This window comes from Rapidithrix thailandica (genome assembly GCF_039710355.1).
Lineage (GTDB): Bacteria > Bacteroidota > Bacteroidia > Cytophagales > Flammeovirgaceae > Rapidithrix > Rapidithrix thailandica.
This window is the reverse complement of sequence record NZ_JBDKWZ010000007.1, coordinates 115,344-230,686: the sequence shown is the minus strand read 5'-3', so window position 1 is coordinate 230,686 and position 115,343 is coordinate 115,344. Positions and strand designations below refer to the sequence as shown.

100 protein-coding genes (1 of these 100 only partly in view) are annotated in these 115,343 nt (G+C 41.6%); 63 read left to right on the top strand and 37 right to left on the bottom strand.

Annotated features, from left to right (window positions below; all coding sequences use genetic code 11):
• The 5 genes from AAG747_RS13990 to AAG747_RS13970 all read left to right on the top strand — a co-directional run.
• Positions 1–140, top strand: the final stretch of a protein-coding gene (locus tag AAG747_RS13990; protein WP_346821802.1) for a hypothetical protein. Its footprint begins 208 nt before the window's first position; 140 of the gene's 348 nt are visible here — the last part of the coding sequence; its start codon lies beyond the left edge, outside the window; its stop codon occupies positions 138–140.
• 171 nt (positions 141–311) lie between these two features.
• Complete coding sequence (gene tssD / locus AAG747_RS13985) at positions 312–1,001, top strand: type VI secretion system tube protein TssD (RefSeq protein WP_346821801.1); 690 nt, start codon at positions 312–314, stop codon at positions 999–1,001.
• Positions 1,002–1,027: 26 nt separating this feature from the next.
• Positions 1,028–3,115, top strand: coding sequence for a hypothetical protein (locus AAG747_RS13980; RefSeq protein ID WP_346821800.1), 2,088 nt, complete (start codon positions 1,028–1,030; stop codon positions 3,113–3,115).
• 10 nt (positions 3,116–3,125) lie between these two features.
• Complete coding sequence (locus AAG747_RS13975) at positions 3,126–3,767, top strand: hypothetical protein (protein ID WP_346821799.1); 642 nt, start codon at positions 3,126–3,128, stop codon at positions 3,765–3,767.
• 58 nt (positions 3,768–3,825) lie between these two features.
• Entirely contained in the window at positions 3,826–4,467 is a 642-nt protein-coding gene (locus AAG747_RS13970; RefSeq protein WP_346821798.1) for a hypothetical protein, read from the top strand.
• 59 nt (positions 4,468–4,526) lie between these two features.
• Here AAG747_RS13970 and AAG747_RS13965 read toward each other — a convergent pair whose 3' ends face one another.
• Positions 4,527–5,768: a tyrosine-type recombinase/integrase gene (locus AAG747_RS13965; RefSeq protein ID WP_346821797.1), complete on the bottom strand. Its 1,242-nt coding sequence runs from the start codon at positions 5,766–5,768 to the stop codon at positions 4,527–4,529.
• 264 nt (positions 5,769–6,032) lie between these two features.
• Here AAG747_RS13965 and AAG747_RS13960 point away from each other — a divergent pair, with 264 nt between their 5' ends.
• The 4 genes from AAG747_RS13960 (at position 6,033) to AAG747_RS13945 (ending at position 8,743) form a co-directional block, all read left to right on the top strand.
• Complete coding sequence (locus tag AAG747_RS13960) at positions 6,033–6,446, top strand: hypothetical protein (protein ID WP_346821796.1); 414 nt, start codon at positions 6,033–6,035, stop codon at positions 6,444–6,446.
• Between the two features lie 418 nt (positions 6,447–6,864).
• Complete coding sequence (locus AAG747_RS13955) at positions 6,865–7,092, top strand: hypothetical protein (RefSeq protein WP_346821795.1); 228 nt, start codon at positions 6,865–6,867, stop codon at positions 7,090–7,092.
• A 478-nt stretch (positions 7,093–7,570) separates the two neighbouring features.
• Positions 7,571–8,176, top strand: coding sequence for a hypothetical protein (locus AAG747_RS13950; protein ID WP_346821794.1), 606 nt, complete (start codon positions 7,571–7,573; stop codon positions 8,174–8,176).
• A gap of 72 nt (positions 8,177–8,248) precedes the next feature.
• Positions 8,249–8,743: an NUDIX domain-containing protein gene (locus AAG747_RS13945; protein WP_346821793.1), complete on the top strand. Its 495-nt coding sequence runs from the start codon at positions 8,249–8,251 to the stop codon at positions 8,741–8,743.
• Here AAG747_RS13945 and AAG747_RS13940 read toward each other — a convergent pair.
• The 3 genes from AAG747_RS13940 to AAG747_RS13930 form a co-directional block, all read right to left on the bottom strand.
• Complete coding sequence (locus tag AAG747_RS13940) at positions 8,731–9,666, bottom strand: polyprenyl-phosphate transporter (protein WP_346821792.1); 936 nt, start codon at positions 9,664–9,666, stop codon at positions 8,731–8,733. The genes AAG747_RS13945 and AAG747_RS13940 overlap by 13 nt on opposite strands.
• 72 nt (positions 9,667–9,738) lie before the next feature.
• A complete protein-coding gene (locus tag AAG747_RS13935; RefSeq protein ID WP_346821791.1) occupies positions 9,739–9,924 on the bottom strand; it encodes a hypothetical protein in 186 nt (61 codons plus the stop codon).
• Between the two features lie 189 nt (positions 9,925–10,113).
• Positions 10,114–10,353, bottom strand: coding sequence for a hypothetical protein (locus tag AAG747_RS13930; RefSeq protein ID WP_346821790.1), 240 nt, complete (start codon positions 10,351–10,353; stop codon positions 10,114–10,116).
• An 887-nt stretch (positions 10,354–11,240) separates the two neighbouring features.
• On the opposite strand from AAG747_RS13930, the gene AAG747_RS13925 reads away from it, so the two are divergent.
• Positions 11,241–11,801 (top strand): type 1 glutamine amidotransferase domain-containing protein, encoded by a 561-nt coding sequence (locus AAG747_RS13925; RefSeq protein ID WP_346821789.1) that lies wholly within the window; start codon positions 11,241–11,243, stop codon positions 11,799–11,801.
• On the opposite strand, the gene AAG747_RS13920 is transcribed toward AAG747_RS13925, so the two are convergent.
• A complete protein-coding gene (locus tag AAG747_RS13920) occupies positions 11,795–12,268 on the bottom strand; it encodes a carboxypeptidase-like regulatory domain-containing protein (protein ID WP_346821788.1) in 474 nt (157 codons plus the stop codon). The genes AAG747_RS13925 and AAG747_RS13920 overlap by 7 nt on opposite strands.
• 351 nt (positions 12,269–12,619) lie before the next feature.
• Here AAG747_RS13920 and AAG747_RS13915 point away from each other — a divergent pair, with 351 nt between their 5' ends.
• Positions 12,620–12,856: a DUF4926 domain-containing protein gene (locus tag AAG747_RS13915; RefSeq protein ID WP_346821787.1), complete on the top strand. Its 237-nt coding sequence runs from the start codon at positions 12,620–12,622 to the stop codon at positions 12,854–12,856.
• 37 nt (positions 12,857–12,893) lie between these two features.
• Here the strand turns inward: AAG747_RS13915 and AAG747_RS13910 are convergent, their stop codons facing one another.
• From AAG747_RS13910 to AAG747_RS13895, 4 genes are all read right to left on the bottom strand, one after another.
• Positions 12,894–13,472: a non-canonical purine NTP diphosphatase gene (locus tag AAG747_RS13910; protein WP_346821786.1), complete on the bottom strand. Its 579-nt coding sequence runs from the start codon at positions 13,470–13,472 to the stop codon at positions 12,894–12,896.
• Positions 13,473–13,570: 98 nt separating this feature from the next.
• A complete protein-coding gene (locus AAG747_RS13905; protein WP_346821785.1) occupies positions 13,571–14,128 on the bottom strand; it encodes an FKBP-type peptidyl-prolyl cis-trans isomerase in 558 nt (185 codons plus the stop codon).
• An 8-nt stretch (positions 14,129–14,136) separates the two neighbouring features.
• Positions 14,137–15,018 carry an FKBP-type peptidyl-prolyl cis-trans isomerase gene (locus tag AAG747_RS13900; protein ID WP_346821784.1) on the bottom strand — a complete coding sequence of 294 codons (882 nt, stop codon included), beginning with the start codon at positions 15,016–15,018 and terminating at the stop codon, positions 14,137–14,139.
• A gap of 309 nt (positions 15,019–15,327) precedes the next feature.
• The gene (locus AAG747_RS13895; protein WP_346821783.1) at positions 15,328–16,347 is read right to left on the bottom strand and encodes a DHH family phosphoesterase; all 1,020 of its coding nucleotides are present in this window, start codon (positions 16,345–16,347) and stop codon (positions 15,328–15,330) included.
• Between the two features lie 328 nt (positions 16,348–16,675).
• On the opposite strand from AAG747_RS13895, the gene AAG747_RS13890 reads away from it, so the two are divergent.
• Entirely contained in the window at positions 16,676–17,317 is a 642-nt protein-coding gene (locus tag AAG747_RS13890; RefSeq protein ID WP_346821959.1) for a uridine kinase family protein, read from the top strand.
• A gap of 118 nt (positions 17,318–17,435) precedes the next feature.
• Here the strand turns inward: AAG747_RS13890 and AAG747_RS13885 are convergent, their stop codons facing one another.
• On the bottom strand, positions 17,436–18,014 hold the full coding sequence (locus AAG747_RS13885) for a methyltransferase family protein (RefSeq protein ID WP_346821782.1): 579 nt from the start codon (positions 18,012–18,014) through the stop codon (positions 17,436–17,438).
• Positions 18,015–18,443: 429 nt separating this feature from the next.
• On the opposite strand from AAG747_RS13885, the gene AAG747_RS13880 reads away from it, so the two are divergent.
• Positions 18,444–19,535, top strand: coding sequence for an alanine racemase (locus tag AAG747_RS13880; RefSeq protein WP_346821781.1), 1,092 nt, complete (start codon positions 18,444–18,446; stop codon positions 19,533–19,535).
• A 70-nt stretch (positions 19,536–19,605) separates the two neighbouring features.
• Here AAG747_RS13880 and AAG747_RS13875 read toward each other — a convergent pair whose 3' ends face one another.
• Positions 19,606–21,777 (bottom strand): S46 family peptidase, encoded by a 2,172-nt coding sequence (locus AAG747_RS13875; protein ID WP_346821780.1) that lies wholly within the window; start codon positions 21,775–21,777, stop codon positions 19,606–19,608.
• Between the two features lie 452 nt (positions 21,778–22,229).
• On the opposite strand from AAG747_RS13875, the gene AAG747_RS13870 reads away from it, so the two are divergent.
• The 3 genes from AAG747_RS13870 to AAG747_RS13860 all read left to right on the top strand — a co-directional run bounded on the left by AAG747_RS13870 (position 22,230) and on the right by AAG747_RS13860 (position 24,689).
• Positions 22,230–23,138: a Cbp1 family collagen-binding glycoprotein adhesin gene (locus AAG747_RS13870; RefSeq protein ID WP_346821779.1), complete on the top strand. Its 909-nt coding sequence runs from the start codon at positions 22,230–22,232 to the stop codon at positions 23,136–23,138.
• A gap of 252 nt (positions 23,139–23,390) precedes the next feature.
• A complete protein-coding gene (locus AAG747_RS13865) occupies positions 23,391–24,110 on the top strand; it encodes a tetratricopeptide repeat protein (protein ID WP_346821778.1) in 720 nt (239 codons plus the stop codon).
• A 150-nt stretch (positions 24,111–24,260) separates the two neighbouring features.
• Positions 24,261–24,689, top strand: coding sequence for a DUF7832 domain-containing protein (locus tag AAG747_RS13860; protein ID WP_346821777.1), 429 nt, complete (start codon positions 24,261–24,263; stop codon positions 24,687–24,689).
• 60 nt (positions 24,690–24,749) lie between these two features.
• Here AAG747_RS13860 and AAG747_RS13855 read toward each other — a convergent pair whose 3' ends face one another.
• The gene (locus tag AAG747_RS13855) at positions 24,750–25,937 is read right to left on the bottom strand and encodes a proline dehydrogenase family protein (RefSeq protein WP_346821776.1); all 1,188 of its coding nucleotides are present in this window, start codon (positions 25,935–25,937) and stop codon (positions 24,750–24,752) included.
• Positions 25,938–26,277: 340 nt separating this feature from the next.
• Here AAG747_RS13855 and AAG747_RS13850 point away from each other — a divergent pair, with 340 nt between their 5' ends.
• Positions 26,278–26,862, top strand: coding sequence for a nitroreductase family protein (locus AAG747_RS13850; protein ID WP_346821775.1), 585 nt, complete (start codon positions 26,278–26,280; stop codon positions 26,860–26,862).
• A 147-nt stretch (positions 26,863–27,009) separates the two neighbouring features.
• Positions 27,010–27,336, top strand: coding sequence for a thioredoxin (gene trxA, locus AAG747_RS13845; protein ID WP_346821774.1), 327 nt, complete (start codon positions 27,010–27,012; stop codon positions 27,334–27,336).
• A 61-nt stretch (positions 27,337–27,397) separates the two neighbouring features.
• On the opposite strand, the gene ffh is transcribed toward trxA, so the two are convergent.
• Positions 27,398–28,741: a signal recognition particle protein gene (ffh, locus tag AAG747_RS13840; protein ID WP_346821773.1), complete on the bottom strand. Its 1,344-nt coding sequence runs from the start codon at positions 28,739–28,741 to the stop codon at positions 27,398–27,400.
• 272 nt (positions 28,742–29,013) lie between these two features.
• Here ffh and AAG747_RS13835 point away from each other — a divergent pair, with 272 nt between their 5' ends.
• Together AAG747_RS13835 and AAG747_RS13830 are read left to right on the top strand one after the other, a co-directional pair.
• A complete protein-coding gene (locus AAG747_RS13835; RefSeq protein WP_346821772.1) occupies positions 29,014–29,544 on the top strand; it encodes an SRPBCC family protein in 531 nt (176 codons plus the stop codon).
• 393 nt (positions 29,545–29,937) lie between these two features.
• Positions 29,938–30,120, top strand: coding sequence for a hypothetical protein (locus AAG747_RS13830; RefSeq protein WP_346821771.1), 183 nt, complete (start codon positions 29,938–29,940; stop codon positions 30,118–30,120).
• 219 nt (positions 30,121–30,339) lie between these two features.
• Here the strand turns inward: AAG747_RS13830 and AAG747_RS13825 are convergent, their stop codons facing one another.
• The 3 genes from AAG747_RS13825 to AAG747_RS13815 all read right to left on the bottom strand — a co-directional run bounded on the left by AAG747_RS13825 (position 30,340) and on the right by AAG747_RS13815 (position 33,995).
• Positions 30,340–30,960 carry a porin family protein gene (locus AAG747_RS13825; protein WP_346821770.1) on the bottom strand — a complete coding sequence of 207 codons (621 nt, stop codon included), beginning with the start codon at positions 30,958–30,960 and terminating at the stop codon, positions 30,340–30,342.
• Between the two features lie 160 nt (positions 30,961–31,120).
• The gene (typA, locus tag AAG747_RS13820) at positions 31,121–32,923 is read right to left on the bottom strand and encodes a translational GTPase TypA (protein WP_346821769.1); all 1,803 of its coding nucleotides are present in this window, start codon (positions 32,921–32,923) and stop codon (positions 31,121–31,123) included.
• Positions 32,924–33,125: 202 nt separating this feature from the next.
• Positions 33,126–33,995 (bottom strand): sigma-70 family RNA polymerase sigma factor, encoded by an 870-nt coding sequence (locus tag AAG747_RS13815; protein WP_346821768.1) that lies wholly within the window; start codon positions 33,993–33,995, stop codon positions 33,126–33,128.
• Positions 33,996–34,380: 385 nt separating this feature from the next.
• On the opposite strand from AAG747_RS13815, the gene AAG747_RS13810 reads away from it, so the two are divergent.
• Both AAG747_RS13810 and pssA read left to right on the top strand, forming a co-directional pair.
• Positions 34,381–35,025, top strand: coding sequence for an MBL fold metallo-hydrolase (locus tag AAG747_RS13810; RefSeq protein ID WP_346821767.1), 645 nt, complete (start codon positions 34,381–34,383; stop codon positions 35,023–35,025).
• Positions 35,026–35,245: 220 nt separating this feature from the next.
• Positions 35,246–35,950, top strand: coding sequence for a CDP-diacylglycerol--serine O-phosphatidyltransferase (pssA, locus tag AAG747_RS13805; RefSeq protein ID WP_346821766.1), 705 nt, complete (start codon positions 35,246–35,248; stop codon positions 35,948–35,950).
• A 204-nt stretch (positions 35,951–36,154) separates the two neighbouring features.
• Here the strand turns inward: pssA and AAG747_RS13800 are convergent, their stop codons facing one another.
• A complete protein-coding gene (locus tag AAG747_RS13800; protein WP_346821765.1) occupies positions 36,155–37,021 on the bottom strand; it encodes a coiled-coil domain-containing protein in 867 nt (288 codons plus the stop codon).
• Between the two features lie 548 nt (positions 37,022–37,569).
• On the opposite strand from AAG747_RS13800, the gene AAG747_RS13795 reads away from it, so the two are divergent.
• The 3 genes from AAG747_RS13795 to AAG747_RS13785 all read left to right on the top strand — a co-directional run bounded on the left by AAG747_RS13795 (position 37,570) and on the right by AAG747_RS13785 (position 39,561).
• Positions 37,570–38,088, top strand: coding sequence for a hypothetical protein (locus AAG747_RS13795; RefSeq protein WP_346821764.1), 519 nt, complete (start codon positions 37,570–37,572; stop codon positions 38,086–38,088).
• A gap of 131 nt (positions 38,089–38,219) precedes the next feature.
• Positions 38,220–39,146 carry a methionyl-tRNA formyltransferase gene (gene fmt / locus AAG747_RS13790; RefSeq protein ID WP_346821763.1) on the top strand — a complete coding sequence of 309 codons (927 nt, stop codon included), beginning with the start codon at positions 38,220–38,222 and terminating at the stop codon, positions 39,144–39,146.
• 40 nt (positions 39,147–39,186) lie between these two features.
• Positions 39,187–39,561, top strand: a complete 375-nt coding sequence (locus tag AAG747_RS13785; protein ID WP_346821762.1) for a VOC family protein — start codon at positions 39,187–39,189, stop codon at positions 39,559–39,561.
• Positions 39,562–39,668: 107 nt separating this feature from the next.
• Here the strand turns inward: AAG747_RS13785 and AAG747_RS13780 are convergent, their stop codons facing one another.
• The gene (locus AAG747_RS13780; protein ID WP_346821761.1) at positions 39,669–40,376 is read right to left on the bottom strand and encodes an SIR2 family NAD-dependent protein deacylase; all 708 of its coding nucleotides are present in this window, start codon (positions 40,374–40,376) and stop codon (positions 39,669–39,671) included.
• Between the two features lie 168 nt (positions 40,377–40,544).
• Between AAG747_RS13780 and AAG747_RS13775 the strand changes: the two genes are divergently transcribed.
• Entirely contained in the window at positions 40,545–41,444 is a 900-nt protein-coding gene (locus AAG747_RS13775; protein ID WP_346821760.1) for a 1,4-dihydroxy-2-naphthoate polyprenyltransferase, read from the top strand.
• On the opposite strand, the gene AAG747_RS13770 is transcribed toward AAG747_RS13775, so the two are convergent.
• Positions 41,445–44,120 (bottom strand): PAS domain S-box protein, encoded by a 2,676-nt coding sequence (locus AAG747_RS13770; protein WP_346821759.1) that lies wholly within the window; start codon positions 44,118–44,120, stop codon positions 41,445–41,447.
• A gap of 366 nt (positions 44,121–44,486) precedes the next feature.
• Between AAG747_RS13770 and thiM the strand changes: the two genes are divergently transcribed.
• From thiM to nqrE, 8 genes are all read left to right on the top strand, one after another.
• Positions 44,487–45,284, top strand: a complete 798-nt coding sequence (thiM, locus tag AAG747_RS13765; protein WP_346821758.1) for a hydroxyethylthiazole kinase — start codon at positions 44,487–44,489, stop codon at positions 45,282–45,284.
• 354 nt (positions 45,285–45,638) lie between these two features.
• Complete coding sequence (thiE, locus tag AAG747_RS13760; RefSeq protein ID WP_346821757.1) at positions 45,639–46,277, top strand: thiamine phosphate synthase; 639 nt, start codon at positions 45,639–45,641, stop codon at positions 46,275–46,277.
• Positions 46,274–47,083, top strand: coding sequence for a bifunctional hydroxymethylpyrimidine kinase/phosphomethylpyrimidine kinase (gene thiD / locus AAG747_RS13755; RefSeq protein WP_346821756.1), 810 nt, complete (start codon positions 46,274–46,276; stop codon positions 47,081–47,083). Before thiE ends, thiD begins: the two co-directional genes overlap by 4 nt.
• Positions 47,084–47,433: 350 nt before the next feature.
• Positions 47,434–48,813, top strand: a complete 1,380-nt coding sequence (locus tag AAG747_RS13750) for a Na(+)-translocating NADH-quinone reductase subunit A (protein WP_346821755.1) — start codon at positions 47,434–47,436, stop codon at positions 48,811–48,813.
• Between the two features lie 65 nt (positions 48,814–48,878).
• Complete coding sequence (locus tag AAG747_RS13745) at positions 48,879–50,081, top strand: NADH:ubiquinone reductase (Na(+)-transporting) subunit B (protein ID WP_346821754.1); 1,203 nt, start codon at positions 48,879–48,881, stop codon at positions 50,079–50,081.
• A complete protein-coding gene (nqrC, locus tag AAG747_RS13740) occupies positions 50,068–50,796 on the top strand; it encodes an NADH:ubiquinone reductase (Na(+)-transporting) subunit C (protein WP_346821753.1) in 729 nt (242 codons plus the stop codon). The genes AAG747_RS13745 and nqrC overlap by 14 nt, the downstream gene beginning before the upstream one ends.
• A 60-nt stretch (positions 50,797–50,856) precedes the next feature.
• Complete coding sequence (locus AAG747_RS13735; protein WP_346821752.1) at positions 50,857–51,540, top strand: NADH:ubiquinone reductase (Na(+)-transporting) subunit D; 684 nt, start codon at positions 50,857–50,859, stop codon at positions 51,538–51,540.
• Between the two features lie 33 nt (positions 51,541–51,573).
• The gene (gene nqrE / locus AAG747_RS13730) at positions 51,574–52,194 is read left to right on the top strand and encodes an NADH:ubiquinone reductase (Na(+)-transporting) subunit E (protein WP_346821751.1); all 621 of its coding nucleotides are present in this window, start codon (positions 51,574–51,576) and stop codon (positions 52,192–52,194) included.
• A gap of 76 nt (positions 52,195–52,270) precedes the next feature.
• On the opposite strand, the gene AAG747_RS13725 is transcribed toward nqrE, so the two are convergent.
• From AAG747_RS13725 to AAG747_RS13710, 4 genes are all read right to left on the bottom strand, one after another.
• Positions 52,271–52,846, bottom strand: a complete 576-nt coding sequence (locus AAG747_RS13725; protein ID WP_346821750.1) for an SNARE-associated domain-containing protein — start codon at positions 52,844–52,846, stop codon at positions 52,271–52,273.
• Positions 52,847–53,043: 197 nt separating this feature from the next.
• Complete coding sequence (locus AAG747_RS13720) at positions 53,044–53,451, bottom strand: YkvA family protein (protein ID WP_346821749.1); 408 nt, start codon at positions 53,449–53,451, stop codon at positions 53,044–53,046.
• Between the two features lie 136 nt (positions 53,452–53,587).
• Positions 53,588–54,052: a hypothetical protein gene (locus AAG747_RS13715; protein ID WP_346821748.1), complete on the bottom strand. Its 465-nt coding sequence runs from the start codon at positions 54,050–54,052 to the stop codon at positions 53,588–53,590.
• Between the two features lie 428 nt (positions 54,053–54,480).
• Positions 54,481–55,554, bottom strand: a complete 1,074-nt coding sequence (locus AAG747_RS13710) for an aminotransferase class V-fold PLP-dependent enzyme (RefSeq protein ID WP_346821747.1) — start codon at positions 55,552–55,554, stop codon at positions 54,481–54,483.
• Between the two features lie 401 nt (positions 55,555–55,955).
• Here AAG747_RS13710 and AAG747_RS13705 point away from each other — a divergent pair, with 401 nt between their 5' ends.
• Together AAG747_RS13705 and AAG747_RS13700 are read left to right on the top strand one after the other, a co-directional pair.
• Positions 55,956–56,735 carry a queuosine precursor transporter gene (locus AAG747_RS13705; RefSeq protein ID WP_346821958.1) on the top strand — a complete coding sequence of 260 codons (780 nt, stop codon included), beginning with the start codon at positions 55,956–55,958 and terminating at the stop codon, positions 56,733–56,735.
• 262 nt (positions 56,736–56,997) lie between these two features.
• Positions 56,998–60,006 carry a PAS domain-containing protein gene (locus tag AAG747_RS13700; RefSeq protein WP_346821746.1) on the top strand — a complete coding sequence of 1,003 codons (3,009 nt, stop codon included), beginning with the start codon at positions 56,998–57,000 and terminating at the stop codon, positions 60,004–60,006.
• A gap of 435 nt (positions 60,007–60,441) precedes the next feature.
• Here AAG747_RS13700 and AAG747_RS13695 read toward each other — a convergent pair whose 3' ends face one another.
• The 4 genes from AAG747_RS13695 to AAG747_RS13680 all read right to left on the bottom strand — a co-directional run bounded on the left by AAG747_RS13695 (position 60,442) and on the right by AAG747_RS13680 (position 65,285).
• On the bottom strand, positions 60,442–61,656 hold the full coding sequence (locus tag AAG747_RS13695) for a tetratricopeptide repeat protein (RefSeq protein WP_346821745.1): 1,215 nt from the start codon (positions 61,654–61,656) through the stop codon (positions 60,442–60,444).
• Positions 61,657–61,797: 141 nt separating this feature from the next.
• Positions 61,798–62,274 carry a regulatory protein RecX gene (locus AAG747_RS13690; RefSeq protein ID WP_346821744.1) on the bottom strand — a complete coding sequence of 159 codons (477 nt, stop codon included), beginning with the start codon at positions 62,272–62,274 and terminating at the stop codon, positions 61,798–61,800.
• Positions 62,274–63,887, bottom strand: coding sequence for an alpha/beta hydrolase family protein (locus AAG747_RS13685; protein ID WP_346821743.1), 1,614 nt, complete (start codon positions 63,885–63,887; stop codon positions 62,274–62,276). Before AAG747_RS13685 ends, AAG747_RS13690 begins: the two co-directional genes overlap by 1 nt.
• 222 nt (positions 63,888–64,109) lie before the next feature.
• Complete coding sequence (locus tag AAG747_RS13680) at positions 64,110–65,285, bottom strand: hypothetical protein (protein ID WP_346821742.1); 1,176 nt, start codon at positions 65,283–65,285, stop codon at positions 64,110–64,112.
• Positions 65,286–65,608: 323 nt separating this feature from the next.
• Here AAG747_RS13680 and AAG747_RS13675 point away from each other — a divergent pair, with 323 nt between their 5' ends.
• The 3 genes from AAG747_RS13675 (at position 65,609) to AAG747_RS13665 (ending at position 67,674) form a co-directional block, all read left to right on the top strand.
• Complete coding sequence (locus tag AAG747_RS13675) at positions 65,609–66,232, top strand: LysE family translocator (RefSeq protein ID WP_346821741.1); 624 nt, start codon at positions 65,609–65,611, stop codon at positions 66,230–66,232.
• Between the two features lie 97 nt (positions 66,233–66,329).
• Positions 66,330–66,704, top strand: a complete 375-nt coding sequence (locus AAG747_RS13670) for a transmembrane 220 family protein (protein ID WP_346821740.1) — start codon at positions 66,330–66,332, stop codon at positions 66,702–66,704.
• A gap of 199 nt (positions 66,705–66,903) precedes the next feature.
• Positions 66,904–67,674 carry a 2OG-Fe(II) oxygenase gene (locus AAG747_RS13665; RefSeq protein WP_346821739.1) on the top strand — a complete coding sequence of 257 codons (771 nt, stop codon included), beginning with the start codon at positions 66,904–66,906 and terminating at the stop codon, positions 67,672–67,674.
• Positions 67,675–67,772: 98 nt separating this feature from the next.
• Here the strand turns inward: AAG747_RS13665 and AAG747_RS13660 are convergent, their stop codons facing one another.
• The gene (locus AAG747_RS13660; protein ID WP_346821738.1) at positions 67,773–68,903 is read right to left on the bottom strand and encodes a T9SS type A sorting domain-containing protein; all 1,131 of its coding nucleotides are present in this window, start codon (positions 68,901–68,903) and stop codon (positions 67,773–67,775) included.
• Between the two features lie 236 nt (positions 68,904–69,139).
• Positions 69,140–69,589, bottom strand: a complete 450-nt coding sequence (gene arsN2 / locus AAG747_RS13655; protein ID WP_346821737.1) for an arsenic resistance N-acetyltransferase ArsN2 — start codon at positions 69,587–69,589, stop codon at positions 69,140–69,142.
• Positions 69,590–69,868: 279 nt separating this feature from the next.
• Between arsN2 and AAG747_RS13650 the strand changes: the two genes are divergently transcribed.
• Positions 69,869–70,513, top strand: coding sequence for a DUF7255 family protein (locus AAG747_RS13650; RefSeq protein ID WP_346821736.1), 645 nt, complete (start codon positions 69,869–69,871; stop codon positions 70,511–70,513).
• Positions 70,514–70,664: 151 nt separating this feature from the next.
• Here the strand turns inward: AAG747_RS13650 and AAG747_RS13645 are convergent, their stop codons facing one another.
• Positions 70,665–71,564 (bottom strand): pseudouridine synthase, encoded by a 900-nt coding sequence (locus tag AAG747_RS13645; protein WP_346821735.1) that lies wholly within the window; start codon positions 71,562–71,564, stop codon positions 70,665–70,667.
• Between the two features lie 58 nt (positions 71,565–71,622).
• Between AAG747_RS13645 and AAG747_RS13640 the strand changes: the two genes are divergently transcribed.
• Positions 71,623–73,203 carry a M28 family peptidase gene (locus AAG747_RS13640; RefSeq protein WP_346821734.1) on the top strand — a complete coding sequence of 527 codons (1,581 nt, stop codon included), beginning with the start codon at positions 71,623–71,625 and terminating at the stop codon, positions 73,201–73,203.
• Between the two features lie 199 nt (positions 73,204–73,402).
• A complete protein-coding gene (locus AAG747_RS13635) occupies positions 73,403–74,275 on the top strand; it encodes a DMT family transporter (RefSeq protein WP_346821733.1) in 873 nt (290 codons plus the stop codon).
• A gap of 101 nt (positions 74,276–74,376) precedes the next feature.
• Here the strand turns inward: AAG747_RS13635 and rnhA are convergent, their stop codons facing one another.
• Positions 74,377–74,841 (bottom strand): ribonuclease HI, encoded by a 465-nt coding sequence (gene rnhA / locus AAG747_RS13630; protein ID WP_346821732.1) that lies wholly within the window; start codon positions 74,839–74,841, stop codon positions 74,377–74,379.
• Between the two features lie 306 nt (positions 74,842–75,147).
• Here rnhA and AAG747_RS13625 point away from each other — a divergent pair, with 306 nt between their 5' ends.
• The gene (locus AAG747_RS13625; protein WP_346821731.1) at positions 75,148–75,549 is read left to right on the top strand and encodes an STAS/SEC14 domain-containing protein; all 402 of its coding nucleotides are present in this window, start codon (positions 75,148–75,150) and stop codon (positions 75,547–75,549) included.
• A 63-nt stretch (positions 75,550–75,612) separates the two neighbouring features.
• On the opposite strand, the gene AAG747_RS13620 is transcribed toward AAG747_RS13625, so the two are convergent.
• Positions 75,613–76,194, bottom strand: a complete 582-nt coding sequence (locus AAG747_RS13620; protein WP_346821730.1) for a ClpP family protease — start codon at positions 76,192–76,194, stop codon at positions 75,613–75,615.
• 120 nt (positions 76,195–76,314) lie between these two features.
• Positions 76,315–76,656, bottom strand: a complete 342-nt coding sequence (gldC, locus tag AAG747_RS13615; RefSeq protein WP_346821729.1) for a gliding motility protein GldC — start codon at positions 76,654–76,656, stop codon at positions 76,315–76,317.
• 504 nt (positions 76,657–77,160) lie between these two features.
• On the opposite strand from gldC, the gene AAG747_RS13610 reads away from it, so the two are divergent.
• The 8 genes from AAG747_RS13610 (at position 77,161) to AAG747_RS13575 (ending at position 84,813) form a co-directional block, all read left to right on the top strand.
• The gene (locus AAG747_RS13610; protein WP_346821728.1) at positions 77,161–77,874 is read left to right on the top strand and encodes a T9SS type A sorting domain-containing protein; all 714 of its coding nucleotides are present in this window, start codon (positions 77,161–77,163) and stop codon (positions 77,872–77,874) included.
• A gap of 271 nt (positions 77,875–78,145) precedes the next feature.
• Complete coding sequence (locus AAG747_RS13605; RefSeq protein WP_346821727.1) at positions 78,146–78,961, top strand: outer membrane protein assembly factor BamD; 816 nt, start codon at positions 78,146–78,148, stop codon at positions 78,959–78,961.
• A gap of 31 nt (positions 78,962–78,992) precedes the next feature.
• Positions 78,993–79,307: a DNA-directed RNA polymerase subunit omega gene (locus tag AAG747_RS13600; RefSeq protein WP_346821726.1), complete on the top strand. Its 315-nt coding sequence runs from the start codon at positions 78,993–78,995 to the stop codon at positions 79,305–79,307.
• A gap of 50 nt (positions 79,308–79,357) precedes the next feature.
• Positions 79,358–80,572, top strand: coding sequence for a bifunctional phosphopantothenoylcysteine decarboxylase/phosphopantothenate--cysteine ligase CoaBC (gene coaBC, locus AAG747_RS13595; RefSeq protein WP_346821725.1), 1,215 nt, complete (start codon positions 79,358–79,360; stop codon positions 80,570–80,572).
• 49 nt (positions 80,573–80,621) lie between these two features.
• Entirely contained in the window at positions 80,622–81,533 is a 912-nt protein-coding gene (gene porD, locus AAG747_RS13590; protein WP_346821724.1) for a type IX secretion system protein PorD, read from the top strand.
• Positions 81,534–81,607: 74 nt separating this feature from the next.
• Positions 81,608–82,450: a UbiA prenyltransferase family protein gene (locus AAG747_RS13585; protein WP_346821723.1), complete on the top strand. Its 843-nt coding sequence runs from the start codon at positions 81,608–81,610 to the stop codon at positions 82,448–82,450.
• A 150-nt stretch (positions 82,451–82,600) separates the two neighbouring features.
• Positions 82,601–83,269, top strand: coding sequence for a class I SAM-dependent methyltransferase (locus tag AAG747_RS13580; protein WP_346821722.1), 669 nt, complete (start codon positions 82,601–82,603; stop codon positions 83,267–83,269).
• A 317-nt stretch (positions 83,270–83,586) separates the two neighbouring features.
• Entirely contained in the window at positions 83,587–84,813 is a 1,227-nt protein-coding gene (locus tag AAG747_RS13575; protein ID WP_346821721.1) for an isocitrate dehydrogenase (NADP(+)), read from the top strand.
• Between the two features lie 87 nt (positions 84,814–84,900).
• On the opposite strand, the gene AAG747_RS13570 is transcribed toward AAG747_RS13575, so the two are convergent.
• Positions 84,901–86,961: a LysM peptidoglycan-binding domain-containing protein gene (locus AAG747_RS13570; protein WP_346821720.1), complete on the bottom strand. Its 2,061-nt coding sequence runs from the start codon at positions 86,959–86,961 to the stop codon at positions 84,901–84,903.
• Between the two features lie 697 nt (positions 86,962–87,658).
• On the opposite strand from AAG747_RS13570, the gene AAG747_RS13565 reads away from it, so the two are divergent.
• The 7 genes from AAG747_RS13565 to AAG747_RS13535 all read left to right on the top strand — a co-directional run bounded on the left by AAG747_RS13565 (position 87,659) and on the right by AAG747_RS13535 (position 101,122).
• Entirely contained in the window at positions 87,659–90,145 is a 2,487-nt protein-coding gene (locus AAG747_RS13565; protein WP_430300631.1) for a DNA gyrase/topoisomerase IV subunit A, read from the top strand.
• A 212-nt stretch (positions 90,146–90,357) separates the two neighbouring features.
• Entirely contained in the window at positions 90,358–91,947 is a 1,590-nt protein-coding gene (locus AAG747_RS13560) for a hypothetical protein (protein WP_346821718.1), read from the top strand.
• A 532-nt stretch (positions 91,948–92,479) separates the two neighbouring features.
• A complete protein-coding gene (locus AAG747_RS13555; RefSeq protein ID WP_346821717.1) occupies positions 92,480–95,902 on the top strand; it encodes a T9SS type A sorting domain-containing protein in 3,423 nt (1,140 codons plus the stop codon).
• 357 nt (positions 95,903–96,259) lie between these two features.
• Positions 96,260–96,964: a hypothetical protein gene (locus AAG747_RS13550; protein ID WP_346821716.1), complete on the top strand. Its 705-nt coding sequence runs from the start codon at positions 96,260–96,262 to the stop codon at positions 96,962–96,964.
• 75 nt (positions 96,965–97,039) lie between these two features.
• Entirely contained in the window at positions 97,040–97,573 is a 534-nt protein-coding gene (locus AAG747_RS13545) for a hypothetical protein (RefSeq protein WP_346821957.1), read from the top strand.
• A 110-nt stretch (positions 97,574–97,683) separates the two neighbouring features.
• Positions 97,684–98,523: a hypothetical protein gene (locus AAG747_RS13540; protein ID WP_346821715.1), complete on the top strand. Its 840-nt coding sequence runs from the start codon at positions 97,684–97,686 to the stop codon at positions 98,521–98,523.
• The gene (locus AAG747_RS13535; RefSeq protein WP_346821714.1) at positions 98,513–101,122 is read left to right on the top strand and encodes a leucine-rich repeat domain-containing protein; all 2,610 of its coding nucleotides are present in this window, start codon (positions 98,513–98,515) and stop codon (positions 101,120–101,122) included. The genes AAG747_RS13540 and AAG747_RS13535 overlap by 11 nt, the downstream gene beginning before the upstream one ends.
• 90 nt (positions 101,123–101,212) lie before the next feature.
• Here AAG747_RS13535 and AAG747_RS13530 read toward each other — a convergent pair whose 3' ends face one another.
• Together AAG747_RS13530 and AAG747_RS13525 are read right to left on the bottom strand one after the other, a co-directional pair.
• A complete protein-coding gene (locus AAG747_RS13530) occupies positions 101,213–102,667 on the bottom strand; it encodes a DUF1501 domain-containing protein (protein ID WP_346821713.1) in 1,455 nt (484 codons plus the stop codon).
• A gap of 43 nt (positions 102,668–102,710) precedes the next feature.
• The gene (locus tag AAG747_RS13525) at positions 102,711–105,968 is read right to left on the bottom strand and encodes a DUF1553 domain-containing protein (RefSeq protein ID WP_346821712.1); all 3,258 of its coding nucleotides are present in this window, start codon (positions 105,966–105,968) and stop codon (positions 102,711–102,713) included.
• 432 nt (positions 105,969–106,400) lie between these two features.
• On the opposite strand from AAG747_RS13525, the gene AAG747_RS13520 reads away from it, so the two are divergent.
• From AAG747_RS13520 to AAG747_RS13505, 4 genes are all read left to right on the top strand, one after another.
• Positions 106,401–108,674 carry a M15 family metallopeptidase gene (locus AAG747_RS13520; RefSeq protein ID WP_346821711.1) on the top strand — a complete coding sequence of 758 codons (2,274 nt, stop codon included), beginning with the start codon at positions 106,401–106,403 and terminating at the stop codon, positions 108,672–108,674.
• A gap of 418 nt (positions 108,675–109,092) precedes the next feature.
• Positions 109,093–109,311, top strand: a complete 219-nt coding sequence (locus AAG747_RS13515) for a twin-arginine translocase TatA/TatE family subunit (RefSeq protein WP_346821956.1) — start codon at positions 109,093–109,095, stop codon at positions 109,309–109,311.
• Positions 109,312–109,470: 159 nt separating this feature from the next.
• Positions 109,471–110,883, top strand: a complete 1,413-nt coding sequence (gatA, locus tag AAG747_RS13510; RefSeq protein ID WP_346821710.1) for an Asp-tRNA(Asn)/Glu-tRNA(Gln) amidotransferase subunit GatA — start codon at positions 109,471–109,473, stop codon at positions 110,881–110,883.
• 425 nt (positions 110,884–111,308) lie between these two features.
• Entirely contained in the window at positions 111,309–112,820 is a 1,512-nt protein-coding gene (locus AAG747_RS13505) for a lytic transglycosylase domain-containing protein (RefSeq protein ID WP_346821709.1), read from the top strand.
• Between the two features lie 470 nt (positions 112,821–113,290).
• On the opposite strand, the gene AAG747_RS13500 is transcribed toward AAG747_RS13505, so the two are convergent.
• Positions 113,291–113,629, bottom strand: coding sequence for a T9SS type A sorting domain-containing protein (locus AAG747_RS13500; RefSeq protein ID WP_346821708.1), 339 nt, complete (start codon positions 113,627–113,629; stop codon positions 113,291–113,293).
• Positions 113,630–114,203: 574 nt separating this feature from the next.
• Between AAG747_RS13500 and hisC the strand changes: the two genes are divergently transcribed.
• On the top strand, positions 114,204–115,265 hold the full coding sequence (hisC, locus tag AAG747_RS13495) for a histidinol-phosphate transaminase (protein ID WP_346821707.1): 1,062 nt from the start codon (positions 114,204–114,206) through the stop codon (positions 115,263–115,265).
• Positions 115,266–115,343: the final 78 nt, after the last annotated feature.

Sequence of the window (115,343 nt, the reverse complement as noted above, 5' to 3'; positions counted from 1 at the left end):
AACAGGGCTTTTGCCTGACACAAACCGGAGAGAGTTTTACAACCCATATTGCGGGCCGTTATACCCGGGTGGACTTTGTGCATAACTTACAGAATTTGTATCGATTAGCGACTTTACGAAGCTTAAAAGTGGGGTTATAGCTGCCTTTATTCAGGTAATTCCTTTTTGAAAAAACTAATAACATCTCAAGGTTAAGCGCTTTTTTGTGTGTATAATTACGTATTGCATTGTATTTTCTATACTTCTGTCTACTAACAAAACAGCTAGCTACTTTTAGTTAATTTTTTTCAACCGCTAAACCCTTGAATGATATGAGTTTGATTGCAAAACTCTACGTGGAAGACAAGGAAATTAACATTCTTGACTTCAAATTCCGGTTTACCCGCTCGGTAGACGAACACGGCAAACCGATGGGCAAACCTAACGGGACGATTTTTGACATTACTTTTGAAACCACTTCCGATCAAAGCTTTTTTGCCTGGTCGGTGGGCATGGATATGGTGAAAAAAGTAAAGATTGTGGTTTCCCCGGTCACCCAGGACAGCAAAAGCCGGGTCTTCGAACTCTACGATGTGCACTGCGTCTTTTTCAAAAACCACTTCAACGGAGTGAACGGGGAACCGATGATGACCCAAATCAAACTCTCCCCGGCCATCCTCTACGATGGAGGGGTGAAAATCCTGGAACACTACTGGAAGGAAACCGACCTGAGCGCCCAGGATACCCCGGTGACCACTATTACACCGGAGGAAGAATTGATCATTATGGATATGTATTACGAGAATGAGGAAGGGGAGAGAATTGAGGAAATCCATAACGGCGAAGTGACCCTGGTGATCCAGACAGAAAACGGGCCGGGAAAAAACTTGGACATCAACCTGGACAACCGCAAACACGACTTCAAACGGGACGGCAAGCCCTTGGAAGACGGGCAGTTAAAAAACGTCTCCGTCACCGGCAATACGACCCGGGTATTGTTAGAAGCCACACCCAAATCCTAATGAATCACTATTAAACCTTTTTGACTATGTTTATCGTATCCGAATCCGGTAATCCGAAAAACTTTATACAAGTTCCTCCACTGGGATTGCCCAAAGACGCTTATGTGGTAGATTTTTACCGCTCGCAGGAACATGCAGACGAACAATATGGAAAAGCAGACAAGGGCTATGACGGGGCCTTTGGTTTTGACCGCTATGAGAAAGCCAACGTAGGGGAAGGGAATATTTTGGAATACACCAAGCTGACAAGCATCCAGCGACAGGAGAAAAACTTTGGCAGTAACTACGATTACCTCTGTCCGCATCTGTCCATCTGGCCACCCAATGTTCAGGGCAATTACCAGAACACCAAAAACATTGTGGACATAGTCGTAAACCTGGAACCCGGTCAGGGCTTTCACGATAAATGCGGCAAACAAGCCACGGCAAAACTCATCAGTTCCGACCCGTCCATTGTGACGATTAACGGGGGTGCGGATACTTCTGTCACACTCAAGATCGAAAGCGAAAAACAGCGAAAACAGAGAAGAAAAGCCGGGATAAAGTTATCGCTACCGACCATCCGTCTGGAGTGTTTAAAACCCTTTGCCAAAGAGGTATATATCACGGCCATGATTAGTAATAAAGAAGTAGGCAAGTTGGTGCTGTACCCCAATGAACAGCGGTATATCGCCATTGTACAGCCCGTATACCTCACTTTTGGAGCTGCCAAAAGCCATAGCAAAGTGCCTACATCTTCGATTCCGGATATCCGTGAAGCACAATTGAAAGACTACCTCAACAAGAAGTCCTTGAACCAGGCCTTTATTTACAGTGAAATAGCCAGTACGACTCATCAACTGACCCTTTTGGGCGCCGATGTACAAAAGTACTATACCACAGAGTCCTCAGGCAATAAGTTTATGACCAGCGTTGATGCCCAACGAAAAGAGTTTATAAAATTTGTGATGGGAGAATTGGCCCGTTTTCTCAATCCACAACGGGCAATTGACCGGAAGGGGAAAGAGCAAGCTTATAAGAACAACAATGTATATCAGGCGATGGTGGATTTTGTCAATGAGTTTACCCGTTTGTCCGGGTACAATACCCAGGCCCATGGTACGGCAGATGAACTCCGGGCCGCCCAAGCCGCACAGGCAAACAAAAGCTTTAAAAAAGCCTGGAACGATCCCTTGATTAACAACGGGACCAATGGAAAGTACGATGTTTTTTTACAGGAGGAGCGTAAAATGCTCAACCAGATGACTCAGGCGGGAGTGAGTGACCTACATGGATTTCCCCTTAAGGATGATTTGCACGATGCCGAACCGTATAAATATGTGTATGTCTTTTACTGCCCCGATCTATTTGCAGCTTACAAAGCCGGGGGGAACCCTACGGACAAAGTGAACGGCTTTACGCTAAACGGGGATGGTATCACCTTTATGTTTTCCAACGGTTTTGGCAGTGTAGATGAGATTGTCCATGAGGTTGCCCACGGTTTAGGGCTTAGCCATACCTTTGATGGACAGGCATTAGGCAATGGAAAAATAGAAGATCAACGTTCCCGGGAAGAAGTTGAGGCAGAAATCAAACAATTGGATAAAAAGATAGACTTGTTAAAAGATAATATTCAATCGTATCAGGATAAGAACCAGGCGATGCAGGCCCTTCACTACTCATTGGAAGAGTACCACCGGTACAATACATTGGGCGGGAGATACCGCAGTTGCCTAGCACCCATCACTTTGCAAGATTTCAGGGGTTATTCGACCTTCCGGCAGAGGATACAAGACATTCAACAATTGATTACCCAGGAAGACAATATTGCCTTGGTATCCATAGGGGGGCTGAATACCGATCCGGCGAAGGAAGCGGCAGCATGGGTAACCAAGGAAAGTGAACTGGAGGTGGAACAAAACAGGCTTGAACAACTGAAAGTAGAAAAGAAGAAGGTGCCAAAAGAGAAAAGTAAGGGTAAGGAAGTTGGCCTGTCCCTTACCCAGGAGAACTATATGGACTATGCGGGGACGAATAGCAATTTTGAACGGAAGAGCTTGTATAAATGGCAGTGGGATGAATTGCGAAAAGAGGGTTCTGGTAAAAAATTCTTACTTCTATTAGAAAATATATAAAGATGCCATTATGAAACAGAAGATTTTATTATGTCTTACCTTCTGGGTGTTATTGGGGGCTTTTGGAAAGGCCGAAAGTCAAAAACTGCCCAAAGACCTGGTTTTCTATAAAGGGTATTCCAAATACACAAAAGCGTATTTTGTATTGATCGTCAATGAAAAAGCAGGGGTGTTGACTTATTTGTTTGAAGGGAAACATGGATTTCAAACTACAGCCTGTATTAGGTCCACAAATTATGTTCCTGACGTTTCACCTGATGGATATACAAGGTTTGATTTAGGCTATCATTTTGAGGTATTTATTCTTTCAAAATACGGTGGTAGCCTGTGTGAACAAGAACTTTTATCAAGTATAAGTGGTGTAGAGAATGAAACTTATAATTTTCGTTTTGTTGGAGGGTTAAAACGCTTGAATAAAAATCAATTAAGTTTTATAGGAGGAGATGATTATTCGGGAAACTTGTGTTTGCATACTTGGCTCCCTCCAATGATGGGTGGGAATTTTCCAAGTTATTTAAAGAAAACGAATAGGATCCGGTATGGGAAGTTTTTTAAAGGCGATCGCAAAAAGTTAAAACGGGCCATTGCCGCTTTGTGTGAGGGCAAACCCTTTGAAGAGGTGGATGCAATCCTTCGTGAAGGGGAAGAGTAAATTTTTAAAATGATGCAAAAACAGGTCGGGAGGCCTGTTTTTGGTTTTATTTGATTTTATGAAACAGAAGATTTTATTATGTCTTACCTTCTGGGTGTTATTGGGGGCTTTTGGAAAGGCCGAAAGTCAAAAACTGCCCAAAGACCTGGTTTTCTATAAAGGGTATTCCAAATACACAAAAGGCTATTTTGTATTAATTATCAATGAAAAAGCAGGGGTGTTGACCTATTTAGCAGAGGGAAAAAATGGGTTTCAAACTACAGCCGGTATTAGGTCTACAAATTATGTCCCCAATTCTTTAGATGGAAAGTCTATTCTTTTTGATTTTGGGTATAATTTTGAGGTATTCATAATTGATAAGGCAGGGGGGGCAAAATGTGAATACCAAAGTTTATCAAGTTTAAGAGGGGTGGAAGATAAAACCTTCAACTTTTCTTATTATGGAGATGAAAACGATATAAAAAAGAATCAAATATTATTTTCCGGAGGAAGGGATTATTCAGGAAATCGTTGTATACATACCTGGCTCCCTCCAATGATGGGAGGAGACTTTCCTAGTACAATGAAAAAAACGAATAGGATCCGGTACGGAAAGTTTTTTAAAGGCGATCGCAAAAAGTTAAAACGGGCCATTGCCGCTTTGTGTGAGGGCAAACCCTTTGAAGAGGTGGATGCAATCCTTCGTGAAGGGGAAGAGTAAATTTTTAAAATGATGCAAAAACAGGTCGGAAGGCCTGTTTTTGGTTTTTATCAGTTTTCTTACCAAGAGATTTCCTCAATATTTTTATTGTGAAAAAGCCCCAAACTTCTTAAATAGATATCTGTCATTTCTAAAGAGTGGTGACGGAGTAGGGATTGTAAGGTTTTAATATCCACACCTGCACGGTAAGCATTAACCACACCCGTATGTTTCCAGGAGTACAAAGTCAAATTCTTACCAAACAAACCGAGGTCTTTTAATATCGTTCCATGTATATTAGAAACATTACTAGCAAAAATTCGTTTTGTCCCCGGTTTTAAACCTGTACTAAATAGATAGTGGTTTTCTGGGATTTTATCAATCTTCATTTCTTCAAAAACATTTTTCAATCCCTTATTTATGATCACTACACCAGGTTTTGCGGTCTTTGACATCTCTGCATGCACAACTATTTGGTTAAATTGTAATTTTACATGCTTGGCTTTCAATCGGGTGATTTCTGTAGGTCTTAAAAAGCCTGAATAAATTAAACGAGTGAAATAGTAAAGATTAGGAGCTTTTTCTTTTAAGTAAGTTTCCAGGGCCTCTCTTTGTTCATCGGTAAAGGCTTGGTTCGTTTTAGGAGTATGTTTGCGTTTTTCGATTTCTGCCAAAGGGTTTGCTTCCAGTATTTTCCTGCGAACAAGAACATTAAAGAGAGTTTTTAACGTCCTTAATCGGGTATTGTAAGTCGAATTGGATAGGTTTCTTTTGGTCACAATTTCATCAAAAAACTGGAAATAACTTTGAATAGGGATATTTTCAGGCTTTTGGTTATCAAGGCCGTTTTCTTCCAAGAAATTAATGAAATTGTTTTTATTAGACTTATAGGTTTTTATACTATAATACCGTGCATTTTTTGTTAAGATTTGATAAGCATATTCTAACAGTTCAACGACGTTTTGATGCTCCCATGCTGCATCTGGTTTCCTTTCTTTAGATGCATTAAAGTGAGCACCCTTCATCAATAGAGTATTGATCTGTTTTACTAGTTTATTGCCAAATGCATATCTATCTTTTTTCGTCTTATACTTTGTAGAAATGAAAACCCGTTTTCGCTTCAATTTTTGGGTAGTGGCATCTAATGCATAAAACTCTACATACCAACGCTTTTTCACATCTCCATTGGCATCTTTTAATATAGCTGGTTTATACTCTTGTAAGTCTTGTAAGTTTTGATTATCAGGCATTTCTAAAATATTATTTGTCGCAAATATTGTCGCAATAAATATAAATAAAAACACAATTATACTGATAATCAATATGTTATCATAATTTAAATAAATATAAAATTTTTATCTATAGAAGGTGAGTTTATTACCAACAATTTTTTGTGAATTAGGCTGATGAAGCATTTTTATATATGTGATTGAGAGTGAATGGGATGGATTTGGTAAAAACCTGTGTAAGATATCTGCGAGGATTCCAGTTCATAGAGTGAAATGTTCCCTGGTTGTTTCGTTTCTTTTATAGGTGGATGGAAGGAGTTTGTATTTCAAAACGATCACCAGATAATTATTTGCCTTATGAATAACAGTTACAATCTACTTACGCTATGGGAAAGGAATTTTTCAAAATGTACTTTTGATTACCAGCACCTTTTTTTAAGTCACACTTTTTACGGATTTCCGGATGAGTTTGATTTACAAGAAGTATCGTATGATGTGTTAAGTACATTGACAAACCGGAAGTTGGATAAATTACTTATCGATGCTTCCCAATTCCAGTTTTCTAATACTTCGTTTAAATATTGGTTAACGCAAAACTGGTTTTCTCAGGCGCGTGAAGCCGGGTTGAGGCATGTCGCTTGGGTGGTATCAACTGAAAATGTCATTGACATTATGGAGTTGGTTGAAGAAAGTCTGGAAGGGATAGTGAACGTTCAATATTTTGACTCGGAGGCTAAAGGACGGACTTGGCTGGCGGGTATTGAAAGTTAAAATGATAAGAATGGGTTTGTGAATTGAGAGGCTATTCGGCCTCTTTTTTATTTAGGTATATCAGAAAGCAGGAGGCAGGTTGAAATCTTTTTTTGAGGTGGTTTATAAAAAGTTGAAGAGTAGGATTAAGTTTATAAATTTTAAAATTATTACATAGGATTCAGGAACCTTTTTTATGAAAGGTCCTTTGATCGGAGGTGTTATTTTTTGAGTGAAAATAATTCCGAATAACAGGTTTTATATGGGTATCAAGACGGATAAAATCACTCTTTTCTCTTTCATTAGTCAAAGCTAACGGATAGAATGTAACCCCGGGTCATGCTTCTTAAGTTATTTCAAATCACCTGATTACATTCCGAATGAGAGTGAATACTAATCCTACAGGGATTCATATCTAAAAAAACTAAATAATAGGAATATGTTAAGAAATATTAAAAAAGAAGAAAGATTTGAAATCATTGAGAATTATCTAATGGGTCATTTGTCCAGTAAGGATAAAGGACAGGTGGAGTGGCTAATGGAAGATGATGTGGCACTCAAAGAAGAGGTGGAAGTGCATCAAATGGCCATGAACTTAATTAAAGCATATGCTTACTATGTGAATTTGAATGATACTCATAGCGCTCTTAAGAAACAACGGTATTAATTCGCAAGAAGCGCCTTTATTGTGTTTGGGTAATAAAAAAAGTTTCTTTTCATGGAATTGTTTCGTGTTTTTTGAGGAGATAGAGCACTATTTGTTGATTATTAATGTTATAGGTCTTACCACTCATTGTATTTGAATGGAAAAATTTGTGTAAGAATTAAAGTAAATTTGTAAATTTACACTTTGAAATAATTCCAAGGCAAGGAAAGTGCTTTGGGTGGGATAAGAAAAACGTGATAATACTGTAAACACTAAAAATATTAAGCAGGATATTTTAAGGATTATTTGGTTTAATTGTTAAAGCGTAGACCTCGTTTCGTTTCGGAACGGGGTCTTTTTATTGAGAGTATTCAGTCTGAGAAAGAGTAGAGATAGTTCAAAAAATTATAGGTATAATCTAATCATCTAAATCCTTGCCAAACTCCTCTCCTTCCTCAAAACTTCCTTTTAATTTGTGTATCTTTGGTCAATAGAAAACATGGATATGACATTTTTTGAGCAAATCTTTAAGCGTTTGTTTTCCGGAAAAAATAAAGGAAAAAGTGCTGCTTTGCCTTATCATTCGGAACTTATTAATCGAAATATTTCTGAACGGGGAGCTTATTTTAAATGGCTTCAAGGGCAGGAACACCAACCTTTGTTATCTCATATATACCAGGCATATCAAGCGGAGAAAAAACAAGCAAGCTCTTTAGATCCTCATGTGAATATTTATAACACACCTTACTCTAACGGTTTGGCTATTTACTATCAGGAGCCTTGGGAGCATATGGCATTTCAACATTTATTCGACTTGTTGCGCGATAAAGTCACTTCCTTGGGGTACCGGTTAAGTGTTTCTGACCGGAAACTTTACGATCAGGAAAATGCCGTGAAAACGGTGGAGAAACATTATTTGAAACCTACTCCCGCAGCCTTTGAGCCCGGTCAGGTACTGAACCAAATGTATGGAAATATTTTGTTGGAGTATATTTTAATTAACCAAAAGCCAAACTATATCAAGTTAATGGCTAATGTTTATGCCGGAAGAAATTACTCGCAAGCAAAAGACTTTGACGAGCTAATCGAAAAACTATTTAATTAAGTATATTTTCAAGTGTCATCATCCTGTTTTGTGAGTGTTGTTACACTTTTTTAGTGGAATATTAAAAGATTCATGACTCAACAAGAAAAATCCATTATCACTACCTTCGGGCATAGATTGAGAAGCCGGGTTTGTGGAATTTGTACCCAAGGTTCACAGGTGTTAATGGTGAAACATGCGTACCCGGGCAAAGAAGGGTATTTCTGGGCACCTCCCGGGGGAGGAGTGCAGTTTGGCGAGTCATCAGCACGGGCGTTGGAAAGGGAGTTCTTGGAAGAAGCCGGTTATAATATCGCAGTAAAGGATTTTTTATTTGTCAATGAGTTTATGGAAAAGCCTTTACATGCCGTGGAATTATTTTTTTCTGTAGAAATTACCGGGGGGGAACTCAAGCAGGGCATTGATCCTGAAATGAAAGCAAATGAGCAAATTATTCAAAAAGTTGCCTTTCTTTCCTTTCAAGAAATCAAAGCCTTACCTGAGGTAGCTGTACATAATATTTTTCACCATTGTCAAAGCCTTGAAGAACTGTTGACTATGCGAGGGTATTTTTACTATGCTCCTTGAGGTTCCGTATTATGTCCGGAAAATTTCTCTATCAAATAAACCAAGGCAAAGCCCCCGATGGCCAATAGTACAGCCCATTGCAAATAAGCCGGATGGCCAGTGATGGTTTCGTAGTTTAAGGGGCTTATGTTAATTTGTACCAATGGTTTTTCCACACCGTGCCTGTCTATAAATGTTTCGACAGTTTGCTTCCAAGGCCAGACCTTGTTTAAAGAGCCTACCATAAATCCTGTGAGTAGGGCTACAGTTAAATCATGGTATTTTTTGAGGAGGAAATTCAAGATATGGGAAAAGGATAATAACCCAAATGCGCAACCTGTGGCAAACACGGCAATGACCCATATATTAAATTGCTTTACTGCTTGCATGATGAATTCGTATTTGCCCAAAAGCAATAAGATAAAGCTACCTGAAATCCCCGGTAATATCATGGCGCAAATCGCGATTGCTCCGGAGAGAAAGATGAACCATATCTCTTCAGGCGTTTGACCGGGGGTCGCCACCGTTATGTAGTAAGCGATCGAGGCGCCTATGAAGAAGGAAATAACGGCCGGGAGGCTCCATTTATTGATTTTCTTAGCGATCAATAAAGCCGAAGCGATGATCAATCCGAAGAAAAAAGACCACAAGAGCTCCGAATAATTGTTGAGCAAATAAAGGATGATCCTGGACAATAAGGCCACAGATGTAAGTATGCCGGCAAAAAGTGTGACCAAAAAAGTACCGTCAATATGTTGCCAAAATTCTTTCCAACGGAATTTCAATAAAAGCTGTAAGGTAGTGAAGTCTACCGATTTGATCGCGCGAATCAGCCTTTCGTAAATACCCGTAATAAATGCAATGGTACCGCCGGAAACGCCTGGTACTACATCTGCGGCACCCATAGCTGCGCCTTTTAAAAATAAGGTGATTTTTGATTTCATCGAAAATGGAGTATAGTGCACTTTACCTGTTTCGGGAAAAAGTAGAGAACATTCTGAAAAAAGTGAGGAAGGTTATTTGTTTTCACACTGGTCCGGAGTCCTGCCACACATGCCACAAGTTGCCCCTTCTTTATTTAAAAAAGGACTTTGTGAGGCACAAGTACCTTTGAATTCCCCCTTTTTTAAGAATATTAACCGCACGCTCATCAGGATGAAAAACAAGGCGATAAAGCTGATTCCTATTATTGCTGTAAACATAATTTCTCTCTTCTGTTTGATGGGTTTCCTTTTACTTGCAAAACTAATGGTGCCGGAGGAAAGTTCAGTAGGATTTTTCTAAAAAATAAACTGTTATTGTTAACAATTCCAGGTGATTGGCATTTGAAAAGAAAAGGGGGCATCTATTACAATGCCCCGGATGAAAGAAGAGAGGGTGAAGCTATTTGCCTAGTGAAGACCATTGATATCCACATCCTGAAATATTTTATAGAGTGTGTCAAGGTTTTCAATTCTTGAGATCCGAAGAATGCAGTTATCAGAGGTTTTGTATTTCACCTCTATCAAATCCCCATCCATCAAGTAATAACTGGAACATATACCGTGAGAAGTTTCACTGGTAAGGTAATCGGCAAATGAGAATAGCAAATTTGCCTTTTCCGAGAGAGGTAAATTGTCGAAATGATCCATGAGTAATGGGAATAGTCTTGTTTAGTAAATATTTTGCCGTAGTATTTTAAGTGTCTGTCATTTGCCCTTTCCTTACAAGGGCTGATGCATTGTGACTTACATTAAAGGGGATTTGTATTGATTGTAGGAGTGCCTTTTTGCTAGTGTAACTAATAAAAGGTAAATGATACCGGGTAAAATGAGTAATCAATTTAAGTTGTATACTAATACTACCTTTGTTTCAAGATAGGAATAATTATCTATTTTAGAAAGTTGATTTATACTTATTAATAGGTATTTAAAGTTCTTAATGATACTTTGGGTAAAATTGCTTTTATGTAATATCCGGTTATTTGTCGACTTTTTTGAGCTATGAAACCAGGTGCTATTTCTAAATGAATTCTCCAAAATAGCGCTTTGATTATGGAATTTTAGGTGAATGGGGCTGGCACTGCCTTTAACCAAAGCTATAGAAATTTCAGTGGAAAAACGTATAAAAGCGAATCAAAAAGCAAAAGGGAATACGATATCACGGAGTAATACTAAGGGAATGAGACTATTTTATCTTGTAAAAGTCCTAAAAAATGCTTAAAAAAAGAGAAATGCTAAAAAATATTTAAAAAAATAAAAAAAAGTAAATCAATTATGTAAGATTTTGGTTATTAGTAGTGACAAGGGATAATAATACCCCTGTCAATTAAAAGGATTATTTGGTTTAGTAATGAAAAAGCTCTGCATTTTGTGGAGCTTTTTTACATCCTCCTCCTCAGGTCCTATCCGGGAAGTACCTTTCCAAAGATTTTAATCCGTCTGATTCTCAGTAGAGTTCCGGCAAATCCCCGAAAATATTTGTGGGAACTGTTGTATTTTTCAAAGTTAAATCTGAACATTAAAGAAAAATTGAACTTATGAGCAGACTGGAAGGAACCCGTATTCTTACATTTGTACACAATGAATTTGATGATCTCAGTTTATGGTATCCGGTGTTGAGGCTGCGAGAAGAAGGAGCTTTTGTTTACCTGGCAGGGGAGGAAGCAGGCAAGGCGTATTATGGTAAACATGGAGTGCCGGCACTGACCGACTTTGCGTTTGAAGAAGTGGATCCCCATGAGTACAATGGTGTGTTGATCCCAGGTGGGTGGGCCGTGGATAAGCTTCGCAGGTTTGGCCATGTGATTAAATTTGTTCACGATATGGATGCGTTAAACAAAACTATCGGCCACTTTTCTCATGGAGGTTCGGTTCTGATATCGGCCAAGATTTTAAATGGTCGTACCGTTACCAGCGCCTTGTCTATTAAAGAAGATATGGAAAATGCCGGAGCCAACTGGCAAGATGATGCCGTAGTAGTAGAAGGCAATTTGGTAAGTAGCCAGCGGCAGCCTGATTTACCGAAATATATGAAAACATATATCGATTGTTTGATCAGAAATAAACAAAGAGGCGAAAACCAATTGACCCCTCAATAGGCCGCCTTGTAGTCTATTGTAATTTGGATTGTGGTATATTCTCCTTCTTTTACTTCTATAGGGTGAATATGCCCTTTTCCATCAAAGAAGTTGGCATACAGTCCTTGCTCCTCCTTTACGAATACAGAGTATTGCCCGGCTGGCAAACCGACCCGGAACCTTCCTTCCGTATCGCTCTTAACCGTTTTGATAAGCTCGGTAGATACCTGAGTAAAAAATGCTCCCTTTCTTTGAGTCTGTTTTAACTGAGTGAGTGCATATATCAGAATTTCCCGTTCTACCCCCTGAGTCTTCTGTTTTTTGCTTGGTTCACCCGGTCTGGGTGCCGGACCCGGCATAAAATTTCCCTCTTTCCAAATGACTTGTCCCTCAATTCCCTGAAGGTACTGTGCTTTGTGGGTACTTGGTTTTTTACACCCGGTCGAAAACAAGATAATTAAGTAAAAAAGGAAGGGGATGAATTTCATAGTAAATAGATTTTGTACAAAGAGCCTAAAAAGGAAAAAATAATTTTGATTGATACTGAAAATGTTAATAACAAAGTGTACTTGATGGTGGTAAATTTACTAGCAATTAGGTACCTTTATATAAGCTGTAAATTTATGATGAAAATCACTTTTATCTTAATAAAATAATCATTTAATTTTGCATAATAAGCTCCTAATTTTATAGTTGACGGACGCAATAAAGCGATTCTTAGAAAAAAACTACTACTTAAATCTTTCAATCACAAGGCTCACAACTTTGTGTATGAAACTACTACTTTTTAGCTGTCAACGAGTCATCATCTTTTTTTTACTTAATCAAGTTTATGGGCAATGAAACAACAACCTATTTTATCGAATCAAAGGGTAGTATTGTTAAAGGATATTCCTGCCAGAGATCTACACAAAGGACAGGTAGGTACCATTGTAAAAAAACTGTATTCGGATGTGTACAAAGTGAAGTTTGACTATACGAGGAGTGCTTCTATCGAGATGGCTGTAGAGCAACACGATCTGCTAAAACTGCACTATGTGAGTTCTAGTAGTACAAAAGAAAAAGAGAAGGCTTAAGCTCCCTCTCTTTTCTCAAAAATATTATTTGCTGCGATTAAACATTTTTCAAAAATGAAATCAGCTGTTGCACGGCTTTTCCGCGATGGCTGATTTTATTTTTTTCTTCCAGGCTCATTTCCGCAAAGGTGTGGGTATGCCCTTCCGGTACAAAAACGGGATCATAGCCAAAGCCTTCTTCTCCTCGAAGTTCCTCAGTAATATGTCCGTTGACGATGCCTTCAAACTGATGGCTTTTACCTTGTAAGTACAAGGTGATGACGGTGCGAAAACGGGCTTTCCGGTGGGGTTTCCCGGCTAAATTTTTCAGAAGCAGCCGGATATTGGCATTATTGTCTTTTTGTTCACCTGCATAGCGCGCTGACAGTACACCGGGGGCGTTGTTCAAGGCTTCTACTTCCAGACCGGTGTCATCGCCAAAACAGTCAATTTGAAATTTTTCCCAAATATGAACCGCCTTTGCATTTGAGTTTTCTTCCAAAGTATCGTAAGGCTCCGGTATGTCTTCGGTACACCCTATCTCTTGCATCCCTACTACGTTAAAATGCCCTTCCAGGGCTTGGCGAATTTCTCGTAGTTTGTTGGGGTTATTGGTAGCAAAGCAGATTTTTTTCATCTGTGAATGAATTATTTGAAAACGATAGATAAAATAAAGGGTTAAGTAGCAGGAAGGCTTCCTCGATACTTAACCCTTTTAAAATCTTTTGAACAGGTCTATAAACTCTTAATACTGAGTAATTCTATTTCAAACACTAAAACGGCATTGGAAGGAATGACCCTCACACCTTGTTGGGTGGTTTGGCCTTGTTGGCCATATCCCAAGCCAGAAGGTATGTAGAAACGGGCTTTCTCTCCTTGTTTCATCAATCGTATGGCTTCAATCCACCCGGGAATTACCGAGCCACTAAATTGTGGCTCATCGTCATCGTTGTATTTGCTAACGATCAGACCACTACCTGCTTGAAACTCAAAAGGCTCCTCTCGGTAGTAAGAGTTATCAAATTGGTGGCCGTTCAGCACCTTACCCGCATAATGCACCTTCACAAGGTCTGTTGCCTCCGGGGCGGCCCCTCCAGGTCCTTGAAGGACTTCCATATAAACTCCTAACTCACTTTTGCTCGCTTGAATATTATTTTCATTGAGGTACTCGCGAATGATAAAATCATCTCGTTGGCTTTGTTCTTCAAAATTAAATTCGTCATCTTCATCGCATGCACTAAAGCACAAAACCGAGAAAAGGAGGGCCAGGATTGACAAAAACTTTACATTCATATTCTTTACTAATAAGTCTCTAACAGCTCTATTTCAAATACCAAAGTAGAATAGGGTAGTATCTCTCCATTGCCTTTAAAACCGTAGGCTACATGAGAGGGAACCAAAATTAAGGCTCTTTCTCCTTTTTTCATACTACTTAGCGCAATTTTCCATCCGGTGATTACTTCTTGCATTCTGAAATCGGCATTTTGGCCTTTATCAAATTCCTCTCCGTCCAGGAAGGTCCCTTTATAATTGGCTTTCAAGCGGAAGATATCCTCTCCAATAGCTTCGCCTGTACCTTCTTCTAAGACGACTTTATACACACCAGAGTCCAGTACCTCATACTCCATGTACTCATTTACCTGCAAGTAGTTCTCAATTTTTGCTGTTTCATAGTACTTCTGCCCTTCTTTGTCACGAACATCTTGCAGAGCGATTTGAGCCCTAAGGATCGTGTTCTTTTCTACACTCACATCATTGTATTTTCCTGAATTTTCACCAAAGGCCAAGCCTGAAGGGATAATCAAATTTACCGAACCTCCTTCATTTAAGAGCAATGAACCTTCGGTGATACCATAAGTAAGCGTGCCGTAATCGGCCAGGAAGACGCGGTGTAAACTATCGTCCAGTAAGGTGCCATCTAATTTATAGAGCTCGCCCTTGATCTCCATGATACTTCCGGAAGCGGGTTTGGTACCATAGCCTTTGTTCAAATTGTAGTAATAGAGGCCGGAATTAGTCCGGGTGGCACTGATATCATTGTCTGTAATATATTGATCAATGATCTTCCGGTCTTTTTTCATTTGCTCATCATACGGATTCTCATTATCAAACAAAGAGCAGGAGCTTAAACTTAAAGAGAGGAACAAGATCCCCAATACAATTTGTAGATTACTTAATTTCATATCTTACTTTCTTATTTTTTTAAGGAAATTAGGTTTTAGAACATGTTGGCAATTGAGAATACGTTGAATGCTTGTCCTTACAAGAGTAGCCTTCTCAGTATCAACAGTTCAACCGGTTTTTTAGACGGTAATAATAGTACTAATTCGAATATAAATGGTAAAACTGAGGATATTGAAATTAAGGTTGCTATTTTAAGATTTGAATTCAACCGTATTCTGGTTTTACATTCAAGTACAACATGTTATCAGAATTTCTTTTCTAATTAATAAAGAACCTCAAAACCTATTTTCCGTTGGAATGCCCATGAATTATTCGGAACTTTTATGCAATTCCTCTTTGTATTGCTCCAGGATTTTGACAAATGTATCTACCGTTTCTTGCAGGGATTTGTAATAAATACCTCCGGCAGCATTGACATGCCCCCCTCCGTTAAAATGCTCTGCGGCTAATTTGGCTACTGAAAAATCTCCCACGGAGCGAAATGAAATTTTGGTAAACCCTTCTTTTTCGGAAAACAAGGCCGCTAAGCGGATGCCTTTCACTGAGAGTGCATAGTTTACCAGACCTTCGGTGTCACCGGTTTCGGTTTTGTATTCTTTTAATTCTTTTTTGGAAAGGGCAAAATACCCGGTTTTAAACTCAGGGAGAAAAGTGAGGTTTTGGTGCAGGGCGTATCCTAAGAAACGGAGGCGGTTTTCAGTACTGGTATCATAAACAAGGCGATGAATGCGGGAGGCGTTGATGCCCAAATCCATTAAGTCGGCTATGATACGATGAATTTTACTGGAAGTGCTGGGGAATTTGAAAGAACCGGTGTCCGTCATAATGCCAGCATAGATACATTCGGCAATTTTTTTGTCTAAATGTTGGCTTCCTCCGTCCAACTGAATAAAGTCATAGACTAATTCGGCCGTTGCAGCGGCTTTGGGGTCGTGCAAATAATAATCGGCAAAATCAATATTGCCTTGGTGATGATCTATTACAGCCTTTTTGAGCTTGGCTTTGGCCACTAATTCACCCAATTGCTCTATGCGACTGAGCTCATTAAAGTCCAGGCAAAAGGCCAAGTCCGCTTCTTCAATTAGTTTTTTGGCTTTGTTTTGCTTGCCATTTTCATAGATCAGTACCTCCTTTTGTCCAGGCATCCAAAATAAAAACTTTGGATAGTCGGTGGGCGAAATGACCGTGGTGGTATGTCCGGCTTTTCTTAAGTAAGCAGATAAAGCCAAACAAGAACCCAAAGCGTCCGCATCAGGTTTTCGGTGAGGTAAAATAATGATTTTCTTTGGGTTAGAAAGAAATTCTTTCAGGGCTGTATAATTCGTCATGCCGTTGGATTAATGCTAAACCGCAAAGGTGAAAAGATTTATAAATAAATACAAACCGGGAAATTCAATCTCTCCGGTTTTTTTATTTCTTCCACTTTTGCCTGACAAGCTCTAATTTTGAAGCTGACAAGCAAACCAATCAATAATTCTGTATTCTTACTTTTTTATATAGAAAAACTATTGATTAGTTGATCCGGAAATACATGCTAGTGCATAAATCTTTACTTTTGTAGTTGAATAATGGTTTATGGTCATAAACAAATTAATACATATACCATACACTACCTAATTTTTTCCGTAGGGAAAATGCAGTAAAAGATGGAGATGAATAACTAGAAAAAGATCAATAAACATGACACCATTCATAGTAGGCATTACCGGAGGCAGCGGCTCCGGAAAAACATTCTTTCTTCAAGAGTTGATTAAGAAGGTAGGAAAAGAAAATATTTGTGAGATTTCCCAAGACAACTATTATAAACCGCTAAGAGAGCAACCGGTGGATGAAAACGGCATTGTCAATTTTGACCTACCCGAGTCGATTGATGAGGTAAGTCTTGCTCATGATATTTTGAAATTAAAACAGGGAAAAGGGTTTGAGCGCTTGGAGTATACGTTTAATAATGAACAGAAACAGCCTGACCTTTTGAGATTTGAACCCCGGCCTATTGTGATTTTGGAAGGTTTGTTTGTCTTTCACTATCCGGAAGTTGCCCGTCAGATTGATTTGAAATTGTTTGTACAGGCTCAGGATCATATCAAAATCAAAAGAAGAATTATCCGGGATAACCTTGAGCGGGGGTATGACCTACACGATGTGCTGTACCGGTATGAAAAACATGTGATGCCTTCCTACCAGAAATACATCGAAATCCATAGAAATGAAGCGGATTTGGTGATCTGTAATAACAATGATTTTAAAACGGGCCTGGAAGTGGTCGCTTCTTTTTTGATACAAAAAGTGAATCAGTAATAAGCAATGATTTTTACCTCAAGTGGTCGATACTCCCAACGATCTGTAAAAAAGAGGTTGGGAGCTTTGTTTTTGTAACCGGGTGAGGCATTACTCGAAAAAAACGGGCCATCGCTGATCAACCTTTGAAAGGAAATTTGCGGGGAAAAAATGCCGGTACGTTTTTTTGATATTCTTTGTATTCGTTTCCAAACTCTTCTATCAGTTTTTTCTCTTCCAGTTTTGTACCTATGAGTAAATAGAGGTTGATCCAAATCATAGAAACCAAGCTTGCCAAAGTAGGAGAGTACAACACATACCCCCAGCTTAATAAAAAAGTAGCTGTATACAAGGGGTGCCTCACATATTGAAAAACACCTTCTGTGATCAAATGTTTGTCGACAAGCTCTGATTTGAACCCCATAAACTCTTTGAAGGAATAATACCGGAAAGTCCGTTGGATGAGAATAATTCCATAGGTGGCAAGCATTAACCCAAAGAAACGGTTGAGCGTATGACTTGACCAAAGCTGTATGGTTGGTACCGACACAAGGTAAAGTGCGATGGGAGCTAAAGTGATGATTGCGATCAGGGAATAAGCCAGGCGGTAGTAAGGGGAGGGGAGAGGTACCCAAGATTTTACTTTATGGCTAGCCAGCAGGCTATGGAGTCCAAAGTAAATGACGCAAAGAAAAGATAAAATAATATAGTCGATCATACTGAAGTGAATTAAACTTTTTCTTTTTGCTAAAAAATGTTTCAAACGCGCTTCCTCTGTGTTACTTTTTTCAACAATAGCTCTGGCTATTCTCTTCAAAAAGTGCCTTGATGAGCCGGTTTTGATTCTATGTTCGGTCAAAAACTATAAGTGTAAACTACTTCAATTTGTATTTTATTCCGTATGCAAAGAAAGGTAATTTGTTCACTCTCTTTTTTCATTTGTCTTAAAAGGTAGGGCTGTGCATACTGAGAAGTATGTTGAAGAGCGGTTTAACTCAAAATTTTCTTCGCCTTTAAGATCCTGGAAACGAGAGATTCGGTCATTGACTTTTATCTTTGGAAGGGATACGTACATAACACACTATAATTCAGCCAGATTTTTTAAATTTACTAAAGGAGCTTTTCCCTAAAGACAAAATAAACAAATATGAAGCTTATCGAGCCCACACTTCTATTGGATAAAAATAAATGTTTGCAGAATATTAAGCGCATGCTGAAGAAAGCAAACCAACATGATGTCCGGTTAAGACCACATTTTAAGACCGCCCAGTCTTGGGAAGTGGGAAGGTGGTACAGAGAACAGGGGGTCTCAGGTATTACGGTGTCTTCATTGAAAATGGCTGAATATTTTGCCAAAGACGGGTGGACGGATATTACAGTGGCCTTTCCGGTGAATATTTTAGAAATCGGCCGGATCAACCAATTAGCCCAACAGATCAGGCTCAATCTATTGGTGATGAATGTGGATAGTGTATTGTACCTGGCCGATCATTTAAAGAAAGGGGTTGACATTTATATTGATATTGATACCGGCTATCACCGTACGGGCTTACCTGCGGATGATTACGAACATATTGACCGGATATTAGCCTGTATCCGGGCTTCTGATAAGTTGCACTTCCGGGGTTTTTTAACACACGATGGCCATACGTATCAAGTCAAAGGAAAAGAAGCCGTCAACAAGATTTACCAACAGTCTGTCAGCTTATTGCATGGGCTCAAGCAAAAGTACCGACCTCAATGGCCTGAGCTGGAAGTTTCGTTGGGGGATACGCCTTCGTGTAGCTTGGTGGAAGACTTGTCGGGAGTAGATGAAATTCGCCCCGGTAACTTTGTGTTTTACGATTTGATGCAGGCTACAATCGGTTCGTGTACAGCGGAACAAATAGCCGTGGTAATGGCTTGCCCGGTAGTGACTAAAAATGAAGCTACTAACACCGTTGTAATTCATGGTGGGGCCGTGCACTTCTCCAAAGATTTTTTAATAGATGAAGAGGGAAAGCCTTATTATGGGCAAATGGTACTGTTGACAGATGAAGGCTGGACCGAACCGGTAGAAGGCTATTTGGTAGCCCTCTCACAAGAACATGGAACGGTGCAATTGCCGGAAGATGTGGCCGAGAGTGTACAGGTAGGAAGTGTGTTGGGGGTTTTACCCGTACATTCCTGTTTGACTGCAGATGTGATGGGGCATTATTTTACCCTGGAAGATGAAAAAATTGAGATGATGCCCAAATAAACAAATTTCTAGGATAAAAAAGCCCTGTGGTGCTCAAACCGCAGGGCTTTTCTAATAGTCAGTTTTATCATTAATTGCGTACCAGATCCAACTCTTCTACTAAATGAGAAGCTCCGGCAAACTTGTCAATCACAAATAGCACATACCGGATGTCTACCGTGATGTTGCGGCATTGTTCCGGGTTGAACATAATATCACTCATCGTACTTTCCCAACTCCTGTCGAAATTGATACCGATCAAATTGCCGGACCCGTCCAGTACCGGGCTTCCGGAGTTTCCTCCGGTGGTATGGTTGGAGGCAATAAAACAAACCGGCATTTTACCTTCTTGACCGTATTGACCGAAGTCTTTCTTTTCATACAGGTCTACTAGTTTGTCATGAACATAAAACTCATGTGTTTTTGACACATCGGTTCTGCGTTTTTCCATCACTCCCTCCAGGGTAGAAAAGTAGTTGTATTCCATTCCATCGCGAGGATTTGAACCTTCTACATTCCCATAGCTGATACGTAAAGTGCTGTTGGCATCCGGCCAGAAGGTTTTCTCCGTAAAGATTTCCCGTTGGGCTTTCACATAATCTCTCATCATGCGGTCGATCTTATCCGAAATAGCCTTGTAGCTCGGTTGGGTTTTTTCCATATATGAAACAAAAAAGCTTTCTACAAACTGATAAGCCGGGTCTTTCGCTAATTTTTTAGCGGTTTTCTTAGAGACATTGCTTAACAAGTCGTTTACCGATGCTTCCCGGACAAAGATGGACTTGTTGTACACATACTCCGCATATTTCCCCCAGTCCCCATTGTATTTGTTTTGTACCATTTGGAATACCTCCGGGTGCAATGAAGGATCTACTTTTTGTTGATACATCGCGACTACTGTTGCAAATAGTTTTTGATCTGTTGCTAGGTCGTAGTTTTTGAAATGCCTTTGAGTCGCACTTTTCAACTTTTCCACCTCATTGTCCAGTTGTTTATCTTGCTCCAGTTGTTCAATATTTGTTTGCAACTTGCGGAAGTTAGAAACAAAACGAATGAGTTCTGGCGCATAGAAATACAGTTCTCTGAAGTAGTCTGTCGCAAAGGCATATTTTTCCAATTCTTTGTATTGACTTTGGAAGGTTGGCAACAAGGTGCCGTATTTTTTCTGTAAGGCGGGATTTTTTGCCAACTGTCGGGTGAATTCTTTTTCAAATGCTTTTTTCTTTTCCAAGGCATTCAGTTTTCTCAAACCATTGTTTTCCCCGATCCACTTTTTGTAATAGTTACTGATACGCGCATATTTAGCAGCGTATTTAATCCGGACTTCATCGCTGGCTTTCATGGCAGCATCCATAATGGCTAAGCTATTTTCTCGCAATTGGATTTTGGCCGGGTTGGTGACTTGGGTTACATATTCTACGGCATCAGAAGTCAAGTACTGTTTGGTGGTACCCGGAAATCCATATACCAAAGTAAAATCTCCTTGTTGAACACCTTTCAACGATATTTTGAAGTGTTTTTTAGGATGGAAGGGTACATTGTCTGCAGCGTATTCGGCCGGTTGGTTGTTTTTATCGGCATAAATACGGAAAACTGAAAAATCCCCGGTGTGTCTGGGCCACATCCAATTATCCGTATCACCGCCAAATTTTCCGATGGAAGAAGGAGGGGCACCGACTAAACGGATGTCTTTGTATACTTCCGTAAGAAACATATAGTATTCGTTCCCATAGAAAAACGGCTTGATCATCGCTTTATACTTCGATGAACCTTCCGCTTCTTTTCTCACTGTTTCAATGTTTTGATTGATTTTTTTCTGACGTTCCGCTTCGGTCATAGATTCATTCACACCCTGCAGGACCTTTTTGGTGACGTCGGCAATGTTCACAATAAAGGTGACGGTAAGTCCGGGGTTAGGCAATTCTTCGGCCTGGTTCATCGCCCAGAACCCTTCGGTCAGGTAGTCGTTGTCCACACTGCTATGTGCCTGAATCTGCCCGTATCCACAGTGATGATTGGTAAACAACAAGCCCCGATCGGAGACGACTTCCCCGGTACAGCCATTGCCAAAGCGGATCACGGCATCTTTTAAACTGGATTTGTTAATGGAGTACAAGTCTTCGGCGGTTAACTTGAATCCTCTGCTTTGCATGTCTTCCTCGTTCAGCGATTTTAATAATAAAGGAAGCCACATGCCTTCTTTTGCTACGGCACTTAGTTGAATAAGAAGTGCGATGGCCAGTAAGCTTATTTTTCTAAACATTGAATAAATAGATTTTATGGTTGTTTAAAAAACTCTGGGAGGGCTGTTGCCCCCGGTTAGTCAATAATAAAAGAGGCAGTAAGCCAATGGGTTATGTTGTAAGCCCACTCATTTTATCGATTACGACTGATTTTTTGAGGTATAAAATTAGTGCTCATTTCTCTATTCCCCATAATTAAATGAGGGAATGATGAAGGGAACAAGCGAAGTTATATCTTGTCGGAAAGGCAATGATTTGTAGGGTTCTGAAAGAAAAATCCACAGATTATTCCGGGGTGCAGCTACTCAAGTTGGGTATTATTTCAACATGAAGCTAAAATGTATGGGATGTTAAGTTTATTGTAATGTATTGATAATGAATTAAATATTTGTTTTTGTGGGAAAAAAAATGACTGGCACACAATTTTTTATATAAAAAGCAGATATTGAGTATTTATCAAAATTATGAACCGATGAAAAAGTATTTATTGATCGGATTAGTGAGCCTCTCTTTATTCTCTTGTAATAAAGAAGAATTGTCAAAACTGAAGGCCGAAAACCATCAACTAAGAATGCTTTCCGAAGAGAGTGATTCTACCATTAATACCTTTATGGGGCACTTCTCTGAAATAGAACAGAACCTGGCTGAAATCCGCGAGAGAGAAGCAAATATCTCCATCACCAGTGAGAGTAAGGGATTGAGTCAGTCTGAAATGAAAAACCGTATTATGGATGACATTTCTGCAATCAATGACCTGATGGTGGAAAACAAACAAAAAATTCAGGAATTGAGTGAAAAATTAGAGAATACCTCTAATAATAACTCTCAACTGAACCGGATGCTGGCCAGCTTGAAAAAGCAAATGAAAGTACAGTTGGAAGTGAAAGATAAAGAAATTGCTTCTTTGAAAAACAACTTGGAAGAGCTTAACTTCTCATATAAGGAGTTGAATACAAATTATACGGAGTTAACCAAAAATTACGAAGAGCAAAAAGAGCAACTGGCTACTTGGGAACAAACCATTGACGAACAAACGGAAACCATTGCTCAACAAACAGCGTCTTTGAACACGGGCTATTATGTAGTTGGAGATAAGGGTGTCTTGGCAAATAAAAATGTAATTGTGAAAAAAGGAGGCTTCTTAGGAATGGGAAAAACTTCTACTTTGAACACAAAGCTGGATGAAACGGCTTTTAATAAAATAAATATTACTGAAGTGACTACCATCCCGGTGAATAGCAAAAAAGTCGAATTTGTGACTACTCACCCTAAAGAATCCTATGAACTGGAAGTAAAAGATAAACTGGTGCAGGAAATCAAAATTTTGAATCCCGATTTGTTCTGGAATTCTTCAAAGTACTTAGTTGTGAAAGTTGACTAAGTTAAGCGGCTATTTTTTTTACCTACCAAATGTATAAGGCTACCCTATCAGGGTGGCCTTAATGGTTTTTACGGGTTTGTTGGTATTGTAAATGGAAAGCCTTATATTCAGGTAATTTTTCAAATCCCCGTTTACGGGGATATTTTTTTAGGAGTTATCAGGCAATTTTGCTCTTGTAAACACGGCCAACAAGTTGGTAATGTGAACATAGATTAAACTATTGATAACTAATAACATAACTTGATTATTACCATGAATTATCCAAGAGCTTTGGCTTTTGTACTGGTTTTTACCGGTCAATTTTATTCGTTTGGACAAACAGCCAAAGAAATACCAACCTTGTGCGGAGTGTATACGGCCCAAACGGGCTTGTTTAAAAAACTTGAATTTATCGATACCAAAGAAGTAAAATTGCAAAATCAATACACCCGGGTAAAAGCTCCTTATTGGCTATTGGAAAATACGCTTTACATTGAACTTGCCACCGGAATGTTAAAACTGCATTTGGAAAACGGAGAAACCCTGATCGGTAAGAATGGAATTGTAAGTAACACACGCTTTTCAAAAGCTTCTCAAGAAAAATGCGAAGCACTGGTGTTGAACGAGGAAGAGTATGAAGAACACTTATTAGAGATCACATACTTAAAAGGTGAAATGGCCCAGAAAAGTAACCTTAAAGGATTGGCCACCATGTTCTGGAAAGAGGCTTGTGAAAAAGGACATGCCAAAAGCTGTTATCGCCTAGGGCTTTTGAAGGCACAAGAAGACCGGGAATTGGCAAAGGAAGCTTTTCAAAAAAGCTGTGAAGGAGGCTATGGGGAAGCCTGTGCGGAATTAGCTCGGTTGGAAGAAAAAGCCGGGAATAAAGAGATGGCTCAACAGCTGTATCAAAAAGCATGTGAGTATGGCTATACCGTGGCTTGTATGGTGCAGTACCTGAACTCCACGAAGGAGAGCAATGCGAAAAAGTAAAACTCTGAAGCTCCTCCTTGTATAATGCAGGCTTGCCGAACTTCTTGAATAGTAAATTCAAGAAAATAATGAATTAGCGATAATTATTTATACTAAATCGTACTTTCTTGAGGTTATATTAGGGATTTATAACTATTCAGAATAAAATTCATGCAACAAGTTATTGACGATGTCAGAGAGCATTTCCAAAATAATTTTCCAGAGGAACTGCCTGTAGAAAATGCTTATTTGCCTATTGGTGTTTTTTTAGCTTGGGTAATTGAACAGGAGCTTTACAGTTCGTTTTTTGAAGACGAATTTGAAACACAAATTTTACGTTTCAAACGACACGAAACTTGTTGTGGGATTTTAGCGGAACTTTGGGACGGTTATGTGGCAGAGGAACAGTTAAACGAAGAAGGAAAGAAGTTTGCCCAGTATTATTACGGAAACGGAATTTATTTGAAGGATTTTCAAGAAACGCTTGGCAAAAACCTCCCTTCCATATATTATGTTGCTGACAATTGGCAAAACTATAACCGGATGCGCTGCCGGATTGACGAGCGCTTTTACGACTGGAAATTTATGAGTCAATATTGATCTTATTTTGAATAAATGCTTGATGAAAAAGCTGGCTATCTGACAAGTAGCCGGCTTTTTTTATTCCCCTGTTTTTCTTCGATGAAGTTCTTTTTTGATCAAAAGTAACTCCCGGCTACTTTGGCCTGCCACAGAGGTATTTTCCTGAACCCTCCGGATCAAGTAGGGGATTACTTTTTTGACCGGACCAAAAGGTACATACTTCACCACATTATAACCTGCCTTGGCCAGGTTATAAGAAATATGATCGCCCATGCCGTATAATTGCGCAAAGTATACTTCCGGACTACTAGGGTGAATGCTGTATTGGTTCATGAGTTTTGCCAGGTAATAACTACTGTCTTCGTTATGAGTTCCCGCACAAAGGCTAATGGTTTCTTTATGGCCCACACAATATTTTAAAGCAGCATTAAAAGCTTCGTCACTTTGCTGTTTATCAGGTTGAATAGGGTCCGGATAATTGAGTTTGTTAGCCCTGGCTCTTTCTTTCTCCATATACGCCCCTCTGACCAACTTAACCCCAAAACGGTACCCTTTCTCTTTAGCCCTTTCACAATCTGATTTTAATTGTTCTAGTTTATTGCGCAGATACATTTGGTAGGTGTTGTACACAATAGCGGCATCCTTGTTGTATTTTTCCATCATTTCAAAGGCCAGTTCATCTACCGGTTGTTGATACCAGCTGTCTTCTGCATCAATCAGGATTCTGACTTTACAAGCAGCGGCCGTTTGACAAAGGTTTTCAAACCTCATTTTAAACAGCTTGTAAGCCTCCTGCTCTTTGGCCGTCAATGCATGTCCCTGTTGGAGTTTTTCCAACACATGTACAGGGCCAATCCCTGATACCTTGAACACTGAAAAGGGAATGGATGGGTTTGTAGCTGCTTTTTGGATGGTTTGGAGAAGTTCTTTTTCTGTTTGGTCAAAGCCTTTCTTGCTCTTTTCTCCTTCCACAGAATAATCCAGTATCGTGCGGATATGATAGTTGGCTAAATGCCGGACGGTAGATTCACACTCGCGTATGCTCTCCCCTCCACAAAACTGCTGGAAAAGTGTATTTTCAATTAAGTTTTTTAGAGGCAAATGGAGCTTTAGTATCCATCGTAAAAGTAAGGTTCCCAAGGCTACCAGAAACGTATTATTCAAGTTTGAAAAAAGGAAATAGGCTTGTTTTAGTTCCTTATTGGTCTTTGCTTCAAAAGCCACGCGGGTGTCTTCGAAGGAAAATATACTTACTTTGTTGTCCATGGGTGATTATAGCGAACTGAGATAAACAATGATAGTACTTACTAATAATTGGATGCATGTCATCACAAATTCCTATTATTTTTTACTAAAGTACAATAGTTGTTTTTTTAAGGAGCGCAAAGTTATAATATTAGAACAAAGCTGTCATACAATTTTAAACGGGGATATATAAAAAATTTATGTGGAGTGACAGGAGGCAAACCAACCGGACAGTCGACAGGAATGTAAAGTAGGTTTCTTACTTAAACTTATGTGCACTACCTTTGCGAAAAGGCAGGTGTAGCTTTCCCTCTTGAGGGATTGGTTTACAGGTGCTTAACCAAAGATAGCTAAAACGCATATGGAAACATTTGATATAGAACAAATCAATAAACTGATACAGAGCAGACGCTCTGTATTCCCTAAACAGTACTCTGACCGGAAAGTAGAAAAATATATTATCGACCAATTGTTAGAAAATGCCAATTGGGCTCCAAATCACGGAAAAACCGAGCCTTGGCGATTTTTCGTGTTCACCGGAGCAGCTTTGGAAAAGCTGGGTAAATACCAGGCTGAGGTGTATAAGCAATCCACACCCGTGGAAAACTTTTTGCAAGCAAAATACGAAAAGTTGTTGACAAACCCTTCAAAGGCCTCTCATGTCATTGCCATTGTTATGCAAAGACAAGACAGCGAACGTATTCCTGAAATCGAAGAAATCGAGGCGGTTGCATGTGCCGTACAAAATATGCATTTGACTGCCACAGCTTACGGGGTAGGCGCGTATTGGTCTACAGGTGGGCTCACATATACCGAGCAGGGAAAAGAAATGTTAGGCTTGGGGGAAAAAGATTTATTGTTGGGTTTTTTCTATGTGGGCTATCCCGAAGCGACTATTCCGGAAGGAAAACGCAAGCCTGTAGAAGAAAAAACCACTTGGGTATAAATTCGATACCACTTTATTTAAAGGAAAAGATTCTTTTTTATAGAAAAATGAATTTCCATGTGAACTTTTCTATATTTGATTGTAGTTTATAAGAGAAGTTATAACTGTACAAATTAACATATTTTCATAACTAAATAAGTTCTAAAAATGTCAAAAGCAGTCACTATTACTGATGACAACTTCGAGGAAGTTGTATTGAAATCGGATAAGCCTGTGTTAGTGGATTTCTGGGCAACTTGGTGTGGCCCTTGTTTGATGATGGCTCCGGTAGTAGAGGAATTAGCGGAGGATTTTGACGGTCAGGCGGTGATCGGGAAGTTAGATGTAGATGCTAATCCGCAAAGCTCTGCAAAGTTCGGCATTCGAAGCATTCCTACTATGTTGGTATTTAAGGGAGGCGAAGTAGTTGAGAAGTTAATTGGCGCTTCTTCTAAAGTTGAATTGGAAAAACGTATCCAAGGGCAAATTTCATAGAAAGTCATTTGCCAGTATAAAAAAGAGGTTTTGCTTTCGGGCAAAACCTCTTTTTCGTGTATTATCTTTTTGCTTTCTTCTTCTTTTTCTTTCCAAAGCCCGGCAAACCGCCCATCCCTTGCATCGTATTGATTTTCTTCATGGTTCGCTTCATCTCCTGGAACTGCTTCAGCAAGTTGTTAACTTGTTGTACGGAAGTACCACTACCGGTGGCAATTCTCCGTTTTCTGCTGTTATTGATAATGTCGGGGTTTTCACGTTCTGTAGGGGTCATCGAAGAAATGATTGCCTCTACCGGCTTGAATGCATCATCATCCACATCCACATTTTTGAGCATCTTACCCATGCCCGGTATCATACCCATCAAATCCTTCAGGTTACCCATCTTTTTGATGTGTTGGATTTGAGAGAGTAGGTCATTTAAATCAAACTGGTTTTTACGCAGCTTCTTGTTCAGCCTTTTGGCTTCTTCTTCGTCAAATGCCTGTTGTGCTTTTTCTACCAACGACACCACATCACCCATGCCCAAGATACGCTTGGCCATACGGTCAGGGTGGAATACATCCAAGGTATCCGGTTTTTCACCGGTACTGATAAATTTGATCGGCTTGTTGACAACCGTTTTGATCGATAGAGCCGCACCTCCCCGGGTATCACCGTCTAACTTGGTGAGGACGACCCCGTCAAAATCCAAGCGTTCATTAAAGGTTTTGGCAGTGTTTACCGCATCCTGACCGGTCATGGAGTCCACTACAAACAAGGTTTCCGAAGGCTGTACCGCTTGTTTGACCGCTGAAATCTCCTGCATCATCTGCTCATCCACTGCCAAGCGACCGGCAGTATCTATAATGACGATGCTCTTACCGTTGGCTTTCGCGTATTGAATCCCCTTTTGGGCAATGGAGATGGCGTCTTTGTTTTCCCTTTCGGAAAATACATCCACTCCGATTTGCTCCCCTAAGGTATGCAATTGGTCGATCGCTGCCGGACGGTAGATGTCACAAGCTACCAACAATGCTTGTTTGCCTTGGGCTTTTAAGCGGTTTGCTAACTTGGCAGAGAAGGTGGTTTTACCCGAACCCTGCAAACCGGAGATCAATACTACTGCTGGGGAACCGGTAGGAGTAAATTCCGCCAATTCACCACCCATAAGGCTCACTAGTTTATCATAAACGATTTTGATAAACAGTTCCCCGGGCTTTACTGCGATAAGTACATCTTTCCCTAATGCCTCATCTTTTATTTCATTGGTAATTGACTTGGCAATGTTGTAATTAACATCCGCATCTAAAAGAGCTTTCCGGATTTCCTTAACGGTGTTCGCAACGTTAATTTCGGTGATTCTCCCTTGCCCTTTGAGGGTTTTGAACGCCTGATCTAATTTCGTACTGAGATTATCAAACATAAACCTTATATGTCGATTATAAACTGAAAATTCTTAACAATTTGTAATACAATGGATAATGAGGTTTTCGGCTATGGTGTAAAACCACCCGGCTATTCTTCTTGCTTGTGGTATCCTCATAGGAGCCTGCATCAGGTAAATTTCGGATAAAGACACAGCAATACCATTATACATTGAAAGGGCAAAGGTAATTTAATCTAGGTGATTTCCAATGCAAAATCTACAGGCATTGGGATTTTTAAGCTAGTTTTGCGGAAAATAAAAGACAGAACATGCGGACTTTTCGATTTTTCTCTTTGGGGGTGTTAGCTGCCGTGATACTTTTGGCTTTGGGTGGATATATGTTGCCTGGCACTTATCATGTGAAACAAAGTATCCTTGTGGAGGCAAAGCAAGCTTCGGTTTTTAATATATTAAATTCTTTTGAATACTGGGAGGATTGGGCTTTGGACTTGCATGACTTGCCGAATGCCAATACCTCAATAAGTGGAACGGAAGAAGGCCCGGGGGCCATTTTTACATGGAATTATGACGCATCCAACGGCAGAATGGAGATCGTGGAGTCTAAACCGGATAGCCTGATCCGTTTAAATGTACAAATGCAAGATAACAGTTTGTTTTCCGAAGTACGGTTTACCCTATTACCGACCGAATCAGGTGTATTGGTCACCTGGGAAGAAAGCGGAGATTTGGGCATGAATCCCTTGACCCGTTGGTATGCGATGTTGGCACAATTTGACAAAAGACTGTCAGAAAATTATCAGGCAGCATTGCAAAAGTTGAAAATGCTCTGTGAAAAGTAACCTCATTCCATTTCCGTAAAACTCATCAATAGAGGGCTTGCCAGATGCTAACGAACTGGTAAGCCATTGTTTTTTATATCCAACCTTGTCCGCTTCTTAACATTCAATCAACCCGTAACAAAAAACCGCTTTTTCCAGGTAAATCAGCCATAAATATGAACCGTATTTAAAGCTATTATTAAGTCTGAGCGGAAGTTTTGGAGATATTGATTTATTCCTCTACCTTAGGGGAAACAAATTCTCAATTGTCTGAAATTGAGCAAGAAACACTCTATACTGATTGCTATATATCCTTGTTGGAAGTTACCTTTCCTCTACCGGAATCTGTGTTTTACCGATGGTTCCGGAACAGTACCTCTCGCTGAAATTTTCTTTTACTATTTTTTCAATATCATGGTTTTACAATATGAAATAGATCTGGATGATCTAACACCAAGCCAGCTGTTCGAGCGTATCGAAGAGTTAAGCCAAAAATCCGACTATGATGGTTTGTCTTTTGAAGAGCAAGAAGAGCTCTACGGACTACAGGCCAAAATCAATGATCAAATGGATTATTTTGAAGGAGAATATGAATAAGTCGCTTTAAAGCTCGCAAGGCAAATGCGTTAAGGAAGCTAGCTAAGCCGTCTTATGGTGTGGTCCTCTCTTTTCAGAAAGGAAGAGGAAGGATACGCTTGAGTGGAAGTAATCATAAAGGGGAAAAAGCCAAAGCTTCACTAGCGGTAAGCGTGATTCGGATATAAAAAAACCTGTTTCCTTTCTACGGAAACAGGTTGAGGTTATTTTTGGTCTATTTTAGAAATAGACCCCTAAACTGAGAATCCATTGTTGTGAGCGAGAATCAAATTTTACCTCTTCTCCGGCTAGGCTCATCCCTTCGCCAAATTTGCTCAAATTGGTTTCATAGCGAAAATCAAGTGCGAGCTTTTTGAGAATATCCACGCCCATTCCTCCCTGGAAGCCCCATGTGCCTTCATTGGCGTGAGGCTCTACCATATCGCTGTTGTTCCATTTTTCGTGAATGATCCGGCTGTAAACCGGGCCGGCATTGATACGGGCAGGGCCAAACTTAAAACCCAGTAAAACGGGAATATCCAACCTTTTGTATTTGTATTCCACCTCTGCCAGACTTAATGGAGTAAGGTCGGTTTTGAATTCATTACTTCCGGAGGTCAGCAATAATTCCGGTTGGACATATATGGAAATGACCGGGATTTTTACCCTTGCCATAAGTCCCAAATGATAGCCTAATTGAGCGTCTCCGGCTTCTATCGAACCAATTTTATTCGAATTGACATAATTGCTGATGCGGATATTTGAGGTATTCAGACCGCCTTTGACTCCCATTTTGAAAACTTGTGCCGAGGCAAACTGAAAACATGCCAAACAAAGGATTAGAGTGATTAAGCGCTTCATCGGTTGATCTTATTTTGATTTAGTTTTTTTTAAAATACGGGGATACTCTATTTAGGTTGTATAGAAACTTTATGTCCCCTGGATAGTTGAATAAGTCGGAACAAGAAAAACGCCATACTCAATGAATGAGATGGCGTTTATAAAAAAAATCAGCCTTTTATTAGATTTTTGCCGCTGCTCTTTTGCGTTGGTTTTCGTCCAATATGATTTTCCGTAACCGGATAGTCTGAGGCGTTATTTCTACATATTCATCTTTCTGAATGTATTCCAAGGCTTCTTCCAAAGAGAATACTTTCTTCGGAGCGAGTTTGGCTTCTTTATCAGAACCTGCCGCACGAACGTTGGTTAGTTTTTTACCTTTCTGTACGTTTACGACAATGTCGCTTCCTTTGCTGTGTTCTCCGATTACCTGACCGTTATAAAGAACGTCTCCAGGCTCTACGAAGAAGATACCGCGGTCTTGCAGTTTGTCCAATGCATAAGCAGTACAAGGACCTTGTTCCATAGAGATGATAGAACCACTGGAACGCTCAGGAATTTCACCTTTGTACGGCTCATAACTCTTAAAGCGGTGATTCATTACCGCTTCTCCTCCGGTAGCTGTCAATACGTTGTTTCTCAAGCCAATCAGACCTCTGGAAGGGATTTCAAACTCCAAGTGTACCATATCCCCTTTAGGCTCCATTACTTTCATTTCGCCTTTCCGTTGAGAGACTAATTCGATGGCTTTTCCTGAAACCTCTTCGGGTAAGTCGATGACCAACTGTTCAATCGGCTCACATCTTTGCCCGTCAATTTCCCTGTAAATTACCTGAGGTTGCCCTACTTGTAATTCATACCCTTCTCTCCGCATGGTTTCGATCAATACTGCCAAGTGAAGGATACCCCGGCCAAATACAATAAACTTGTCTTCAGATTCCCCTTCTTGCACTCTTAGAGCAAGGTTTTTCTCTGTTTCTTTGAACAGACGGTCTCTGATATGGCGTGAGGTTACAAATTTTCCTTCTTTTCCGAAGAATGGAGAGTTGTTAATGGTAAACAACATGTTCATCGTAGGCTCATCGATAGCGATACGAGGCATTTCTTCCGGATTTTCAAAGTCGGTCAAGGTGTCTCCGATTTCAAAATCTTCAATACCGGTTACGGCACAAATGTCTCCGGCTTTTACTTCTTCTGCTCTCAGTTTTCCTAAGCCTTCAAATACGTGTAGCTCTTTGATACGGACTTTCTTTACCGTACCATCGCTTTTGCATAAGCCCATAAAGTCCCCTTCCTTTAAGGAGCCTTGGTAGACCCGGCCGATGGCGATACGCCCTACAAATGAAGAGTAATCCAACGAAGTGATTTGGAATTGAGGTATCCCTTCCGGTTGAGGCGCGGCCGGGATTTTTTCCAATATAGTATCTAGTAGAGGCGTGATGGTATCGGTAGGCTGTTTATAATCATGACTCATCCACCCGTTTTTGGAAGAACCGTACAAAGTTTCAAATTCTAACTGTTCTTCTGTTGCTTCCAAATTGAACATTAAATCAAAAACCGCCTCATGAACTTCGTCCGGGCGACAGTTTTCTTTATCTACTTTATTAACCACCACAATGGGTTTTAGTCCCAAAGAGAGGGCTTTACTTAATACAAAGCGTGTTTGAGGCATAGGTCCTTCAAAGGCATCGACTAATAAGATTACCCCGTCTGCCATCTTTAACACTCGCTCTACTTCCCCGCCAAAATCCGCGTGACCAGGGGTATCGATGATGTTAATTTTTACATCTTTGTAGGTTACCGAAACGTTTTTTGATAAGATAGTGATTCCCCGTTCACGTTCCAGGTCGTTGTTATCCAGAATCAATTCATTGATTTGTTGATTACTCCGGAATAACTTCGCCTCATGCAATATTTTGTCAACCAGCGTAGTTTTGCCATGGTCTACATGGGCAATGATAGCTACGTTCCTAATGCTTTTCATATAAGATGATTAATTAAAAGAAGTTGCAAAGATAACTATTTCACTATGAACAATTGGCAAGGACTGATGAACAATTCGAGAATAAGTTCATCAGTGTGTAAAAAAAACGAAAAATGCCTGGTCAGAAGAGTGGAAAAGGAGTACAGAAAAGGCTACTCGCTGGGAGTAGCCTTTATATATGAAGTTGATAAATTTTATTTGACTAGCCTAAGTATTCGGCTAACAATTTGCGCTTGGAGCTGGCTTGTAATTTCTTGATTGCCTTCTCTTTAATCTGGCGAACCCGCTCTCTTGTCAGACCTAATTCCTCTCCAATATTTTCCAAAGACATAGGGTGTTCGTACCCAATTCCAAAAAACATTTTTAAGATTTTCTTTTCGCGCTCTTGTAACGTTGAGAGTACCCGGTCGGTTTCCACACTAAGGGAGTCGTTATGGTCCACTTTTTTGTTGGTTTTTTCGATGCTATGATCAGGCATCACATCGTATAGGGAGTTAGACTCGCCTTCTTGGAAAGGAGCGTCCAAAGACATATGCTTACCACCGGCACTTACTGTGTTGGTGATATCGAATTCATCCATTTCCAGGATTTCAGACAGTTCTTCAGCCGTAGGTTCTCTTTCGTACCTTTGCTCAAGTTCTGCCATGGTTTTATGAATTTTATTCAGCGCTCCGGTACGGTTCATAGGCAAACGTACAATTCTGGATTGCTCTGCAATGGCTTGCATAATGGTTTGCCGGATCCACCATACGGCATAGGAGATAAATTTAAATCCCCGTGTTTCATCAAATTTTTGAGCTGCTTTCACCAATCCCAAATTTCCTTCGTTGATCAGGTCATTTAAAGGAAGGTTTCTGTTTTGATATTGTTTGGCTACTGAAACTACGAACCTTAAGTTAGCATTGACTAATTTTTCTAAAGCTTTACGATCCCCTTGTTTTATTCTTCTGGCTAGTTCCACCTCTTCTTCTGGAGTCAACAACTCTTGCTTACTGATTTCATTGAAATATTTCTCCAGCGTATGACTTTCCCGCCTGTTGGTAATAGATTGAGTGATCTTTAATTGTCTCATAATTTCCTTTTAGATTAGAAACCTTGTTTTCCCGCTACGTTAATGTTGTTTTTTTGACTTGAATTATTTGAAAATATTATTGCCGCAAAAATTATTCTATAATGCCCTTTTCAGAATAAAGAAGAAATTTAAATTGCTTTGTTATTTTAGCTTTTTCGTCCAAAATATCTATATGGTGATAATTGCATAGCAAAGTTCGCCTAAAATTCCATAGGATATAAACTTTAATGTAACGAATGGGAATATTTTAGGAATGAATGGGCAAAAATATCCCCTCTTTTGCATTTAGGCAATTCAAAATGCAATTTCTGATAAGATATTCCTTCATTCGCAATAATTTTACCTCTTCGATTTTTATTGTCTATTAAAATAACCGCATACAGGCATGGTCCAAGTTAAGTATTTTACGTTCAACGCATTTGCTGAAAATACCTATCTTCTTTATGATGAAACAAAGGAATGCGTCCTAATAGATCCGGGTTGTTATGAAAAAGCTGAAAAAGCTGAGCTGGAGGAGTTTATTCGCTCAAACGAATTAAAAGTTGTGAGGTTATTCAATACACATTGTCATATTGACCATGTGCTGGGAAATAAATTTGTAACAGACACCTTTGAGGTAGGGTTGGAAGTGCCCGAGTACGAAGTAGCCGGCTTCAATTCTGTGCCCGTATATGCTCCCGTTTACGGGTTTACACAGTATGCTCCTGCCGAAATAGCTCGAACCATCCAAAAAGACGAAGTGATACGCTTTGGAAATTCGGAATTGAAGGTGCTGTTTGTTCCGGGGCATTCCGAAGGGCATGTGGCATTTTATTGCGAATCGCAGGGCTTTTGTATCAACGGGGATGTATTGTTTCAGGGAAGCATTGGCCGGACCGATTTGCCCGGGGGGGACTTTACTACCCTGATTCAAAGTATCAAAAACGTGATGTTTGAGTTACCGGAAGAGACGGTGGTATACTGTGGACACGGGCCCAGTACCACCATAGGCTTTGAAAAACAACACAATCCCTTCCTAAACGCGGAGTAACCCGAAAGGCTTTTACAAACCATGAATTCATCTGGCCGATTTCATGGTTTGCTAATAAATTGTACAAAAAACCTGTTTTGTCCAAAGTCAAAAAACTGTCTTGGGACAAGCGAAGTCAAAGAGGTCATTGTTCCTTTCTCTTCGCCTAGATATTCGTAGATTACAGAAAATGCAATTCATTCAATGTGCTTTCACCAAGCATGAATTTCAAACTAACTTTATGAAAAAACATATTCCTAATTTGTTCACTTGTGGGAACTTGACTTGTGGCTGTATCGGTATCGATTTGTGTTTTCAGGGCAACTTAACCATGGCCGCCTATATGATGTTATTTGCCGGCATTTTTGATTTTTTTGATGGCTTTGTAGCAAGACTATTAAAAGTGAGTTCTCCTATGGGCAAGGAGTTGGATTCTTTGGCAGATATGGTAACTTTCGGGGTGCTGCCTGGTTTTATCATGATGAAGTTTTTGTATAACGGCCCCATGGACAACCCCTTGGCGTATGCTGCCTATGTAGCTTTGTTGATTCCTGTTTTCTCTGCTCTCCGTTTGGCAAAGTTCAATATTGATACCCGGCAATCAGAACAGTTTATTGGGGTGCCTACTCCTGCTAATGCCTTTCTGATCGGGTTTATTCCATTGATGGCGGCCGAATTCCCACAGTATGCCCACCTCTTACAACAAGAGTGGTTACTTATAAGTATTATAGTAGTAATGTCCTTACTCTTGGTGGCCGAACTGCCAATGCTCAGTTTAAAATTCAAAAGCTTTGCCTTTGCAAGTAATATGTGGCGTTATTTATTGATCCTTGGAGCAGTAGGGTTAGTGGCTCTGTTGGGCTTTGCAGCGATTCCATTAGTGATATTTTACTATATAATCTTGTCGGTTACGTACAATATCTTGGGAAAAGGGCCAACAAATTAACGGAAGCATAGAATTATATTCATTATTCAACTTAGCAAATTGCAGGTTTTGCGCCTGCATCTTGTTAAGGTAGGCAAAAAGCATCCCGGGACGGGGCTTTGTAGACAAACCGGCAGAAGGGAAAACTCTCTGCCGGTTTGTCTAACTGAGTCAAACAGCGGAATAGTATATCATTCACTGCAGCTCGGATAAATGTATAGTGTGTTATGGTTTTTGGGATTTAACATTTTGTAACTTTCCCTCTACACTTTTTACAACTGCTTTCTGCTCTTCTACTTTTTGGAGTTTCTCATCTATCCGGGATTGAGTATGTTCAATATCTCTTTCCATTTGCCGGTTTTCGGCTTCCAGTTTGTATACTTTTTTATGGAGTTTTTTCGCTTCCTTATCCAATTCCTTTTTCGTTTTTTTGTCAATAGGGCTTAAACTTCTGCTTCTGAGTTCCCCGTCTTGCGTTTGAACAAACCCTTGCCCTGCTTTCAAGCGGTTTTGGTCAATTTCATGTTGTAAAGTCTCAATTTCATGTTTGTTAAGCTTAATGGTTTTGTACATTTTCTCTTTGTCTTTGATCATTCTATTGTGTTCTTTTTCCAAAGAGGAAAGCTTGTCCTCTTCCATATTCAATTCCTCTTGGATTACCTCTACATAGATGGTAAACCCGAACTCCTGTAAGAGTTTAACCGCTTTTTTACTGTTGGCCGGATCACTGGCAGAGGATAAAAAACCTTCGGAGGTTTCAAAAAACACAATCAGACGGGTACCTTGGTCAAAGGGCTCAATGCGGTTGTAAATATTCAAACTGTCTGTTTTTAAACCGGCAAGATGGGCATCACGGAGTGAAAATTCTTTACCACTGTTTTCTATTTTGGATTTTGTGCCCTTCCGGATCAGTTTTATCCACTCCTTTTCTACAATATCCTGCTTGGCCTGTGGAATGTCCACCATATAAGCATTTTGCTTCCCTTTACTGCACTGTGCTTCTTGTTCTTTTACGGTGAAAGGGAGGTTTTCTGCAAGCGTTATTTGTGATAAACCGAAACAAACCAATAAAGTAATAATACATTTTTTCATAGTGCTGAATTTGTTAGATTAGTAAAAAAAGTAAATTTTAGAGAAGGATTATAAGGTGGGTAATTACTTGATATTCAGTTGGTAGTTATCCCTTTTGTTTAAAAGGATTTTGATAGATTAACAATTTATTTCAAAAGATAGTTAGTTGCCCCAAAGCTAGTGGACGGGCAATGTATTGAAAGAATTACTTAAGACTTATTAGTAAATTCTATGGCCGGATGCCTTTTCTTAGTTGCTTCATTTGTAATGTGACTGTCAATAACAATGAGTGAAAATGCACTTTTGCTAAAAACTCCGAATGAAGCAATCACACTTCCTTTTTTTAGAATGAAACATGCTTGTATGTAGTCTGTGAGACATTTGTAATACCGGCCGGTTTTTTAATTTGTAGAATTATCGGGTTTTATCTTATTATAAAGACAAATGATGGAGCGCTTTAGGCAAAATAGAACAACTGTCTTGGCCGGTGGGGCGATGGGAAGTGGCCGGGCAATGAGTAAAGAAACTAAAATCCATCTTACACAAACGATATTAAACATTACTAAACCATGACACTCCAACAAGTATCTCTGGAACTCTTTGAACAGCTTTCTTCCTTACTTCGACAACTAAGGGAACCGGAGTTTACCCGCAGTTTAGCCGTGCTGAATGGCAATACCATTGGCAAGCATTTCAGACATATCCTCGAATTTTATGAAACCATGCTAGCCGGGAAAGAAGGAGAGGTGATTTGCTACGACCAGCGAAAACACGATCAACTTCTGGAAGAAAGCCATGCTTTAGCTTTAAGAAAACTCAAGGAGGTATCCGAGTTGGTCCGGCAAAAAGAATGCGATTATCCCTTGCAACTCAACGCTTGTTATTCTACGGTGCCTTCTTCGGAGCAGGTGCTTATTTCTACCTCATATTACCGGGAGTTGATGTATAATATTGAACATGCCATCCACCATATGGCCATTATCCGGATTGCTTTACAAACTGCATTTCCTCAAATAGAGATAGAGGCAGGGTTTGGGGTTGCCCGTTCCACATTGCGCTACCAACAGCAAATTAAGGTAAGTAATTAGTTGACAGCGTTTGCAGAAGCAGGTATCAGCAACATGCTTTGAGAAGTCAGGGAAAAAGATTTGAAAGAAGGGAAGGATATGCTGCCGGGAATCCCCTGTACTTGTTAATTTTGTTTGAAAAACGAAGCCTTATGGAGAAAAGAAACCTGCGAATCATTTTTATGGGAACTCCGGAGTTTGCCGTTCCCAGTCTGGAAGTATTGGTCAAAAACAAATTTGATGTGGTGGCAGTGATCACCGCACCGGATAAGCCGGCCGGGAGAGGCCTGAAGGTACAAACTTCACCGGTGAAAGATTTTGCCGTTGCGCAAAATATCCCTGTTTTACAACCCAAAAACCTCAAAGACCCTGCATTCATTGAAGAGTTAAAGTCCTATCAGGCCAACCTGCAAGTGGTGGTGGCTTTCCGTATGTTGCCGGAAGCAGTGTGGGATATGCCGGAGTACGGTACGTTTAATTTGCACGCATCTTTGTTGCCTCAATATCGCGGAGCCGCGCCAATCCATTGGGCAATTATCAATGGGGAAAAAGAAACCGGGGTAACCACTTTCTTTCTCCAACATGCCATTGATACCGGGGATGTGATATTACAAGATAAAGAACCTATTCACAGCACGGATACTGTGGGAGAATTGTACGGGCGTTTGATGGAAAAAGGCGGACAGTTAGTGTTGAAAACGGTACAAAAAATCGAAGCCAATGACTATCAATTGAGTCCTCAGATGAGCCGAGGAGAATTGAAGAAAGCTCCTAAGATTTTTAAGGAGACCTGTGAAATAGATTTTGGGAAAACTTCTCAAGAAGTATATGATTTCATCCGGGGGTTATCCCCATACCCGGCCGCCTGGATGACCTTAGAAGGTAAACAATGTAAAGTTTTTAACGCTTCGATCGTAAACGAGCCGGTCCATGCGGAAGTGGGCAAAGCCTATGCTACGGATCATAAACATTATTTGTATTTTAAAACGAAAGATGGCTTTGTGAGTATAGAGGAAATCCAAAAAGCAGGGAAAAAACGCATGCATATTGAGGAGTTTTTAAGAGGGGCAAAGTTGTAATAACCGGATGATTTTAAGGTAAAATTCAGATATATTATTTATGAAAGTAATAGAACTCAATCACGTAGCGATACATGTAGAGGATGTGGAGAAGAGTGTGGCATTTTATAGAGATGTACTAGGGCTTCGTCCGAAAGCACGCCCTGCATTTGACTTTCCCGGGGCCTGGTTTTACTTGGGAGAAGATCATGAGTTACATATCATCGGTATCCGCAGTAAAGAAGTACCGGTGGCATCGGCACCTAGGGGAGCACATTTTGCCCTGCAAGTAGACTCCGTTGATTCCTTTGCAGCGAAATTTCAAGAATTAGCAGTAGTTCACAGACCTATTAAAAACCGTCCGGACGGAGCAAAACAATTGTTTTTGGCGGACCCGGATGGCTACTATATCGAGCTGACCGAATATTCCAGTTAGAATGCGAACCGCACTTGAAACCTATTTCCTCCGGAGCCTGTAATCCGTCATTACAGGCTTGTTTTTATATTCCTTAGAAACCTTCTTTGGTCAAATAACCGTATGCTCTAAGCATTGATGACATATTTTTCAATCAATTCGTCTTTGACTTTGCGCAAGCCCAAGCTGGCTTTTTGTTCGATAAAAAACAAATTAGGCCGGTTGTTGACATTGGGAATGTCCGGGTCCACGATGTATTTGGCCACACTCCCCTCTACATAATCTAACAAGCTGGCAGCCGGGTATACCACTAGCGAAGTGCCTACTACCAAAAAGATATCGGCTGTCAGGGTGATTTCCGTGGCTTTTTCCATCATGGGAACAGCCTCACCAAACCATACGATATGAGGCCTGAGTTGGGAGCCTCTTTCACATTTGTCTCCGATTTTTAATTCCCAGCCATCGATCAAGTAAACCAGATTTTCATCCAGTGTACTACGGGATTTGGTAATCTCTCCATGCAGATGAAGCACGTCCGAAGAGCCTGCCCGTTCGTGCAAGTTGTCGATATTTTGGGTGATCACCGTTACATCGAAGTATTTTTCCAATTCGGCTATTACTTTATGGCCCCGGTTCGGTTTGGCCGTGAGGGCTTGTTTTCTTCGGTCATTGTAAAATTGTTGCACCAGGGCAGGATTGCGTTTCCAGGCCTCAAAGGTGGCCACTTCCTCTACTCTATACCCTGACCATAGGCCGTCTGAAGCTCTGAAGGTAGGAATACCGCTTTCGGCACTGATGCCTGCGCCCGTTAATACAACCACTTTTTTCCTTTTCATAATCTTTTTCTATTATTGGTTCTGCATTGAGCAGTTTGTTAAGTGATACACTAATTTACCAGTGTGGAGACTTTGTGTTTACTCAAGCGCTTCAATCTGTAAAAATATTAATATTTTTGTGGATTTCGGAGTCTATTACGTTCACAGTTTTTTGGAAAGAATTTCAAGATGAATATCAAAGTTTGGATTGAAGCATTTCGCTTACGCACCTTGCCATTGGCCTTGTCTAGCATTGCTATGGGTAGTTTCTTAGCTGCCGGTCAACAGGCTTTTCGTTGGGAAGTTTTTGTTTTGAGTGTTACCACAACGCTGTTCTTACAAATTCTTTCCAACCTGGCTAACGATTATGGCGACAGTGTGCACGGTGCGGACAGTGCGGAGCGCTCCGGCCCCTCTCGTGCCGTTCAGGCGGGAAAGATCACCCCGCAAGCAATGAAAACGGCCATGGGAGTATTTGTACTCCTTTCTTTGGTTTCCGGGATCTCGCTGTTGCTGATCGCAGTGGGCATCGAAAAAATGAAAATCATCCTCCTGTTTTTCCTATTGGGAATTGTGTCCATTTGGGCGGCAGTAAAGTATACGGCCGGTAAGAATCCTTATGGATATGCCGGGCTGGGCGATATCTCTGTGATGGTGTTTTTTGGTTTTGTCGGCGTTTTGGGAACGATGTACCTCCATACCGGAGGGCTGTCTGCGATGCATTTGCTTCCGGCTGCCAGTTGCGGGTTATTTGCTACAGCCGTATTGAATGTAAATAACATCCGGGACATCGAGTCGGATGAAAAAGCCGGGAAACGGTCCATTCCGGTCCGGATCGGGCGGAGTAATGCGGTTTTCTATCATTGGACCTTATTAGGTGTTGGAATTGCCTGTGGGGTCGCCTATGTATTTCTGAATTATACGTCTTCGTATCAATGGCTATTTTTGGTAACTCTGCCCTTATTATGGCGAAACGCCAGTGCTGTGCGACAATTTAAACAACCCGCTCAGTTGGACCCGTTCCTGAAACAAATGGCCTTGACTACGCTGCTATTTGTATTGACTTTCGGTTTGGGGCAAATGTTATAATCATAGGCCTTGTTCTTTTTGTTTTACAAGATCGGTAGACGGCAGCCAAATGCTTACTTCCGTTCCCACATACTCTTTGGAACAAATGTGAATGGTACCTTTCAATTTGTTAATGGTTTCCTTTACAATGTAAAGTCCGAGCCCGGAACCGGAGGCCTTGTCTGTAGCCCTGAAAAACATGTTGAATACTTTCTCCTGGTAGTTTGGGCTGATGCCAATGCCGTTGTCTTTCACTTTGATGAATACTTGTTGGTTGGATGCTTTAATGTCAATGTTGATTTGGGGATGTGTTTGATCCAAGTTTTGGTACTTGACAGCATTGGATAAAATATTGGTCAGTACCACTTGCAGGCGGTTTCTATCGGAAAAGAAAGGGGTATCGCATTGGATATTGGTAGAGAACTTAATGCGTTTGAGTTCTTCCAGGTAAAATAAATCTTCAATGGATTGGGTCACCAAAGCTTCAAAATCTACTTTTTCTACCCGTATTTCCACCCGGTTGTTTTTGGAGTAATCGTTGATTTCGTGAATGGTTTCGTCCAGTTTCCGGATACTTTTTTCCATCATTTGAAAGTACTCTAATACCCCCTCGTCTTGAAAACTCAGTTTGGTAATATTGATAAGTCCCAAAATGGAGGACAAAGGTGCCCGTAAGTTGTGCGAAGCACTGTATACAAATTGATCTAATTCTTTGTTGGCCTTTTCAAGCTCCCGGTTTTTGGCAATGATTTTTTCTTCGGCAAGTTTTCTGGCCGTGATGTCTCTGGAGGTGCTCTGTAGGCGGATCAACACTCCGGAAGTGTTGAAGATAGGTTGCATATTGGTTTCAAAATATACATAGGAACCGTCTTTTTTCCGGATACGGTATTCCAGCTTTTCATTGATTTGCCCTTGTAGTATTTTGGAGGCACTGCCTTGTACTTTGGCTTGGTAATCTTCCCGGTGGATGATGGCAAGCGGAAGTGTTCCGAGCAGTTCTTTGGCATCATATCCCAAGATCTCTTTGACCGAAGGGGTAATGTACAAAAAAGTACCATCCGTATCATGCAGGCAAATTAAATCGCGGGAGTTTTCAGAAAGTAAACGGTATTTCTCTTCACTTTCTTTGAGTTTTTGTTCTGCCACTTTCCGGTAGGTGACTTCCGTGGTGATGCTGAGAATACCGTCTTTTACCGGGTATATTTGGGCTTGGTACCAGTGGGTTTTTCCCTTGCGGATGTCTTTATAAGTGACAGTGGTGGTTGCGCGGTTCTTCATCACCAGTTGATACCCGATGTACAAAGGACTGTCTAATTTGTCGGGAAACAACTCTTGAAAGGTCTGGTGGGTAATTTCATTTTTGGGGAGTTGAAGGTTTTTGTGTGCTGCCGAATTGCATAGTTTGACTTTCCATTGAAAATCAAAAACCCATATGGCATCGGTGACGGAGTCGAGCATTAATTCATAACGCTCTTTGCTCAATTGAATCTCCTGGTTCAGTTGCCGTTCGGAGACATGCCTCTCTACCAATTCAAAATGATTCTTCAGCAACTCTTCTTGAATGACTTCTTGCTTGATTCGCGATTTTCGCTCCTTTTTCTCGATAGATTTCAGTTGAGTGATATCATGACTGATTACGATGATTTTATTGACTTTCCCTTCTTTCTTATCCGGCTTAAACAATGATTCAAACCAGCGGTACCTGCCAAACTTATCTTTGATTTGGTATTGAATACTTCCGGAGCTAATATTTCTTTGAGCGATATTGAGACCTAGTTCTTTGAGTGGCCATAAGTCTTGCGGGTGAATACAAATAAGTCCCGGAGAGTGAAGTAATTCTTCATCGGTATATCCTAAAGTATCGTACACCGATGGCGATATGTATTCCATCTTTCCGGACAGGTTATAAATACTGATGATTTCCCGGATGTTTTCGGTAACGACCTTATAATGTGTTTTTGTTTTAAGCGCTTCTGTTTGCCAAGACTTTAAATGCGTTTGGTTATGGAACAGTGTCAAAACCTCTTGATGATTATTCGGAATTACTTTGACATTGTAGAAATGGATTCCGGTAGGTTGCTCCACTTTAATTTCAAAATTTTGCGTCTTCCCGGTTTGTATACTCAGTCCATGAGCCAAGATCAATTTTTGTAACGCGGAAGCAGGAAGTGGGAGATGTTTTATAGATTTACCAACGGTGTGTGTAGGTGGAAATAAGGCATCCTCACTATTGTTATAAAAGAGTTTGAATTGACCCTGAAAATTGTGAATGAACACCACATCGGCAATGTTTTGAAGCAGTGCATCTTCCCGGTTAAGAGGAGCCAAGAGGTAGGGGGCCGGGCGTTCGTGCACTTCAATCAGTTCTAAATCTTCTTTGCCTTTTTCTGAATAGCATTTTTTCCTGACTTCCACATAAAATAAACTTCCACCTTTTTTTACAGCCATATGACAAGGCTTCCCAAGCAAGCTTGCATTGGTAAATTGTTGCAGGTGAAGTGAGGTGGGGCTGGCAGCCTCGCAGGAGTTGATATACAATGAGAATGGCTTTCCTACAATTTCCTCCCGAGTATAGCCATACAGTTGACAAAAGGCTTCATTGACCAAAATAATTTCACCCGAAGCGTTCTTAAGACATACACCATGTGTAAGGGAATCAATTAAAGGAGTAAGAATTTGGTTCTCTGTATTTTTCATTCGGAGAAGAGGTTTAATTGTTAGTTTGAATGATGTTAGTTGATCTTGACGGTTCGATTAAGTTCTAAATTTAACTGAAAATAGGAATATCTCCATTTTGTTAATAACTATTAACAAATTAAATGAAACTTTTTAGGAAGTACCCATTCCAGGTTGTTTTGTGAAGGGCTTAAATGGACAAACGCTCCCTACGGACCCCACGTTTTGAAGAAATGAAAGAGCTGAGATGAAAAAAAACCGCAATTGAAATTTGCTCAGTAGCTTTGTATGGCAAAGGGCAGTAGTAAGCCTTGAAGGGAAAAAGCAAAATGAGGAAGTTGCTCCTATTCGAAAAAAATCAATGTTGAACCTAAAATCGCAATCTCTATGAAGACGTATGCAAATATTTGGCAAGATATAGTTCGAATCAGGGAGAAAAAACCTTTGATTCATAATATCACGAATATGGTGGTAATGAACGCTACCGCCAATGCCTTGTTGGCACTGGGTGCTTCACCGGTAATGGCTCATGCACCGGAAGAAGTGGAAGATATGACCGGTATTGCGGGAGCTTTGGTGATTAACATGGGAACGCTGGATGCCCGCTGGGTAACATCAATGAAAAAAGCAGCCCTTCATGCCAAAAAATTAGGAAAGCCAGTTGTTTTTGATCCTGTGGGAGTGGGAGCCACTGCTTACCGTACACAAGTAGCAAAAGCATTTTTAGAGGAGTTTGCTCCTGATATTGTGAGGGGAAATGCTTCGGAAATTATGGCATTGGCCGGGGCTAATGGGCTTACCACCAAAGGTGTAGACAGCAGTCATACTGCGGAGGCTGCGCATGAGGCGGCAAAAGAGTTAAGCGAAGGCCATGGAATCGTAGTGGTAGTGAGCGGAAGTACTGACTATATAGTGTATAAAGAGAAGATAGCACAAATTCGAAATGGGATGCCTATGATGGCCCAAGTGACCGGAATGGGATGTACGGCCACGGCCCTTTGTGCGGCATTTGCCGCTGTCAATCCCGACTATTTTGAAGCTGCAGTGGGAGCTATGGGTGTGATGGGAATCAGTGGTGAAAACGCAGGAAAGCTTGCCAGTGGACCCGGCAGTTTATATGTGCATTTTTTAGATAGTTTATACCAACTGGAAGAAAAGGATATTTTGAAAGGTTTAAAAATTTGAGAGGAATCTTGCAATTTTGTGTTACTATCATAAAAGGAAGTTTGGTAATGTTACCTTTTAAAAAGGTACCTTTACCAGTGTAAAAAGAAGTGAACGTATAAGACTTCTAGCATATACCTCTCATGTTGCGGATGATAGTTTCTGTTGTTTTGAGCAGGAGTATAAAGGTAAGTGATTGAGTGTAAATGAAGAAGGTGATTTTAAACCGTTGCAATTACCCGGTCTTAGTATCAACACAAAGTCCCCCTTCGGTTTACGTTTTTGCCTTTTCATGCGTTTGCTCTACAAAAATCTTTATCGGCTGTAGTTTGAGCCATATAGTAATGAATTAAAAATACGTATAGAAGAGAATAGATGATGGAGGGAATTTATCTGGTGACCGACCGGAAATTAATACAAGGCAAGTCTTGGCTGTATGTGGTGGAAGAGGCTGTAAAAGGAGGGGTAAGCCTTGTACAATTAAGGGAAAAAGAGATTAGTACCCGGGAGTTTATAGAATTGGGCTTGGCTCTGAAGCAAGTCTTGGCTCCCTATCAAGTGCCCTTGTTGGTCAACGACCGGGTGGACGTGGCACTGGCAATCGGGGCGGAGGGTGTGCATATCGGGCAAAGTGATATGCCCTATCCTGTAGCCCGTGCTTTGTTAGGGGAAAAGGCTCTTATTGGTTTATCTGTGGAAACACAGGAACAGGTACTGCTGGCCAATCAATGGGAGGTGGATTATATCGCCCTCAGTCCGGTTTTTCCAACTCCTACCAAAACAGATACCCATACCCCTTGGGGGCTGGAAGGCATTAAAGCAGCCCGGAAAATTTCCAAGCATCCGATTGTAGGCATTGGAGGTATTCATCAGCACAATGCTCCGGAAGTGGTGCAGGCAGGTGTTTCCATGCTGGCAGTCGTCTCGGAAATTTGTACTGCTGAAGCGCCTTATCAAGCCGCTAAAAACTTGTTGAATGTTTTCAATTATTCAAAACCACAAACTAACATATGAAGAAGTCTTATAAAAGGGTACTGACGATTGCAGGGTCGGATAGTGGCGGTGGGGCCGGCATCCAGGCAGACATTAAAACCTTTTCGGCTTTAGGGTGCTATGGCATGTCTGCCATTACGGCTATTACGGCCCAAAACACACAAGGCGTGGCCGCAGTGCATCCCATACCCGTGCCTTTTATCGAGAAACAGATCAGTATGGTGATAGAAGATATAGGGGTGGATGCCGTGAAAATCGGCATGCTGCATTCGGCAGAGGTCATTAAAGCGGTGGCCCGGATGTTGGAGAAATACAAAATAGAAAATGTAGTATTGGATCCTGTGATGGTGGCAACTAGTGGAGACCGCTTGATCAAAGAAGAAGCGATTGCCACACTAAAATCCGTTTTGATTCCTTTGACATCAATCATTACGCCTAATTTACCGGAGGCCGGGGTGTTGATCGGTCAGGAGTTGTCCACATATGCCGATATGACCCGGGCGATGGCAGATCTGGTTTCGTTGGGTTCCAAAGCCGTCTTGATCAAAGGAGGGCATATGTCCGGGCAGTCCCGGATTGTAGATTTGCTGTATTATAACCATACTGTCAAAGAATTCAGCGCTCCCCGGATCGAAACCCGGAATAACCATGGTACCGGTTGTACCCTTTCTTCTGCCATTGCCGCTTATTTGGCCAAAGGGTGTACGCTGGACAAAGCCATGGATAAGGCCAAAAAATACATTACAAAAGCCTTGGATAACGGGCAGAATTACCGCTTGGGCAAAGGGCATGGTCCGGTGCATCATTTTTATGAATTCTGGTCCTGATCAATTCTGTGAAAATAAACAAAGCCAGGCCTTCTCGATGATAATAAACCGGGAAGGCTTTTTCTTGTCAAAGGGATTGAGGGTACAGCCTTTGACTTGGCGAGGAGTTATATCGTTTGAAGTATTGTATTTTTGATGGAAGGGGGATTTTTATATGTGTACGGTTCAATCAGTCAGACGAATGACATAAGCAAGTATATTGATTCTGCGATCTCAAACATCTGAGCCTCACAAAAGCCCCTTCTTTGAAAATTGCTTCCAGTATGCAGGAATCGGTGTTTTTTTTATAAGTCATATTTACTAGCTTTGTCCAAAATTTTGAGCGTCATTACATTTCACATCCAAATACAATGTCGAAAAGCATTAAACTATCGAAAGGTTTTGATATCAAGCTAGCCGGAAAGGCTGAAAAGAAGATTGCCAATATTGAGCAGCCGGAAACCTTTGCATTAAAACCTACAGATTTTGTGGGGATCTATATGCCAAAAGTTGTCGTACAAGTAGGGGATACGGTAAAAGCCGGAAGTCCGTTGTTTTACGACAAAAAAATGGAAAAAGTGCAGTATTGCGCTCCGGTAAGTGGCGAAGTAGTGGAAGTTAAACGAGGAAAGAAGCGGAAGTTGCTGGAAATTAAAGTATTAGCCGATAAGCAAGTGGAATATGAGGAATTTCCTAAATATTCCGTATCCGATTTGGCTAACGTTTCCCGCGAAGACTTCACCGGGGTGATGTTGAAAAGTGGTGTTTGGCCAAACATCATTCAACGTCCTTACGGTGTTATCGCCAATCCGGAGGACACCCCACAAGCGATCTTTATTTCTGCATTTGATACCAACCCTCTCGCTCCAGACTACGATTTTATTTTCAAGGGACAAGAAAAATACTTCCAAGCCGGTGTTGACGTGCTGAGGAAGTTTACCAGCGGTTCTATCCATGTCAATGTGAATGGAAAAGAAGAACTGTCCCAGATTTTTGCCCATGCAAAAGACGTGGTAGTTAATAAGTTCAGTGGGCCGCATCCTGCCGGAAACGTAGGGGTACAAATCCACCATCTCCAGCCGCTTAATGCGGAAGACCTGGTGTGGACCTTGACACCTTACGGAGTGATCCAAATAGGGAAACTGTTCCTGGAAGGCATTTATGATGCCACTAAGGTCATTGCCTTTGCCGGATCAGAGGTGAAGAATCCTCAATACTACCAGACTTACAGTGGTGCTTGTGTCAACAAATATGTAGAAAGCAATACAAAAAGTACAGAAGGTATTCGTGTCGTATCTGGAAACGTATTGACCGGTGAAAAGATCAAGAAAGACGGATATCTCGGCTTTTACGATCATCTGGTCACGGTATTGCCGGAAGGGGATGTCCCTCGTTTCGTCTTGTCAGACGGTTGGTTGGCGCCTACTTTCAAACGCCTTAGTTTTCACCGGGCATTCGGTTTGTTTTCCTTCCTGAATTCCGGTTCTAAAGAATACGTCCTGGATACCAATATGAATGGGGAGGAACGTCCTTTTGTAATGAGCGGTGCGTTTGAAAAAGTAGTACCCATGGACCTTTATCCTACCTATTTGCTAAAAGCAATTCTAGCGGAAGACTTTGATGAAATGGAAGCCTTGGGGATTTACGAAGTGATTGAAGAAGATTTGGCGCTTTGTGAGTTCATCGATGTGTCAAAGCACGATATCCAGAGCCTCTTGCGGGAAGGATTAGACATGATGCGTCTAGGGTAATTTATTACAATAAAATGAAGATTCTTTAGAATAGAGTTTTGCAAATTCTTGATTAGCGTTATACAATGAAATTTTTACACGATTTTTTGCAGAAACAAAAGCCGATGTTTGAGAAGGGGGGGAAGTTTGAAAAGCTGCATTATCTTTTTGATGCGCAAGAAACTTTCTTATTTACTCCTCCTGCTGTTACCAAGGCAAAAGGCGTACAGGTTCGGGATGCCATCGACCTGAAAAGGATGATGATGACGGTGATCATCGCATTGATTCCTTGTTTACTTTTCGGCTTGTGGAATGTTGGACACCAGCATTTTCTGGCGGTAGGGGATAGTGAAGCTTCCTTCGGAGCCAAGTTTTGGATTGGACTTCGCGAGGTGTTGCCGATCATTATCGTCTCCTATGCATCCGGAGGTTTGGTGGAAGCTGTCTTTGCGGTGGTGAGAAAGCACCCCTTGACGGAAGGCTTTTTGGTGACCGGGATATTGATTCCTTTGGTATTGCCCGTTACCATTCCTTTATGGCAAGTAGCGATGGCTACGATCTTTGCCGTAGTGATTGCCAAAGAAGTATTTGGAGGGGTGGGGATGAATATTTTGAACGTAGCTTTGACAGCACGGGCTTTCTTGTACTTTGCTTATCCCACCGATATTTCCGGGGAAATTTGGACTTTCTTAGGAGAGGCCAGTGCCGTAGACGGATATTCAGGCGCTACTTACTTGGGAATTGCCGCAACTGCCGCTACTACAGACGGAGCTACTTTAGTAGGTGAAATGACCAAAGCAACTTCATGGGCACCTGGCTTATATGATTTCTGGAACATGTTCTTAGGGCTTATCCCGGGTTCTATCGGAGAAACCTCTACTTTAATGTGTTTGATCGGAGCAGCCGTGTTAGTATTGACACGTGTGGGTAGTGGAAAAATCATTTTGAGTGTGTTTGTCGGGGCTTATGTGATGGGCTTTCTTTTCAATTTACTCGGATTGAATGACTTTATGACCATTCCTCCTCATCATCACTGGGTCATCGGTGGTTTGGCCTTTGGAGCGGTATTTATGGCGACCGACCCTGTAACGGCTTCCCAAACCGAAACGGGCAAATGGATTTACGGATTCTTGATTGGATTCTTGACCGTATTGATCCGGGTGTTCAACCCAGCGTATCCTGAAGGCATCATGTTGGCAATCTTGCTGATGAATGTCTTTGCTCCTCTCATTGATTTCTATGTAGTAAAAGCAAACAAAAAACGAAGATTGAGCCGTGCAACAGTCTAATGGATATATAATCGGATTCGCAGCTGCGCTAACTGTCATTTTGGGCGCAATCCTTTCATTCGCTGCAGTGAAATTGAAACCTATCCAGAAACGAGAAATCGAGCTGGATACCAAGAAGCAAATTTTGAGTGCCGTTATGAGCACCGAAGGGAAGCCGAAAACGGAATTGGAAAAAATCTATAATTCTCGTATTCAGGCCTTGGTAGTAAACTACGATGGGGAAGAATTGACCCCGGAGCAATACGAAAAAGAAAAACCGGAAGACATTAACCTGACGGCTCAATATAAGAAAAAGCCGGAAGAACGTTTCTTGCCTGTTTTCAAATTCATGAAAGAAAATAGCGATACGGAGGTCGAGTTCTATATTCTGCCCATGTATGGCTACGGCCTTTGGAATTATATCTGGGGATACGTTGCCGTAAAGCCGGACTTAAATACCATTGCCGGGGTATCGATGGATCACGTAGGGGAGACGCCGGGTTTGGGAGCCCGTATCACCGATCCTGAAGTATTGGCTCGCTATAAAGACAAAAAAATCTATGATCCCTCAGGTAAATTAGTGTCGGTAGAAATGCTGAAAGGTGAAGGAAATAAAGACTTGGGAGAGCATGAAGTAGACGGAATGTCCGGAGCTACCCTGACGGCCAAAGGGGTGAATAAAATGCTGGAGACGTATTTTGAGGGTTATAGTGGATTTTTCAAGACGGTGAAGTAAGACAGCGCTCGCTTCATCTACTAGTGATTTTTCTTAAACAAGCATATAACGCTTTGAACTATGAGTACTGAAACCGTAGAAAAAGACGAAATAAAACAAGAAGTCCAAAAGGTTGCTGAACCGCTATTCTCTAAGAGAAGACGTAAAATCGTTGCGGATCCTTTGGACGATGACAACCCCATTACCGTACAGGTATTGGGTATTTGCTCGGCGCTGGCGGTTACCGCTAAGTTGGAGCCGACTTTGGTAATGGCTATCGCGGTAATGTTCGTGTTGGTATTTTCTAACATGATCATTTCTGTCATTCGCAATATTATTCCTCAACGTATCCGTATTATCGTGCAGTTGAGTATTGTCGCTTCCTTGGTAGTATTGGTTGACCAAGTGCTGAAAGCTTACTTATACGATGTGTCCAGAGTTGTAGGGGTGTATGTGGGATTGATCATTACCAACTGTATTGTGATGGGACGTTTGGAAGCCTTTGCCATGGGAAATAAGCCTTTCGATTCGGTATTGGATGGATTTGGTAGCGCCTTTGGTTATGCTTGGGTTATCTTGGTGGTTGCTTTCTTCCGTGAATTGTTGGGTTCCGGCTCTTTGTTTAACTTCAAAGTATTTGAAGCAATCGGTATTGACAACTTCCCAAATGTCGGTTTGATGACCTCTCCGGTAGGAGCCTTTATCCTGATTGGTGTTATCATTTGGGTACAGAGGGCACGCAACGGCTATGTAGAACACAGTTAATCTGACTTTCAACATTAAAAAGATATATTGATCATGGATCTTATCAACTTAGGGATCAAGTCGATTTTTATAGAGAATATGGTCTTTGCCTACTTCTTGGGTATGTGTTCATACCTGGCAGTATCTAAAAAGGTAACGACCGCTTCAGGATTGGGGATTGCGGTAGTTTTCGTATTGACGATCACCGTACCGTTAAACTGGGCTATTTACCAGTTTGTCTTAAAAGAGGGTGCTTTGGAATGGTTGGCCGGTGTCCATCCTGAATTTGCCAATGTAGACCTGAGCTTTTTGCAGTACATCATGTTTATTGCGGTAATTGCTTCTATGGTACAATTGGTAGAGATGGTGATCGAAAAATTCTCACCGGCCCTGTATGGTTCTTTGGGGATCTTCTTGCCTTTGATTGCCGTAAACTGTGCAATTTTAGGTGCTTCTTTGTTTATGGTACCAAGAGATTATACATTCTCTGAAGCTACCGTATTTGGATTTACCTCAGGAATTGGTTGGTTCTTGGCCATTATCGCTTTGGCGGCCATTCGTGAGAAACTGAAATACTCCAATGTACCGGCTCCTTTAAAAGGTTTGGGAATCACATTTATTGTGACCGGTTTGATGGGCTTGGCGTTTATGTCTTTTATGGGAATTTCTCTATAAGACTTAAATAAAATATATTCCGATAACTACAGCGCCCTGAAAAGGGCGCTGTTTTTTTGTGTTCTTGTGGGCTTGCTCAAATGCCATTGGCCTGCCAGAGAATGAACCCGTATACTAAAAAACGGAAAACCCGGAAACTGGCAAACTTACAATAGGTACTGAATGTAAAACCCAGTGAACCGGAAAGAGCGCTGATAAAAGCGAAGGGAAGTGGCGTCACGGCAGAGATTAAAATTAAGATCCCTCCGAACTTCTGATAATATTGAAGGTATTTCTTAAAGGTCTTTCTTTGAAGAAGTTTTTGAAAAAAGGCCGTATGGTTAAAGTATTTACCATACCAAAATGCAATACCTCCGCCCATATAGGAGAAAAATGCCAAAAGCAGCAATTTGAGGAGGTAAAGATACAGCTGCTCTTCCATGGACCAAATCATGAAAAACTCCGGGGGAATAAGCCCGAGAATGGTTTCCGAAAGAAGAAAAATCCCGTACATCAAGACGGGTTTGGAGGTGAGAGGACTTAACCATTGGATATATTGCTCTGAAAGATATACTTTCCCCAAATAAAAAACCAATAAACTTCCTAACAACCACAAGGTTCCCTGAATAAAGCCTGAAAATACCAAATGCGATTTTTTTTTGAGCTCTGGCATGGCGAATTATACAGAGGGTTAAAGAATGGTTAATGATAGGGCCTTGTCAAAGGTCACTTTCCAAATAGAAGAAAGGCCCTTCAAAAGGAAGAGATGAGAAAAGAGGCAGTTATAGCCGGTTGATCACAAAAAAACAAACCCCCTTTTTAACTTCTCATCGACCTGTATTCGAAAAATAAAAATCGGAAAAAGTTGATTTACTCTTTGGGAAGGGACTCCGGCTTGGTTAATTGTGCATCTACAATTTCCACTTCTTGGTCATCAATGGTGTGAAACCACTCTTGCAAGCGGGTTTTGGCTTTGAGTTTTATGGAAGGTGTAATATGCATGATCACCTGCGAAAGTGCAAACAAGATAACCCCTATATCATCGGTATAGCCTGACAGAGGTACAATATCCGGTAATATATCCGCCGGAAAAACGAAGTAACCCAAAGCCCCGGTAATAATCGCTTTGGCCTTGGCCGGAACATTTTCGTCCTGTAAGGCATAGTAGAGCAACAAAGCACCGTAAACCACTTGTACGCCTGCCTTCCGGGTGTATTTTTGGAGTTTTTTCCAAAATTTCTTCTCAGAGAATCGGGCCTTTTTTGCCGGTTTTTCCATCGTCCTTCTATCTGTTTGCTACAATGTTATGCGGTTACAAATCCATCATTGTAAAGGTGGCTTACTTCTAAATATAAGAATAATTCGTGAAAATGAAAGTGGAGGAGGTGGGGAAAGCAATAAAAAAAGGTAAGGCTCATCGCCTTACCAAAATGCCTGTGGCTTGTTTTTCTATCGTAAACGTTTCGAGGTGTTGCTGTTTGCTGGAAAGTATTTGCAACTTTGATAAGTCGTGGGCCTGATAAGGAATTTTTAAGGTCAGGGGTTCTTGACAAACCTTGCATAATTGCTCGAATACCACCTGTTGGTCGGGTGTGATCAAGCGAAGGGTAATTTCCATTTCCTGGTTGGCATACATGGACAAGGTTACATCATGGTCAGTGGAATTGACCGTCAGTGCCAAATCCACTTCAGCCTCCCGGTTTTTTAAAAGCTCACGGTCATAGAAGTTGATTTCCGAAGAGGTTTCTATGGTAGAGCCGGGAAACAAGCTGGAAGATTGATGAGGTTTGTGATAAATGTTTGAAGTCACATTGGTGGTTTGTCCCATAGCTAGTTGGTTCCACATCATAAAAAAGAGTAGAGTAAAAGATATCTTCATAGGAGAATTGGTATAATTATTAAAGGTACACTTGAAAAAGCCTGCAACTTTGTGACCTTCAAGACCGGTCCTGACCTAAAAGGTATGCCTCAGCTTTAAAGTATAAAACTATAACTATTTCCAGATATAGAGGTTATTCGGGATATTGGGGAGGAGGGCTCTGGGGGTTAGATTTCAAATCGTACATGCTTAAGAGCTATTTTTTTCTGTAGAATCTCTGAAATAGTACATGTTTCTTTCTTCTTGTTTGTTCCATAAAAAGCGATTTTTCTTCAGAATATCCATGGTTTTCTCATAGCTTTATACATAAAGTATAATATTGTTACTTAGATCCTACATGAGGTGAATTGCCTTCGATTTCAATCTATTTCCCCATTCAAAGAGAAAATTGATTTCAATCTTATCTTAAGGAAGAGAGAAGTCTTTTCTCACTGGCACTTCTTGCCTTCCTCTTTCAGGAACTTCAAAAGTGCATGGACTTCTTCATCGGTATGTGCCGGAAAGTTAGCAATCCGGAAGGTGATCTCTTTCCAGGTGCCATACCCATTGCCCAACAAAAAGCCTGCTTTTAACGCTTGGTTTTTGATATAAGTCACTTGTTGCGGAGAGGCTTTGATGGCAAGAACCGTATCTGCTCTTAAGCGCTTGGAGTGTATGAGGGCTTGAAAACCAGCTTGTTGCAATTCCTGGTACATATAAGAGGCACGGCTTTTCAGCAAGGTACTGGTGGTTTGAATGTCCGGAACATGTTTTAAGATCCGGTTTAATAAAAAGATGCTTAATACATTGGGGGTATAAGTGGTTTGCCATTCCCGCATCTTTTCACTCATAAAGAGCAGACTATTGTAATGTAGATTATGTTGCATTTCTTGGGCTTTTTCGATGGCCCGCGGAGAGCAAACCATCAAGGCCATACCGGCAGGCAAACCGAAGCATTTTTGTACGGAAGCAAACCAAATGTCTCCATAGCTCCATTCCAGTTCGATGCCTCCCATTGAAGAAGTGGCATCGATGGCAATCAGGGCTTGTGTGTGTTGCTTTTTGATCTTTCGGATTTGCTTGTTTTTTAATTGCGTACTGTTAGACGTTTCGCATTGTGTGAGGCAGATCAATTCGGATTGTTCCGGAATCGTCAAGGATTTGATTCCTAATTGTCGTTGAGTATGAAAACGCTGTCCTGAAGCATTTCCTCGAATTTTTTTCCGGTAGTTGAGCCACTTTTCACCGAAGGCACCATTGTAAATATGAAAACTATAGGCATCCAAATAAGATTCTGCAAGTACTTCCCAACATTCGGTGGCTGAGGAGGTAAAAAATATCGAGTAGTTTTTCGGAATATTGAGTTTTTGCTTGAGTAATAGAACGGTTTCCTGTGAGAGCGCTACAAACTCAGGGCTGCGGTGGTTGCGTGATAACAGCCCCGAATCCATGGCTTCGGCCATAAATGTCTTCACTTGCGGGTATACTTTGGAAGGACCAGGGTAAAAAGAGATCGTTTGCATAATAGCTTGTTGGTTTGTGCCATTGGTACCAAAAAGCAAAGATGGAGATTTTACAGGAATGTACAAGGGATTTGTGAGAGGCTTCTGATCAAAGTTTGCGATCTCGTTTTTTTATTTCTTTCCTTTTGCAAAAGGAAAGACCCTTTACCTCCTGTTCCTAAAGAGTGAAGGGCTTTCTGTGATGTACAGCTCTTTTCCCTTTTACAATGCTTAACTTGCATTTTTTTAGTAATTTTCCATTCCTGAAAAAAATATTCTACCTTATTATAAGGCCAAGTATACGAACCTACAGTGGACCGTGTACATAACCGGATTTAGAGAAAAACTGTACTTTAACGATTGATGAAATACATACGGTGTCTTTTCGGAATCTGATTCATCACAACAAAACAGACAAGACCTTGGAAGCGAATACAATCAGCATAGAGAAAAAAAAAATTAACCTGTTTATCCTGTTATGTAGTATCTTTTTGACCAATGCCCTGGTGGCGGAAATGGTGGGTTCCAAGTTGTTTTCGTTAGAAGCGCTGCTAGGGGCTAAGCCTGCGGCCATTCAACTGTTCGGGCAGGGGCCTTATAGTTTTACCTTGACCGCGGGAGTACTTCTTTGGCCGGTCGTGTTTATTACTACCGATGTAATCAATGAGTATTTTGGAAAGTCAGGTGTCCGGAAAATTTCATTTTTGACCGCAGGCTTAATCACCTATATGTTTATCACCATTGTGGCAGTGACCGAGCTTCCCCCTGCGCAATTGTGGCTGGATTTATACCCTGAGTTGAAAATCAGCGAAGCATTTAATACGATTTTCCGGCAAGGCCTGGGCATTATCATAGGTTCTCTCACCGCTTTTCTGGTGGGACAGTTGGTAGACGTGATGACCTTTCAATGGCTGAGAAGATTTACCGGGAGCAAAAAAATCTGGCTGAGGGCAACCGGTTCTACGCTGGTCTCCCAATTGATCGATAGTTTTGTGGTGTTGTTTGTTGCTTTTTTTATTTTCGGACGGATGAGTATGTCCGAAGTTTTGGCCATTGGTGTGGTCAATTATATCTACAAGTTTAGTGTTGCTGTTCTCCTTACCCCTCTGTTATATGTAGCCCATTATTTTATTGACCGATACCTGGGCAAAGAAGCTTCGGAACGGATTGTAGAAGAAGCCTCGCATAGCAAGTTGTTTTAGGGGTTTGTACCCGCTACCGTATTTTATTCGAAAACAGTTTTCTCCTCCTGGAAAAGGGGAAGGTGTAATTTTTCTTGCAAAACAGAAAGAGTGAATTTCCCTGGAAAAGATGCCTGTTTTCTCAAGGTAATTTTGCATCTTTATAAGAGACAGGCCGGAGTATTTCGGGTTTGTTACATAGCCTGTTCAATTGAATATTCCCTTAATTTGTTTTGTCTACCTACTCACCTTATGAGTAAGGTGCTAACCCCCATTGTACACTATGCCTGGTAAACAAAAGAAAATCCATATCAAACATAAAAGCAGCCATGCCTTTTTGTATGCTTTAGTAGCTTTAGGAATTTTGGTTTTCGTACTTCGAGAGACATATTTTCAGGCTATTTTTACCCAATATCAAAATGCAAGCTCTACCATAGATGTACTCATTGCAGTAGTACCTTTTGTGTCTTTTCTTATTTTGTTGCTGTTTCTCGGTTTTGTTTTTTATAAACTGCATAGAACGCATAAGGCCTATTGGCAAAAAAAGTCGGAGGTAATTTCTATTCAGGAGTATATGGACCACCGGGAGCAAGAAAGCTTACAAAGGGAGGAATTGCTGAAAATCAGTAAGCAACAAGGGGACTTGAAAGAAAGGATGAAACAAGTGGCCAATTTGAGTTTGGATTTGGTAAAAGCGGAGGATGTGGTGATTTGGTGGTATGACCTTGCCGAAAATACGTTTGTAGCAGAGATTGAAATTGCCCGTACCAGTGCTAAACTCTGGAGAAACAGTGTGATAACGGCGACTGCCCAACCGGGTTTGTTCCAATACATGCTTGACCGGCAAGTACTAAATGCGTTTGATGTGAAATCCGAAGCCCTGTTACAAGAGTTCGGAAGTCATTTCTGGGAAGAGCGAGGTATTCAATCTTTTTTGCTGGTCCCGGTCGGAACAGAAGAAAATTTATATGGTTATTTAGGTTTTGCCTCTATCCAATACCGTAATGTATGGCCGGATTGGGCGTGTAACGGGGCTTCTTTTACGGCCGGTTGTATATGCCAATTAGTAGAAAATCAACAGATAGCCCAACAAAAAAAGCAGGCAGAGGAAACCGAACGGCATTTTGCTTCGCTGTTCTTACACTCCTTACAGCCAATAGCCCGTTTACAAATTTCTCAAAAATTAACGGCTCGAATAGAGGGAGAGCAGCTTGTGGATGTATTAAAACAGAAGCTCTGTACTGTAGAAGCGAATACTGCTTTTATTGCGCTTTGGGGCTTGTCAAAAGAACAAGTGGGAAAAACGCTTCTAAAAGACGTTTTGGGGCAAGCAGTGATGGAAGAATTGATACGACTTTTTGTTGACCACAACCGCCAACCGGTTAGTTTGCATGCTGAAGTAGAGGTGAAGGGGACTCGGAAATGGCTAAACCTCTACCTGGTTGAAGAGCAAGAAGGCCCTGAGCAGGGAAGCTTTTGGATTACTGCACTTGAGGAGCGGGACATACCTCCAGAAGTTGTGTTGGATGCGGAAGAACAGGATATTTTACAAAACTCTCCGAATGTTTACCTGTTGACCGATGAGCATGGAGAAATCCGTTATGCCAGTAAGGAAACCGTCAATGTATTGGGCCGGCTGCCTGAGGATTTATTAGGAAAACCTTGGCTCTCGCTAGTGCATGCTTCCGATAAAGAAACAGCCATAGAAAACTTTCGTAAAATGCAGGCCGACCCGAAGGCCGTAATCCATATGGAAATTGCGATGGAGGATGTGTATGGAGAAAAATTTTTGGCGGAAACGATTTCCAAAAATGTGGTGAAAGAAACGAAAGTGACCGGGTTTTTATTCGAAATCACCGATGTCACTGAAAAGGCGCAACGGGAATTCGAAACCAACTTCAGGGCAAATTTTTACCAATTGATTGCCGAGACCACTTCCAGTATCGTATGCTTTATTGATGCTAATTATACCATTAAATATATTAACCCTGCGTCTAAAGAAGTGTTGGGTTACGAACTAAAGGGGCTGGTAAACGAGTGGTTGCCTTCAACGGATTTTGAATGGATCAAAGAAGAGTTGGACAAGGTGGCTCAAACCCCCGAATATACCTATCAGTGTATTACACAACTTATGGACAAAGACGGGTATTGGAGAGATGTGGCCTTGAAGGCATCGAATGCACACCAACACTCTTCATTCAAAGGCTTAGTATTGGAATTTAACAAACTGGAAAACGCTTCACAAGAAAGCGGCTTAAACGGCAAACTCCTCCAAACCGTAGCCCATAGTCCAACACATATGTTTTTAAGGCTGGGGCCAAAAGGAGAGGTGTTGAATAGGGTAGGCAAAGCCATTGATTTTGCCGAACTCAAAAATGAGGTAGAAGAAAGGGCCAACTTTTATACCTTGCTTGCTTCCGAACAGCAGTCGCATTTTAGCAAAATGATCCGTCAGTTAGATGAGGGAGGTATTCTTGAAGGTACCTTGGAAGTGAAAGACACAGCTGCTTTTTCCCATGTACTTTATGATACTTTGTTGATGCGGGACCCTGTAGACGAAAGCGTATTGCTACTGTTAAGTAAAAAGGCCTTGCATCCTGATCCTGAATCACAGAAAAGAGAGCCGAATCAAGAAGCCCAAGAAGAAACCGACTCGGAAAAAAAAGCTTTACAAAAGGAAGTGAGCCGGTTACAGGAAGCGCTTACACAAGGGCAAGCACGAAGCGAATGGGAGGAGCTATCCGGGCCTTTTTTGACGCTGATACAGAATGCTTTTTTAGGTAAAATGATAAACCTATTGGAGCTTTCCGGACAGGATAAGGAAAGTGCACATTATTTAGCTTATCAAGAGCTATTGGCGAGTGCCGGTCAGGAGGAAGAATTGATCAATATTGAAGATGTACTGAAAGCCTTTTTACCCATATTTACAGGAGGGAAGTTTAAAAATATCATATTGGATTTTGAGCAAGGGGAGAGTACATGGATATACTGGAAAGTATTCGATTTGCAATGGTCGGTCGGAGAGCTCATCATCTTTCTGATTCAGCTACTGGATTTTCAGGGGAAAGTATTCGTGAAGGTAGGAAAGGAAGGTGAAAATATTCTCTTTCTCATTCAAGGGGCACCGGTTGCAAACTATCAAGCAAAAGCAGCGTTTGAGAATTCCGTACAATTACGGCTTGTCCGGTTTTTGATCGATCAACATTGGGGAAAATTAAAGGTAGATGAAGTGGGGGAGGGTATACAAATTGAAATAAAACTTCCGGTAAAGCATCGTAGAACGGTGGATTGAATCTGAATCATCGGAAAAATTTAAAAGGAAATTGCAAACCCTTCAAGGTTCAAGAAAGGTCTGCAATCAATTACAGGAAGTGTACAATTGCCCTGTCATTTATTTCAATTCCACGTGACTAATCCACTTGAATTTTGTGAGCAAGAGCATGCTTGGGAGGGTGATCATGGTTCATTGCTTTGGCACACCAGGTACCAAAAAATGATATCAAAATCAAAACAAACATACTTTTTAAGAAAAGGTTTTTCATGATACTTAAGATAAATGGAATAAAAATTCAGTCATTACCAGTATCTTTTAGATTACAATTGTAATACCTTTTACTGCTTGTTTCTTGATAATCAATCTGTTAATAATAAAGTAAGGGGAGGGTTGGCTGTACGAAACCTGACAGTTTTGTTCAATTTCGTACAGCGTAGTTGAAGGGGTTGCCCGTTAGGCGCGTTCGTTTTTACGTTTCTTTCTTTTGAGCTTTTTATACTCTTTTTTAAATTCTTTGGCTTCTTTAAAAGTACTGTGTTTCCTTTCGGCATTTTCTAATATTTTTTCATAGTATTCCATCGCCAGGTCATAGTCTTCTTTTCTTTTGGCAATTTGGGCCAGCCCGGACAGGCTATGTAAATAATAGCCGGAATCTAATTTTTTGATTTTTTCTGCAAAATACACGGCCCTGTCAAAATACTTCTTTGCCGCCTCCATATCTCCGTATCGCGATTTATACACCGAACCTAAGAAAAAAGCTGCATAGCGACCACTGACTTCTTCATATCCCGCCATGCTTTGATCAATTTTTCGCAAGATATCTTTACAAACCGTTTCCATTTTTGTAATACGCCCGGTAGTGTACAACAGGCGGGCATAATACCGCTCAAAATAGGCATTATTAGGAAAGGTAGAATGCAAATATTCGGCAATGGGTAATGCTTTGTGAGGTTGATTTTCTTCTATGGAATAAATGCGCATCAAAAAGTATTGGGCCTCTACACGGGTATAAAATGCTTCCTTACGGACCCTTTCCAATTGTTCTATTCCCAATTGTTTGTCTCCCTTGTCAAAAAACAACATGATAGGGCGCAACAAAGGATAATTTTCCGGTATCCACACCGAATAGTAATTGTACAGGCCATCACCAAATAGCAGTTCGGGGCTCATTTGCCCTAAGCCTTTGCAATAATCCAGGTATTTGAGTGCTTTTTTCCCGGCAAAGGCAGCTTTGCTCCAGTTTTTTCGCTCCGAGTGCAGGCGCCCTTTAAAGCCATAAGCCGCAGCCAGAAAGAAGGCCGCTTCAAAGTTCTCATCATCCTTATCAAACAAGGATTCTGAATAATAGATCGAAGAGTCCATATAACTCATAAAACTTTGGTCGTAGGAGGTATTTTCCACATTCGGAACAATTTTCCACCATTGGCTTAGACCTAATAAGAAGTAGGGAAGTGGATGGGTGGGATAAACCTTTTTAAGCCATAAAAATTCCAGCTCGGCTTTGGTAAATCTAAAGTTGTATAAATCGTTGACAGCCTGTGTACATTCAATCTGAACCGTCATGTCGGTCAGCAAATACTTGACACTGTCTAGCGTTGGCAAGCGTTGTGCCTGACCGGTGGAGACTCCAAAGAGAAGAACTACAAATATTGCTGCCAGTTTTTTCATAGCGATTTTTATAATAATAAGGTCTGTTTATGTTTGTCCCCCTCACACCGTCTACAAAGGAATATTTTTCATAATCACCTACCGGAATATGCTAAGGAGGTACATAGGTATTTAATTTAATCATGCTTAGCAAAAAATAGGCTAAGGCAAAATATTATTCAAGTATTTTTGAATTAATTCCGGTTCAAATCCTCTCCCATAAGCAAAGTTGAAACACTTTTGTTTCTTTTTTAAATCACTATCTTCTCCTTGTAGGGAAGAGAATTTTTGATCTATTATTTCTTTGAGTGTGTTGAAGTAAGCATCCTCATTGATTTCTGAAAAACCGGATTCGATCATTTTTTCGGGGATTTGTTTGGCACGGAGTTGATGCCGGATTTTGATTTTTCCCCATCGTTTAAAATGAAATTTTCCCCGGACATAGGCACGGGCATACCGCTCTTCATCCAAAAACTTTTCGTCTATTAACCAATCCATGACTTCATCTACTTCAGAATAGGCCAGGCCCATGGTATACAACTTTTGCCGTACTTCATGAGGGCAGCGCTCTTGGTATGCACAGTATTTGGCCATTTTAGCCATTGCCTCTTTGGCGGAGTAGTGTTTGGAAGTTCGCATTAGTTTGAGGTCAATCCGGTTTGTTTTCTAAGCCATAGAAAGATTGTTTGAAACAGCTCCGGTGAATACCCCGTGATTTCCGAAAATTGAAAATCACCCCGGGTTTCTCCCAACATCAACAAGTGATTGGCTTCGGGAAGCAAGACAATTCTGCTGGTGGAAATATCCGACCGGTCGATATGGGTCCTCATTTTTTGGCTGTTTTCTTCGGCTGAAAGCAAAATATCCTGTTCTCCATAGATAGCCAGGATGGGGATATCAATTTCGTTCAAATATGTTTCCGGACTAAAGGCATAGTTTTTTCGCCACCACTCTACATATTCTTTATTGTCAAAGGAAGTTACAAACTGTTTCCATGGCTCGGAATGGAGTTTTTTAGAGGCTTTTACCATCTCAGTGGAATCTACTTCCCCTTCCAAATACCGGAAGAGGGTTTGGGTATATGCTTGAGCTGCCCGAATGTCTTGTGTTGTGTAGCCGTCAGCAGCCATTCGTTGAGCACAAGCGGTCAGTTCTTGTTCCATCATGCTCACCGTAGGGCCGGACAAACTCACCATAAATGCAATTTTATCGGTCTGACTAGCCGATACGGGCATTACATATCCGGCTTGGTCCAAGCCTACCAAACCAATATGTTGTGGGTCAATATTTTTATTTTGTGCAGCATGTTCGATAAAGGCCGTCAGGTCGTTTGCCAGGTCTTGAATACTGCTTCCCGTAAGAGATCCGGAAGAAAAGCCACAGCCCCGTTTGTCATATACCAAAGTGGCAATGCCCATATACGGTAGGATGCGGATATAGTCGTCCAACATGTTTCCCCGGTATTGCATACCTGCTCCCGGCACAAAGATTACCAAAGGATAGGGGCCGGTAGTATTGGGGTATGTAATGGTGCCATGTAACTCGATAGTTTGATTGTGTACGAGGATATCCTCCTGATTTAGTAGATCGGCCAGTCTTCGACCGTTTACGGGCGGCTGGTTGGCGTCTGCCAGGGATATGGTGAAAAACTCACTTCGGGGTTCCTCTACCACAGTAACTTCGATTTCGGGAGGATAGATGCCCAGCATTTTCTTTCCGGCAACATAGGACTTCTCGTTCCGGGGAAAAGCAATGCGTTGTTTTCCGGTTTTGTAGTCCAGAATAGAGATAGGGGTTAAATCAAAGTCCACCATAAACGGAGCGATTTGCACGATATGCCCCGGTTCAAATTCAAAGTAGCCTAAGAGGTTTGCCAGGCTCTCCAGGCCTTGAGGCTCTATTTTTATCATATTTAAGGGAATCTCCCCTTGGCTTTCCGTTTGGATTTTTCCTTGAATATGATCGCCCCATATTTGTCCGTATAGTTTGCCTTTAAATCCGTGGTGATCTAAAGTCAAATAGATACTATCTTCTGTCAAGTAGAATTTTTTGGGCGCGTCAAATTGTATTTGTTTGTAATATAATTTTAGTTGAATAAGAGAATCCAAATCCATACGGAACAAGTCCGGGTAGGGCTTTAAGGGAAGAGTACCTACCCAACTGCCTTTTACCGCTTCCGGGAGAGGGCTTTGTCCTAACAACGGATACGTGAACAATAGAACAAAAATGCTTAATAGAGAATATTTTTTCATAACATCGGAATCACTTGACTTTCTACAAAGGTAAAGATACTGCAAGAATCCCAAAGGACTTTTCGAAAGGCAATTGGGAATGTACCCTGTCAGTAAAATAAGTACGGGTGAGTGCTTGGAAGAGTACACTGCCGTGAAGAAGCTTGATAAAAACGGAATGTAGGTCTTCTTTCACTTTACCGGATTAGCGTTATCCATGATTCAGGAAGACGTAAATTCCTTTCAATAAGCGGTATTCCGGGTTTTTTGGCGTTTTTTTAGCGTGGTTTCTTTTTTGTGGATCAACCACTTTTCTAGTTTTTCCAGTTCTTCCGGACTGTTAAAATCATATTTGCGGGTGTGCAAAGATCCTCCTGTTTTTTTGGCAATGGTAAGGTATTGAGGGTTGAGGTAAATCAAGCGGTTGTATTTAAGTCTTCCGATAATGATATGTACGGGTTTTTTGACTTTTTCCAATAATTTCATATCCCGTACGGCACTGGTATTGTCGGCAATCAGGACCAGTGTCTTGGCATCAGGAAATCTTTCTTGCGTAAAAAGTAAGGCTTCTATATCGTTTTCAGGAATGTCACCACCACCGCCAATCCACTCAATATGTTTCATCAGCTTGATGACGTTGTCAATCGAATCTGCCCGGATGGCATATAAGCCTCCGGTTTCCCCGATTACTTTATCTTTATCCTCTTTTTGATCTCCGTCATTAAAAAAAACGAAATTTTTGATTCCGCTCCTTTCCCAATTATCAATATGCCAGCGCAGTATTTGCCCTGTAAAAGGATACATGCTTGAAGTCCAGTCACTGACGGTTACAATGTCTTTCCAACGGGTGAAGTTTCGCTCCAGAGCAGCTACGGAGGTCAAGTCTCTTCCGTAAGTAACGTACTTGTAATCTTCTTTGGGAAGTGTGTCCAGTAATTGCTGGGTGCGCTCGGGAATGAGGTTGCCCAGGATTTGATTTTTGACCACTTCGGGGCGTTGTTTTAGTTTTACGATAAATCCGTGAACCAACAGGTTGGCGTCTTCTTTGGTTGTACAATCCGTTTGCTTTACCAAATACCATTTGATGGATTGGTCTTGAGTCAGTTGGGGATAAAGCTCGATTAGAGCCTGAAAACGATTGATATTTAACCGTTGAAAGGACATGCCCTTCGGGTAGTCGGAGTATAACAAGGCTACACTTTTGATGTTGTCGTTGAGGATTTCTTTTAAGACATCGTCATTTTCCAAATTAAACTGCCCGTAAGCCATCTTCAAATGACAATCGAAAGGTTTCATTTGATAGGAAGGAATAGTTACTTGTGCAGCATGGGAGTAGATGGTCTCAGCGATGCTTTGTGCCTGGCTCAGGGAGGTGAGCGAGATAAAGATGACCCATATCAAGAAGCTTGTCTTATACATTTCCGGTCAATTATTCTGATCGTTTCTAGCTTTAAATTGATGTACATGTTTAGCTAGAACGTACGGAGGCTTACCGAAAATTTTATGGACCCTTAAAAAAATAGTTTTTTTAAGAGATTTCTCGCATTATGTAAGGTAAATGTAAATTTATTTGGACATAATAGCATATTTTGAAGGTGCCGGTATACCCTCTCTCAGCCGCTTTGGGACGGCCTGGCCTCCCGGGATAAGATACAAAAACTCCAACAGGCAATCAATAAACATGGAATTTTTTCTGACTGAACCGGAGTTGTAAGAATAAAGTCAACTTACCTTATCTTTTTATGTTGGTGGTTTATTCCGGGCAATTCTTCTTGGGGCTATGTGTAAGTTTTCTGGGAACAATTCCGTTTGGAACGGTGAATCTTTCAGTGATAAACACTACGATACATCGCAATTTGAAATCCGGTTTGCATTTGGCCGTTTCAGCGTCCTTGGTAGAGGTGGTTCATGTACTTTTGGCGATTCAATTCGGGAAGGTGATTGTACAATTGTTACAGGGCAATGCCTTGATTCATGCTTTGGTGATTGTGGCTTTTACCGTCATAGGCGGAATTTTTTTCTTTAAAAAAGCCCGGCACTCCCATTCCCCCACAATCGGTAAAAGCCCATCCTTTTTCCTCAGAGGTGCTATTATCGGCTTGCTCAACCCTCAGGCAGTACCTTTTTGGGTGGTCATCATAGCCATGTTACAATCCATGGATAGCATTCGGCTTTCCACAGAACCGCTCCTTTTTTTCTTGGTGGGGGTGGCCTTAGGCAAATTGTTAGTTTTATTCTTGTACGGTTATTTAAGTGCCATCATTGTCAGAAGAATTCAGAAAACAGGAAAATGGGTGAATAAGGCTATCGGAATCATTTTTATCGGTATGGCCATTTACGAAACCGTACAATGGGCCTTGGGGTAAGTCATAAAACAAACAATCCTTTTCACATCTCGGACTGCTAATCCGCAAAATTGCTTATTTTAGCTCTAAAGCAATTTCCAATCAAAAAGTAAATACTATGAAATTTGTAAGCCTGTTCCTTTTTTTTATTTACACTTGTTTCGCCTATGTGCAACTCAATGATTTTGATCCTTGGTTATGGGTGTCAGTATATGGATACTTGGCCATTGTAGCGGCTATGGGAGTGTTTGGCAAATTTCATAAAGTATTGATTACTATTGGAATGTTGGGGACATTAATAGGTAGTTTATGGTTGATGCCCAGTGTATACGAATGGCTAGTTCATCATGAGCCGGCAGATTTATTATACGGCATGTCACCCGACAAACCTTATATTGAAGAATCCAGAGAATCCCTGGGATTATTGATTTGCTTTTTAGGTATGTTCATCTTGTTTCGAAAAGCATCCGTTCAGCATCCGGAAGCGATTTGATACTTTGAGGCAAAGTTTTGACCTCTTACAACGAAAAGGGGAGTACTGAGCTTACGCTTTGCTGGTTTTTGTAAAAAAAATTGCAGCTTTGTAAATGGGATAGAGAGGTGAATAGAAAATGAGTTGCATTTATATCCTTGTTCATTTGCCTATTTTTAACAGCTATAAGTGCTTGAGGCACTGTATAATTTAAGAAAATATGATCCGGTTCGAATACTTAGAAGCCCATAAAGAAGATCTCAGAAAGCAATTCTTGCAAGCAAAGCCTTTTCCGCACCTGGCAATTGATCAATTTTGTGAGGAAGATAAAATCGAGCAGTTGTATGCGAAAATTCCCAATATAGAAACCAAAAGTGCCGACTATATTTTTGCCAAGAATAAATTTGAGAAATCAAAGTTTTGGCTGATGGGAGAGGAGTTTGAGGAATTGTATCAGGACTTGCGTTCCGAGCGCTTTCAACAACTTTTGCAGTACATCACCAACGAAGACGTTTTTATAGATCAAAAGTTTTACGGAGGGGGAATTCACCAGGGGAAAAAAGGAAGCTTTTTGGATATGCACGCAGATTTTAACTATCATCCTTTGGATGCTACCTGGTTCCGAAACTTGAACTTGTTATTATATCTGAATAAAGATTGGAAGAAGGAATATGGAGGAGAGTTGAAGCTGGAAGACAGCCGGAGTGGTGAAAAGACCGAGGTGGATGTGCCTTTTAACCGTCTGGTGATTATGCTTTGCCGGGGTTATACATTACATGGCTATGACCCGATCAATTTCCCGGAAGGAAAATTCCGTTCCTCTATCGCTGCTTATGCTTATACCTTGCACGAAAAGCCTAAAGAAAGTCCCAGAACTACCGAGTGGCATGTGAAAAAGGACAACAAACTGAAGTATTTTATTTCCAAACTATGGGTGCCTGCCGTGAAACTGAAAAGTAAATTTTCCAAAAGTAAAACGGCTAAGAACTAAGATTTATCGAATTAAAGTGATTCTCCGAAATACAAAAAGAGATGGTGACTTAAGCCATCTCTTTTTTGTGAACCTTGCTCAAGTACAACAAGGTAGAGCTATTGAAGTACAATCTTTTGCAGGAATAAGTGCTGGTCTTGTTGTACTTTGACAAAGTATACCCCACGAGGTAGGGTGGAAGTGTTAAGTTTGCGGGTGATGTAAGCATCTTTGGTTTGGAGTTGCTGTCGTAAATACACCTTTCCGGTGATGCTAAGCAACTGTACCGATATATCCGATTGGGTAAGGTTTTTAGCGACCAAAGTCAATTCGGAGGCCCCGGGGTTGGGATAAATGGTGGCTTGGGAGATATCCAGATTGCGGTGGACTGTGATGACCGGAGAATAGGAAAAGGCCCCGTCAAAGTCGGTTTGTTTTAAACGGTAATAATTGTTTCCCGGTAAGGGATGAAAGTCTGTAAATTGATACTGTTGCGGCGTTTTGTTATTGCCTGTTCCGGGCAGCTCTCCTATTGATTGATACGCATAACCATCCAGGCTTCGCTCTATGGTAAAAGTCGCGTTGTTCTGTTCCGTATCCGTTTTCCAAATTAAGAGAACGGTCTGGTTTTCGGTCATTTTTCCGGAGAAGGCGCTTAGTTCAATGGGCAATACGGCATGGTCTTCACAAAAATCATTATTACCGGATACACAAGCAACACCATAAATAATATTACAAGTAGATTCGCATGTATTATTGTTACCCAAAATGATATTTTCCCCTACAAATAGTTGTCCCGGTACACTGAAACGATTGTTGTTGCCGGTACTAAAGTTGAAAGTTACGTTCACATTGCCATTGATCTCTATATTGGTATTATTTGCAGGTTGACTACCGGGGTTTTCAAAAAAGAGGTTTTCTACATTGAGTGTGACGCCACTATTCACAATGAATTTCGCATCATTGCTTTGTGTGCGGATCGTTAAATCTCCTTCAATGGTATAATTGACATCAAATACAATGGCATCGTTGCCGTCCAGGGTTTCGATAATGACATTACCGTTAAAGAAGTCTACATCATCTTGTGGGAAATTTGTATCCACACAATCTTGGTCCCATGCACTGGCATTGCCCAACAAACTGCTCCAGGTGACGCTACCATCCACAAAGGTATGGGTACAGGGTTGGGCAATGCTATATATAGGAAGGCCGAAGATACAGAAGAGTAAGAAACTGTAAAGCTTATTCATAACCGTTTGTTTGAATGGAGTTTAGAAAAAAGAAATGTTGGTTGGGCTAGTAGCTTCCTGGTGGTTTCTTTACGTCAAGCGTAGTGTATACATACCCTTTGTTGGATTATGACACCGGCAAAAGGGATAATTCAGGTAGGGTTTATTTGGACAGGTAAAATACAAAAATATTCGCCTTTAGGGCAAGTACAAAAGCGTAAAAAAATGTTAATTCCTCCCGTAAAAAGTACAACTTTTTACAAAGCATCACTGGCTTGCAGTACCCGGTGCATAACGCTCGCCTCTTTGGGACAATAATGAGAGAATTGTGTAGTGTGTTGGATAGGGGGCGGTACATTTTTTCTGGGGATCCTTTCAAAACCCAGGTGTTTAAAATATCCTTCGGTCGCTTCGGTAATCAAGTAGATGTCCCGGAGGCCTTGTTGGTAGGCATGATGCAAGGCTCTTTGTACCAGCTTCCGGCCTATTTGCTGGCTTCTGAACTCCCGGTTGACGACCAACGAGCGCAAAAGCCCCAGAGGCATATACGGTTCTATTCCCACCGAGCCTATCAGTAGTTCACCGGTATAGGCAACCAGAAAGCCCGACAGGTCTTTGGGTAAATCTTCCGAAGGAAGGTGTGCTCCATGGAGTAAAAACTGGACTTTTTTAAAATCCGATGTATTGGCTTTACGAATGGTGATCATGGTTATGGTAATTTTTAATTTGTTGTACAAGGGTTACTTCTCAGGTCTTGCCAGCTGCTTCTATTCCTAAAGGTAACAAAAAAATACCGCTGTATGCTCCAATGGAAGGCTCCTTGGTTCCGGGAGTTATTCAAGATAGCGTTCCGCTACCGGAAGAAACTTGCAGTATTTTTTCTAAAATGCGACTTCTTCAAGGCAGTTAGCGGGAAATTTTCTTATTTTGAAGAACAAACCAGTGTCCTGTGAAACGCAAACTTCATAGCCCAAAAATTTAAACCAATGATGCAGTTATTTCTGAAAAACTTAGAGGATATTTTATTGGACGAATTTAAGCCTGCTATTGATCCTTACCCAGGGTTCCGGTTGCAACGCAACCATGATCAGGAATACAAAGAAGAAATTCAACGGATTTTTGCTGAATTGGGAGGAACCGGACATTTACCAAATACTTGTTCCCTGAATTGGAATTTGGAACTGGAACGGGGAATTGTACAGTTGGATGAGCAATTGCATTTCAACAAATACCGGAGAATCACTCTGCGTTCCTCCATTTACCAGGAGTTTAAAGGGTTTCAATTGGCCAAATACCAACAATATTGCCGCAAGTTTGACAAAGAGTGTCTGATGGCAGGATCGGCGGGTGAGCTATGGACTCATGCGCGGGCCGAACGTCTTTTCGGACCTGGTGAAGAGTACGGAGATCTCTATGGCAAGGGGGCGCCAGCTTGGAAAGTCAGGGCCTTTGAAGATTTTTTGCAGGACATTACGGCATATAAAGAACAATTGCCCCTCTTGCGCTTGTCGGTTTATGATGAATTGATGATCAATAAACAATTGGTAAAAATCAAAGACATTCTCACCACCCCTACGCCTGAATGGAAAGTTGCCTTGATAAATTTTGTCAAAAGAAAGCTTGAGATTTAGGCAAAGCCGGAATCTGAAAGAGATGGCAGGGCTACCTGCTCTTCCGGAAAGTGCCTTACTTTCGACTGTAAAGGGGCATTGATGATTACCCTCTTTGTCAATGAAACCTTCATTTCTGTTTACATATTCTGACCGGAATACAAACAGAGAATTATTTCAAGATAGTAGTCTCCGTTTTTTGATTTTCCCAAGAGCATACTTCCTCAAAAGGATAGTATGAAAATGCCGGCCAAAGCTTTTCCAATACTTCTTGAAACATCGGTTGAAATGGGGCGGTAAGTTGAATGACTTGCTGTGTTACCGGATGGGTAAAATGTAGTTGAAAGGCATGCAACAACATGGTGTCAAGGTGAAATACACGCTCAAATAATTTGTTGTGCCGGTGATCTCCGTGCTTTTTGTCGCCGACAATGTAATGACGAAGGTGGGCAAAGTGCCTGCGTATCTGATGCGTGCGTCCCGTTTCCGGTTGAACTTCCACCAAGGAATATTTGGAGAGGGGGTAGTTGCCAATAGGAAGGGGTAAGGTGATCGTTTTGAGCCGTTTGTAATGAGTGAGGGCTTCTTGCATTACCCCGGAGTCTTCTTTGGACAAGGGTTTGGTAATGCTACCGGACAAGGGAGTATGCCCCCGGACAATGGTCAGGTACTTTTTGTGTAGCCGTTTCTCCTCAAATTGGGCTTTCATGAGCTTGTCCGTGCCTTTATCCAAGGCAAAGAGCAAAACCCCCGAAGTTTTCCGGTCGAGGCGGTGGCTAGGGTATACGTGCCGGCCTAGTTGATCGCGAAGTTTTTGCAAGGCAAATTCCGTAGCGGCTTTGTCCCAATTTGTACGGTGTACCAACAAGTTATGTGGTTTGTTGATCGCCACTAACTGCTTGTCTTGGTAGAGAATCTCTAAGATATTATCCATCATTTCTTCGCATTCTTCCAAAAGCAAAAGTACCAAGATTTCTCCAAGGAAGGTGCCGGTCAACAGGAAAATAGTAATATCCTCGAAAGAACTTTCCGGAGAAACCGCTTTTCCATTTATGTAAATTCGTTTTTTCAAACTGATACGGGGTACTATCTTTACCGGAGTTTTCAACAATTAACAGAAGAATAGCTATATGAAAAAAGTTTGGATAGGGCTGTTAGCCTTTGCCTGGAGTGGCTGGGTTAGTGCCCAGAGTACTGATAAGCAAACCGTAGAAAAATACGCGAATACGATCACGAAAGATGACTTGAAGAAACACCTTTCTATCATCGCTTCGGATGAATACGAAGGCCGGGAAACAGGAGAGAAAGGCCAGAAAATGGCCGCAAAGTATATTGCTACGCACTTTCAAAATATTGCTTTGGAAGGGCCGGTAAAGGATAATAAAAATGCTTATTACCAGCCGTTTGAGTTGGTCAAATCAAGCTGGGGCGATTGCTATATCAAAAGTAAAGGAGGCAAATTAGAGTTGCTCAAGGACTTTGTGCCGTACGGGAATTTTGAAATCGCCAAGTCTAAAATGGAAGTGGTTTTTGCCGGGTTTGGTATTGAACATGAGAACTATTCGGATTACAAAGACCTGGATGTGAACGGGAAATTAGTGGTGGTGATCGAAGGTGAGCCACAAAGTGAAGACGGAAAGTATGTAGTGTCCGGTTCCGATAAAAAATCGAAAGAAGGAAATCTGTTAGAGAAAATGAAGTTGGCGAAAGCCAAAGGGGCCGCTTCCATTGTGGTGGCTTACCAGGAAGATGATAAGTTTTCTAAAATGTTGGGCCAATTCAGTAGAAGATTAGAAAAACCTTCTATGGGTTTTGATAAAGGCAAAGAGGGTAAAGAGAATACCTTCGGCTTATTCCTGACTTCTTTGAGCAATGCTGCCGTAGCGTTAAATACGTCAAAAGAAAACTTGGAGACCGGGCTTCAAGAAATGAATACGGGTAAAAGCATTGCCGGAAAATTCAACGGTAAAGTGAAAATTAAGGCAGAGCGAAGCGTCAGTCCGGTTATTTCCGAAAATGTATTGGGATACATGGAAGGAACAGATAAGAAAGACGAGATTTTAGTGATTACCTCCCACTACGACCATATCGGTGTGGACCCTAACGGTGATATCAACAACGGTGCCGATGACGATGGCTCCGGTACGGTAGGGCTTTTGGAAATTGCCGAAGCATTTTCCAAAGCAAAAGCCGAAGGAAAAGGTCCGCGTAGAAGCATTCTGTTTATGACAGTGAGTGGTGAAGAAAAGGGTTTGTTGGGTTCTGATTTCTATTCTCGCAATCCGGTTTTTCCATTGAAAAACACAATCACAGATTTAAACATTGATATGATTGGCCGGGTGGATGCCGAGCACAAAGACGAACCGAATTATGTGTATATCATCGGGAGTGATATGTTATCTTCCGAACTGCATAACTTGCACGAAGAAGCGGCCAAAACGTATTATCCTGATTTCAAATTGGATTATAAATACAATTCGGAAGATGATCCGAACCGTTTTTACTACCGTTCCGATCACTACAACTTTGCTAAGCACAATATTCCTGTGATTTTCTATTTTAACGGGACACACGAAGACTATCACAAACCAACGGATACCGTAGATAAAATCGAGTTTGAGTCGTTGAGAAACCGGGCTCGTTTGGTGTTTGTCACTGCTTGGGAATTAGCCAATCGCGAAAACCGGCCTAAAGTAGATAAGAACCAATAAAGAAATAGAATGTAATAAGTGCTCTTTACATTGGCAGCCAATCCAGGGGATGAGATTTTGAACAAGTTCAATTTCTTATCCCCTGATTTTTTATGTTTTTGCGAAAGACGTACTGTTTCTACTTGTCGTTCCACAGGGATCTTTAATTCCCTTATGATTGCCTACCTTTGCCGTTTTACAGAACGAGAAGAAGAGTGCAATGCGAAATATGTTATCTCCGGGAGTGCGGTATATGTTGTTGGCCTCATTTGTATTTTCCATTATGAATGTTTGTGTGAAGCATATCTCCCATATTCCGGCTGTAGAGATTGTGTTGTTCCGGGCAGGAATTTCCCTGGCAATGAGTTATTGGAGTTTGAAAAGGCAAGCCATTCCTATATGGGGTACTAATACAAAAGTCTTATTGCTACGCGGTACGTTTGGTACTTTGGCTTTGGTCCTTACCATCTGGACTTATCACAACATGCCCTTGGCCACTGCTGTGATGCTACATTATTTATTTCCTGTGTTTACGGCAATTCTGGTAAGTGTTTTTTTAGGGGAAAAGCTTTACAAGCCGCAATGGTTCTTTTTTGCACTCTGCCTGGCAGGAATTTTTATGATCAAAGGCTTTGATACCAGGGTGACTGTCACAGGGATGGGAGTAGCCATACTGGGGGCTTTTTTTACGGCTTGTGCCTATACCTGTGTCCGTAAATTAGCCGGTACCGATCATCCGTTGGTGATTATTTTCTATTTTCCTTTTATTGCTTTTCCCATCACAGGAATTCTCTCTTACTTTCAGTGGGTGCAGCCTTTGGGTTGGGATTGGTTGTTTTTACTGCTAATTGGAGTGTTGACCCAAATCGCCCAAGTGTACATGACCAAAGCTTACCAAGCGGAAAAAGCGTCTAAAGTAGCCAGTGTAAATTATGTGGGAATCATTTATGCATTAGGCTTTGGCTATTTGTTTTTCAATGAGCTTTTCAATTGGAAAGTGTATATCGGAATGGGGCTGCTGCTAGTGGGAGTATTATTGAATGTGAGTTTTAAAAAGCCCAAAGAGAAAGTGCAAAAGGAAGTTGTCCGTTAGGTTGGGGGACGCCGGGTGTGATGTACGGAAGCATTCGTTTCATACAAGTGCCTAACGCTTTTTGTAATAAGCACTTGTATGAAGTAGGTTTGTAGAAAATTTTAGCCTTGAGCTTGTTCGAAGCCTCTGTCCGGAGGTAAGCTATTCCCTCCTTCTGCAGCTGCCTTGGCCAGTTGGTCACAGCGTTCGTTTTCCGGAATGCCGGCATGCCCTTTTACCCATTTGAATTTCACCTTATGCTTTTTGTACCAAGGGATAAATTCTTGCCACAAATCGACATTTTTCTTGCCTTTAAACCCTTTTTTGACCCAACCCCAAAGCCATCCTTTTTCTACGGCATTGACTACATAAGCAGAATCGGTGTGGATCATGATTTCCGAACCCGGAATTTTTAAGGCCTTTAAGGCTTCGATCACCGCCAACAACTCCATGCGATTGTTGGTCGTTTTCCGGAAGCCGGAAGAGAGTTCCTTGCGCATTTTGTGCTGTTTTGAAATTAACACAATCCCATATCCTCCCGGGCCCGGGTTTCCCAAAGCTGAACCGTCTGTATATGCAATAATCATAAATTCTGAATGTCTGAAATACCTTTCCGGCTTATTGCCGCAGATGAAAAATTGATTGAGTGGTAAAAATATGGGATTTCTTTGGAAATGAAACAGCTTATAAGGAGAGAAGCTGAAATCTTCCCAAAGCAAACAAGCTTCCTTGTAAAGAGGAATAGGGTTTAAATACAAAAAATCACAAAATGAAGAACCTCATGAAAGGTTCCTTACATCCCTATGTCCTCCCCGAAAAGAATATCCTTCTGTGGGTACGGTGCATGGCCTGAATTTAGTAAGCCTTCTGTTACAAACAACACTCTTAAAGTTATGAAAAAGGAACTATTCTTTGAAGATGAATTCATCGAAATTGCTTATCTCTCTGAAAAAAACATTATCTACACCGCCAGAAAAGGATATCCCACCCTGGACAAGGTAAAAGAAAGCCTGGAGCATAGTTACGAGTGCTTGGTGAAGTACCAGTCACAAAAGGTATTGTCAGACATGACCCAATTGCAAGGGACTTTTACCTTTGCCAATGAGTGGGTGACCGGTGTCTGGCTGCCCAAGGCCCTGCAGGCAGGGTTAAAGTACGTAGCATATGTCTATTCGGAAGATGTATTCAGCCGCTTTGCATTGGATGACTTGATGAAAAAGATGACAAACTTTGAAATGCAAGTATTCAAATGTAAAGAAGAAGCACTGCAATGGTTAGATGAAGTGGACAAATAGGCAGAAATACAAAAGCCCTGAAGATCTTGACTCCAGGGCTTTTGTATTGAAAGCAACAAGGGTTTATATCCACTTGTCTGCAATATGATCTACAATGCCGTACTCAACGGACTCCTGGGAGTTCATCCAATAATCCCGGTCAAAGTCTTTCAATACCTTTTCTGGGGTGTGTCCACAGTTTTCAGCCAGAATTCTGGCACCTAACTCTTTGGTTTTTTGGATTTCTTTGGCGGTAATTTCCAAATCGGAAGCCGTTCCTTGCATCCCTCCGATACTGGGTTGGTGAATCATTACCCGGCCGCTGGGCCATACATAACGCTTACCTTTTTCTCCGGCAGAAAGCAAGATGGAACCCATCGAAGCCGCCAGACCCATACAGACGGTGGCTACAGGGGAAGAGATCAGTTTCATGGTATCGTGGATGACCATTCCTGAAGTGACCACGCCTCCCGGACTATTGATATAAAACGTAATCTCTTTGCCTGGGTCTTTGGACTCCAAGTAAAGTAAACGGTTCACTACGCGCTCAGCGGACTCATCCAAAACCGGACCCCAAAGGAAAACTTTTCTCTGTTCGATAAATTCCTTTTCAAAGCGCTCGTTGGAGGCAAAATCTTTTATAATTTCTTCCAAGTTACTATTCATGGTGCTTACTGTTTTTTATGGATAGGCTTAATATTGCGTAAGGTGCTCCCTTGCCAAAATAAAGAAGTTTTTCCTACTATCACAATAGAGGACCTTTACTTTCGGACGACACAGCCGGAGCTATTGCCCTTTTTTATTTTCTTCTTTCAAATGTTGGACGAATTTATCGCAAAGTTGGTCCAACTCATTGGCCATAAATTCATCATTGGTGGCCGTACGCATGCTATTGGCAAGACCACCTAAGATATCAATATAGAAGCGTTTCATTTCATGTATGGGCATATCTTTTCCCCAGAGGTCGATTCTCAAGGTCTCTTTGTAGCTATGATCCCAGATAGACACAGAAATGGCTTTGGCCTCCTCCAGCCCTTTAGAAGCTCCATCCGTAGCCTGCCAGAAAATTTTTTCCGGAACCTTCTGATCGTCTAACTCTATTTTAAACCTGATTTCCGATTCTTTCATTGGTCGCTTATTTAAAACAAAATGATTTCTAATGCAAAGATTGGAAAGTTCTGGGAATAATAATAATCCTCGGCGAGGAGAGCGGAGTTTTTACAATTTCAACTGGCTAAGGAGCAGCGCCAATCAGTCGCCTTTGTAGGGTTGCAGTACAATATGTGATTTGCAAACAATTATGTTGTGAATTGAGTTAAAAACTTATCAATGGCAAAAAGTTAAGTAAAAATAACTGGAAATTGTCCAGGTCTTTTTTTTAAGCGATTGATAATCAAATTTTTACTGTTTTTTTTCTTTTTATCAAATACAGACGAAATTTTTTGCTGTAAAATTGATGTTACTCTTTTAAAAGTGTGGATTTCTTACATAAGAAAGCAAGGGGGGAATTCGTATACTTTTGTCAAGATTTCACTTGGTTTTCCTTGTATTGATGTCTAAATTTAGAAAGGGAATTTTGTGCGTGTATTATTAACCAAAATATTCTTCTATGATCATCTAAATTTTACATAAATGATTAAATATTTATTAGCAATATGCTTATTCCTTTGGGTTACACACCAGGCTGCCTCTCAAAGCTTGGAAGTCTTGAAGTTTGACGAAGTCATTACCGGTGAAATCGGGCAAATGGTTTCTTCCAAGATTTCTTTGCGCAATACTTCCGAAAAAGTGATTAAACTACGTGTAGAAAAAATAACGGATGAATTATTAGAAGGGCAAGAAGCGTACTTTAAGCTGGGGGGGAAAACCACCAAAGCCAAATACAATTTTTCTGTAAATACCCTCCAACTGAAGCCGGGAGAAGTCCTGGATAATTTTGAGGCTTTCTTTAAAGTCGGTATTGAAGAAGGTGAAACGGAGGTAGTTTACATTTTTTATGATGATGACAACCCGGTGGATTTTGCCAGAGTGAATATCAATTACAACATCAAGGCCGACTTGAGTAAAGACAAACTGTTTGTCAATAATAAAATCGAAATCTCTAAGATTTATCCCAACCCGGCAACCAGTTTTGCAGCTTTCGATTACCGCTTGAGCGATGGCGGGCAAAAAGCAAAAATAACCATCCGCAATGTGTTGGGGAGTGAAATAGGGGTGTACGAGCTATCTCCCTTTGAAAACCGGGTCAAATTCAACCTGGATACTTATAATACCGGTGTTTATTTTTATACCCTTTCCTTGAATGACCAAACCATTGTGACGCGCAAATTCATGGTTAAAAAGTAAGTTGAAAGCAATTTTTTCCTCTCTATTGCTTTCAACTTGAGTGTATTTACAGCGACTTCCCCTTATTGATTATACCTTCGGAGGCAACCCCTGCCTGTTTCTTCTCATTCTTTAATTGTATCATTCTTTTACCGGAAAGCAATGTTTTTTCGGGCAAATCTCTATTTTGTACACCTTGTGGGCAGTGTAGCTGAAAAGAAAAAAGAGTTAAAAAAATAGATAAAAGTTGACTGCCTTGTATATCAATTTCATGTAGATTAATTTTGCGGCTATGGTAAAATGGAAATTTATTCTCTTTTTAGCAGTGTGGGCAGGCTTGTCTTCCTGCAGTAAGTTCACCAGGATCATGAAAAATCCTGATGTGGATGAAAGGTATGAAGCGGCAATGGAGTACTATGATAACGAGGACTACTATAAAGCCAGCTTGTTGTTTGAAGACTTATTGCCCAACCTGGTAGGAAGTGCAAAAGCAGAGAAAGTGCAGTTTTATTATGCCTATTGCCATTTCAACCAAAAGCAATATATGCTGGCAGCCCACTACTTCAAGACGTTCTACGATACGTATAGCCGCAGTGAGTTTGCTGAAGAAGCGTTGTATATGCAAGGGTTTTCCCTGTATAAAAGTACTCCGGTATTCAACCTGGACCAATCGAATACTAACGAGGCGATTACAGCCATCCAGGACTTTATCAACCGGTTTCCTCAAAGCAAATATGTAGAGGAAGCCGCCGAGTTGATCGAGAAGCTCCGGGGAAGTTTGGAGAAAAAATCGTATGAAATTGCCAAACAATACCATAAATTAGAAAAGTACAAAGCCGCCGTGATTGCTTACGGAAACTTCCAGCGCGACTTTCCGGATTCTCATTTACGGGAAGAAGTGGAGTTTTTGAAAATTGAAGCGCAGTATGATTTGGCGCGTTTGAGCGTTTATAAACTCAAAGAAGAACGTTATCAACTCGTAAAAGAATATTATTTGAAATTTATTGACCGCTATCCCTCTTCCCAGTACCTGAAGAAAGCGGAAAATTATTTCGAATCCAGTGAAAAAGGCTTGAAGAATATCGCAGCGCAGGCAAGTGTAAAATAATCGGACCTATTAAATTTATAACATAAAGGATATGGCTAAATCAGAATTAGTTACCAGAGACCTGCCGGAGTTAACACAGGGCACAGACAATGTTTACCAATCAGTGGTAGTCATTTCTAAAAGAGCACGGCAGATTAGTTCTAAACTGAAAGAAGAGTTGAACAGTAAATTGGCCGAATTTGCTACTACAGTGGATAACTTGGAAGAGGTTTTTGAAAACAGAGAGCAAATTGAGATTTCTAAGTTTTATGAGCGTATGCCAAAACCGACTAATTTGGCCGTAGAGGAATTTTTGGAGAACAAAATCCACTTTACCAGAATAGAAGATCAAGAAAAAGAGCTTTGATTCCTCTGAAATAGTTGTTTTTTTGCCTTTTTAATGTGGAACTTTGAACTATGATGAAAGGCAAGAAACTACTGATTGGGATCACCGCAAGTATTGCAGCATACAAAATTGCATTACTGATTAGAATATTAAAAAAAGCAGGAGCTGAGGTGCAAGTCATAATGACTCCCTCAGCTTTTGAATTTATCCCTCCTCTCACCCTGGCTACTTTATCTGAAAAGCCTGTCCTCAGTGAATTTGTCAAAGATCAAACGGGCACCTGGAACAACCATGTGGACTTGGGTTTATGGGCCGATTTGATGTTAATCGCACCTGCCAGTGCCAATACCCTTGCCAAAATGGCCCATGGCCTTTGCGATAATTTGCTCCTTGCTACATATTTATCAGCCCGTTGTCCGGTAGCCATTGCCCCGGCCATGGATTTGGATATGTATGCTCATCCCACTACTCAACAAAATCTGCAAACCTTGCAAAGCTTCGGACATCTGCTTATCGATGCGGAAGTAGGCCCCTTAGCCAGTGGCTTGGAAGGAAAAGGACGAATGGCAGAGCCTGAACATATCTTCCGGTTTTTGGAACAATACTTTACTCCGGGCCGTCAGGAGCTAAGTGGAAAAAAAGTCTTGATTACTGCGGGGCCTACCCGTGAGTACATCGACCCTGTACGCTACATCAGCAACGGGTCTACAGGAAAGATGGGCTTTGCCTTGGCAAAGGAATTTGCGGCAAATGGGGCGGATGTTACGGTTGTATGTGGACCTACTGAAGCGACACCCCCTTCCTCGGAATGGGCAGAGATTATCCCGGTAACTACTGCTCACGAAATGTATGAAGCGACTTTGCAAAAATTTGAAAAAACGGATATTGCGGTTTTTACTGCAGCAGTATCGGATTACACACCCAAGCAAATCGCCCCCGAAAAAATCAAGAAAGACAGCCCTGAAATGAATATTAAGTTGGTGAAATCCAAAGATATTGCCAAAGAAATGGGCTTGCGGAAACAGACCGGGCAATTGACAATAGGCTTTGCATTGGAAACCCAGAACGAAGAGGAAAATGCCCGGGGAAAATTACAAAAGAAAAACCTGGATTTCGTAGTTTTAAACTCTTTGAGGGATCAAGGAGCGGGTTTTGGGTATGATACCAATCAAATAACCATCATTGATTCGCAAGGAACTCACAAATTTGAATTGAAAAGTAAGGACAAAGTTGCCAAAGATATTGTAACTTATGCCATTGCTTGTTGGAAAAGAAAGGAAGCGTAACCTTAACAGTTGGCATTGATATTCATATTTAAACATTTGTTTTTCAACCATGGGTAAATTGTTAAAGCTTGCATTGCTTCTTCCCATTGTATGGGGAGGGATTTTAGGGGGGGAATTGACCGCTCAAGAACTCGACTGTGAAGTAATTATCAACAGTGAAAGCGTGCAAACCCAAGAACGGAAGATTTTTGAAACGATGCAGCAAGCCATTGGGCAATTTATGAATACCACCCAATGGACGGATGATCAATTTCAAGAACATGAAAAAATTAAATGTACCCTATTGATCACCTTGGGGAACAATTCTACCATTCAAAACTATACGGCCAATGTACAGGTTCAATCCATGAGACCTGTATACGGAACGGATTACGAGTCTCCGGTTTGCATGTTTTTCGATGAGAAATGGCAGTTCCAATACAATGAGTCGGACCCGTTGATATTTACGGAAAATTCCTATTCTACGGAACTCACCTCTTTATTGGCCTATTATGCCTATGTGATTATCGGAATGGATTACGATACCTTTTCGCCCAAAGGCGGAGATAAATATTATAATAAAGCACTGAACATTTTGACCAATGCCCAACAAAGCGGTGGAGCCGGTTGGTCGATTATCGGAGACAAAAGAAACCGGGGATGGATTGTGGAAAATTTGTTAAACCCTCAGTTCGAACCGTTCCGGGTGGCTTTGTACGATTATCACCGCCAGGCAATGGATGGCTTTGAAAAAGATGCCAATAACTCCCGCGAGGTGGTGTTCGCTTGCTTGGAAAAAGTGCAGGAAGTATACGAAGTACAACCCCAAAATATTAATACATTGGCTTTTTTCGATGCCAAAGGGGCCGAACTGTTAAATATATTTTCACGGGGAGAAGTGGAGGTACGCCAAAATGCAGTGAATTTGCTTACTCAATTAAACCCCAGAGATGCCAACCGGTACAAAAAGCTTTTAAAGTGAGATGGATCGTGGAGTTGTGAAAGAGAATTTAAACACAAATCGAAGAAACAGCGCAGGTTGCTATTCGTGGAGAGATGCTAGGGGTTATTTATAAATACATTCGAGTGTTAAGTCTGGACATTGTGGTAGGGGCTTGTGTTGGAGCCTTGTTTGTTGCTTCCCTTGTAAAAGTGAATTTGCCTTGGCTGTTGTTAGCGGATTTGGCATTAAGTGTTTGGTTGATCTATACATTTGATCACTTGTTAGATGCCCGGAAGATTACCCATCTTCCGTCTACCTTCCGTCATGCTTTTCATCAAAGGCACGCCAATGCACTAAGTCTTACCTGGCTTTTTTTAGCCGGTTTTGGTATTTGCTCTCTCTTCCTTTTGCCTATCCAAACATTACAATATGGGCTTATCTTGCTAGCATTGGTAGCTTTGTATTTTTTGTTTTTGAAACTTGTCGGTCATTTGCCTACCGTTTTCAAAGAGCTGGCCATCGCCCTGATTTATACTGCCGGAATTTTTTTAGGCCCCTTAAGTCTTACCCAACAGCCTTGGTCTTGGTATTGGTTGATCCTGTTTTTGGAATATGCCGCTTTGGCGTATATCAATCTGGCGGAGTTCTCGATATTTGAACTTAAAATAGATACGCAGGATGAACACGGTAGCATTGCCCGGAAAATCGGAGAGCAAAAAACGTTACGCATGATCCGGGTTATTGCAGCAGGAATGGGAGGGCTGATGCTGGCCGCTGTGTTATTGTTCTATGACCATACAACACTCTTCTTCGCCACCCAGCTTTTATTCTTGTTGATGTTGGGAAGCTTATTAGCCATTGTCCAGTGGCCAATGATCTTTGTCAAAAAAGAACGCTATCGTATTTGGGGCGATTTGGTGTTTTTGTACCCCTTGGTGTTTTTACTGAGTAAGTAATAAAATACGGAGTCGTGTATTCATCAGGGTTTAAAAGACAAGTGAACATTCGTTGCGGTTTCCTCTCAACTTTTCATTCACTAAATCAGGTAAACATTTCTTTACCACTATGAAATAATTAATAAGATCATACCTAGCTGATACACCCCTATGGCAACTGAAACGACTACTAATAACTTCAATTGGATAGCCCCTTTTTATGATCATCTGACCCGGTGGGTTTTCCGGGGCTGGGTACAAAAGTCACAATGTTGGTTTTTATCCTTGATTCCGGAGCAAGCCCATGTACTGATTTTGGGCGGAGGGGCCGGATGGATTGCCAATGCCGTATTACAACAGACCAAGGCGAAGAAAATAACCTATATCGAAGCCTCGGAACGGATGATCTCTTTGACCCGGCAAAAGATAAAGCCAGGGGATGCTAAAAAAATCATTTATATTCATGGTACTGAGAAAGATATCCCTCCCCAAGCCGTCTATGATGTAATCATTACCAATTTTTACCTGGATCTTTTCCCAGAGGCGTATTTAAATAAAGTCGTTCAATTATTGGCAGACTCAGTCAGGGGAGGAGGCTATTGGTTTTATACGGATTTTAACATTGGACATCGAAAGTGGTGGGGGAGAACAGGGCAGCGAATCACAGTGTGGGGAATGTATCTGTTTTTCAAATGGACTTCCGGTATCGAAGGAAATCGCTTGTTTCATTATGGAGAACTCATTGAAAAAGCAGGTTTCGCACGCAACTGGAAAGCGGATTTTCTTTCAGGGTTTATCCTCTCTGAAGTTTGTGTGAAAAAGAACATTTCAACCCCTTGATATTGGAATGTTTTGGCCAACACTCCAAGTCATCAATTGCGCTCAATTAGGGGTTTGTCAAAAGCAAAAAAACAGGCTGTACAAGCTAAGCTACTCAAGTAAAGGGTCTTATCATAATCAGGGGGTACAGGGTGAAATAAGTTGCCTGCCATTCGTAAAAATTCGCTAGTAAACGGATATTTTATGAAATACACCTCAACGAATTCTCCTGGTTAAGGTTTCCCCGACTCACTTCCCTATTCCTTCCATCATTCCATCATTTATTGTTATATTTGCCGCCAACAGTTTGAAAATAAAATATTTTAACCCGAAGAATTATGGCTAAAATTAAAGTTGCAAATCCCGTTGTTGAGTTAGACGGTGACGAAATGACCCGGGTCATTTGGACATTTATCAAAGACAAATTGATCTTCCCATACTTAGACCTGGATATTAAATATTATGATTTGGGTATCGAAAGCCGTGATGCGACCGATGATCAAATTACAATAGATGCGGCAGAGGCGATCAAAAAATATAACGTAGGGATTAAGTGTGCAACCATCACTCCTGATGAGGCACGTGTAGAGGAGTTTGACTTGAAAAGCATGTGGAGATCTCCTAACGGAACCATCCGGAATATTTTAGGGGGTACTGTTTTCAGAGAGCCTATTTTGATTAAAAACGTACCAAGGTTAGTTCCGGGATGGACACAACCTATCTGTATTGGCCGTCATGCTTTTGGTGATCAGTACCGTGCTACGGACGTGTTGACCAAAGGAAAAGGAAAATTAACCATGACCTTCACTCCTGAAGATGGTAGCGAGCCTCAATCTTGGGAAGCATATCAGTTTGAAGGAGACGGTATTGCAATGATCATGTACAATACTGATGAGTCTATCTACGGCTTTGCCCGGGCTTGTTTTAACATGGCAATTTCTAAAAAATGGCCATTGTACATGTCTACCAAAAACACCATCTTGAAAAAATACGATGGCCGTTTCAAAGATATTTTTGAAGAGGTGTATCAAAATGAGTTCAAAGCCAAAATGGACGAATTGGACTTGGTTTATGAGCACCGTTTGATCGATGACATGGTAGCAGCTGCTTTGAAGTGGGAAGGTGGATTTGTATGGGCTTGTAAAAACTACGATGGTGACGTACAGTCCGATACCGTAGCGCAAGGTTTCGGTTCTTTAGGTTTGATGACTTCAACGTTGGTCACGCCTGATGGCAAAACCATGGAAGCGGAAGCGGCACACGGCACCGTAACCCGTCACTTCCGTCAGCACCAACAAGGTAAGAAAACGTCTACTAACCCAATTGCTTCTATTTTCGCATGGACTAGGGGATTGGCTTTCCGTGGAAAATTAGATAAGAACCAAGACTTGATTGACTTTAGCCACAAGTTAGAAGAGGTTTGTATCGAAACGGTAGAAAACGGAACCATGACCAAAGACTTAGCGCTGTTGATTCATGGAAGTGAGCTGAACGAAAGCCACTATGTGACTACAGAAGAGTTCTTGGAAGCTTTGGACAAAGGTTTGCAAGCAAAAATGGCTTAAGGTATTTACTTTCTATAAATGGAAAATCCCCGGAATTCCGGGGATTTTTTTATGCCTTAGGTTTTCTTACTCGACAAAGTGCTTTCGTTACGCGATTCTACCTGTTTTAGTAGAGCTTAGGCCACTATTGAGTAAACTGTTGCTGCGTTTGGCAATTCTTTGATCGCCACCGGCAGAGCTGTTGATAGCTTGTACCACCTGGCGCTCATCAATGGTTTTTAACAAAGGAAGAGAGGTCAAGCGATTTGCAATAGCGACTTGTACAATGGCTTTTTCAAATAATTCCCGGGTTTTGTTAATCCATTGATTGACGGTTAAGTCAATGGCCATGGCCATTCCCAAAGGTGAATTGATGATTTCCGTAATCGGAATATTACTTAAATTAAAAGCGGGAAGGTTGAGTTTGATTCCCAAGGCCGGGCGCACATAACCGATCACCGCCCGGGCAATTTGTACCTGAATCAGATTCAAATCATAGCCGGCCCGGATAAATACCCCGTGTAATACTTTGTCGGCCCGGATGGCTTTTTCCGCATCTGTTCCTTTTACCTCAAAACGGCCGTTGCTGGCTTTTAAATCAATGACTTTGAGTTCGCCTTGATGCACTTCCCCGTTGCGAAGGGTGTAATCCACATCCACACCCAACTTGACAAAATATTCTTGAAACAAGCGCGGTTGCCGCTTCTTCATTTCTCCCAATAGGGCACCCAGTCCTCCACCGTTGCCGGCAAACTGAATAAACCCGAAAGAAAAAATTGCTTTGTCATAGCTGTTGATGGCATCAAAATTCCCCTCATGAGCGGATACATATTTCACGGCCTCGGCCAAATTAGCATCCAACCCTAGCTCAGTAAATAAATTTAGAGGTAAATCAGGCTGTGAATTCCCATTGAAACTAATCCCGTCATAGTATTGATTGTAGCTGCTGATAGGGAAGTTCCGGAATTCCGCTACTACATTTTGCCCCCGGTTGTAAGGGTGAGGGAATGCTACTTTGTATTGAGTGAAATCCCGGAGAACGATATAAGTGACATCGTTGGGAGAGACAATGCCCGAGTTGTATTGCCGGGTACCCAACATGGCAATGCGTTCCGGGGTTTGGGTCCAGTAGTCTACTTTGTATTTGCTCTGAAATTGCTGAATGGCGGCAATGGTTTGAGGAATACTACGCGCCATGATAGGCCCGCCTCCCTTGCGTTGTAAAGCGGCCGGAGACTCACTGTGTTGTCCGGGCAAAAGCCCCAATTGAATCAAGCATTTTTGTACTTTGTCCAAGTCGTCCGGGTTCATATGATTGGTCCGGCCCACGGCCCCTCTCAAGCCAGAACCCATAATTGCTTTTCCATTCAACTCTTGTACCTTGATGAGTGCCCTTGCTTGTTGGATGTGTGTCAAATGTGCGGGGACATTGGGTTGAGGCCGTGGTGGGGGTGTGGGCGTATTGCCGGTATTTCCCGAAGTACTGCCACCGCTTCCCGAAGTCCCACTTCCCGGTGAAGGCACCTTTAGTTTTTGCCCCACATAAATATTGGTATTGGCTGCAAGACCGTTCAACTGCAAAATTGCCTGAGGGGTTGTACCTGCTTTTTGAGCGATGGCATACAGCGAATCACCTCTTTGCACGGTATAGTAGTTGGACAAGTCTTGTTGGGTGCTGCCTGTATTGGTTACCGCAGGGACTTTTAACTGTTGGCCCGCATACAAAGTAGCATTTTTGCTAAGCCCGTTGAGGTTGAGAATATCTTGTACGGAGGTTTGAAAACGGTTGGCAATGGCATACAGCGAATCGCCCCTTTGCACCGTATACGTACCGGAAGCACTGCCTGAAGTATTGCCATACCCTTGATGCGTTTTTATCCGTAAGCGTTGGCCGATAAAGATGCTGGTGTTGGCTGCTAAGCCATTGATTTGTAATATTTCCTGAGGAGTGCTATGGTATTTTTGAGCAATGGAATAAAGGGACTCTCCCCGTTGTACCAGGTGAAATTCACCTTGAGCAGAAGCATTTGCGGACACTTTGAGATTTTGTCCTATATTCAGTGTGTCGTAAGGCTGTAACTGGTTGATTTGTTGGAGCTCAGCAACTGTAATGCTAAACTTTCGGGCGATGCTGTACATCGTATCTCCGGCTTGTACTGTGTATGTCATGATTGTAGGGAAAGATTAAAAAAGTTAAGTCTATATTTTTATGTTTAAATAAAAGGTCAGTAATTGTTTTAACGATTATACTTGCCAGTGACTAATAGGGAAACAAGTTGTGTCTATACTAAAAAGCACCGGCACTTACCTAAACCTAAATAGGTGGGATATTCCGATAAAGTTAAAAAAAATCAGGTATTTCTATTCCTGTATCCTGTAGAATTCCCAAGGATTTTACTTTTTACCTACCTTGTAAAAGGTTAAACTTGAGAAAGCAATGCCTTCCTTCATATAGCTTTTGCACAAGGGATACAATGTGTCAAATTTGCGAAGGGCCGTTGAAAAATGAAATTAAAAACGATTTTCATCTAAATTGTTTGCCATCTCTTACCCTATTTCCATTGGAATAAATTCAATCCGTTTTTGAACCTTCAAATTAAACTCTATTTTTGTCGATTATTTAAAAAAAACTGTAGAGGTAGGACTGTATAGTCTTATTGGCAGAAAAAGGATCAACCTGCCTTATCCCTTTTTCAGTAGAAGGGTAAAGCATCAACGCGCTTTACGGGAAAGGATAGGTTGAGGGGTGGGCCATTTCTGGCCGGCATCCACTTTCAAATTTGTAGTATCAGCCAAAAAATAAAAAGTTTTGGAAAACGGAACAGATCACGAAGAGCACATACATCATGTCATTCCGGTAGCGGGAATGTATGAAAATTGGTTTTTGGATTATGCATCTTATGTAATTCTGGAACGGGCCGTGCCTGCGATTGATGATGGCTTTAAACCCGTACAACGGAGGATTTTGCATGCAATGAAAGAACTGGATGACGGGCGCTTTAATAAAGTGGCGAACATCATCGGAAGCACCATGCAGTACCATCCGCACGGAGATGCCTCTATCGGAGATGCAATCGTCAATCTGGGACAGAAAGACTTGTTGATTGAAACCCAGGGAAACTGGGGGGATATCCGCACAGGTGACAGTGCCGCAGCCCCTCGTTATATCGAAGCCCGTTTGTCCAAATTTGCCTTGGATGTGGTGTTTAATCCACAAACGACCGAATGGCAAATGTCCTATGATGGCCGGAAAAAAGAGCCGGTGTCGCTTCCGGTGAAATTCCCGATGTTATTGGCACAGGGAGTGGAAGGGATTGCGGTAGGTTTGGCGACCAAGGTGATGCCTCATAACTTTTGTGAGTTGATCAAGGCATCTGTGGATTACCTGAAAGGAAAAAATGTCAATTTATATCCGGACTTCCCTACGGGCGGTTTTGTGGATGTATCCAATTATAATGAAGGGAAAAAAGGAGGCAAATTAAGAGTCAGGGCTAAAATCGAAACCGTGGATAATAAAACGGTGGCGATCAAAGAAATTCCCTTTGGCACAACAACTCAAAGCTTGATTGACTCGATTGTCAAAGCCAATGATCAAGGAAAAATCAAGATCAAAAAGGTGGTTGACAACACGGCCAAAAATGTAGAAGTAGAAGTGCAATTGGCTTCCGGGCAATCGCCTGATGTGACCATCGCAGCGCTCTATGCATTTACGGATTGCGAAACATCCATCTCTCCGAATACCTGTGTGATCATTGACGAGAAGCCTTGCTTTATGAGCGTCAATGAAGCCTTGAGAAACAGTACGGATAACACCGTGAGACTGCTAAAAAGCGAACTGGAAATCAGGCGGGCAGAACTCAAGGAAAAAATCTTGTTCTCTTCTTTGGAGAAAATCTTTATCGAAAACCGCCTCTACCGTGAAATCGAAGAGTGTGAAACCTGGGAAGAAGTATTGGAGGCGATTGATCAAGGCTTGGACCCGTTTAAAGCGCAATTTTACAGAGAGATTACCCAAGAGGATATTATCCGTTTGACAGAAATCAAGATCAAACGAATCTCCAAATTCGATACCTTTAAAGCAGATGAACTTTTAAGAAAACTGGAAGAAGAGCTGGAGCAGGTGAATCACCATCTGGCACATCTGACTGATTATGCCATTGACTATTTTAACAACCTGTTAAAGAAATATGGCAAAGGCCGGGAGCGAAAATCCCAAATTTCCGTATTCGATACCATCCAGGCGTCTAAGGTCGTAGCGAACAATGCGAAGTTATATGTCAACTACAAAGAAGGGTTTATCGGGTATGGCCTGAAGAAGGATGAGTACGTGATGGACTGTTCGGACATTGACGATATCATTGTATTCCGCAAAGACGGAAAATGCCTGGTGACTAAAATTGCAGAAAAAGTTTTTGTGGGGAAGAACATTTTGCATGCGGAAGTGTTTGTCAAAAATGATGAACGGAAAGTCTATAACCTGATTTATATGGACGGGGCTACCGGAGTTTCCCGGGTTAAGCGTTTTCAGGTGTTGGCAGTAACCCGCGACCGGGAATACGACCTTACCAAAGGTACGAAAGGGAGCAAAGTGCTGTATTTTACGGCCAATCCGAACGGGGAAGCCGAGACTCTGACAATCTATTTGAACCAAAGTTGTATGGCTCGAAACAAAGTGTTTGACTTTGATTTTGCTACGTTGGATATTAAAGGAAGAGGGGCACAAGGGAACATTTTAAGCAAATATCCGGTACGGAAAATCAAACTGATCAAAGAAGGGGTGTCTACCTTGGCAGCTATGGATTTGTGGTTTGACGAGCATATCGGAATTCTGAACAAAGATAAGAATGGCAAATACCTGGGAGAGTTTAGTGATGAAGATCAGATTTTGGTAGTATATGAAAGTGGTGAATATGAATTAACCAGTTTTGAACTGACCAACCGCTACGATGCCCGTCAAATTATCCATGTGGAGAAATTTGACCCTGAGCGTGTCATGACAGCTATTCATTATGACGGCCCGGGCCGGAATTATTACGTCAAACGGTTCCTTATCGAAACTTCTACCCAACATAAGCGCTTTTCGTTTATCAATGAAGGACGGGGGTGTAAATTGGTCTTTTTTACCACGCACCCGACACCGGAAGTCGAAATTGCCCATAAGACCAAGTTGGGAAGAGAGTTTATTACGGAAAAACTGGATGAATACATTGATGTAAAGGGTTGGAAGGCCATTGGTAATAAGTTGTTTGTGGATAAAATAATGAAAGTGAAAATGCTTTCCAAGGAGATTCCTGTAGAGAAAAACAACTCTTCAAATACGACTGAAGACGGAGACCAAAAAAAGTTATTCTAACAGCAATTAATAGATTCGTCAACAGATAAGGCCCGGGTTTTCTGCCCGGGCTTTTCTTTTGTATGGGGTTTTCATTTGCTCTGTTACGTTAGTCAATCTTACCTATCCTACCGGATTATCAGGGGGCTTTTTTATATTCGCGGTTCTAAAAAATAGCGAGAAGGGGATTTTCCTCAATTTTTATGATTCCTAAATAATTAAGACAATTCCTAATGAAAAAATTAACGATTACATTATTATTCACCCTGATTACCGTATTTTCTGTAAACGGGCAATCCTCTAGTTTCTTCCAGGCAAAGGAAATAGTATGGGGGAAGAAACAGAAAGGAAATCGAATTTTGCCGTTTTTGCGTGGGCAGGTCTATCCTTATAAGGATAAATTCTTGGTGGTAATGGACTACACCGTAAAAAAGATGAATACAGCGGAGTTGCATCGCTATGATGCAAAATTAAACCTAGAGAAAGTTGTCTCGTTACCTTTGGAGCATGCAGGCAAGGAACTGTATTTACTTTACTCAAAAGTTTTGAAGGGAAAATTCTACTTTTTTGGCTATCAATGGAATAAAGCCAAAAGAGGTGTAGATATCTATGCCCTTGAAATCAATCCTGAAACGATGAACATAGCCGGAAAACCTAAAAAACTTTTTGAAATATCTGATTTGTTCACCAGCTTCAATCCGCTTAATCTCAACAACATGATGAAGAAGGCAAGGGCGAATATAAGTGTTGATGTGTCAAGGGACTCCTCCAAATTAGTGTTCCAGCAAGGTACTCCAAACTTGAAAGGTCAGGATCAACAACAGTTTGTTTTTAATGTATTTGATACGAAGTTAAATGAATTGTGGGAGAAAACATTGGAGCTTCCTTATGTCAATAAAGAGTTTGGTTTGGTTGGTTACTTAATCAATGATCATGCGGATTTGTATTTGTTAGGCAAAGTGTACCATAAAGGAATCCTTAGCAAAAAAAAATCTAGTTACCACTATGAAATATGGCAGTATTCCGGAAAAGAAAACGCTGTTCCGAAAACGTATAAAATACAGCCGGAAGATTGGCGTATCAATGAATTGAGTATGAGGCTTAATAAAAGAGGGGACCTGATTTGTACCGGTCTGTACTCGGAAAAGAAAGAGGACACGAGTAAAGGTGTTTATTATATGTCAGTGGACCGGAATACCCAGCAAATCCGTAAGGAAAATTATCAAGAGTTTGATGCAGAGATCTTGAACTATTTTATGCCAGAAAAGAAAGCGAAAAAGGGCAATGGAGAACTGGGTGGTTTGGAATTGCGTGGATTGGTGACTCGCCCGGATGGTAGTGTGGTTCTTTTATCCGAAACATCTTTTATCCTTTCAGGAGGATCAGAACCTTCATACCCAATTTTTATTAATGGGAATATCCTTATTACGAATATCAATTCAGATGGCAATGTTGCTTGGTCCAGAGTAATACCTAAACATCAATCAATGAGATATGCGAATGCTTGGTGTTCCTTTACATATGAAAGCAAAGGACAAGAGGTTTATATCCTATATACTGATAACATAGAAAATTTTGATATTCCTTTTGAAGATCACAAAAATTACAAAAGGGTAGGGCTTAACGGCAATAAAAAAACCACACTAAATATGGTGAAGGTGGAAGCAGATGGTACCATGAGCAAACAGCTATTGTATAAAAACATGAAGGATGCAATGGTTATTCGCCCGAGAAGCAGTAAGAAGATTTCGGAAAATGAGCTATTGCTTTTAGGAAGGTGGGGAATCAAAAACTACAAAATCGGAATCGTAGAATTGAAATAGTTTGCACACTTTACCCCTTCAAGTAATCAGTATACTTGAAGGGGGAAAAAAATAGATTCCCTCCCTTGCGATTCCCTTTACTTTCCCGGTAAAAAAATGTAATTTGAAGTCTGCAACAACAATGCTTGATTCCCTTCTCTCTTCTCTTGGCAATATTGCACCTAATTTAATCCTTTCTTACTAACTCCACAAAGTGGGTAACCGTCCATTTCCCCAATCTAACCAGCTTGTTAATAACAATAATTAACACAAGGTCTGTATTCTGTTCACTACAGGGGTACCTCTGGTTTAGTGATTGAATGAAATAGTAAGTAGGCAATTAAAAGACTAAACAGTTGATGAGTCGGGGACAAGGTTTTCCTTCACTCGATCGCCATTTCGCTCACTCACTAAAAAACCGAAGTAATCTTGCAAAGCTTGAATGAGCATCCACATGCAAACAATGCAAAGCACCATAGGAAGTTTTTAACCTGCTCGTATATCCGGCATCATGATTAGCATACCTTCATTCGCATTGTTAATCTTTAATTAAATGCAAAAAATGATTATGAAAGGCTTCTTTCGACTACACCTCTGGAAAGTGGTGGGGTTGATAGGAATGATGAATGTGTATGGCTTGGTGACAGGCAATTCGATGGCCATCGCTCAAAAAGTGTTTACCGTGAATGTAGCGGGGGATGAAGGAGATCCGGATGCAGGGGAACCCGGAGACGATGGCCTCTGCGATGTGGATCCCAACACCCCCGGTGAACAATGTACTTTCCGGGCTGCCATTCAAAACCATAATGCCAACCGGCATTTGGGGCAGAATGAAATCAATTTTGATGTCAGCCTTCCCAGTAACGGGCGAGTAACTATTATGGTAGGAAGTACCGGTTTGGGACCGCTACCACCCGTGTTAGGTTCCGTATCCATCGATGGTTTGAATATAGGAAACAATGCCGGAGGACGTGTGGTCCTGGACGGAAGCATGGCCGGCTCCAACGCGATTGGTTTACAATTGTTGGGTGGCCAGTGTATTATCCGTTGGTTGGTAATTCACAGTTTTGATGCACATGGGATCATGATTTCCGGAACACCTCCTCCCGGAGAAGGCGGGCACCTGATCGAAAACAACTGGATTGGTGTAGATAGCACAGGGATGGTGGATATGGGTAACGGAGGTGATGGGATTTTTATAGACGATACCCCGGACAATACCATAGGGGGAGAGGGTTTTATCCAGCACGGTAATGTGATCTCCGGCAATGGGGGCTATGCCATCCGGATTGTCGGACAAGACCCGGACGAGTCGGGAAGCAATCGCAGTGGAGCCACTAACAACGTAGTACAGGGAAATGCCTTGGGGCTTGCGGCCAATTTGGGAGATCCGATTCCGAATACTTCCGGAGGTATTTTGATCGAAAATGCCCGGGACCAATTGATAGGTGGAGAGTCGAACAGTGAAGAAGAGAAGGAAAAAGTAGGGAACAAAATAGTCGGTGAAAAAAATGGGATTACCTTAAAAGGCAGCCTGTCCAAAGGGGTTCGCCTCTTGGGAAATTTTATTGGAAAAGACGGTACCGGAGCCAAATTCAAAGTGGGCATCCTGGCCGGAGGAGGGGATCAGCTCACCATTGACGGCAATGTATTGACCAATATCGATTCGGTAGGGGTAGAAGCCTTCTTGGATTTTGGCGGAAGTTATAATATCAAAGACAACCTGTTTAACGGTTCCATGATCGTAGGAGCCAAGGTGCAATTTAACACTACAGATAGTGTGCAACTGACCTATCAGAATAATTTTCATGTCAATAATGCAAAAGGAATTGAAATGGAGGAGACCGTCAAAGGAGTCTTCAATGTACTGTTAGTAGGGGATACCATTTCCGGAGGAAATACCGGAGGCTCAATCTTCTTAAGAGGGAACGGCACCTGGAATTTGACGGACAATGTTTGGGAAGGCAGTCTGGGGGTGGGTTTGCAGTTCAATGCGGAAATTGATCAAGGAATCAATGCCAAAATCACGGTTAATGGAGATGTTTATGCAGGCAATCAAGTGGATGGCTTGAGAGGAATAATTAACACCCAAGGAGAGATACGTTTTACCTTGGTAGAGATTGTAAGCCGTTCCAATGGCAATAATGGCTTGTGGCTGGAAGGCTTCGGAGGTGTAGGAGGCCAACTCTTTCTGGAGACCAGCGAAAGTCAGTTTGTGGGCAATGCTTCGGCAGGGCTCCGGCTCAGCAACGGCTCGACTGTCATTGATTTGTTCAGAGCCGAGGTTGAACGGAATTTTATGACCGGAAATACGGAAGGGGGAATTTTTACCTTCGGAGTGAATTTGCTCAATAGCATTGTCAATAATGAAATTATCGATAATCAAGGGCCGGGAATTTTATTGGCAGAAGGAAGCCAAGCCCGTGTTGACAGCAATTTGCTGTCCGGAAATACCTTTGGGATTTTGACGACTGAAAACTCCTTCGGTTCCTTTGAGAATAATACACTGACAGAAAACAACATTGCCATTGCTCTTACCGGAACGGGAGTGGGCACTCCTTTTCTAGGGAATTTGATTTTTAACAACACTTCCCTGGGAATTGACCTGGGTAATGACGGAGTGACTCCCAATGACCAAGGAGATGTGGATACAGGCCCCAATAACTTGCAAAATTTTCCCGAATTGAGTCAAGCTACTTTTGCGAACAATACGCTTGTCGTGGATGGCACACTCAATAGCCGTCCGGATGCAATCTTCCGTTTGGAGTTTTTTGCCAATACGGCTTGTGACGCTTCGGGATTTGGAGAAGGTGAACAGTTCATCGGGTTTCATGAGGTAATGACCGGTGCCAATGGAGAGGTCAATTTTTCGGCGGGATTTAATGGGCTAGTGATTCCTGTTAATGCCTTTATTACAGCCATTGCTACAGACACAAGTTTTAATTCCAGTGAGTTTTCTGCTTGTGTACAGGTAGGAGGAAATGGAGGGCCTTCTGCGGCTGATTTATCTTTGACAAAATCCTTGAGCACTCCCCCGAGCTATAAAGTAGGCGATACGCTAACATTTGTACTGAAGCTGGTCAATACGGGACCCGATCCGGCCTCAGGTGTGGAAGTCACCGATTTGCTACCATCGGCTTTGTCTTTTATCGCGGCCCAGCCTGATCAGGGAAGCTACAATGCCAATACAGGTGTGTGGACGGTAGGCAATGTAAATACAGGTGATACTACTACTCTGAGCATAGAGGTTATCATTGCTTCTGAGGGTACCATTACCAATACGGCTGAAGTTACTGCCAGCGATCAAAACGATCCGGACTCTACTCCGGACAATGCCAATCCGTTGGAAGACGATCAGAGTTCGGTAGTATTTGAAGCGGAAGCTCAGGACATAGAAATCGAAGAGTTGTTTTCTCAATTGGCAGTGGACATTCAGGCATTGGTGAAGGCAAATGCTTTGAGCAAAGGGCAAGGCAAAGCCTTGCTGATTTTTATCCGCTTGGCAGAGAAAAAGATTGACCGCAATAAACCCCAAAAAGCGATAGTATCTTTAAAATTATTTATCAAGTTGGTGAAAATCCTGGTAAGGGTCGGAAAGCTTGACTCTGAACAGGGCGAAGCGCTTATTTCGTCTGCCAACCAAATTATTGAAGTATTGAGCAATGGCCATCATACATTTGCACAAGCGAAAGTAAGCACAAGTACAAAACCTGATCCAGGCATTCGTTTACAGGTTTATCCCAATCCGATAACGGATAAAGCTACAGTGCAGTTTGAACTGTCCGAAACGATGCCGGTGAGGATACTAGTGTACAATTTGCAAGGGCAAGAGGTCATAAGGCTACTCGAAGGAAAGTTGTCTGCCGGGGTACATCAGGCTTCTTGGGATGCACATGAAGTGTCCAACGGTGTATACCTGGTATGTGTACAAACCGCTTCCGGGTTTTACAAAGAAAAAGTATTGCTTTTCCGCTAAAAAAACAGAGCTGAGTACCGGCCTTTTCGGGAGGTACCTGTAGAAAAAAAGAGAAAAAATAAGAAATGGTGAGGTGCTGGTTCTTGCCGGCACCTTTTTCTTTTGAAGTAACATCTCCCACTCTCGTTGAAAAAGCCCACGGTATCCGCCTTGTTTACTTTTGTGACCGGATAACTGAATTGAAAAAGAAGTGGTTTATATTTTGAAAATCAAGAAGGTATCTTACCTGGCATAATAACTGTCCCTTTTTCCATATCACAAGCCTATTCTCAAGAACGAATCTACTGGAAAGTCCGTAGAATTAATATCTTTGTTGGAAAGTCTACTCAAGTTGCAAACTAAAAAAATGAATTTTGTATGACATCACACAATGTAACAAATCAACTAAAACGGTTAACGAAATCAATGATCCCTTCTTTGCGAATTAATTTGATGAACTTGTTTTTATTAGCGATGATCGCCTCTGTAGGACTGGGGACAGTGGGGTGTAAAAGCAAACAAAAGCTAGCAGCGGAACAAGCAGCAAAAGAGCGGGCTGACCAAATCAGCCGGGCAAAAACGGAATTACGTGCTTTGTTGAATGATGATAGCATTCCGGTGGAAGAGATGGAGCGAAGGTTGAATGCGGTCAAAGCCATGAACCTCAACGATGCGGAGGTGGATAACCTGATCGGACAAGTGGAGGCGAAAATTGCTGAAAAGAAAAGACAGAAAGAGGAAGAGCAAAGACGCTTGGAAGAAATGAAAAGACGTGAAGCCGAGAAGAGAGCCAAAGAGCAACCTTATAATGATGTAAACACCTATTTCAACCGTATTGCCAATGCTGCCAGCGTACAGGAAGCAAATATGCAAATTGCGCAGGCTTTGGGCATGTTTGAATCTACGGAAACACCGGTATTGATCATTATCCACGAAGAAAACGGACAAAAAGATTATGACCGTCCGACAACTATCAAGCGCTATTTGGAGTATTTAAAAGATCAAAAGAAAAGTCCGGACAAAGTAGATAACCTGAAATTCAATGCGGCCGGAAAAATTACGGAAGTGGAGTTGAGAAAATAATCGTTTACAAACAAACTAAAACAGGAAATACTTATGCTAAACTATAAAGCTTTCTTACCCTTTGTATTTGCATTGATGGTAGCTTTGCCTTCATTGGCACAAGAGGAAATCAGTCCGCAACGTAAACAGGCGATCGATTCCTTGGCCATGGAAAAGGTGAAAGACCTGAGTAAATACATCAGTATTATCGGAAACAAAGAAACCCCTTTTTCGGAAGCCAACCGTGTGATTGAACGTACTCTGGAATTATTTGCTGACGGGGCACAAATGGGGGTATCTTCTTTGTATAAAAAAGAAGTGCGCTACTATGATGTACGGACTTACCTGGAGCGTTTGATGGCTTTAAACTACGACAGGGTGACCATCAAATGGTTTAACATCCAATATATCAGTGATCTGGAAAGACAACCCGATGGACGATACGTAGGGGTGATTACCATTTACCAACGATTTGAAGGGGAGTCGGATGATGGCCTGAAATATGTGGATACTACCAAGAAGGATATCACGATTTACGTAGAACGAAAACAAACTCAGATCGGAGGACGTATGATTGGTTTTTGGGACGTGTTGTTGGGAGATATCCGGGTAGCGGAAACCAAAGCGTAAACGGCCTTTCTGCTTTCCCAAATCCGTAAAAATAAAATTATAAGTTTGCCGGAGTATCTGTTTTTTTTATGATACTCTGGCCTTTTTTACTTTAATAAACCAGACATAGCGTGAAAAGAATAACGAGTGTTATATTGTTGTTCCTGGGAGTGAGTTTGTATAGCCAGGCGCAGTCGACCTTAGGAAGTTACTTGGGGGATGAGAGTGGCTTTTATGCGGAGACCAAGCAAGTCAATCAGTTTTTCCGGAGGTTTAACAATGAAGAGGATAAAAACGGAGTGCGCTATGAAATTACTGACAAACGTTATCGTGCGGCAAAATTGCGGAAAAGCTATCTGGAAGTACTCTTTGACGGCCAAAACCGGAAACTTTCCCCTGAGTTAAAACAAGCGTTTATCGAGACCCTTACCAATAAAAATAATCCGCAATTCCTGGACTTTCACGAAGGTGGTTGGTTCGCGCAGGTAGAAGCTTTGGTGTATTACAAAGGCCAGGAAAAAAAAGCAACTTTCTATTTGGAGCTGGAAAAAGAAATGCTGGGCCATAAATGGGCTTTTACTAAAGTGTATTTTGAACCCTTTCATCGTATGTTTGCGCAAGGAGATTCTACGGAAGGCCGCAAGAAGTTTCTGCACCCCTTGAGTCATGAGGTCGATTTTATGAATTTGAATAAAGCTTTGCAAGATAAACGCTTTGTAGAATACTATGCACAGAAAGATTTCCAGCCAGATTATTTAACTTTGTTTTTTTACGAGATCAAACAAGGCAACCTGAAGTTCAAAACGATTCAGGAAGTCAAATTTCATTTCTTTCAAATTGACCAGTGGTATTTTGAAATTTCCGAATTTAACCGTACCGGCTATAACCGGGGTTGGTTGATTTCCAATCTGGCCAAGGTGAACGATCAACAAAAGAACCTCTTAAAAAAGTATATATACAATGACTACTAAGTATACAACTTTTCTAAAAGTTAAACTGTTGGCCTTCCTGGTTCTGGGAGGGTTTTTCTGTGGTTTCGGGCAAACGTCTGCCCAGGAGTTAAGTCCTTCTGAACTACGGGAGTATTCCAAACAAGCCGAGCAACTGGTGAAATACTTGCAGTTTACCTTTAATACCCTGGGAAGTCCGGAAACTTCCGCTCAGGAAAAAGATATTCTCATTAATCAAAGTTACACCAAGGTATTTAAAGACGAGAACGTGCAAGTGGAAGATGATTTGGACGAAACTCGCGAAGTGGTAACCAACAAGGATGTACAAGCTTATTTGAAAGACATCGATTTCTTTTTCAAAGAGGTGCGCTTTGAGTTTACGGTAAATGAGGTAGAGCATAGGGTGAGCGCTGGCAATGAAGTGTTTTTTAAAGTCTCCTTTACCCGCAATTTGCAAGGCGTAACCGTAGGTGGGGATACGGTGAACTCTACCATCCCCCGTTTTATTGAAATCAACCTGAATCCTCATGATCGCGACTTGAAAATCGCCAGTATTTATACGACCAAACTGAGTGAAAAAGAGGAATTGGTCAATTGGTGGAACAGTTTGGATATCGCCTGGAGGGATGTATTGGGCGATGGCTTTCCATTGAACGATACCTTGGAATTAAAAGATGTGACAACGATTGGCCCTTCTTGGTTTCATACCCTGGAAGACAGTATTCCGATGACGGGCTCAATGGTGTTTAATTATCTCAAGGATATTTCGAAAGTTGAGGAGCTGGACTTATCCAATAATTTTACCATCACCAGCCTGGAACCGTTAAGCCAATTGACTTCTTTGAAAGTATTGAATATTTCCAATACCGAAGTCAACGACTTGGCCCCTATCCGTAACCTGACCAAGTTGGAGAAACTGTCTTTTGCACAAACCAAAGTAACCAGTCTGGAGCCACTTAAATACGCGGTGAGTTTAAAAGAATTGTTTCTGTTTAATACCATGATCAGCAATATTGAAACGCTGAGCAATTTCAAAAAGCTGGAAAAACTCTATTGCTACAATACGTTTATCACGGACTTACAGCCTCTTGAAGGCTTGACCCACCTGAAAGAACTCTGGTTTAACAATACCCAAGTAAGAGACTTGGGACCTTTGCAAAACCTGAGCAAGTTAGAGATGTTGGATGCTTCCAATTCCAATGTAGCGGATTTGTCTCCTTTGGCAAAAGCAACTTCTCTGAAAGAAGTGAATATTGACCGGACCAAAGTGAAAAACCTGACAGCGTTGGCCAAAGTGAAAAGTCTGGAAGTGATTTCTCTGAACGAAACGGAAGTACAGGACTTAAATAGCTTGTTGGCATTACCTAACTTGCAAAGGGTGTATTGTGAAAAAACAGGAGTCCGAAAGCGGGCTGCGTTTGATTTTATGAACCGCAAACCGGGAAGTCTGGTGATCGTAGAGTCCAGTGAACTAATGTCTTGGTGGAATACCTTGCACAAGCATTGGAAACAAATATTTCACAAGTACGTACCGGTTGATTTTGAACGGCCAGGCGTAGAACAATTGCAGGAAATTTCGGCTTTGACCGAAGTAAATATTTCCGGCAATCCGGAAGTAAGAAGTCTGCGACCTTTGGAAATGTTGACCAACCTGGCCAAGCTGGACATGTCTAACACCAAAGTGACCAGTCTGGAACATTTGCAAACACTGCCTCATTTGGAAGAACTCAATTGTTCTTATACCTTAATCGAATCGTTGGATCCACTGAAAGATAAGGAGGCTTTGAAAATAATCAAGCTGGACGAGACTCCGGTAGATAAGCTTTCGGCTTTGGGAACATGTGCGGAGTTGAGGCTTTTAAGCTTTAATACAACTCAGGTGAGTGATTTGAGCCCTTTGTTTACTTTGAAGAAGTTGGAATGGCTGTATGCCGATGAGACTGCCGTATCTGTAGAACAGGTGAACGAGTTTTTGGAAAAGTATCCAAACAGCCAAGTGATTTACCAAACGGCCGTACTGAATCAATGGTGGAGCGCTCTGGCAGACCCATGGAAGGAAGTATTTGCCAAGCAAATTCAATTGGATGCTGCACCAAGTAAAGAACAATTGCACCAATTGGTTAAGTTGCCTTCTCTCAATATACAAGACAACTTAAACATTGCAGACCTCCGGCCTTTAACGGTATTTTATCAATTAAAAGAATTAAATATTTCCAAAACGCGGGTAAGAGACATTCAGCCTTTGAGTACACTAATTCGCCTGGAAACCTTGGTATGTACCAATAGCCCGGTGGAAGATTTACGGCCTTTGGCGAATCTGAAAAGCTTGAAACAACTGACCTTGGAAAATACTCCGGTGACTTACCTGGACCCTTTGGAAGGCCTGATCGAGCTGAAAATCTTGAACTGTGCCGGAACCCAAGTGCGCAACTTACGACCTTTGGAAAGTATTGGTACGCTGGAAACGTTAGATATCTCTAATACGCAAGTGAAAAGCCTGGGGCCTTTGGAGACTTTGTCAAGTCTGAAAAATTTGAAATGCTATAATACAAAAGTTTCTTCCCGTAAAGTGGATAAGTTCAAAGAAGTATTCCCTGAGTGCGAAGTGTTGTATTATTAATAGAGATAAGCCGGCCAAGCCAGCAAACAAAAAGCCCTTCCGGATACCATAAGCCGGAAGGGCTTTATTGATGTAGGAAAAATCCAGAAGCTAAGTCAAAATTCCTTTGACGACTTCCCCGGCCACATCCGTCAGGCGGTACCTGCGACCTTGATGTTTAAAAGTCAACTTTTCGTGTTCAATACCCAAGAGGTGAAGCAGAGTGGCCTGGAAATCGTGTACGTGTACCGGGTCTTTTACAATATTGTATCCGAACTCATCGGTTTCTCCATAACTTATTCCTTTTTTGATGCCCCCTCCGGCCATCCACATGGAGAAACACCGGGGGTGATGGTCGCGGCCGTAGTTGTCTTTTTGAAGTACTCCTTGGGAATAATTGGTACGTCCGAACTCTCCTCCCCAAACGACTAAGGTATCTTCTAAGAGTCCCCGTTGTTTTAAGTCCATCACCAAAGCGGCAGAAGCCTGGTCGGTACTTTTGCACATGACTTGAATATCATTAGGCAAATTTCCGTGCTGGTCCCAACCTTGGTGGTAGAGTTGGATGAATTTTACATCCCGTTCGGCAAGCCTGCGTGCCAAAAGGCAATTGGCCGCATAAGTTCCCGGAATCCGGGCTTCCGGACCGTACATATCAAAGATATAGTCGGGCTCATTCGAAAGGTCCATGGTTTCGGGTACGGAGGTTTGCATACGGTACGCCATTTCGTATTGGGCAATGCGGGAGTTGATTTCGGGGTCGAGTAATTTTTTGAATTGATGTTGATGAAGTTGACCGAGGTAATCCAACATTCGCCTGCGGCTACTGTGTCGAAGGCCTTCCGGGTTATTGAGGTATAATACCGGGTCTTTTCCGGAGCGAAACTGTACTCCTTGGTGTAGGGAAGGCAAAAAGCCATTTCCCCACAAGCGCGAATACAAAGGCTGGCCGCCTTCCCGCCCTCTGGATAAGAGGACGCAAAATGACGGAAGGTTGTCATTGTCAGAGCCCAAGCCATAGCTAAGCCAGGCTCCGATGCTTGGCCGCCCGGCTTGTTGCGATCCTGTTTGAAAAAAGGTAATGGCCGGGTCGTGGTTAATGGCTTCGGTGTGCATAGAGCGGATAATGCACAATTCATCGGCAATGCTTGCCGTGTGGGGCAACAGTTCGCTGATCCAAGCCCCACTTTGTCCTTGTTGGGCAAACGAAAATTGTGCTCCGGCCATAGGGAAGCTTTTTTGATCGGCCGTCATACCTGTTAGCCGTTGTTCTCCCCGGATGGATGTGGGCAATTCTTCACCATTGCGCTTCAGCAACAGAGGTTTATGATCAAACAACTCCAGTTGAGAGGGGCCTCCGCTTTGAAACAAATAAATAACCCGCTTTACTTTGGGAGGAAAATGAGGAAGCCGGGGAGAAATGTTTGAAGCATTTCCGGCAAATAAAGACCCGGGATTTAACAAGGAGGCAAGCGCCACTCCTCCAATACCCAAACTGGTTTTGGAAAGGAAGTGTCTGCGGTTCATTTGATAGTGGATATCGTTTTCTAAATCTGTATGTTTCATGATTGGCGATTCGTATTATGATGAACTTTGTGGATGAAATGACTTAACGTTTGAATACAGCCTCATCAAAATTTAAAATGGTATTAGCTACCACCGTATAAGCGGCCAAAGAAGCTTCTTCCAACTGAGGGTTCCTGGGGTATTCTCCGGTTTGTAATAGCGCCCTTCTGCCTTGAATATCTTTTTCAAATACGTTCAATTCTTCTTGAAACAGTTTTTCCAAAAGAGATTTTTCATGCATATCGGGCTTCCGGCTGGTTAACAGGCGAAAAGCATAAACAATCCGCGATTCAACGGAATTTCCGCCTTCTTGCATCATTTTTTCAGCCAGTATTCTGGAGGCTTCTACAAATTGCGGATCGTTCAATAGTACCAAAGCTTGTAAAGGCGTACTGGTTTTTTGTCTTCTGACCGCACAGAAGTTTTTTTCGGCCGCATCAAAATTAATCATGGAAGGCGGAGGAGATGTCCTTTTCCAAATAGTATACATACTTCTTCTGTACAAGTTTTCTCCTTGGTCGGGTACATATTCCGTGACATTACGCGTAGCCAGTTCTTTCCACAAACCCTTGGGCTGATAGGGTTTTACACTGGGTCCTCCTACTTTTTTTACCAATAATCCGCTTGCGGCCAAGGCATTGTCCCGGATCATTTCGGCTGACATCCGGTAACCGGGGCCCCGGGCCAACAGGTAGTTTGCCGGGTCTCTTTCAAGGAGTTCGGGCGTGGCCATAGAAGACTGCCGGTAGGTAGCAGACATGACAATGCGCTTTTGCAAGGCTTTAATATCCCAACCGCTTTCCCGGAAGCTTACTGCCAGCCAGTCCAATAGCTCGGGGTGGGAGGGTAGCGCTCCCTGGTTGCCAAAGTCTTCGGAGGTTTCCACTATGCCTTTGCCAAAATACAACTGCCAATACCGGTTGACAGCCACTCTGGCGACCAATGGATTTTCCGGTAGAAAAAGCCATTGGGCCAACCCAAGGCGGTTTTTTGTCAAGGTATCGGGAAATGTAAGAACCTTATCAGGAGTAAGAGGCTGTACTTCTTGAGTAGGGGCATCGTAGGCTCCCCGGTCAAGGATAAAGCTTTTTCGGGAGCGTGTTCGCTCATGCATCACCATTACTTGCGGCAGGCCGGTATAGTAGTCCAGAAGTTTTTTTCGCCAAAGGCTCAGTTCTTTAAAGTGTTTGCTGTATTCAGAGTTAATGTTCCAGAGGTAAAATTCTTGTGCATCAGCCTTGGGAGTTGTGGGTTTTACTACAATGGTGCCCGAGGGATCTTCCTGAGGTTTGAGAGATAATAACCGAACTTCGGGGGAGGTCAGATTTCGTTGAAAAACCATAAATTCATCAATGGCTACCGCATTCAGGGTTTTACTATCTCTTCGGCCTATTTGCAAATTGCTCACCCCATACCAGTTCTTTTGCTCTTTGCCAAAATGTTGGATACTGGCGTGGAGGTTATCCACCAGCACTTCCGTGAAAGCGGCTTTTCCGTTGATATAGAGCCGGAGCCCTTGCGCTTTCGCAGAGCCGTCATACGTCATGCTTAAATGCAACCATTGGTGTAAAGGGAGTTGTTCTTTGCTGACAATATGAATGGAATTGTCGGGAAAAGTATGGTTCAAACTGATCGAAAGGCTCCGGTCCGGTAACAATAACATGTCGTAGCCCCGGTAGCCGTTCATTAACCCTCCGCTCCGGGAAAAAAGAGGGGCCTCTTCCAGACTGTCTTTTTCTATTTTCACCCAAAAGCTTATTGAGAAAGGTTGGTGGTGTTCGAAATTGCCAACCTTGCCAAGGTCTACATGCCCACCGCCTACAAAAGACAAGGCCTTGCCTGTGGGCCCTTCTATGAGGTGAGGGCGGTCTTTTTCCAAGCCATGTAAATAAGCGGGTTGCTGTCCATTTGTGTTGTTTGTAACAGCCTTTCCTTTTTCATTTGTGAGTAACCGGTCAAAGGAAAAATACCCGGTTCTGCCTTGCTCAAAATCCGCTTGTATGGCTTTCGTTTGACCGAGCCATTTGACGAAGTCTTCTTGGTAGTGTTCCGCTTGTAATTTTTGTTCGTGTTGGCTTATCTGCTCTTTAAGAAAAGCAATTTGTTGATCGGCTTCATCATCTGTCAGGAGTATGGTAGGACTGGCTTCTCCGGTATAAGGGATCTGTCCTGTTTCATTGTTGTTATTAAAAAAAGCAAAAAGTTGAAAATAATCTTTTTGTGAAATGGGATCGTACTTATGATCATGACAACGGGCGCATTCCAAGGTCAGGCCCAAAAAGGCTTTGCCAAGGGTATTGGTCCGGTCTGCCACATATTCCACCCGGAACTCTTCGGAGACAATGCCCCCTTCCTGACTTTGCATATGATTTCGGTTAAAGGCAGTGGCCAGCTTTTGTTCCTGACTGGGCGATTCCATCAAATCTCCGGCAAGTTGCCAGGTCACAAACTGATCGTAAGGCATATTTTTATTAAACGCTTCAATGACCCAGTTGCGCCAAGGCCACATATTGCGCATGCCATCGTCCTGATAGCCATGGCTGTCGGCATAACGGGCCAAATCGAGCCAATCTACGGTCATTTTTTCTCCGTAATGCGGGGAGGCCAACAGGCGGTCTACTACTTTTTCATAGGCCTTGGGGGAAGTGTCGGCAAGGAAGGCATCTATTTCTTGTGGCGTAGGGGGCAATCCTGTCAGGTCAAAGCTTACTCTACGGATTAAGGTTTCTTTGGAAGCTTCCTGTTGTGGAGAGATTTCTTCCTTTTCCAGTTTGGAAAGGACAAAATGATCAATCTCGTTGTTAGGCCAAGCTTCAAGACTTACCTGGGGTAATGCGGGTTGTTCCGGAGGAATCAAGGCCCAATGTTTTTTATAAGTGGCCCCTTGTTCTATCCATTTGATAATATAGGCCTTTTCCTCATCGGTAAGTGTGAGGTGGGATTCGGGAGGAGGCATCACCAGTTCGGGGTCATCTGTTATCAAACGGTGGTAGACTTGGCTTTTTCGCAAATTGCCGGGAACAATGGCATGTCCGTCCCCGGAAGTCAATGCTGCCATGGCATTTTCCGGAATATCCAACCGTAAGTCGGCTTTCAGGTTGTTTTTATCCGGCCCATGGCATACAAAGCAACGGTCGGACAAAATAGGTTTGATATGTAAACTGTAGTCAATTTTTTCAGGCAATTTTGCCTCTGCTTCCAGGATTTTATCCGGTTTTTCAATACCACAACTGCATAAGGTGAGATAAATAAACAGTAATAGATGATGCTGTGGCCAGCGTTTGAACGTTTGGCAATTCATGTCACAAGGAAATTAGTAATGGATTTTTTTCATTTTCATCAGTGAGTAGAGTTAGTAAACACATGTTGTTTCCAGTTGGAGATCAGGTTGTTCCGCTCCTCAAAGGTTTGTTATAAAAGAAACCTTCCTAGGGTGAAGTTGGTTGTTATTGGATAAATGTGCATATGTATGAACATATATAAAGTAAAATAATTTTTTAATTAAAAACAAGGTAGTGAATGGGAAAGTGATGAATTCTGTTTGGAACGGTATGTATAAGGTTGGGCATGCGTGAGGCTAAGTTCCTTGGGGATGAAGTAATTTTTAGTTCAACAGATCATTATTGCCGATGGGAATGCTATCCGGTGAGTGGTGATAGAAATAAATTTAAGCAGTGTATGAAAGGAAAGTTCGGTGAATCCCTTTCTTTTGCTTTTAAATATTCAACTATTTATGAAATTCATCCAGGCGATACTGTTTATCTCCTTAATTGTAGGAGGGTGCGGCACTTCCGAAGAAGTTCAAAAAGACAATGTAGTAAATGTGCAGGCTTCAGAAATCAAAATTCATAAGCCCATTGCATTACCTGATTTTTCTGCATTGATAGATAGCCTTAAAGCAGCCGTTCGTTACGAATGCCAAACCCAACAATTACCCTCCTTGTCAGTAGCACTGTTAGATCGGGAAAAAGTGGCCTGGCACACAGGCTTTACCTGGAGCAAAGACAAAGGGAGTGAAGCTCTTCCGCAGCAAGCCTACTATCAGATGGGAGAGCAGGCCTATTTGTTAACAGCTCATTTACTCCACGAAGCAGTGAAAGCCGGGAAGTTGTCAATGAATGATCCGGTAAATCTCTACCTTCCGGAAGTGGTGCCTACGACTTCATTGAAAATCCGTCACTTGATACAGCCAGACTCGGGAATTGCCATCCTATTGCCGGAAGGGAACCGCTACAGCTCTCCCCCGAATTCTTTGGAAACGGCTGTTAAAAGCCTGGATTTTTCCGGGAAAGTGTCCGAAACCTCATGGCAGGAAACAGACTTTTTTGTGCTAGGTTACTTATTAGAAAAACTTTACCGAAAGAAATATACTGCGTTGCTTGTAGAGTTTGCTCATAAACACAACATAGCCAATCTTTTTACCGAAGTTTCCGATTCCATCCGCAAGCATGTATTGCCCGGATCCTTTTGGACTTATGAAGGTAGAAATGTTTCGCTACCGGTACCTGAAGCAACACTGGGACTCCCCCATGAGCTCTGTACGGATGTGCAAAGTTGGGCGCGTTGTTTACAAATACTTTTGCCCGCATTTTCAGAGAACCCGTTTTGGCAGGTTATGTTTCCCGTTTCTGACACCTCCATTTGGCAAAGTTCGGGAAGCGGGTATACTTCATTTTACCGGTTTCACCCGGTCCAACAATGGGGCATCGTATTACTCTCTTCCTTAGAGGGAAGCGAAGGCGCCATGGCCAAAGTGGCGGATTATGTTTTTACCCAGATGCAGCGCTTGGAAGCGGGCCAAGCCATGACGGCCTATCCGAGAAGTTTGCCGGTTAACCGAGAAAAAATACGGCTTGTGCAGGGCCGGTTCCAACAGGGGGCGGAGGTGCTTTCCCTGGAGCGTTTTTACAGAAAGTGGTTTGTTTGGAAAAATAATCGAAGAGTAGAGTTGCGCCAGTCAGGGGATTCGTTGATAGTGGATGGAAGGTTGGCCTTTGGCGAGCGCTTTTTTCTATTGAATAAAGATACACTCCAATCGAATGGGGAAAGTTGGATAAGAGTACCGCCCCGGAGGCCGGAAAAGGTACCCGGGGAATGGAAGCATTTGATAGGAGAATACGGTACGAAACAGCCATATTGGAGAATACTGGAAAAAAACGGGCAACTCTATGCATTGATCGATCATTTTCATCTGTTTCCACTACAGAAGTTGAACGAGGATGCATTTTTAATCAAAGAGCATGATTGGACCCTCTCTTTTACTAAAAATTCCAAAGGAGGGGTAGAAGCCATACGCCTTGGCGAAGTAGTTCTTTCCAAAAGAAATAAAGGATTGCAAGAGGCGAAGTATTTCAAAATTGCGTTAAGCAAACCGCTATCGGAAATCCGGGAAATAGCCTTCAATGCTCTCCCTCCGGAGGAAGCCGGTTCCTTCCGGGAGCCCGAATTAGTGGAGTTAAGCAAAGTAATTCCCAATGTGAAGTACGACATTCGTTATAGCAAATCCAATAACTTTATGGGAGTGCCTTTTTACACTCTCGAAAGAGCCTTTTTACAACGTCCGGCCGTACAAGCTTTGGCCAAGGTAGCCAAAGTGTTAGAGCGCCAAGGCTTGGGCTTATTGATTCACGATGCCTACCGGCCTTGGTATGTCACCAAGATGTTTTGGGAAGGTGCTGCCCCGGTGCACCGGAGGTACCTTGCCAATCCGGCCAAGGGATCCAGGCATAACCGGGGCTGTGCGGTGGATTTGTCTCTATACGATTTAAAATCGGGGAAACCGGTGGAAATGGTGAGTGGTTATGATGAGTTTTCGATACGGGCTTATGCACTTTATCCCGGAGGAACCGAACAGCAACGTTGGCACCGGGATTTATTACGGCAAGTGATGACTGCCTATGGCTTTGTGAGTATTAAAAACGAATGGTGGCATTTTGATTATTACCAATGGAAAAAGTACCCGATCTTAAACCTTCGCTTTGAAGAACTTGAAAAAAATGCCGGATAGTGTAGCCAAACCTAGTTTACAAACTGCTTGCAGAAGCCACCTTCGGAGAGTCCCGTACATTGGGGAGCCAAAACGGGTGATAATGCTTTTATACATTCTGAGTATAGGCTTTGCCAAGTAAAAACCTCAAATACCCATTGCCTCCTGAAGGTGAATATCTTTCAAATTTCCTTTTTTATTTCATAAAATTATCTGGATATTCGGCCAGGTTTATTGTGCTTTCCATATACTTTTGCATGTAAAGTATTCAAAACCTGATAACTCGGTTGGCAGCATTTCATAGGGTTATGATAGAAATATTCCTGAAGTGAATTGTTTGATAAATGTTGAAAGGGATATCTATAAGTAGGGTCAGGCCATGAATTACTTGCTATAATTTTGTATTTTTGAGAAATCATTAAAACGGAAAAATATGAATATGTTGAATGTCTTATTGTTCGGAATGCCAGGTGGCTGGGAATGGTTACTGATTGGACTAGTGGTTGTATTGTTATTCGGAGCAAAGAAAATTCCTGAATTGGCCAGAGGATTGGGTAGAGGTATCAGAGAATTTAAAGATGCTACCAAAGAAATCAAAAATGAGATTGAAGAAAGTACAGAGGATCAAAAGAAAACAGGTTCTTCTGTAAATAAATAAACAACTGGCTGGAATTATTTCTTACGGTTGAAAAATATATCCCGTCTGGCAATACAGGATTGTCAATGCATTGCCAGGCGGAGAGAGGTATTTTTTTCCGCAGGAGTAATGGACCAGTACGCTAAAAAATAATCTACCACCTAAAACCAAGGGCCAGTCTTGTATTCTTCATTTCAAAAAACACAAGCTGCAGTTTTAAATGGGGAACTTAGCTGCAGAGAGGTAGTGGAGTATTTTCTCCGGAACATCGAGCAAAAGAAACATCTCAATATCTTTTTAGAAGTATACCAACAGGAGGCGTTGGAGCGAGCCGAAGCGATTGATCAAAAAATTGCCGACGGTACTCAAGGCCGCTTAGCCGGAATGGTGCTGGGTATCAAAGATGTCTTGTGTTATCAAGGGCATCCATTACAAGCCGCCAGTCAAATTTTAAACGGTTTTGAAGCGCAGTTTACTGCGACTGCCGTACAGCGCTTGTTGGATGAAGATGTCATTATTATCGGCCGGCAAAACTGCGATGAATTTGCTATGGGTTCGTCTAATGAAAATTCTTCGTTCGGCCCCACGCTCAATCCCGTAGATGAAACCAAAGTACCCGGAGGGTCTTCCGGGGCATCTGCTGCCGCAGTGGCAGTCGGGCTATGTCATGCCTCTTTAGGTTCGGATACCGGTGGCTCCGTGAGGCAACCCGCTTCTTTTTGTGGGGTAGTTGGGCTCAAGCCTACCTACTCACGCATTTCCCGTTGGGGCTTAATCGCTTATGCTTCTTCCTTTGATACCATCGGAATTTTAAGCCATACGGTGGAAGAAGCCGCACTTTTGTTGGAAGTGATGGCCGGGCAGGATGAATTCGACAGTACGGTCTCTCAAAGAGAAGTGCCGGCTTATGCACAAAAACTGTCTTTGGAAAGGCCGTTAAAGGTCGGTTATATCAAAGAGACTATTGAAAGTGAGGGAATTGATTCGGAAGTAAAACAGAAAACCCTGGATCGGATTGAGTTTTTGAAACAGGCAGGGCATGAGGTGAAGGAAGTTACTTTTCCATTGTTGGAATATGTGTTACCAACCTATTATATCCTTACCACAGCTGAGGCAAGTACCAATCTGGAGCGGTACGATGGGGTAAAATTCGGCTACCGGACCCCAGAAGCAACCGACCTGGAAACAATGTACAAAAGAACGCGCTCGGAAGGTTTCGGAGCGGAAGTGCAACGGAGAATTATGCTGGGAACCTTTGTCTTAAGTGCCAGTTACTACGATGCCTATTTTACCAAAGCCCAGAAAGTGCGCAGGCTGATTGCCGAACAAACCAAAGCCTTGTTCAAGGAGTTGGATTTTTTGATTTTACCCACTGCGCCCACTCCTCCTTTTGAGATTGGGAAATACGGTGAGGAGAATTTAATTGAGTATTATTTAGCGGATTTGTTTACCGTTCAGGCTTCGGTATCCGGTATACCGGCCATTTCCATTCCAAATGGTACCTCAGAAACAGGCTTGCCCATCGGTTTACAAATTATGGCCAACGCTTTCAATGAAGATAAATTGTTGGCTTTTGCCAAGTATTTATTATAGAATATCCGGCCGGAGAAATAGTTAAGTTTTCCCTCTTGAGAAATAGCCGCTTTTGTTTTTTGTATAAAGTCTTTCTAAGCTCAAGAGGGAGTGTACTCTTTCGGAGTTAAGTTTTGTTAAGAGATTATTGTAAGATATTCTAAATCAAGATGTTATTTAATAGTTTTTGGCGTTTGATTACTGCCCGGCAGTAGAAAGCCAAGAACCCAAATACAAGCATTGGGGTTTAAGAAACACCACTTATGTCTTGTAATATTCGGAGGGTTTTGGAGCAAATATTGCAGTTGGTTTCGTAATTTCAATGTAGTATTATTTGCATAGTAAAATATTTCCGTACATTACATGTTTTGCTACTTTAACAAACTAGAAGAAAGCGAGAGGAAGTACCCCATCAATTTATCATTAGGTCAAAACCAGATACTATTATGTCGCTAAACAATTATCCCTTATTGGTCTTGTGGACGGGGCTGTGTTTTCTGGGCAGCTTTTCAACAAAGGCCCAACAATCCCAAACAGAGATAGATAGTACGTTCACCGTTGAATTCCCCCCCGATTACCATCTTTTTTTGGGCGACTTGGAAGAAGAAGTAGTGGCGGCCACTGCAGCTCAAGAAGAGGAAGTATACCAATTGAGTTTTGACACCACCTCTGCCATTTCAATAGAGAATATTATTCAGGAATACGATTATATTCCTTCCGTTTCTGATGAGTTAGTCCAAGATCGCCTTTCTTGTCTTCAAAACCGGATACCTCTGAATTTTCATGAGCGGGTACGATTGTTTATTGATTATTTTTCCGTGAGAAGAAGAGAATACACCCTGACCATTATGCAACGGAAAAATATTTACTTCCCGATGTTTGAAAAAGTATTGGCTGAACATGGGATGCCGGATGAACTGAAATACCTTTCTATTATTGAATCTGCTTTAAAACCTACCGCACGTTCTCGTGTAGGGGCTTTAGGCTTGTGGCAGTTCATGCCTTATACGGGGCGACAGTTTGGGTTGAAGCAAAATTTCTACATGGATGAACGGATGGATCCGGAGAAAGCGACTCACGCAGCCGCTAAATACTTGAGGTCGCTGTACAAAATGTTTGGTGATTGGGAACTTGCCATTGCTGCTTACAACTGTGGACCGGGAAATGTCCGGAAGGCGCAACGGAGATCCGGGAAAAAACACTTTTGGGACATCTATCATAAATTACCCCGGGAAACCCGCTCCTATTTGCCTCAATTCGTAGCCATGATGTACGTATTAAATTATGCGGAAGTGCATAATTTAATACAAGAGTTTCCTAATTATGAGATTCCTTCCGAAGCCGTATATATAAGCCAAGCAGTCGATCTGGGAAAGTTGGCCAAAGAAATGAATGTGTGTTATGAAGATTTAAAAACTTTGAACCCGGCCCTTCGGTTTGGCTATATTCCCAAAGGTGTGGAAAATTTTAAGTTGAGAATTCCAAGTATGCGATTGGATCATTTTTTAAACAACTCCAAAGAAATTCTGGAAGCATCGAAATACGATGGGAAATTGGTAGCGGTGAAAGGAAAAGGTGAAAAATACTACCATGTGGTGAGAAGCGGAGAATCTTTGGGGCTGATTGCTCAGCGAAACCGTGTCAGCCTGTCCAAACTTCGGGTTTGGAACAATCTTTATCACAACCGGATTTATCCCGGGCAGAAATTGGTGATATACTCTGCTGGTGCTACCCCTCCCCAAAGAACACAAAGCAAATCTTCGGCCTCACAAACTCCAAAACCTGTAACCCCCAAATTGGTTTTAGGAAGCGGTCAGGTATATGTAGTACAGTCAGGCGATACTTTATGGGATATTGCCAATAAGTTTAAAGGACTGACAGTGGAGAAGATTAAACAAATGAATAAGTTGAGTTCCAGCAAACTGAAACCCGGTCAGAGATTAAGGATTGGGGGATAAGCGAAAATGACTCTAAAAACGATAAAAAGCGGCAAGTAAGTTTCTGATTTACTTGCCGCTTTTGTGTTTTAAGTAACGGAGTGTTTCAGATAGAAGTAAGCCTTATATTACCCAATAGTGAAACCCATAAGACGTACTTTATGAGTGATTATACTGAAATCGAAGATATTGTGGTTTTCTCATGAATTTGGCTGGAGTTCAGTATGCTTGGCTGGTGGGAGCATTTTTTACATAACTCATGAGGGGAAAATCATAAACATGACAATTACCTGATGTCATCTCAAACCTTCTGTGTAAACGAATCATAAGATCAAAGGAACGTAAAACAAGAACCCCCTCTCAATGCGTATTTTGAGAGGGGGTTCGGTATATACAATGAAGTGGTTTCAACTTATCGTTTTTGAAACATTTTTCAGGAAAAAGAAAAAGTTTAATTCACTTCTATATAAGAAAGTAAATGATCAAACCATTTAGAAATGTTTTAAAATGAGCTTTTTGGTTATTTTTTTATTGCCAGTGACAACAGACAAAAAATACAGTCCTTTGGTCAAGTGCTCGTTTGGCGTAATATTTAAAGAAGTAAAGTTAGATTGTGCCCTGAGTTTGTCTTTAAAGACAACGTTTCCGATCGTATTGTAAAGGGCCAACTCTACATTTTTATTTTTCAAGCCGGAAAGCTCTACTTTAATTTCTTTCCCCTCATCTATTTGTACAACGTTTACGGAAAAGTTGTTTTCATCCTCATCATGCTTATCCATAAATTGAACCTTAGGAACAATATTATTAGTCTGTCCTTTGGCATTATTCATAGAAAATAACAAGTTTGCATTTCCCAGAATAATGAAGGTTAGTAGCAGTTTGGCTAGAAATGGGATGACTTTTTTTATGTTAATGTTACTCATGTTAATTGACTTTTAGTAGATAAGTGTGAATTGTTAATCAAAGCTGGTCAGTTGTATAATTAAATGTTAGTTTGGTTTATCAAACTGTTCTATTAATATTAATGTGTGAAATTACTCTAGGGTTGCCCCTGGTTAAAATGTTTAACAAATTTTAACGGCAAAAAAAATGCCTGCAATATTCTCCGCAGAAGTTCCGGCTTTCTTTCCAAGGAGAAGAACGATAAAAAACGGAAGAGAGCCCTGAAATCTTACAATCTTATCCCCTTTAAGATATAGGCTTTACGCAGATTTCGTTAACATTGCATTTATGATTCCTACATGGAAAAACAGATCGAACTTTTGACAAAAATGACCCTGTGAAAGGGCAGAACAAAAGTACCCTGTGAAAACGGGCCTGCGAAGGTAGCATTTGTTTGGAATCAAACCAAGAAATGAGCACATAAACAATTAACAATTGTTAGTTTTCTAAGTATTTACGAAAATGTTTGATGTAAACAAGATTGTGCGAAAGCATATATTGAGCCTCAAGTCGTACTCTTCCGCTCGAGACGAATACACAGGTACAGAAGGAGTTTTTTTAGATGCCAATGAAAACCCCTACGGCTCGGCCGGAGGAGGGGATTTCCATCGCTACCCGGATCCCTATCAACGCAAGATTAAGCATGCCCTTGTGGGCCATACACCTGCGTTGGGCGTAGAGCAGATTTTTATCGGTAATGGTAGTGATGAAGCCATCGATCTCTTGTTCCGGGCCTTCTGCGAACCCCTTGAAGATAATGTGTTGATCATGCCTCCTACCTATGGCATGTACCAGGTGAGTGCGGACATCAACCGTGTGGCGATACGGGAAGTGCCTTTGAACAAGGAGTTTGCCATACAAACCGAGAAGGTATTAGCCGCTATCGATGAGCATACCCGGATGATCTTCGTATGTTCTCCTAACAACCCTACGGGCAATACGCTTTCCCGGGAGAGTATTGAAACACTCTTGAATAATTTTGACGGCTTGTTGGTGGTAGACGAAGCCTATATCGACTTTTCCCCTCATCAGAGTTGGGTCCACTCTTTAAAGCACTATCCTAACCTGGTAGTATTGCAGACCTTGTCGAAGTCTTGGGGATTGGCAGGTTTGCGTTTGGGGATGGCCTTTGCTTCAAAAGAAGTGATCGGGATTGTCAATAAAATCAAACCGCCTTACAATATAAATGAGGCTACACAACAGTTGGCCCTGAAAGCCTTGGAAAACCGTGAGGGAATGCAGGCAATGGTGGCAGATATTTTGCAAAACAAATCGGACCTGGAAAAAGCCCTGTTGGCCCTTCCTTTGGTGAAAAGTATTTTGCCTTCGGATGCAAACTTTATCATGGCCAAATTTGAGGAACCGAAAAAAATATATACGTATTTAACCCGCAAATTGGTGATTGTCCGCGACCGCTCTTCGGTGTTGAATTGTGAGGGGTATTTGCGGATTACCGTGGGCAGTGAAGAAGAAAATAAAACTTTACTGAAGGCTTTGAAAGCATATCCCGAAGATGGGATGTAAACGGAAAGAGAACCTTTGGGTTTTTACTGGCTTTTTGCTGAAAATCTTGATAACTTATCCTTGCGACAAGAACACAAT

Bases quoted from the DNA above. Each gene is read 5' to 3' on its own strand.
- coaBC (WP_346821725.1), top strand. From the start codon at position 79,358: ATGATGAAAGGCAAGAAACTACTGATTGGGATCACCGCAAGTATTGCA.
- AAG747_RS13720 (WP_346821749.1), bottom strand. From the start codon at position 53,451: ATGGAAAAACCGGCAAAAAAGGCCCGATTCTCTGAGAAGAAATTTTGG.
- rnhA (WP_346821732.1), bottom strand. From the start codon at position 74,841: ATGATTATTGCATATACAGACGGTTCAGCTTTGGGAAACCCGGGCCCG.
- AAG747_RS13600 (WP_346821726.1), top strand. From the start codon at position 78,993: ATGGCTAAATCAGAATTAGTTACCAGAGACCTGCCGGAGTTAACACAG.
- gldC (WP_346821729.1), bottom strand. From the start codon at position 76,656: ATGAAAGAATCGGAAATCAGGTTTAAAATAGAGTTAGACGATCAGAAG.
- AAG747_RS13570 (WP_346821720.1), bottom strand. From the start codon at position 86,961: ATGACATACACAGTACAAGCCGGAGATACGATGTACAGCATCGCCCGA.
- AAG747_RS13685 (WP_346821743.1), bottom strand. From the start codon at position 63,887: ATGAAAAAATATTCTCTATTAAGCATTTTTGTTCTATTGTTCACGTAT.
- AAG747_RS13980 (WP_346821800.1), top strand. From the start codon at position 1,028: ATGTTTATCGTATCCGAATCCGGTAATCCGAAAAACTTTATACAAGTT.
- AAG747_RS13710 (WP_346821747.1), bottom strand. From the start codon at position 55,554: ATGCAAACGATCTCTTTTTACCCTGGTCCTTCCAAAGTATACCCGCAA.
- AAG747_RS13585 (WP_346821723.1), top strand. From the start codon at position 81,608: ATGCTAGGGGTTATTTATAAATACATTCGAGTGTTAAGTCTGGACATT.
- AAG747_RS13945 (WP_346821793.1), top strand. From the start codon at position 8,249: ATGACTCAACAAGAAAAATCCATTATCACTACCTTCGGGCATAGATTG.
- AAG747_RS13725 (WP_346821750.1), bottom strand. From the start codon at position 52,846: ATGCCAGAGCTCAAAAAAAAATCGCATTTGGTATTTTCAGGCTTTATT.
- AAG747_RS13855 (WP_346821776.1), bottom strand. From the start codon at position 25,937: ATGGACAACAAAGTAAGTATATTTTCCTTCGAAGACACCCGCGTGGCT.
- AAG747_RS13505 (WP_346821709.1), top strand. From the start codon at position 111,309: ATGTCGCTAAACAATTATCCCTTATTGGTCTTGTGGACGGGGCTGTGT.
- AAG747_RS13795 (WP_346821764.1), top strand. From the start codon at position 37,570: ATGACACTCCAACAAGTATCTCTGGAACTCTTTGAACAGCTTTCTTCC.
- AAG747_RS13640 (WP_346821734.1), top strand. From the start codon at position 71,623: ATGAAAAAAGTTTGGATAGGGCTGTTAGCCTTTGCCTGGAGTGGCTGG.
- AAG747_RS13915 (WP_346821787.1), top strand. From the start codon at position 12,620: ATGAAACAACAACCTATTTTATCGAATCAAAGGGTAGTATTGTTAAAG.
- AAG747_RS13775 (WP_346821760.1), top strand. From the start codon at position 40,545: ATGAATATCAAAGTTTGGATTGAAGCATTTCGCTTACGCACCTTGCCA.
- AAG747_RS13575 (WP_346821721.1), top strand. From the start codon at position 83,587: ATGGCTAAAATTAAAGTTGCAAATCCCGTTGTTGAGTTAGACGGTGAC.
- AAG747_RS13550 (WP_346821716.1), top strand. From the start codon at position 96,260: ATGACATCACACAATGTAACAAATCAACTAAAACGGTTAACGAAATCA.
- typA (WP_346821769.1), bottom strand. From the start codon at position 32,923: ATGAAAAGCATTAGGAACGTAGCTATCATTGCCCATGTAGACCATGGC.
- AAG747_RS13745 (WP_346821754.1), top strand. From the start codon at position 48,879: ATGAAATTTTTACACGATTTTTTGCAGAAACAAAAGCCGATGTTTGAG.
- AAG747_RS13695 (WP_346821745.1), bottom strand. From the start codon at position 61,656: ATGAAAAAACTGGCAGCAATATTTGTAGTTCTTCTCTTTGGAGTCTCC.
- AAG747_RS13920 (WP_346821788.1), bottom strand. From the start codon at position 12,268: ATGAAATTCATCCCCTTCCTTTTTTACTTAATTATCTTGTTTTCGACC.
- porD (WP_346821724.1), top strand. From the start codon at position 80,622: ATGGGTAAATTGTTAAAGCTTGCATTGCTTCTTCCCATTGTATGGGGA.
- thiD (WP_346821756.1), top strand. From the start codon at position 46,274: ATGAAGAAGTCTTATAAAAGGGTACTGACGATTGCAGGGTCGGATAGT.
- pssA (WP_346821766.1), top strand. From the start codon at position 35,246: ATGAAAAAACATATTCCTAATTTGTTCACTTGTGGGAACTTGACTTGT.
- fmt (WP_346821763.1), top strand. From the start codon at position 38,220: ATGGAGAAAAGAAACCTGCGAATCATTTTTATGGGAACTCCGGAGTTT.
- AAG747_RS13940 (WP_346821792.1), bottom strand. From the start codon at position 9,666: ATGAAATCAAAAATCACCTTATTTTTAAAAGGCGCAGCTATGGGTGCC.
- AAG747_RS13880 (WP_346821781.1), top strand. From the start codon at position 18,444: ATGAAGCTTATCGAGCCCACACTTCTATTGGATAAAAATAAATGTTTG.
- AAG747_RS13500 (WP_346821708.1), bottom strand. From the start codon at position 113,629: ATGAATAATGCCAAAGGACAGACTAATAATATTGTTCCTAAGGTTCAA.
- AAG747_RS13835 (WP_346821772.1), top strand. From the start codon at position 29,014: ATGCGGACTTTTCGATTTTTCTCTTTGGGGGTGTTAGCTGCCGTGATA.
- AAG747_RS13610 (WP_346821728.1), top strand. From the start codon at position 77,161: ATGATTAAATATTTATTAGCAATATGCTTATTCCTTTGGGTTACACAC.
- AAG747_RS13770 (WP_346821759.1), bottom strand. From the start codon at position 44,120: ATGAAAAATACAGAGAACCAAATTCTTACTCCTTTAATTGATTCCCTT.
- thiM (WP_346821758.1), top strand. From the start codon at position 44,487: ATGAAGACGTATGCAAATATTTGGCAAGATATAGTTCGAATCAGGGAG.
- AAG747_RS13905 (WP_346821785.1), bottom strand. From the start codon at position 14,128: ATGAATGTAAAGTTTTTGTCAATCCTGGCCCTCCTTTTCTCGGTTTTG.
- AAG747_RS13785 (WP_346821762.1), top strand. From the start codon at position 39,187: ATGAAAGTAATAGAACTCAATCACGTAGCGATACATGTAGAGGATGTG.
- AAG747_RS13635 (WP_346821733.1), top strand. From the start codon at position 73,403: ATGCGAAATATGTTATCTCCGGGAGTGCGGTATATGTTGTTGGCCTCA.
- AAG747_RS13560 (WP_346821718.1), top strand. From the start codon at position 90,358: ATGAAAAAATTAACGATTACATTATTATTCACCCTGATTACCGTATTT.
- AAG747_RS13565 (WP_430300631.1), top strand. From the start codon at position 87,659: ATGTATGAAAATTGGTTTTTGGATTATGCATCTTATGTAATTCTGGAA.
- AAG747_RS13690 (WP_346821744.1), bottom strand. From the start codon at position 62,274: ATGCGAACTTCCAAACACTACTCCGCCAAAGAGGCAATGGCTAAAATG.
- AAG747_RS13800 (WP_346821765.1), bottom strand. From the start codon at position 37,021: ATGAAAAAATGTATTATTACTTTATTGGTTTGTTTCGGTTTATCACAA.
- AAG747_RS13870 (WP_346821779.1), top strand. From the start codon at position 22,230: ATGAAAAAGTATTTATTGATCGGATTAGTGAGCCTCTCTTTATTCTCT.
- AAG747_RS13525 (WP_346821712.1), bottom strand. From the start codon at position 105,968: ATGAATTGCCAAACGTTCAAACGCTGGCCACAGCATCATCTATTACTG.
- AAG747_RS13670 (WP_346821740.1), top strand. From the start codon at position 66,330: ATGAAATTTGTAAGCCTGTTCCTTTTTTTTATTTACACTTGTTTCGCC.
- AAG747_RS13825 (WP_346821770.1), bottom strand. From the start codon at position 30,960: ATGAAGCGCTTAATCACTCTAATCCTTTGTTTGGCATGTTTTCAGTTT.
- AAG747_RS13950 (WP_346821794.1), top strand. From the start codon at position 7,571: ATGGATATGACATTTTTTGAGCAAATCTTTAAGCGTTTGTTTTCCGGA.
- thiE (WP_346821757.1), top strand. From the start codon at position 45,639: ATGATGGAGGGAATTTATCTGGTGACCGACCGGAAATTAATACAAGGC.
- AAG747_RS13625 (WP_346821731.1), top strand. From the start codon at position 75,148: ATGAAAAAGGAACTATTCTTTGAAGATGAATTCATCGAAATTGCTTAT.
- AAG747_RS13860 (WP_346821777.1), top strand. From the start codon at position 24,261: ATGCAACAAGTTATTGACGATGTCAGAGAGCATTTCCAAAATAATTTT.
- AAG747_RS13530 (WP_346821713.1), bottom strand. From the start codon at position 102,667: ATGAAACATACAGATTTAGAAAACGATATCCACTATCAAATGAACCGC.
- AAG747_RS13735 (WP_346821752.1), top strand. From the start codon at position 50,857: ATGAGTACTGAAACCGTAGAAAAAGACGAAATAAAACAAGAAGTCCAA.
- arsN2 (WP_346821737.1), bottom strand. From the start codon at position 69,589: ATGATCACCATTCGTAAAGCCAATACATCGGATTTTAAAAAAGTCCAG.
- AAG747_RS13535 (WP_346821714.1), top strand. From the start codon at position 98,513: ATGACTACTAAGTATACAACTTTTCTAAAAGTTAAACTGTTGGCCTTC.
- AAG747_RS13620 (WP_346821730.1), bottom strand. From the start codon at position 76,194: ATGAATAGTAACTTGGAAGAAATTATAAAAGATTTTGCCTCCAACGAG.
- AAG747_RS13650 (WP_346821736.1), top strand. From the start codon at position 69,869: ATGATGCAGTTATTTCTGAAAAACTTAGAGGATATTTTATTGGACGAA.
- AAG747_RS13970 (WP_346821798.1), top strand. From the start codon at position 3,826: ATGAAACAGAAGATTTTATTATGTCTTACCTTCTGGGTGTTATTGGGG.
- AAG747_RS13545 (WP_346821957.1), top strand. From the start codon at position 97,040: ATGGTAGCTTTGCCTTCATTGGCACAAGAGGAAATCAGTCCGCAACGT.
- AAG747_RS13555 (WP_346821717.1), top strand. From the start codon at position 92,480: ATGCAAAAAATGATTATGAAAGGCTTCTTTCGACTACACCTCTGGAAA.
- AAG747_RS13925 (WP_346821789.1), top strand. From the start codon at position 11,241: ATGAGCAGACTGGAAGGAACCCGTATTCTTACATTTGTACACAATGAA.
- AAG747_RS13865 (WP_346821778.1), top strand. From the start codon at position 23,391: ATGAATTATCCAAGAGCTTTGGCTTTTGTACTGGTTTTTACCGGTCAA.
- AAG747_RS13605 (WP_346821727.1), top strand. From the start codon at position 78,146: ATGGTAAAATGGAAATTTATTCTCTTTTTAGCAGTGTGGGCAGGCTTG.
- AAG747_RS13960 (WP_346821796.1), top strand. From the start codon at position 6,033: ATGAATAACAGTTACAATCTACTTACGCTATGGGAAAGGAATTTTTCA.
- AAG747_RS13680 (WP_346821742.1), bottom strand. From the start codon at position 65,285: ATGTATAAGACAAGCTTCTTGATATGGGTCATCTTTATCTCGCTCACC.
- AAG747_RS13660 (WP_346821738.1), bottom strand. From the start codon at position 68,903: ATGAATAAGCTTTACAGTTTCTTACTCTTCTGTATCTTCGGCCTTCCT.
- AAG747_RS13750 (WP_346821755.1), top strand. From the start codon at position 47,434: ATGTCGAAAAGCATTAAACTATCGAAAGGTTTTGATATCAAGCTAGCC.
- AAG747_RS13515 (WP_346821956.1), top strand. From the start codon at position 109,093: ATGTTGAATGTCTTATTGTTCGGAATGCCAGGTGGCTGGGAATGGTTA.
- AAG747_RS13675 (WP_346821741.1), top strand. From the start codon at position 65,609: ATGTTGGTGGTTTATTCCGGGCAATTCTTCTTGGGGCTATGTGTAAGT.
- tssD (WP_346821801.1), top strand. From the start codon at position 312: ATGAGTTTGATTGCAAAACTCTACGTGGAAGACAAGGAAATTAACATT.
- AAG747_RS13935 (WP_346821791.1), bottom strand. From the start codon at position 9,924: ATGTTTACAGCAATAATAGGAATCAGCTTTATCGCCTTGTTTTTCATC.
- AAG747_RS13700 (WP_346821746.1), top strand. From the start codon at position 56,998: ATGCCTGGTAAACAAAAGAAAATCCATATCAAACATAAAAGCAGCCAT.
- hisC (WP_346821707.1), top strand. From the start codon at position 114,204: ATGTTTGATGTAAACAAGATTGTGCGAAAGCATATATTGAGCCTCAAG.
- AAG747_RS13520 (WP_346821711.1), top strand. From the start codon at position 106,401: ATGAAATTCATCCAGGCGATACTGTTTATCTCCTTAATTGTAGGAGGG.
- AAG747_RS13955 (WP_346821795.1), top strand. From the start codon at position 6,865: ATGTTAAGAAATATTAAAAAAGAAGAAAGATTTGAAATCATTGAGAAT.
- AAG747_RS13830 (WP_346821771.1), top strand. From the start codon at position 29,938: ATGGTTTTACAATATGAAATAGATCTGGATGATCTAACACCAAGCCAG.
- AAG747_RS13810 (WP_346821767.1), top strand. From the start codon at position 34,381: ATGGTCCAAGTTAAGTATTTTACGTTCAACGCATTTGCTGAAAATACC.
- AAG747_RS13850 (WP_346821775.1), top strand. From the start codon at position 26,278: ATGGAAACATTTGATATAGAACAAATCAATAAACTGATACAGAGCAGA.
- AAG747_RS13895 (WP_346821783.1), bottom strand. From the start codon at position 16,347: ATGACGAATTATACAGCCCTGAAAGAATTTCTTTCTAACCCAAAGAAA.
- nqrE (WP_346821751.1), top strand. From the start codon at position 51,574: ATGGATCTTATCAACTTAGGGATCAAGTCGATTTTTATAGAGAATATG.
- AAG747_RS13815 (WP_346821768.1), bottom strand. From the start codon at position 33,995: ATGAGACAATTAAAGATCACTCAATCTATTACCAACAGGCGGGAAAGT.
- trxA (WP_346821774.1), top strand. From the start codon at position 27,010: ATGTCAAAAGCAGTCACTATTACTGATGACAACTTCGAGGAAGTTGTA.
- AAG747_RS13900 (WP_346821784.1), bottom strand. From the start codon at position 15,018: ATGAAATTAAGTAATCTACAAATTGTATTGGGGATCTTGTTCCTCTCT.
- AAG747_RS13780 (WP_346821761.1), bottom strand. From the start codon at position 40,376: ATGAAAAGGAAAAAAGTGGTTGTATTAACGGGCGCAGGCATCAGTGCC.
- AAG747_RS13975 (WP_346821799.1), top strand. From the start codon at position 3,126: ATGAAACAGAAGATTTTATTATGTCTTACCTTCTGGGTGTTATTGGGG.
- AAG747_RS13885 (WP_346821782.1), bottom strand. From the start codon at position 18,014: ATGATCGACTATATTATTTTATCTTTTCTTTGCGTCATTTACTTTGGA.
- AAG747_RS13715 (WP_346821748.1), bottom strand. From the start codon at position 54,052: ATGAAGATATCTTTTACTCTACTCTTTTTTATGATGTGGAACCAACTA.
- AAG747_RS13930 (WP_346821790.1), bottom strand. From the start codon at position 10,353: ATGGATCATTTCGACAATTTACCTCTCTCGGAAAAGGCAAATTTGCTA.
- ffh (WP_346821773.1), bottom strand. From the start codon at position 28,741: ATGTTTGATAATCTCAGTACGAAATTAGATCAGGCGTTCAAAACCCTC.
- AAG747_RS13665 (WP_346821739.1), top strand. From the start codon at position 66,904: ATGATCCGGTTCGAATACTTAGAAGCCCATAAAGAAGATCTCAGAAAG.
- AAG747_RS13875 (WP_346821780.1), bottom strand. From the start codon at position 21,777: ATGTTTAGAAAAATAAGCTTACTGGCCATCGCACTTCTTATTCAACTA.
- AAG747_RS13910 (WP_346821786.1), bottom strand. From the start codon at position 13,472: ATGAAAAAAATCTGCTTTGCTACCAATAACCCCAACAAACTACGAGAA.
- AAG747_RS13580 (WP_346821722.1), top strand. From the start codon at position 82,601: ATGGCAACTGAAACGACTACTAATAACTTCAATTGGATAGCCCCTTTT.